The organism is Georgenia yuyongxinii, assembly GCF_006352065.1.
Taxonomy (GTDB): domain Bacteria; phylum Actinomycetota; class Actinomycetes; order Actinomycetales; family Actinomycetaceae; genus Georgenia; species Georgenia yuyongxinii.
On sequence record NZ_CP040915.1, the window covers coordinates 2,911,669 to 3,024,685 of the forward strand.

Genomic DNA, 113,017 nt, shown 5'->3' on the forward strand with positions numbered 1-113,017 from the left:
CGCTGCCCGGCTCGCCGACCCTGTACTACGGCGACGAGATCGGCATGGGCGACAACATCTGGCTGCCCGACCGCGACGCCGTGCGCACCCCCATGCAGTGGACGCCGGACCGCAACGCGGGCTTCTCAACCGCGGACCCGGGCAAGCTGTACCTGCCTGTGGTGCAGTCGTTGGTCAACCACTACGCCGCCATCAACGTCGAGGCCCAGATCGCCCAGCCCACCTCCTTGCTGCACTGGGTGCGCGGCATCCTCGAGGTCCGACGCCAGCACCCAGTCTTCGGGAACGGCTCGTACATCCCGGTCCAGGTGGACAACGAGGCAATTCTCGCCTTCAAGCGCACCAACGCCCAGGAGACCATCCTGTGCGTGTTCAACCTGGCCAACACGGCCCGCTCGACCACCGTGGAGCTGCCGCGCCACGCCGGTGCGTCGGTCACCGATGTGTTCGGCGGTGCCCGGTTCCCCGCCGTGGGCGCCGACGGCACCGTGACCCTCACCCTCGGCTCGCGTGACTTCTTCTGGCTTCTGGTCTCGCGTCCCAGCATCCACGGCGACGAGGCACCCATGACCGGGCTGCCCGCCCACGTGCCACCCGCCGAGGACGCCGACCGCGACGGCGAGGCGGTCAGCCCCTCGCAGCCGCATCGGCCCGAGACCTACGTGGTGCCCTCTGCGCCCCACGCCGGGTCCGCGCCGCGGGTGCCGGAGCTGCCCGGGTTCGAGCCGACGACGGCGCACGGCTTCACGCAGCTGGGCCAGGCCGACCGCGCCGCGGACCGAGCCGTCGCGGGCAGCGGCAGCGGCGCTACCGGCTATGGCGGGGCCTCTGCCGGCCAGGGCGGCGGTCCTGGCCCGGGAGTCGACCGAGACATGGGCGACCACGGCACAGGTGACAGCGGCGCCGGCGCCCTCGGCGCAGGTGCCGGCGGCGCCGTCGCCGTGGCCGGCACCCTCGGCCAGCCACGGTCCTTCACCGGCGGGCAGCCGGCTCCCGTGGCGGGCGCCCTCTCCCCCGGGTCGGCCGGGCCCGCGCTGCGCCGTACCGACCCGAGCGCTGCGACACCCGAGTCATGAGCGCGGCCTCACCGCCCAGCAAGCTGCCGGCGACGCTGTCCACCTGGATGGCGCGGCAGCGGTGGTACACGGGCAAGGGCCGTGAGCCTCGGCTGGAGGTGGTCGGCGCGCTCAGCCTGTCCTCCACCGGCGACGCCCCGGCGTCAACCGGGGACGCCGAGGCGACCTCCTGGCTGCTGCGCGACGTCGGCGGGCCGGCACCCGTGCTCTACCAGGTGCCGCTGACGGTGCGCCCGGCACCCGTGCCCGGCCTCGAGCACGCACTGGTCGGCGGTGCAGGCCCGGTCGTCTACGACGGCTGCCACGACCCGGCCGGAGCCGCGGCGCTGCTGGCCGCCGTCGTCGAGGAGCGGACCCTCGACGGCACCGGCGTGGGGGCCCGCGGGCACCGCACCGGGGCCGCCACCACGGTCACCGGCTCGCGGGTGCTGCGCGGCGAGCAGTCGAACACGTCGATCATCTTCGACGTCGCCGACGGCGCGACCCCCGTGATCCTCAAGGTCTTCCGGGTGGTCCAGGCCGGCCACAACCCCGACGTGGAGGTCCAGGAGGCCCTCGCCGCCGGCGGCAGCACGCGGGTGCCGCGGCCGTTGGGCGATCTGCTCGGCTGGTGGCCCGACGGCGGCGCCCGCGTCGAGGGACACCTTGCCTTCGCCCAGGAGTTCCTGCCGGGCGTCCAGGACGCCTGGCGGGTGGCGCTGCAGGCGCTCGAGCACGGCACTGACTTCGCTGACCGGGCCCGTGCGCTGGGCGAGGCCACCGCGGAGGTCCACGCCGTCCTGGCCCGCACCCTGCCAACCGCCGACGCCGACGCCCACGCCCGGGCGGCCATGCTGACCGGCTGGCGGCGCCGGTACGCCGCGGCCCGCGAGGCCGTGCCGGCGCTGGCCGCGCATGCCGACGCCGTCGAGGCGGTGCTGCGCGCGGGCGCGGCAGCGCCCTGGCCCGCGCTGCAACGCGTGCACGGCGACTACCACCTGGGCCAGGTGCTCGACGTGCCCGGCCGCGGCTGGGTGCTCCTGGACTTCGAGGGCGAGCCGCTGCGGCCGCTCGCCGAACGCACCGCACCAGACCTGCCCCAACGCGACGTCGCCGGCATGCTCCGCTCCTTCGACTACGCCGCGGGCGCCGGCGCGGTCACTGCGGCTGCGGACCCCGCCCGGCAGTCCTGGGCCGGCCGCGCACGTCTGGCGTTCCTCGACGGCTACCGCGCCGGCGGAGGCCGCGACCCCCAGGCCGACGCCGAGCTGCTCCGGGCGCTCGAGCTCGACAAGGCGCTGTACGAGGCGGTCTACGAGGCGCGTAACCGCCCCGACTGGCTGCCGATCCCGCTGGCCGGCGTCACCCGCCTGCTGGGCTGACTCGTCCCGGGACACGCGGGACCGCCTCGACCGGAACACGCGGGGCGACTTCGCGGTATCCGGCCGGAACCCGGCCTGACGCACCGGCGCCGAGCCCGCACCACCTACCCGACCCGCGGTTTTCGAGCCGCACTCACCCTCAGGGGATGGAAGAGTGACCCCCATGGACCGTGACCTCAGCCACGACGTTCCCACCGGAGCCGATCCCACGCCCCCGACCACCGGCGCTAAGCCGAAGCGGGAGCAGGTGCGCACGCCACTGCCGGTGGACCCCGCCGAGCTGCACCGGGTGGCCTACGGCTACTCGCACAACCCGCACTCGGTGCTCGGGGCCCACGTCGGCCCGGGCGGGGTGACGGTGCGCACCGTGCGCCATCTCGCCGACGCCGTCGAGGTGATCACCGCCGTCGGCACCTATCCAGCCACCCACGAGCAGGACGGCCTGTGGGTGGCGCTGCTGCCCGACACGCAGGTGCCCGACTACCGGCTGCGTGTGACGTACGGCGAGCTCAGCAGCGTGGTGGACGACCCCTACCGGTTCCTGCCCACCCTGGGCGAGCTCGACCAGCACCTCATCGCCGAGGGCCGCCACGAAGAGCTGTGGAAGGTGCTCGGCGCGCACCTGCACACCTTCGCCAGCGAGCTCGGCGAGGTCCACGGCGCGAGCTTCGCGGTGTGGGCGCCCAACGCCCGGGCGGTGCGCGTCGTCGGCGACTTCAACGCCTGGGACGGAACGACCACCGCCATGCGCTCCCTCGGCGCATCCGGCATCTGGGAGATCTTCGTGCCCGGCGCCGAGGAGGGCACCCGCTACAAGTACGAGATCCAGTACCAGGACGGGTCCTGGCACCAGAAAGCGGACCCCATGGCCCGGGCCACCGAGGTGCCGCCGGCGACGGCGTCCGTCGTCGAGCGCTCCACCCACACCTGGTCCGACGACGCCTGGCTCGAGCGGCGCTCCCGGGTCAACCCGCACACCGGGCCGATGAGCGTCTACGAGGTCCACCTCGGCTCGTGGCGCCCCGGCCTCGGCTACCGCGCGCTCGCCGAGGAGCTCGTGGCGCACGTGACGAACCTGGGCTTCACCCACGTCGAGCTCCTGCCCGTGGCCGAGCACCCCTTCGGGGGCTCCTGGGGCTACCAGGTCACCTCCTATTACGCGCCGACGTCGCGGTTCGGCTCCCCCGACGACTTCCGCTACCTCGTGGACCGGCTGCACGCCGCCGGCGTCGGCGTCCTCCTGGACTGGGTCCCTGCCCACTTCCCGAAGGACGCCTGGGCGCTGGCGCGGTTCGACGGCACCTCCCTGTACGAGGACCCGGACCCGCTGCGCGGCGAGCACCAGGACTGGGGCACGTACGTCTTCAACTTCGGCCGGCGGGAGGTGCGCAACTTCCTGGTAGCCAACGCGCTGTACTGGCTCCAGGAGTTCCACATCGACGGCCTGCGGGTCGACGCCGTCGCCTCCATGCTCTACCTGGACTACTCCCGCCAGCCCGGCCAGTGGCGGCCCAACGCCCGCGGCGGCCGGGAGAACCTCGAGGCCATCGGGTTCCTGCAGGAGACCACCGCCACGGCGTACCGCAAGGTGCCCGGCATCGTCCTGGTCGCCGAGGAGTCCACCGCGTGGCCCGGCGTGACGGCGCAGACCGCCCACGGCGGCCTCGGCTTCGGGCTGAAGTGGAACATGGGCTGGATGAACGACACCCTGCGCTACGTCGCGGAGGAGCCGATCAACCGCCGCTACCACCACGGTGAGCTGACGTTCTCGCTGGTCTACGCGTTCTCGGAGCAGTTCGTCCTGCCCCTCAGCCACGACGAGGTGGTCCACGGCAAGGGGTCCCTGCTCACCAAGATGCCCGGCGACCGGTGGCAGCAGCTCGCCGGCGTGCGGGCCCTGCTCGCCTACCAGTGGTCGCACCCAGGCAAGCAGCTGCTCTTCATGGGCCAGGAGTTCGCCCAGGAGGCCGAGTGGAGCGAGGGCCGCGGCCTCGACTGGTGGCACATGGACGACCCCGCCCACGCGGGCGTCGCCCGCCTCGTGGGTGACCTCAACGCGCTATACAAGAAGCACCCGGCCCTGTGGGCCGAGGACTTCAGCAGCCGCGGCTTCGAGTGGATCGAGATCGGCGACGGCGACCACAACGTGCTCACCTACCTGCGCCGCACGAAGGACGGCTCGGACCTCATGGTCTGCGTCCTGAACTTCGCCGGCACCCCGCACGAGGGCTACCGGGTGGGGCTGCCCGCGGGCGGCGACTGGCTGGAGGTGCTCAACACCGACGCGCCCGAGTACGGCGGCTCGGGCGTGGGGAACCTGGGTCGCGTCCGCGCAGACGACACCAGCTGGAACGGCCGTCCCGCGTCGGTGTCGCTGCGCGTGCCGCCGCTGGGCGCGGTGTTCCTCGTGCCGGAGACCTCCGCGGCACCCCGAACAGGGGCGGCCGGCACCACCCGCACCACCGGCAGCTAGCTCCGGGGAAAGCCGGGGCGGGGCACGTCCTCGCCTAGGGCTGGTCGATTTGTCAGCCGTGGTGGGACGGTGCAGCGCTGCGCTGGCTCTTCGCAGTCGCTGTGCTGTCCCGCGCCATCGACCGTCAGTACAGCGCGCTTGCCAGCTGACGGCGGGCGGTCTGGACCTCCGGGACCGGGCCGGCGACCTCGAAGAGCTCGACGAGCCGGACCCGCACCTGCTCCCGATCGTCCCCGCGCGTGGCACGCACGACGGCCAGCAGCCGGTCGAACGCCTCAGCGAACCGGCCGGTGGCGGCCTCGACGTCGGCGGCGGCCAGCTGGGCGGCGACGTCGGCCGGGCCGGCGGCGGCCGCGCGGGCCAGCACCTCGTCCGGGTCGTCCTGGGAGATGCGGCGGATGAGCTGCACCTGGAGCAACGCCGCCTTCGCCTCGTCGTCGCGCGGGTTCTCGTTCAGCGCCTGGGTGTAAGCGGCCTCCGCGGCGTCGAGGTCGCCGCGCTCGATGGCGTCCATCGCCTCGGCGTGCAGCGGGGGGACGGGCGGTTCGACCGGCACCTCGGTCTCGGTGTCGTCCTCCCCGGTGTCCTCGAGCACCCCGGCCACGCCGTTCTGCGCGGCGACGCGCAGGACCTCGTCGAGGACCTGCCGCACCTGCGGCTCGGGGTAGGCGCCCTGGAACAGGGGCAGGGGCTGGCCGGCGACCAGCGCGACCACCGTGGGCAGCGCCTGGACCTGCAGGGCGGCGGCGATCTGCGCGTTGGTGTCCGCGTCGACGCGGGCGAGCTGGAAGCGGCCGCCGTACTCGCGCGCCAGGTTCTCCAGGACGTCCTGGATCTGGCCAGAGGCCTCGGACCGGGCACTGCCCAGCACGAGCACCACGGGAACCACGGTGGAGAGCTCGACGGTCTGCCCGAACGTCGCCTCGGTGACGTCTGTGACGAGCGGGCCCGGAACCGGTTGCCCGTCCGCGACGGCCCCGCCGGGCGCTCCCGGCGCGGCCGGCCCGGCGGGCCCGGCGGGCGGGCCGGCGAGCGCGGAGAGGTCGACCGCTCCCTGGAGGTTCACGCGGGGCATGGGCTGGCTCATCGTCGTCCTTCGTCCTTTTCCTTCGTCGTCTCAGGCCGTCGGGCCGTGCGCGCCGGCCCGACGTGCATCATCCCTCAGCCGGCGCCTCGTCGTCGTTGCGGGCCACCTCGACCATCACCGTCTTCGCGCCCAGGGGTCGCACGACCGTGTCCTCCCCGCCCTCCGGCGGCACGTAGAACGCGACGAGCACGTCGGAGGTGCCGGAGACGGTGCCACGCACCTCGGTGTCGTCCCCGAGGAGCGCACCGATCTCACCGCCGATGGTCAACGACGCACCGGGCACGGTCTTGCGGATCGTCTGCACCGAGCGGAGCTCGCCCAGCACGATCGCGCCGCCGTCCGCCGTCGCGAGCGCCAGCAGGCCGTCGTCGCCCACCTCGAAGGCGATCGACGCCTCGCCGGCGGCCTCGATACGGCTGTCCAGGTCGGTGGTCGCCTTCTTCGAGCTCTCCTTGTAGGGGTCCTCGGCGAACTGGTCGGCGAACTCGCTGTCGTCGTTGTTGAGCGTGTCGACGTACCGCTCGACCACCTGGGCGGGGGTGGCCACCAGCCCCTCCGAGTCGGCGCCCAGCTGCGCGGAGCCGGTGTCCGGGTGGATCAGCGGCGGCGTCGTCGACCCGGGGAAGAGCTCCACCCAGCCCCACAGCTTGAACTGCTCGCGCGCCTCGGACTGGGTGAACCCCAGGAGCAGGGGCAGGTTGGCGCCCTCGGGCACCTGCGTGATGACCATGCCGGTGCGCGGGAACTCGTACGTGGCCGCGACGGCCTCCACCTGCGTGGCGGTGGTGACCGGCGACGGCGCCGCGTCGTCGCCCACGGCCTCCGCCAGGCGGTACTCGGCTGCGCGCATGTCCAGCGCCGGGGCGGTCACCCGGGGCCGCAGCGCCTCGGGGTCGCGGGCCTCGTCCGCCGCCGCGAACGCCGCGGCGGTCTCCTCGAGGACCCGGTCGAAGCGGTCGGCGTCCAGGACTGGCGGTGCGGTCTCGGCGGTCGGTTCGGGCTCGGGCTGGGGCAGCTCCGTGCTGCACCCGGCGAGCAGGGCGAGGGCGACGGCGCCGCCCGCGGCGAGCCGGGCGGACCTGCGGGTGCTGCGGCTCATCGCTTCTCCTCCCCCTCGTCGTCCTTGCGTTCCCCGAACCCCCACAGGCTTCGCCAGCTCGGTGGGGCCGACGCCCCGTCCTCGGTCTCGTCCGCGCCGGTGGTCTCGCCGGGGACGGCGGCGGCCCCGCCCGGGACAGCGGCCGCGCCCAGGTCGCCGGTCTCACCGGCGGTCCAGTCCTCCGCCGGCATGTCGGCGGAGGATCGGAGCCCGGCCGCGGCCGGCCCGTGCTCGTCCTCCCCGCGGGCCCGGCGGAACTCGGCGGCACGGTCGGACGCCGGCACGATCCCGGCCCCGCGGGCGACGCCCGCGGCCTCCGGTGTGCCGCCGTCGTTCACCGCCGCCATCGCCACGGTGGCCTCGGTGGCCTCGGTGGCCTCGGGATGCTGCGCGGCCATGGTCTCGGTCCGCTCGGCCGGCGTCTCGCGGCCCCGCCGCAGCTCCTCGGCCCGGGTGGACCCGGGCACGATGCCGGCGCCCCGCGCGGCCCCGGCCGCGGCACGCTCGGGGCTCACCGGCTCCTGGGCGAGGGTGGGGATCTCGCCGGTGGCGGCGCCGCCCCGACGTCGTCCGGAGGCCGTCTCCGCGCGCTGCCGCTCGCGCAGCTCACGCCGGGTCAGCCCCCCGGCCCCGGCGGCCGGCAGCACGGTGGTGGCCGCCCCGCCGTCGTCCCGGTCGGCCGCGCTTTCCTCCCGACGGCGGAGCTCACGTGCGGTGAGCATGTCCAGGACCAGCAGGGCGGCGCCGGCGAGCAGCAGGACGGCGCCCACGATGAGGCCGGGGACCAGCCAGGGGGTGCGGACCTCCACGGGCCAGGTGAGGGAGAGCTGCGGGGCCGGCGCGGTGCCGTCGGTGGCGGCGAGCACGCTCCACCGCCCGTCGCGGTCCGTCCAGCTCATCTCGGCGGTGCCGGTGCCGGTCTGCTCGGCGACCCACAGGTCCGAGCCGGCCGGGTTCGGGACGCCGGCGTCCTCGGCGGGCGCGTCGGTCGCGGTGTCGGTGGGCTCCTCCGTCGCGTCCGTGGGCTCTTCGGACCCGGCCGCCTGCTCGACGTCCTCGACAGCGAGCGCGTCCCAGCTTTCGAGGCCGGTGATCCGGGTGTGTGCGGCCGTGCCCACCCAGGCGACGACGTCCTCGGTGCGCCCGACGGAGAGGGTCACCGGCTGGTCTCCGTCCGCGGTGGCGACGATTGTCACATCCGGGTCGACGGCGTCGAGCACCCCTGCGTCGGAGATGACGACGGGTGTCTCGGGCCGGGCCGGCAGGCTCAGGGTGGCGGTGTCGGTCGGCCGCCACACGGTGGCCGAGGCGATCGCCAGGGCGATGGCGATGACACCGAGCACGATGAGGGCGGTGGCGATGATCCGGCGAGTCACGAGCTGGAGGGTCCTCCCGTTCGGGGATGCCCGAGGGCACCGTCAACTGGCCAGGATACGGCGCAGCTGATTGGCGCGCCTCCCCCGGAGCTGGCGGCACCCCCCGCCAGGTGCCCCGGGGCGGTGCGCCCGCACGCGGCTACTCTGGTCGGCGGAACACTCTTCCGGCCTAGGGGGTCGGTCATCGACAGGAGGACTGAGTGAGCAACGATCGTCCGGTTTTTCCGGTGGTCATGCGCGGCTACGACCGCGCCCAGGTGGACCAGGGTATGGAAGCGCTGACCGAAGCCCTTGCCGAGGCGCGCCGCGAGGTCGAGACGCTCGACGCCCGGGTCATGAAGATCGCCGGCGAGCTCACGGAGGCCCAGCGGCTGCTGCGGGAGAGCGAGCGCCCCACCTATGCCGGGCTCGGCTCGCGGGTGGAGCGCCTTCTGCGCTCCGCGGAGCAGCAGGCGTTCGACGTGGTCAGCCGCGCGAACGAGGACGCCCAGAAGACGATCGAGCACTCGCGGGCCAGCGCGCGGGTGCTCACCCAGCGCGCCGAGCAGGAGGCCGCCGAGCTGCTCGCCCACGCCGGCCGGGAGGCGCAGCTGCTCGCCAGCCACGCGCTGGCCGAGTCCGAGACCACCGTGGTCAATGCCCGGCGGCGGGCCGAGGAGCTCGTCGCGTCCGCCGAGCGGGAGTCCTCCCGGCTGACCAACGCCATCCACGCCGAGATCAGCGAGCGCCGTGCGAGCCTCGAGCGGGAGCTCGGCGTGCTGCGGGCGACGACGGAGAAGGTCACCACCGAGCTGAGGACGCAGGCCCAGCAGGAGGCGGCGGACGTCCGGGCGCGCGCGGAGCAGGAGGCCGCCGACCTCTTCGCCGCCGCCAAGGCGCGCACGGAGGCCATGACCGGAGACGCCGAGGCCCGCGCGGCGGACGCCGAACGGCGCCTCGCCGACGCCCTGGAGCGGTGCGAGCGGCTGCTCGTCGAGACCGACGCCACGGTGCGCGAGCGTGAGGACCGGGCCCACGCCGAGGCGAAGCGGCTCGTCGCAGATGCCCAGAACGAGGCCCGCCGTCTGCGTGTCGACGCCCAGTCTGAGGCCGAGGCCACCGTCGGGACGGCCAAGCGTCAGGTCGACGAGCTGAACAGCCAGCGCGAGGAGGTCGCCGAGTACCTCGAGGAGATGCGGGGTCTGCTCGGCGGGCCGGTCGACGCCGACGCAGCGACCGCTCCTTCGGTGGGGCTCGCCTCGGGCGGGATCGTCGCTGCCGTCGCCGAGGCCGCCCGGGAGCCGGAGGCACCGGTGCAGCCGGCGGAGGCCGTGGAGATCGTCGAGCCGGCCGACACGGCGCCGGCGCCGGCCCCGGCAGCCCCTGCCGATGTGGCGACCCTGGTCACCACGGTCGAGCTGCCGCCGGCGCCCCCGGCCGGCGCGACCGACGTCCCCGCCGAGGGGGCGGACTCGGCGCAGGCCGAGGGCGTCGAGAGCCAGGCCGAGCGCGAGGCGCCGAAGGCTTCGAAGAAGGCTCCCGCCGTCGCGCGTGGCGCTACTGCGTCGAAGCCGCCCGCGACCGCGCTCACCACGGCCGAGGCTGCGCAAGCAGTGGAGGAGGCCACCCCTGAGCACCCGGAGGTGGACGAGACCCAGGTGATGGAGCAGGTCGGCCAGGACGACACCGCCGTCCCCGCGCAGCCGGACGACCGCACGGAGCTGATGGAGGCGGTCGACGACCAGACCCAGGTCTTCGCCAAGGTCGGGGACGCCCGACCCACCGGGACGCCTACCGCCCAGGGGCCCGCCGCGCAGGCGGCACCGGTCCGCCGGGCCGCGAACCAGCGCGGTGGCGGCAAGCCGCGGACGCGCAGCCCTCGTCGCTCCTGACGCTCGCACCCCGCCCTGCCGGCGCCTGCCGGTGACCACGAGCGGCGCCGAGGCTCACCGCCTCGGCGCCGCTCGTCGTCTTGGGGCACTCCCCAAAAGGTGACGTCAGGACCGCAGCGCGGCGCGCACCAGGTCGAGCGCTCGTTTCTGCCCCAGCCCGAGCTCCTTCGCGCGCGCGGCATAGGCGGCCGCCGCCGCCTTGGCCGCGTGCTCGGCGTCGTCGTCAGCCACGAAGGTGCCCGACCGGCCCTTGGTCAGTACCGCCCCCGCCTGCTCCAGCTCGCGATAGACCCGGGCGACCGTGTTGACGGCGAGCCCGAGGTCGCTGGCGAGCTGGCGCACCGTGGGCAGCCGCGTCCCGGCCTTGAGGCGGCCGGCCGTGATCTGCGCCGCGAGCTGTGCGCGCACCTGCTCGTAGGGCGGCACGGGCGAGGTCGAGTCGACGACGATCCCGAGGTCGGTCATCAGCGCACCATCCGGATCTCGGGGATGTCACCCATGCCCGGCTCGGTCTGGCGGGCGCCGTCCGCCACGAAGCCGTGGAGCCGGTAGAACTCTTGCGCCCGGGTGTTCGTCTCGGCGACCCAGAGAAAGCACGGTGCGTCCCCGACGGCGAGCTCCACCAGGTGCGTGCCCGTCCTGCGGCCCTGCTCGGCCGCCAGGACGTAGAGCAGCCTCAGCTGCAGGGGCCGCACCTCCCGCGGGCCGGTGGCCTCCACCGACGCGAAGCCGACCACCTCCTGGTCCCGCACGGCCACCCAGGTCATGGTCGCGCCCGGGTCGGCGAGCACCTGCTCCCACTCCCCTGCCGCGCGGCACTCGCGATCGACGTACACGTCCTCGGGGATGCGGTCGCCGTACGTCTCGCGCCGGGCCTGCCCATGGGCGCGGGCGATCGCGGCGGCGTCGAGCGCCGTCGCCGGCCGGATCCGGGCAGAAGGGACATCGGTCATGGTCGCCAGCCTACGAGCGGGGCCGTGAAGGTCGCACGTGGGCCCTGGTGACCGTGGCTACCCCACCGAACCCTGCGCGCAGCGTTCGTACAGGCCGCGCAGCGCCGCCGCCACGGGCCCCGGCGCCTCCACCGCGCTCATGTGCCCGGCGTGCGGCACGACGACGACCTCCACGTCCGCCAGCGCCGCACTCATGGTGTTCGCCGCGTCCTGCGGGGCGGACGGGTCCTCGGCGCCGCGCAGCACGAGCGCGGGCACACCGAGGTCCTCCAGGGTGAAGAGCCGGTCGGGCCGGGCTGCCATGGCCCGTTGCGCCCAGGCGATCCCCGCCGGCGGGGCGGCGGCCAGCCAGGCACGCATCCGCTCGACCACCTCCGGCCGCTCGGCCTGGGTGGTGGCGCCGAGCACCTGGGTGAGCATCGGTCCCACGGCCTCGGCGCCAACGGACTCCGCGGTCGCCGCCACCGAGAGCCGGTTCGCGCGGGCCGCCTCGTCGTCCGCGGAGGCCTTGGTGTCGAGGAGGCCGACGCCGGCGAGGAGGCCGCGGTGCCGCTCGGCCAGCGCGAGCACGGCATAGCCGCCCATCGACAGGCCCGCCACCACGGCGCGGTCGACGCCCACCTCGTGCAGGGCGGCGGCGACGGCGTCGGCGTAGGTCTCCAGCGCCGGCTCGGCAGACCGGCCGACGGCCCGGGCGACGTCGTCGGGCTGCGGCGAGGCGCCGAAACCCGGGGCGTCGACGGTGATCACCGGCAGGTCCGCCAGCTCCGCGACGACGTCGTCCCACATCGCCGCGTCGAGCGGGAAGCCGTGCAGGAGCACGAGCGGTACGCCGTCAGGTCCGTGCCGGTGCAGGGCGAGGGTCATGGGCCGAGCATGGCACGGCCCATGGGGTCAGTGCCCGCGTCAGCGGGTTGGCCGACGGCGGCCGCGGGCCTGCCAGCACGAGGTGTGCCAGTGCCGCCGGTCCTCGATCCCGGCCTGCGCCCCGAGGAGGTGGTCGTTGCGCCAGGCCACCACGTGCGCCGTCCCGGGCGCGATGAGCTGGTCGCAGCCCGGGCACCGGTAGGACTTGTCCGAGCCGCGCACCTGCCGCACCGAGTACGACCCGCCGTCCGGCCCGCCCTCCGAGCGGGTCATCCCACGCAGGCGGTCAGGGTCCAGCGGCACGTGGCCCGCCGAGTACGGACGACGGCGCGAGCGGCGGGAGGACGGCACCGCCCCATTCTCGCCCACCCGCCGGGTGCGGCGGGCGGGCCGGGTACGGCGGGCGGGCCGGCCCTCGCCTCAGCCCACGGGCTTCTCGGACGCGACCGTCTCCGGGAGCCGGCCGGTGCGCGCGAGCTCGGCGTACCAGCGGGCGGAGTCCTTCGGCGTGCGGCGCAGGGTGTCGTAGTCCACCCGGACCAGGCCGAACCGCTTGGCGTACCCGTAGGCCCACTCGAAGTTGTCCAGGAAGGACCAGGCGAAGTAGCCGCGCACGTCGGCGCCGTCCGCGATCGCCCGCCCGACCTCGGCGATGTGCCGGCGCAGGTAGTCGGTGCGCTCGGTGTCGTGGACCACGCCGTCGGGACCGGGCACGTCCTCGAACGCCGCACCGTTCTCGGTGACCATCAGCGGCAGGCCCTCGTAGGCGTTGTCCAGCGCGGTGAGCAGCTCGTAGAGGCCGGCGGGCTCGATGTTCCAGCCCATCGCCGTCGTCGGCCCGGTGGGCGGGAGGAACTCGACGTCGTCGAGCCCCACCCAGGGGCTGGCCGCGCCGTCGCCGTGCCCGCCGGAGCCGGCGGCGCCGGGGGCGTCCGCGGTGCGGCGCCGCACGTAGCTGGTCGAGTAGAAGTTCACGCCGAGCACGTCGATGCGCTGGCGGATGAGGTGCAGGTCGCCGGGCTGGATGAACGCTGCGTCGGTGAGGTCACGGGTGAGCTCGCGCAGCTCGATCGGGTAGGACCCGTCCAGCAGGGGCCCGAGGAAGACGTGGTTGCCCACCAGGTCCACCTCGTGCGCGGCCGCCAGGTCGGCCAGGTTCTCCGGGTCGGCCGGCCGGGTGACGTGCAGGTTCAGCGCGATGGAGACCTGGGTCTCCTCCCCCAGCTCCTCCCGGATCGCCGCCGTGGCCAGGCCGTGCGCGAGGGTGAGGTGATGGGCCGCGGCCAGCGCCGCGGCAGGGTCGGTGCGGCCCGGGGCGTGGACGCCCGAGGCGTAGCCGAGGAACGCGGTGCACCACGGCTCGTTGAGCGTGGTCCACACCGCCACCCGGTCCCCGAGGGCACGGGCCATCGCGCGGGCGTAGTCGGCGAACGCGTACGCGGTCTCGCGGTTCGCCCACCCGCCGGCGGCCTCCAGCTCGCTGGGCAGGTCCCAGTGGTACAGGGTGACGACGGGCGCGATCCCGGCCGCCCGCAGCTCGTCGAGCAGGTCGGTGTAGAACGTCACCCCCGCGGGGTTGAGCGCGCCGCGGCCACCGGGCTGGACCCGCGGCCAGGAGATGGAGAGCCGGTAGGCGCCCACGCCCAGCTCGCGCAGCAGCGCGACGTCCTCGCGCCAGCGGTGGTAGTGGTCGGTGGCGACGTCGCCGGTGTCCCCGTCGCGGGTACGGCCGGGGGTGTGGGCGAAGTCGTCCCAGATGGACCGCCCGCGCCCGTCCTCGTGGGCCGCGCCCTCGATCTGGTACGCCGCGGTCGCGGCCCCCCAGAGGAAGCCGTCGGGGAACGTCGTGCTCATGCCATCACCTTGCCGAGTCGGAGAACACTGGTCACACGCAGGTCGTCGTCGGTGACGACGACGTCGGCGCGCCGGCCGGCCTCCAGGGCGCCGACGTCGCCGCGGCCGAGGACGGTGGCGGGGGTCGCCGAGGCCATGTGGACGGCGTCGACGAGCGGGACGCCGCCCGCGACGGTGGTGCGCACAACGTCGAGCAGGTGCGCGGTGCCGCCGGCGATGGCGCCGCCGTCGGTCAGGCGGGCGACGCCGTCGGCCACCGTGACGTCCATCGAGCCGAGCCGATAGGTGCCGTCCGGCATGCCGGCGGCGGCCATGGCGTCGGTGACCAGGACGGCGTTGTCGCGGCCGACCAGCTCGTAGACCGACCGCACGACCTGGGGGGCGAGGTGGGTGCCGTCACCGATCAGCTCCACGACGGCGTCCCCGCGGCTGGCGGCGGCGAGGAACTCCGCGATCGGGCCGGGGTCGCGGTGGTGCAGCGGGTGCATGCCGTTGAACAGGTGCGTGACGGTGGGCTTGCCGGAGCGGGTGCCGGGGGCGCGCAGCTGCTCGGCGGACTCGGTGAGCGCGGTGCGGGCCTCGTCGGGGCCGGCGTCGGTGTGTCCCCACGACGGCAGCGCACCGCCGGCGGCGAGGCGCGCCGCCACGCCGTCGGGCCCGGGGTTGCCCGGCTTCTCCGGGGCGAGGGTCATGGTGGCCACGTGCCCGCGGCCGAGCTCGAGGATCTCGGTGGTCAGCGCCGGGTCGGGGTCCTGGATGAGGGTGGGGTCCTGCGCGCCGCAGCGGGTGTGGGAGAGGAACGGGCCCTCGAGGTGGATGGCGTCGACCTCGCCGGCGTCGGCGAGGTCGGCGAGCAGGCCGACAAGGGTGCGCAGGGTGGCCGGGGCGGCGGTGACGAGGGAGGCGACCAGCGTGGTGGTGCCGTGCCGGCGGTGCTCGGCGACGGCGCGCAGCACGTCCTCGGCGCTCGTCGCGTCGGGGAAGGACGCCCCGCCGCCGCCGTGGCAGTGCAGGTCGACCAGGCCGGGGAGCACGTAGCCGGTGTGTTGGGGCGCGGCGTCGACGGCGGGCCCGTGGCCCGCGGCGGCGGCGTCGGCCGCCTCCCCCACCCAGGCGATCGTCGCGCCCGCGACCACGACCGCCCCGTCCTCGATGACCCGCTCGCGTGTGACCACCCGGCCGCGCAGTGCTCGTTCTTCTGCCATGCCCCCAGTCAACACCTGCGGGCGCCGCCGTTCCGAATCGCTCCCTGCGCGGTCGGCTCAGAAGAGCCGGGAGCCTCAGAAGAGCCGGGAGTCGACGTCGTCGAGACCGCGCATGGCGTCGTAGTCCAGGACGAGGCAGCGGATGCCGCGGTCGGTGGCCAGCACGCGCGCCTGCGGCTTGATCTCCTGGGCCGCGAAGACGCCCTGCACGGGGGCGAGCAGCGGGTCCCGGTTGAGCAGCTCGAGGTAACGCGTGAGCTGCTCGACCCCGTCGATGTCGCCGCGCCGCTTGATCTCCACCGCGACCGACGCGCCGCCGGAGTCCTTCGCCATGATGTCCACCGGCCCGATGGCCGTGGGGAACTCGCGGCGCACGAGCTGGTGGCCGGGGCCGAGCAGGTCGATCTGCTCGGCGAGCAGCTTCTGCAGGTGTGCCTCGACGCCGTCCTTGACCAGCCCGGGGTCCACGCCGAGGTCGACGCTGTGGTCGGCGACGACGTCGTGGATGCGCACGACGAGCTTGTCGTCGGACTTGGTGTTCTGGACCGTCCACACCTCGCGGACACCCTGGCCGGCGTCGGCGGCGTCCGGCTCGGCCACCGTGAGCTTGCACGGCGGGCTCATCCAGTTCAGCGGCTTGTAGGAGCCGCCGTCGGAGTGCACCAGCACGGAGCCGTCGGCCTTGACCATGAGCAGCCGGGTGGCCCGGGGCAGGTGGGCGTCCAGGCGCCCGGAGTAGTCGACAGAGCAGCTGGCGATCACGACACGCACGCGAGTTCGACTCCAGGGAGGGGGGCGGACAACGCCCGCAAGCCTAACCCGCCCCTCGGCGCAGCCGAGCCGGCACGACGCCCACCACCGGCGTCGCCGGGCCTTCCCGCGAGCCCCCGCCCGGGTGCAACATCAGACGCACGCGCTACGCAGGGCTTCGGGGCCCGCCGCCGCAGGCCGAGGCGGACTCGACAGGAGCCCGGCGAAGCCGTCGGCGAGACGAGGGGGAGCTGTGACCGACACGGACACGTCAGGCACGGTGGTCGTCGGCGTGGACGGCTCGGGAGGGGACGCCGGCATCGTCGACTGGGCCGCGGACGAGGCCGCCCGCCGACGCGCCCCACTGGTGGTGCTCTACGCCTACGCGTGGGGCGTCCCGCTGCCGATGGCGTTCGCCGCCGGGAAGGAGGTCACCGACCCCGCGGTGGCCCGGGCCCGGGCACGTCACCCCGGCCTTGCCGTGCAGGGGCTGGAGGTCCTCGGGCACGCGGTCACCGCCCTCGCGGATGCGTCGAAGCGGGCGTCGCTCCTCGTGCTCGGTGCCAAGGGAGCGTCGGCCGGCAGGTTCGGCTCCGTCGTCGAGCGGGTCATGGCACACGCGGGCTGTCCCGTCGTGGTGCTGTCCGGGGGGCGCGAACCGCGCCGCGGGCCTGTCGTCGTCTGGGTCGACACCGCCGACGGCGCCCGCCCGGTCCTGGACTTCGCGCTGGCGGTGGCGGGCGGACACGGCGTCCCGGTGCAGGTGGTCCAGGCTCGGCCTGGGGACGGCGCGGGGCTGGCCCGCCTGATGACCGAGTGCGCCGAGGCCTACCCGCAGGTACCCGTCACGCTCGAAGAGGTGAGCGGGACCGTCGCCGCGGCCCTCCTCGACCGGGCCGGGGCGGCCACCCTGGTGGTCGTGGGCACGCCGGCAGGCCACCATCTCGGACGTGTGGCCCGCGAGGTGGTCGACGGCGCCCCGGCCGTTGCCGTCGTGCCGGTGCCGGCCAGCACGCGGTCCTCCACGCGCTGACCGAACCGCGTCGGCAGACGGGCGGACGGGCATGCCGGAACAGGACGCAGGCGCGGCGGACGCGCTGCGTGCACCCCCGCTCGCGGGCTCGGGATCGCCGACCCACGACGTGGTCCTCGTGGACCTCCCGGATGGGCTCGTCCGCCGTCCGGGTGACCTCGTCGCCCTCGGATCAAGCCTGCTCGGGATGGTCGCGGTGCTGGTGCTCACGGCCTACGCCCCCCGCACCACCGAGGCGGTCAGCGGGGACGTCGGGTCCGCGGCGAGCGTGGTGCGCGCCGTCGTCCAGGTGCCGCTGACCGCGCTCGAGGGCGCCCTGATCCTCCTGGTCCCCACTGTGGTCCTGGTCGCAGCGCTGATCCAGCGGGCGGTGCGCACCGCCGCCGGGATGGTGCTCGCCGCGGTCGTCGCGGTCCTGGTGGCGGGGGCGCTGCTGCGGCTGGCCGCTCCGCTGGCCTTCGTCCAGGGTGCACTCGGGACGCCGGCCGCCCCGGGTGCCGAGGACGCCGGGGCGAGCCCCTACGTCGCCGGGCTGACCGCGCTTCTCACAGTCGCCGGCGGCGGCACACGCACCCGCCGCGTGCCGTGGGCGATGCTCTGGGTGGCCACCGGCCTCTCCGTGATCGAGGGCCGGCAGACGCCCGCCGGGGCTGTCGTCATCATCCTGCTGGGCCACGCCGTCGGTCTGCTGGTCCGCTACCTCCTGGGGGCGCGATCCGACCGGGCCGCCGGTGCGGCGTTGGTGCGCGGCGTTATGCGGGCCGGGCTGGTCCCCGTGCGGATCGTGCGGCTGACGACCGGACCCGACCAGGTGCGAGCCGTCGCGTGGCGTGTCCGCACCGACGCCCCGGTCGGGTACGCCGGCCGCAGCCCGCCGTACGCCGGCCCCGGCCGGCCTGGCGACGTCGTCGTCGTGGACCGAGGCGTCGACCCCGTGGCCGCCCAGGCGGCTGCCGGGGTGCTGAGCGACCTGTCCGACCGCGCCCGGCACTACGCCGTGTGGGACGGCGCGGGCAGGCGGTTCGACATGGCCGTCCTCGACGGTGACCGACAGGTCCTGGACTACCTGGGAGGCCTGTGGGACGTGGTACGGGTCCGCGGCCTGCGCCAGAGCCACGGCGCCACCTTGGGCGAGAGGGCCCGGCACGCCGGGCTGATGCGGCTCTGGGCCCGGGTGGCCGGCGTGCGTACCCCGGCGCTGGTGGGCCTGTCCGGGGCGCGTGACTCGGTCATCATGGTGAGCGCGCACGTGCCGGGCCTGCGTCCCGTCTCCGAGGTCGTGGCCCGCCAGAGCGACGACGCGGTGCTGGACGACGTCTGGCGGCAGGTGCTGCGCGCGCACGGCCACGGCCTCAGTCATGGGACCCTCGACCGGGCGTCGGTCCAGGTCGACCGGGACGGCCAGGTCTGGCTCCTGAACTGGGACGACGGTGAGGCGCTCGCGAGCGAGCTCGCCCGGCGCGTGGACCTGGCCCAGATCCTCGTGCTCCTCGCCCTGCACGCCGGTCCCGACCGTGCGCTGCGGTCGGCCGCGCGGGCGCTTCCGCGTGAGGCGCTCGCCGCGCTCACCCCCTTCGTCCAGCCGGCCGTGCTGCCCCCGACCACCAGGCGGGGCTCACGTCGCCTGCTCGACCACCTGCGCCGGCAGCTGGCGGACCTCGTTCCCGCCGCCCCGGCCGTCCCGGCCCGGTTGAGCCGGTTCAGCCTTCGTACGATCCTCCTGGTCGTCGTCGGCGGTGTCGCGGTCTGGCTCCTCATGGGCAGCCTCGGCTCCGACGACCTCGTCGCCACGGTGTCCGGCGCCCGGCCGGGCTGGATGGTGGTGTCCTTCCTGCTCGGGATCGTGACGTACCTCGGCTCCGCCCTGGGGCTCGTCGCCTTCTCGCCCGAACGTCTGGGGTTCTGGCGCACGACGGCGGTCCAGCTCGCCGCCTCGGTCGTTGCCCTGGTGGTCCCGGCCGGCGTGGGCCCGGCTGCCCTCAACCTGCGGTTCCTCCAGCGCCGGCGCGTCCCGTTGCCGGTCGCCGTCGCCACGGTGGGCCTGACCCAGCTCATGCAGTTCCTCACGACGGTCGTGCTCCTGGCCACCGTCGCGCTCGGCACCGGCTCCATCGGCACGCTGCGCACGCCGTCGCCCATCTTCGCCGTCGTCGCGGTGGGGACGGTCGGCGCCGTCGCCGCGGCGCTGGCCGTGCCCCCGGTGCGTCGGTGGGTGGCCCGCAAGGTGGCTCCCACGCTGGCCCAGATCCGGCCGCGGTTGTTGTGGCTCGCGGGTCACCCCGGCCGCATCGGGCTCGGGGCACTCGGTGGGGTTGTCCTCAGCGCCGGGTACATCGCCGCTTTCGGGGCGGCGCTCGCCGCCTTCGGGCACTCACTGCCGCCGGCGACCCTCGCCATCACCTATCTGGGCGCCAGCGCCGCCGGCTCGCTGATCCCCTCCCCCGGCGGGATAGGCCCGGTCGAGCTGGCCCTCACCGGCGGCCTGACCCTCGCCGGGGTCCCCTACGGTGCCGCCCTGTCCACCGCCCTGCTCTTCCGGCTGCTGACCTTCTGGGCCCCCGTGCCGCTCGGGTGGCTGGCGATGCGGCTCCTGGGGCGCCGCGGCGAGATCTGAGGCACGCGGCAGACCTTCAGCACCGTCCAAGGGGGCTCCCAGGCAACGGGGGCACCGTGAGCCCATGGCCGTCGCCGTCTCCACCCGCCGAGCCCGTGCACTGCGCCCGGACGCCGCCCACGTCCCCGTGTGGTGGCGCGACGCCGCAGGCCTGCTGGCCTGGGCCTCGATGCTCGTCGTCGTGGCGCTGTGGGTCCACGGCGGCGGTATCCAGGACCTCACCGCCGGCGTCGCCGGGGCGATGACCACGCTGGGCCGTGTCACGGGGCTGGTGGCGGCGGATCTCATGCTCGTCCAGGTCGTCCTCATGGCGCGCGTGCCGTTCGTCGAACGGTCCTTCGGCCAGGACGAGCTCGCACACCGTCACCGGTTCGTCGGGCTCGTGTCCTTCTGGCTCCTGCTCGGCCACATCGTGCTGATCGTCCTGGGCTACGCGATGGCGGCTCGGTCGGGTGTGCTCGCCACGGCCTGGGGCATGGTGCGCACGTTCCCCGGCATGCTGCTCGCCACGGTCGGCACCGCGCTGCTGATCCTGGTGGTGTCGACGTCGGCACGCGCGGCGCGCCGCCGGCTCCGGTACGAGTCGTGGCACCTGCTGCACCTCTACGGATACGTCGGGGGCCTCCTCGTGGTCCCGCACATGGTGTGGACGGGCGCGGAGTTCACCACGAACGCTCCCGCACGTGCGTACTGGTGGACCGCCTGGGGCGCCGCCGTCGCCGCTGTGCTCGCCTTCCGCCTGGCGCTGCCTGCGTGGCGCTCGCGCCGCCACCGCGTCGTGGTCGACCGCGTCCACCACGAGGCACCCGACGTCGTCTCGGTGCACCTACGGGGCCGCGACCTCGGTCGCCTCCCTGTCCAGGCCGGCAACTTCTTCGTGTGGAGGTTCGCCGGTCCGGGGCGCACCCGCGGCCACCCCCTCTCCCTGTCCGCCCCGCCCACGGCCACGGCCCTGCGGGTGACGGCGAAGGTGACCGGAGACGGCACCGCACGGCTGGCCGGGCTCCGGCCCGGCACCCCCGTCACCTTCGAGGGGCCCTACGGTCGCCTCACCCAGGCCGCCCGCACCCGCCCCGGCGTGGTCCTGCTCGCCTGCGGGATCGGGGTCACCCCGATGCGCGCCCTGCTCGAGGACCTCACCTACCCTTCCGGTGCCGCGACGCTCATCTACCGTGCCCGCTCCGAGGCCGAGCTCGTCCTGCGCGAGGAGCTCCACGAGGTCGCGGCACGGCGCGGGGCACGGGTGATCGAGCTCGTCGGCGCGCGGGTGCCCGACCGGTCCTCCTGGCTGCCCGCGTGGGCGGGCGCATGGGACGACGCCGCCGCGCTGCTCGACATGGTCCCCGACGTGGCTGACCGCGACGTCTACCTCTGCGGGCCCGACGGGTGGATGGATGCCGCGGGGGCCGCCGTCCGCCGCGCCGGAGTACCGCTGCCCCAGACCCACCTCGAGCGATTCACGATGTGACGGAGAACCGATGCGCAAGATCATCCTCGCCGGCGCCACCACCGCGACGGGCCTCGTCCTTCTGATGTCCTACCCGACGTCGACCGGCCGAACGCTCGCACAACCGCCGGCCGACACCGGACCGAGCGCCACGGTCCCCGGTGCCACGGGCACCGGTCCGAGCAGCGACCCCACCCCCGACCAGCAGACGACCGCCCCGAACAGCGCGCCGAGCGGCACCTACACCGGGCCCGCGGTCATGACCACGTGGGGCACGGTGCAGGTGCAGGTCACCGTCACCAACGGCCAGGTCGCCGACGCACACGCGATTCAGGTGCCCGACGGCAACGCCCGCGACGCGCAGATCAACTCCTACGCCGTACCCATCCTCGAGGCCGAGACAGTCAGCGCCAACAACAGCCGCATCGACGCGGTATCCGGAGCCACCGTCACGAGCGAGGGCTACATCGACTCCCTCCAGGCCGCGCTGGACCAGGCGGGCCTGCGATGACCGCCCCCGCCGTCGGCCACCCGGCGCGCCGGGCGTGGCACCACGACGTCATGGGCATGCCGGTGAGCATCCACGTGCTCGGCGGTCCCGACGGCGATACCGAACGCGCCGTCACCGCGGTGTACGAGGAGCTGCGACGCCTGGACCTCCTCCTCAGCACCTACCGCCCCGACTCGGAGGTCTCCCGGCTGGCCGACGGCGCAATCAGCCCGGCCGAGTGCACCCGGGAAGTGCGGGAGGTGATGGACCTGTGCGACCTGGCATCACAGCTCACCCGCGGCGCCTTCGATGCCCGCCGTCCCCTGCCCGGTGGCGGCCACCGTCTCGATCCGACCGGCCTGGCAAAGGGCTGGATGGTCGAGCGCGCCGCGGAGCCCCTACGGGCCCTGCCCGGCGCCGACTGGTACGTCAACGCCGGCGGCGACCTCCTGGCGGCCGCCGCTCCGGGAAACCCGCCGGTGCGGATCGGGATCGAGGACCCGCTCGACCGCGCAAGGCTGGTCACCGTCGTGGAGATCCGCGACGGCGGTGTGGCAACCTCCGGGACGGCCGCCCGCGGACCGCACATCTGGGATCCGCACACCGGTGCACCTGCGAGAGCGCTCGCCTCGGTCACGGTCGCGGGACCGACGCTCACCTTCGCCGACGCCCTCGCCACCGCGGTGTTCGTCGAGGGCGCCGAGGCAGCAGCGTGGGCGGCGGAGCTGGGGTACGAGGTCGTCGTCGTCCACCGGGACGGCCGGGCAGAGCGGACCCTCCCGGCCGCCGTGGAGGGGGAGTCGACGACGCCCCGGGGGAAGCGGACATCTCAACGAGGAGAAAGAGGTGATGACGTCTCGCGGCGGAGATGACATCTCACCGAGACGATGTTCTCGCGGAGGAGATGACATCTCACCGACACGATGTTCTCGCGGAGGAGATGACATCTCACGCCTCATGCTTGTGGGCGGCTAGAGGCGTGGCTCGCCTCGGGGCGGCGCCGCCTCCAGCCAGCTCACCAGGCCCGCGAACGCCTCACGCACCATGGCGATCTCGAGTACCTCGCCGCGGTGCGACACGCGCGCCTCGATCACGTGCCCGGCGCCCGGCCGCCGCTCACGGGCGAGCACCACGAGCTCGTCCCGGGCCAACGTCCGGGACGGCGTCAGCCGCACCGACACCAGCCGGTACCAGTACACACGTCCCGCCCCGTAGCAGGCGATGCCGCTGGTCCAGTCCTTCGCGCCGGTCCGGCGCAGCGCGCACTCGAAAGAGCCGACCCGGTTGGCGATGCGCCGCACGCGCACGGCGTAGAGGGCGATCGCCACCACGACGAGGACGAGGGCGAGGACGGCCAGAGTTCCCCAGCCGGCACCCGCCCCCGTCAACGCGGCCCTACTTCTCGTCGCGGCCCAGCGCCGCCGGCTCGTTCCCGCTCTCCAGCACCACCGTGACCACGTCCTGGTCCACCGACACGAAGCCGTCGACGACGTCGATCGTCACCGGGGCCCCGGACGTGGGCGTGATCCGCACGGTGCCCGGGCGCAGCACGGCCAGGACCGGCTCACGCCCGGTGAGGATGCCGAGGTCGCCGCCCGCGGCGGGGACCACCACGCTGGACGCCTCGCCGTTCCACAGGGCGCGCTCGGTGGACACCACGTCAACCTTCATGGTCATCGTTCAGACCTCCTTGGCTCGCGCGAGCCGCTCAGCGCAGCTCGGACTGGATCTTGTGCCAGTTGCGCTCGAGGTCCTCGATGCCACCGATGTTGAAGAACGCCTGCTCGGGCACGTGGTCGTACTCGCCGTTCGCGATGCGATTGAACGCCTCGACGGTCTCGGCCACGGGCACCGTGGAGCCCTCGACGCCGGTGAACTTCACCGCGGTGTAGGTGTTCTGCGAGAGGAACTGCTCGATCCGGCGCGCACGCGCGACGGTGATCTTGTCCTCCTCGCCGAGCTCGTCGACACCGAGGATGGCGATGATGTCCTGCAGCTCCTTGTTCTTCTGCAGGATCGTCTTCACCCGGGTCGCGACGTCGTAGTGCTCCTGGCCCACGTACTGCGGGTCGAGGATGCGCGACGTCGAGGCCAGCGGGTCAACGGCCGGGTACAGACCGCGGGAGGCAATGTCACGGGAGAGCTCCGTGGTGGCGTCCAGGTGGGCGAACGTCGTCGCCGGGGCCGGGTCCGTGTAGTCGTCGGCGGGCACGTAGATGGCCTGCAGCGACGTGATGGAGTGGCCGCGCGTGGAGGTGATCCGCTCCTGCAGCTGGCCCATCTCGTCGGCCAGGTTGGGCTGGTAGCCCACCGCGGACGGCATGCGGCCCAGCAGCGTGGAGACCTCGGAGCCGGCCTGGGTGAAGCGGAAGATGTTGTCGATGAAGAGCAGCACCTCCTGCTTCATGACGTCGCGGAAGTACTCCGCCATCGTCAGGGCGGAGAGGGCCACGCGCAGACGCACGCCCGGCGGCTCGTCCATCTGGCCGAAGACCAGGGCCGTCTTGTCGAAGACGCCCGCGTCCTCCATCTCGGCGATGAGGTCGTTGCCCTCACGGGTGCGCTCACCGACGCCGGCGAAGACGGACACGCCACCGTGGTCCTGCGCCACGCGCTGGATCATCTCCTGGATCAGCACGGTCTTGCCCACGCCGGCGCCGCCGAACAGGCCGATCTTGCCGCCCTGGACGTACGGGGTCAGCAGGTCGATGACCTTGATGCCGGTCTCGAACATGGTGGTGCGGGACTCGAGCTGGTCGAAGCGCGGGGGCTCGCGGTGGATGGGCCAGCGCTCGGTGATCTCCAGCTGCTCGCCCTCCTTGAGGTTGAGCACCTCGCCGGTCACGTTGAACACGTGGCCCTTGGTGACGTCACCGACCGGCACCGAGATCGGGGCCCCGGTGTCCGCCACCCGCGCGCCGCGGACCAGGCCGTCGGTCGGCTTCAGGGCGATGGCACGCACGAGGTTGTCCCCGAGGTGCTGCGCGACCTCGAGCGTCATCGTCTGCTTGCCCTGCCCGACGAGCTCGACCTCGGTGGTGAGGGCGTTGTACATCTCCGGGATCGCGTCCGGCGGGAACTCGATGTCGACGACGGGCCCGGTGACGCGGGAGATCCGGCCCACGCCGGGTCCGCCGGTCTTCGGCGTTTCGGTGGCTGTGGCAGTCATGTGTCCTTGTTCCTTCACTTGTCCCGGGCGAGAGGCTGGTTGGTCATCGGCTGGACGACAACGCGTCGGCACCGGAGACGATCTCGGTGATCTCCGAGGTGATGTCCGCCTGGCGGGCGGTGTTCGCCAGCCGTGTGTAGTCGCGGATCAGGTCCTCGGCGTTGTCGGTGGCGGTGTGCATCGCCCGCTGGCGGGAGGCGAGCTCGGAGGCCGCGGCCATGAGCAGCTCGCCGTAGATGCGGCGCCGGACGTACATCGGCAGCAGGGCGTCCAGCACCTCGTCGGCCGAGGGCTCGAACTCGTACAGCGGCAGCGGCTCGCCGCCGGCGGGTGCGACGCCCTCGACGATCTCCAGCGGCAGCATCCGCCGGACCTGCGGCACCTGGGTCACCATGGACTCGAACCGGGTGAACACCACGTGCAGCTCGGCCACGCCACCGGCGTCGGCCGGGGCGAGGAACGCCTCGAGGAGCGCGTCGCCGATCTCCCGGGCCGTCTCCGGCCGCGGGCTGTCGGACCCGCCGGTCCACGACCGGACGACCTCGCGGCCCCTGAAGCGGAAGTAGCCCTCGCCGCGCCGTCCGGAGACGTACAGCACGGGCTCCTTGCCCTCCTCCTCGAGCCGCTCGATCAGCCGCTCGGTCTCGCGCAGGACGGTCGCGGAGTAGGCGCCCGCCATGCCACGGTCGGAGGTCACCGCGAGCACCGCCACCCGCTTGGTGTCGGTGCGCCCGGTGATCATCGGGTGGTCCAGGTTGGCGTGCGCCGAGACCGCCGAGACGGCCCGGATCAGCGCCTGGGTGTAGGCGTCCTGGCCCAGCGCGGCGTCACGCGCCTTGCCGATCCGCGACGCCGCGATGAGCTCCATGGCCCGGAAGACCTTCTTCAGCGTCTGGGTCGCCCGGATCTTCTGCTTGTAGACGCGCTGTGATCCCGCCATGCTCAGCCCCGCTTCGCAGCGACGATCTGCTCCTGCGCGTGCTCGGCCTCGACCTCGTCATCGCCCAGCGACGGCTCCGCCGTCAGCGGGTTGCCCGAGGCGTCCAGGAAGCCGCGACGGAACCCCTCGACGCCCGCACGCAGCGACTCCTCGGTGGCGTCCTCGAGCTTGCCGCTCTCGCGGATCGTGCCGAGCACGTCGGAGTTGCGGCGCAGGTGGTCGAGCAGCTCGCGCTCGAACCGGGAGACGTCCGCGACGTCGACGTCGTCGAGGTAGCCGTTCGTGCCCGTCCACACGGCCGCGACCTGGTCCTCCACCGCGTACGGGGAGTACTGGGGCTGCTTGAGCAGCTCCATGAGGCGCTCGCCGCGGGTGAGCTGCTGGCGCGTCGTCGGGTCGAGGTCGGAGGCGAACATCGCGAAGGCCGCCATCGAGCGGTACTGCGCGAGCGTGATCTTCAGCGTGCCGGCGACCTTCTTCATCGCCTTGATCTGGGCGTCACCACCCACACGTGACACGGAGATGCCGACGTCGACGGCGGGACGCTGGTTGGCGTTGAACAGGTCCGACTGGAGGAAGATCTGACCGTCCGTGATGGAGATGACGTTCGTCGGGATGTACGCCGAGACGTCGTTCGCCTTCGTCTCGATGATCGGCAGGCCGGTCATCGAGCCCGCGCCCAGCTCGTCGGAGAGCTTCGCGCAACGCTCGAGCAGACGGGAGTGCAGGTAGAAGACGTCGCCGGGGTAGGCCTCACGGCCCGGCGGGCGGCGCAGCAGCAGCGAGACCGCACGGTAGGCCTCGGCCTGCTTGGACAGGTCGTCGAAGACGATGAGGACGTGCTTGCCCTGGTACATCCAGTGCTGGCCGATGGCGGAGCCGGTGTAGGGCGCCAGGTACTTGAAGCCGGCGGGGTCCGAGGCGGGGGCGGCGACGATGGTGGTGTACTCCAGTGCGCCGGCCTCCTCCAGGGCGCCGCGCACGGCGGCGATGGTGGAACCCTTCTGCCCGACGGCGACGTAGATGCAGCGCACCTGCTTGCTGGGGTCGCCGGACTCCCAGTTGGCCTTCTGGTTCAGGATCGTGTCGACGGCGATCGCGGTCTTGCCTGTCTGGCGGTCACCGATGATCAGCTGGCGCTGGCCGCGGCCGATCGGGATCATCGAGTCGATCGCCTTGAGGCCGGTCTGCAGCGGCTCGTGGACGCTCTTGCGCATCATGACGCCGGGGGCCTGGAGCTCCAGGGCGCGGCGGCCCTCGATGCCGGTGATCTCGCCGAGGCCGTCGATCGGCTGGCCCAGCGGGTCGACGACGCGGCCGAGGTAGCCCTCGCCGACGGGGACGGAAAGGACCTCGCCGGTGCGGCGCACCTCCTGGCCCTCCTCGATCCCGGTGAAGTTACCGAGGACGACGACGCCGATCTCGCGCACGTCGAGGTTCATCGCCAGGCCGAGGGTGCCGTCCTCGAAGCGCAGCAGCTCGTTCGCCATCGCGCCGGGCAGGCCTTCGACCTGCGCGATGCCGTCGGCGGTCAGAGTGACGTGACCGACCTCTTCGCTCGCTGCCTGGGTGGGTTCGTAGGAACTCACGAAGCTGTCCAGCGCAGCCCGGATCTCCTCGGGCCTGATCGTCAGCTCAGCCATCTGCTCTTCCTTCGCTGTGATGACCGCTGTCGCGGTCGGTCCTTCATGTCGGTCAGGGGGTGCCGGGTCAGCCGGCGAGCCGGCGCCGGGCGTCCGCCAGGCGGGTGGCCAGAGTGCCGTCGATGACGTCGTCGCCGACCTGCACGCGTATGCCGCCGACCAGCTCGGGGTCGACACCGACGTGCACCTGCACGTCACGGCCGTAGGAGCGTCGCAGGATGCCGCCGAGGCGATCGATCTGCTCGCGGGTCAGCGGGGCGGCGGAGGAGACGGAGGCCACCAGGTGCGCCCGCCGTTCCGCGGCGAGCTCGGTGACGACGCGCAGCGCCGACGTGACCGACCGGTGGCGCAGCGTCCGCGCCGCCTGCATGGCGAGCACCAGCATCTCGGGCGCGACCTTGCCGGAGAGCACGCTCTCCATCAGGCCCGCCCGGCGTGCCGGGCTGAGGTTGCGGTCCTCGACCGCTCCGCGCAGCTCCCGCTCGTCTGCGAACATCCGCACCAGGCGGAAGGACTCGTCCTCGACGTCGGCCAGCCGGCCGGCCTGCTCGGCCGAGGCGAGCACGGACGTCACTGCGAGGGAATCCACCGCGTCGGCGAGGTCGCCGTCGTGGGACCAGCGCTCACGCACCAGGCCGGAGACGAGATCGACGACCTCGGCGTCCACCTTGCCCTGGAGCACGGTGGCCGCGAGGCGGGCCTTGTCGCCGCCGTCGCGTGAGGGCTCGGTGAGCGCCCGCCGCAGGGCGGCGGAGGAGTCCAGCGTGTCGACGAGCGCGAACAGCTGCTCGCCCAGGGCAAGCGCGCGCTCGCCCGACTCGCGCAGGACCGGCTCCCACCGTTCCTGCGCCAGCTGGAGCGCCGCCTGGCTGCTCGCCCGCATCACGCCTCCCGCGTGGTCGCCGCAGCGCCCTGCTCTGCCTCGGCCGCCTCGAGCTGGTCGAGGAAACGGTCGATGACACGGGACTGCAACGCCTGCTCGGTGACGGACTCACCCACGATGCGCGAGGCCAGCTCGGTCGCGAGCATGCCGACGTCGGTGCGCAGCGAGATCTGGGCGGCCTGGCGGTCGGCCTCGATCTGGCGCTGGGCGGCCTCGGTGACGCGGTCGGCCTCGGTCTGCGCCTTGCCGCGCGCCTCGGCGACGATCCGCTTGCCCTCTTCCTGAGCCTGCTCGCGCACCCCGGCGGCCTCGCGGCGCGCGTCGGCGAGCTCGCTCGCGATGCGCTCCTCGGCGTCCGCGGCGGCCCGCTGGGCCTTCTCGGCCTGGGCCAGGCCGGCCTCGATCTTCGCGGCGCGCTCGTCGAGCATGGCGGTCAGCCGCGGGACCGCGTACTTCACGAGGAAGAACGCGATGATCGCGATGCACACCGCCGACCAGAGGATGTCGTAGCCGGCCGGCAGGAGGGGGTTCTGGGTGGTCACCTCCTGCGCCACCACAGGGGCGTTGGCGTTCATCAGAAGACGAAGCCGGCGGCCAGGCCGATCAGAGCCAGGGCCTCGACCAGGGCCATACCGATGAACATGTTGATACGGAGCGGGCCGGCCAGCTCGGGCTGACGGGCGACCGCCTCCTGGGTCTTGCCGACCAGGATGCCCATACCGATACCGGGGCCGATGGTGGCCAGGCCGTAGCCGATGGTCGCGATGTCTCCGGTGATCTCCATGTGGAGGTCTTCCTTCCTTTGTGCGGACCGGGTGTCGTTTTCCCGGTTCGGGGGTTCTCGCGCCGGACCGCGGGGCCCGCCGGAGGCGTCGTGCCTAGTGCGACTCGACGGACAGCTGGATGTACACCGTGGTGAGCACGGTGAAGACGTAGGCCTGCAGGACGGCGACGAAGATCTCGAACAGCGTGAAGGCGAACCCGGCCGCGAGCGTGAGTGCGCCGAGCGGCGCCATCGCGCCGGAGGCCTCGGTGAAGAGGAAGTTCGTCGCCGCGAAGCACAGTACGAGCAACAGGTGCCCGGCGAGCATGTTTGCCACGAGACGGACGGTGAGCGTGGCCGGGCGGATGATGAAGGTCGAGAGGAACTCGATCGGCGTGAGGATGATGTAGATCGGCCACGGCACGCCGGGCGGGAAGAGCTGGCTCTTGAGGAACTGACTCCCGCCCTGGGCCTTGACGCCGGCGACGATGAACGCGACGTAGGAGATCAGCGCGAACACCAGCGGCACCCCCACCACGGAGCTGCCCGCGATGTTGAGGAACGGGACGATGCCCGTGATGTTCATGGCGAGCACGCCGAAGAAGATCACCACGAGGAGCGGTGTGTACCTGCGGCCCAGCTCCTTACCGAGGGACTCCTCGGCGACGCCAGTGCGCACGAAGTCTACGGCGAGCTCACCGAGGGACTGGCCGCGGCTGGGCACCAGCTTGGGGTTGCGGGCGGCGAGCCAGAACAGCAGCACGAGCACCGCGGTGGAGATCAGCCGCACGAGCGTGATGCGGTTGAACTCGAAGATCGTGCCCTCGAAGAGCAGCGCCGGCGGGAAGAAGTCGGCCAGGGTGGGTCCGTGGAAGCCGCTTCCCTCCTGGGCGACGATCTGCGCCTGGGAGGTGAGCGTCAGCAGTGATTCGGCAGACAGGACGTCCCCCTGGTGGTTCTTAAGCCGGGCAGGTTGATGGGCTCCGTGGGCACACCCGACGATGGGCGTGTGCCTGGAACGTGGAGAGCCTAACCCATGAACGAACATGCGCCGGACCACGTCTCGGGCCCGGGGCCGCGCCGTTCCGGTCTTCGGACGGGTTTGCTCCGGTTACCGCCGGGCGACGGCGGAGCGGGCGTGCTGCCGTGCGCGGCAGTCGGCCGGGCCGTGAGCTCCCATAAGCCCTGAAGCCCGCCGGCCTGCGTCCCTGGTCGCCCGAGCCGGCCTCGCCGGCCGCCCACTGTCGGTCTCTCGTCGTCCGATGCGGGCATCGCCGCCGGCTGCTCGTTGAGCAGCGTCAGTCCAGGTCACCGGGCTGCTCGGCGTCGCCGGCGGGCTCGACGTTCGGCACGCGAGCCTTGAGCACCGCCGTCGCCTCGATCGCGAAGGAGCCGATCAGGGCCAGGACGAGCACTACGAAGAACGTGCCCGGCGAGTAGAAGTCGCGCCCGCGCACGAGCACCAGTACCCCGAACATGATGACCATCTTCACCAGCCACCCGCCGACACCGGCGGCGGAGGCGATCTGGATCGGCTTGTCCGCCGTGACGAGCATGGCGATGACCGTGCCGATCATGAACAGCGCGGCGATGCCCGCTGCCATGAGCGCCCCCCACACGCCCGGCATGCCGGCGACGAGGTAGCCGACGCCGGAGCCGACGATGGCGAGCCCGAGGACCAGCACGGTGAGGTTACGGAGGATGACCTCGTACATGTTGCGGACGGCGCGGTTGGTCTCGTTCATCGGCTCGGTTCCTCGTGCGGGGTGGTGGGACGGGACGTGCGGGGCGGTGACGGGGTGGCGGCGACGCCGTCGGGCGCTGCGTCCGCCGGAGCGAAGGCGACGCCGTCGGGCGCTGCGTCCGCCGTCTCCTCGCCGCGGTGACGCAGACCCGGCAGCTGGTTGTAGGTGATGACCGCAGCCACCACGATGGCGACGGCGGCGCCGACGGCCACCTGCGCGGGCGAGAACACGGCGAGGGCGACGGCACTGAAGGCGAACACCGTGGTCCACAGGTACATGATCAGCACCGCGCGGCGGTGGCTGTGCCCGAGGCCCAGCAGCCGGTGGTGCAGGTGCATGCGGTCCGGCTTGAACGGCGACTGCCCGGCCCGCACGCGGCGTAGCACTGCCAAGGTCATGTCGAGCAGTGGCATGAGCAGGACGGCGACCGGCAGCAGGATGGGCACGTAGGCGGGCAGCACCTGACCGGTGGACACCGTGGCCGGGTCGATCTGCCCGGTGACCACGATCGCGGCGGCGGCGACAACCAGGCCGAGGAGCATCGACCCGGAGTCACCCATGAAGATCTTTGCCGGGTTGAAGTTGTGCGGGAGGAAGCCCAGGCACACCCCCACCAGCGCCGCGATGACGGCCGTGGCCACGTTCGCGTAGTTGCCCGGCTGCGCCTCGCGCGTGAGCAGGTAGGTGTAGACGAAGAACGCGCCGCCGCCGATGGCGATCATCCCTGCCGCGAGGCCGTCGAGCCCGTCGACGAAGTTGACCGCGTTGATGGCCACCACCACCACGAGGATCGTGGCGAACAGCGAGAGCCGGCTCGAGCCGATGGTCAGCCCGAAGACCGGGAACGTGATGAGCTGGACGCCCTGCCACGCCATGAGGCCTGCCGCGAGGACCTGCCCGACAAGCTTGGTCATCCAGTCCAGGTCCCAGATGTCGTCGGCCACGCCGAGGAGGCAGACCATCGTGGCTCCGCCGAGGATCGCCCAGGCGGTGGAGGTGTCGTAGAAGACGGAGCCGAGGAACGGCACCCGGGAGGCCACGAGCATCGCGACGGCAAGCCCGGCCAGCATCGCCACGCCGCCCAGGCGTGGGATGGGCACGGTGTGCACGTCGCGGGCGCGGACGGGCGTGAGCGCGCGGGTGACCTGGGCGAGGCGCCGCACCACGGGCGTCATCAGGAACGTCACCGCGGCCGCGGTGAGCATGACGAGCAGGTAGACCCTCACCTCGCCCGGTCACCCTCCCCGGCCGCGGCGGTCCCGCCGTCGGGGGTGACGCCGTCGGAGGTGGCGCCGTCGGGCGTGGTGGCGTTGGGCGAGGTGTCGTCGGACGAGGTGTAACCGTCGGCCGCTGCGTCGCCGTCGGGAGTGGGCTCCGCCTCCTCGGCGAGCTCCGGCGCGACCGCGGCCAGCTCGGCGCGGGTGAGCGCACCCTCGCGCAGGATGGTCAGTCGCTCCCCCGTCGCGTCCACGATGGTCGAGGCGGTGCCGCCCCCAGCCCGGCCGGCGTCGAGGTAGACGGCGACCTTGTCGCCGAAGTACGCCACCGCCTGGGCCGCGGTGTGCGGGGACGGCTGCCCCGAGAGGTTGGCGCTGGAGACGGCCAGCGGTCCGGTGCGGCGCAGCAGCGCGATGGCCGTCTCGTCCGCGGGCATGCGCAGCGCGACGGTGCCGTCGGTGTCGCCGAGGTCCCAGGCGAGGGACGGCTGGGCAAGGCAGACGATGGTGAGCGGGCCGGGCCAGAACGTCTTGACGAGGTCGCGCACGACGGCAGGCACCTCCGTGGCGAGACCGTCGAGGGTCTCCACCGTGCCGACCAGCACTGGCGGGGGCATCTGGCGGCCGCGGCCCTTCGCGGCGAGCAGGCCGGCGACGGCGCGGCCGTCGAAGGCGTCGGCGGCGATACCGTACACGGTGTCGGTGGGCAGCACCACGAGGGCCCCGCGTCCCAGGGCGTTCACGGCCTCGTCGAGGCCGGTCGTGCGCTCGGCGGGATCCTGGCAGTCGTACACGTTCACGCGGGTGAGTCTTTCACGCGCCCCGGACGGTCGTGACATCCTGCCCGGCATGCCCGCCGCTCCCCCGGTGCCCCCGCGGCACCCCCGCCGCGGCCATGCTCGGACGGCGGCGCTGCTGGTCGCGCTGGCGGTCCAGGCGCTCGTGCTGTACCTGCCCGTGGTGCCCGACGCGCCCGGAACTGGGGTGCCGGGCGCGGACAAGATCACGCACGCCGCCGTCTTCGCGCTCGTCACGATGGCGGGCCTTGGGGCCGGGCTGCCTCCCGCCATCGTCGTCGGCTTCGGGGTGGTTCACGCCGCGGCGAGCGAGCTGGTGCAGCACACCATGCTCCCGGGCCGCTCGGGCGACGTGCTCGACGTCGTCGCTGACCTGGCGGGCGTGACGCTGGGGGTCGTCGTGGCGCGTTGGTTGGCCAGGCGTCGCTCATGATCGGAGCGCTTCTCGAACGAGCGCCAAACGAAATGGCCAGATTGGTCACCCACACGACCATTCCGACCATCTTGTTACGCCACCACGCCGACGATGACCACTCCGTCGAAATGGATGAAACGTGACACGTGACGCGTGATGCGTGACGGGTGACGCGTGGCGCATCAGCCGCGGACGAACGCTACCGACGGGCGACGACGTAGCGGTCGCGGCCGGTCAGGTCCCGGCCGGTGCGCACCTCGCGCAGGCCGGCCGTCGCCGCGATCTGGCGGACCGTCGCGGCCTGCACCTCGGCGTGCTCCATGACGAACACCCCGCCGTCGGCGAGCAGCCGCGCGGCAGTCCGGACGACCGCGCGCGGGACGTCGAGCCCGTCGATGCCGCCGCCGTACAGCGCAAGGTCCGGGTCATGCTCGCGGACCTCGGTCTCCCGCGGCACTGCGTCCGGCGGGATGTAGGGCGGGTTGGAGACGACCACGTCCACCGTGCCGTCCAGCTCACGCAGCGCCGTCGCGGCGTCCCCGGCGACCAGGTGCACCGCCGGGGCGAGCGCGTCGACGTTGCGCCGGGCCACCCGCAGGGCCGCCGGCGAGAGCTCGACGGCGTGCACGACGGCGCCAGGCACCTCGGTGGCCACCGCCAGGGCGATCGCGCCGGACCCGCTGCAGAGGTCGACCACCACGGGAGCGCGCCCCTTGGACGCGACCGCGGCTGCGGCCTCGACCGCCTCACCGGCGACGACCTCGGTCTCGGGCCGGACCACGAACGCGCCGGGTGCGGCGGAGAGGGTGAGGTGCCGGAAGGCCATGAGCCCGGTGATGTGCTGGAGGGGCTCGCGGCGGCGGCGCCGCTCGACGAGCTCGGCGAAGAGCGTCTGCGCGCGGTCGCCGGACGCCTCGGCGAACGTGGCGGCGGAGGGCACCAGGTAGAGCGAGCGGCCGAGCACGTGCTCGGCGAGCAGGCGGGCGTCGACGTCCGGAGTGGGCACACCTGCCTCGGCGAGGACCAGAGCAGCGCCGGCGACCGCCTGGCGCACCGTCACCGGCCCGCGCGAGTCGGTCGCACCGCGGGCGCTGCCCCCGGCGCGCGACGGCGTGTCAGCCATGCTGCGCGGCGGCAGCGAGGCGCTCGGCCTCGTCCATCTCGATCGCCGAGGTGATGACGGGCCCGAGGTCGCCGTCGAGCACGTGGTCGAGGTTGTAGGCCTTGTACCCGGTGCGGTGGTCGGCGATGCGGTTCTCGGGGAAGTTGTAGGTGCGGATGCGCTCGGACCGGTCGACGGTGCGCACCTGCGAACGGCGCTGCTCGGACGCCGCGGCCGCGGCCTCCTCCTGCCGGGCGGCGAGCAGGCGCGCCCGCAGCACGCGCATGGCCTGCTCGCGGTTCTGCAGCTGCGACTTCTCGTTCTGCATCGACACGACGATGCCGGTGGGCACGTGGGTGATGCGCACGGCCGAGTCGGTGGTGTTGACGGACTGGCCGCCGGGGCCCGAGGAGCGGTAGACGTCGATGCGCAGGTCGTTGGCGTCGATCTCGACCTCGCCGGGGTCGTCGACCTCGGGCAGGACGAGGACGCCGGCCGCGGAGGTGTGGATGCGGCCCTGGGACTCGGTGACGGGCACCCGCTGCACGCGGTGGACGCCGCCCTCGTACTTCAGGTGGGCCCACACGCCGTCGGCCGGGTCCTGCGGCACGCCCTTGGTCTTGATCGCGACGGAGACGTCCTTGTACCCGCCGAGGTCGGACTCGGTGGCGGTGATGAGCTGGGTGGTCCACCCCTGCCGCTCGGCGTAGCGCAGGTACATGCGCACCAGGTCGCCGGCGAACAGCGCGGACTCCTCCCCGCCCTCCCCCGCCTTGACCTCGAGGATGACGTCGCGGGCGTCGTCGGGGTCGGTGGGCACGAGGACGCGATGCAGATGGTCCGCGGCCTGCGCGACAGCTGCCTCGAGAGCCGGGAGCTCCTCGGCGAAGGCGGCGTCACCCTCGGCGAGCTCACGACCCGCGGCGAGGTCGCCGTCGGCCTCCTGCCAGGCCCGGTAGGCCGAGACGACCCGGCCGAGCTCGGCGTAGCGCCGGCCGAGGGTGCGGGCGCGGCCCTGATCGGCGTGGACGGCGGGGTCCGCCATCGCGCGCTCGATCTCGGCGTGCTCGGCCAGCAGCGGCTCGATGCGCAGGTCCTCGCTCAACGCTCCCTCTCCTTCTGGCCGGTGCGGATACGACAGCGCCGGCGGGAGCCGCGGACCGGGAGGTCCTTGCGGCTACCGCCGGCGCTGGGAAGCAGCTACTTCTTCTTGCCGTAGCGAGCCTCGAAGCGGGCGACGCGGCCACCGGTGTCGAGGATCTTCTGCTTGCCCGTGTAGAACGGGTGGCAGGCACTGCACACGTCGGCGTGGATCTCGCCGGACGTGGAGGTGCTGTGGGTGCTGAAGGTGTTGCCGCACGTGCACGTCACCATGGTGGTGACGTACTCGGGGTGGATGCCCTGCTTCATGACTCTCCTAGGTTCGTGGATGCCCCGGGTCGCACGCGAGGCCGCGCACGTGAACCGGAAGCCGACGAGACATTGTGCCAGACGGCGCCGCACCCGGTCACACCGAGCAGCGGCGCTGTGAGCGACGTCATGCCGCCCGCCCAATTCCCCCTGAGATGTCGTCTTCTGGGCGACATGTCATGACATCTCGCCGACGAGATGACATCTCACGGGGGTGGCGGCCGTGTCAGTGGATCGCGAGCTCCGGCTCGGCGCCCGCGGGGGTCGGGGTGGTCTTCTGCACCCTCATGAGGAACTCGGCGTTCGAGCCCGTCTCGCGCAGCTTGCCGAGCAGGAGGTCGAGCGCCTGCTGCTGGTCGAGAGCACCCATGACACGGCGCAGCTTCCAGACGATCTTGAGCTCCTCGGCGGCCATGAGCAGCTCCTCACGGCGAGTGCCGGAGGCGTTGATGTCTACGGCCGGGAAGATCCGCTTGTCGGCCAGCTGGCGCGACAGACGCAGCTCCATGTTCCCGGTGCCCTTGAACTCCTCGAAGATGACCTCGTCCATCTTCGACCCGGTCTCCACCAGCGCGGAGGCCAGGATCGTCAGCGAACCGCCGTGCTCGATGTTGCGGGCGGCGCCGAAGAACTTCTTGGGCGGGTAGAGCGCCGAGGCGTCCACACCACCGGAGAGGATGCGCCCGGAGGCCGGGGCCGCCAAGTTGTACGCCCGCGAGAGGCGAGTCAGGGAGTCGAGCAGCACGACGACGTCCTGACCCAGCTCGACCAGGCGCTTGGCGCGCTCGATCGCGAGCTCGGCGACGATCGTGTGGTCGGTGGCCGGCCGGTCGAAGGTGGAGGCGATGACCTCACCCTTGACCATGCGCTCCATGTCCGTGACCTCCTCGGGGCGCTCGTCGACGAGCACCACCATGAGGTGAACGTGCGGGTTGTTGATGGAGATCGCGTTGGCGATCTGCTGCATGATGATCGTCTTGCCAGCCTTGGGCGGGGAGACGATCAGGCCACGCTGGCCCTTGCCGATCGGGGCGACGAGGTCGATGACTCGCGGCGTGATCGCCTTGGGAGTGGTCTCCAGACGCAGCTGCTCCTGCGGGTACAGCGGGGTGAGCTTGCTGAACTCCGGACGCTGACGCGCGTTCTCCACGCTCATGCCGTTGACGCTGTCGAGGCGCACGAGGGCGTTGAACTTCTGCCGCTTGTTCTCGGCCTCGCCCTCGTGGGGCTGACGGACGGCGCCGGTGATGGCATCACCGCGGCGCAGGCCGTTCTTCTTGACCTGGCCGAGGGTGACATAGACGTCGTTGGGGCCGGGCAGGTATCCGGAGGTCCGCACGAACGCGTAGTTCTCGAGGATGTCGAGAATGCCGGCGACGGGCAGCAGGACGTCGTCCTCGCTGACCTCCGGCGTCATCTCCTCGTACGGGGCGTAGTCCGTGCGGCCGCCGGTGCGGCGCTTGTTGCGGTCGCGGCCGCGGTCGCGGTTGCGGCGCCGGTTGCGTCCGCCGTGCTCGTCGTCGGCGTCGTCCTGATGGGTGCGCTGCTGCTGACCCTGCGGACCACCGTGCTGGTTCTGCGTCCGCTGGCCGTCCTGGTCACCACCACGACGGCGCGCGGCTGCCGCGTCGCCGAGGGCGTCGAGGGCCCGGCGCGCACGCTCCTCGTCGGTCTCGACGTTCACGCCGTTGCGGGCGGCGTGAACGGCGAGCTCACGCTTGAGCGCCTCCTTGGCGTCGTCGTGCGCCTCGGGCGCATCCTGCGTGTCCTGCGTCTCGGGGTTCGCGACGGGCGCGGTCGCTCGGCGTGATCCGCGGCGGCGCGGCGCGTCCGTCCGCTCGGCGGCGGCCGGCTGCTGATCGGCGGCGGCCGGCTGCAAATCGGCGGCGGTCGGCTGCTGCGTGGGCGCCGACTGCTCGGCGGTCACCGGCTGGGTTGGCTCGGTGGCACGCGGTGCGGCGGCCTCCGGCTCGGTCCGCTCGGAGCGCTCGGTGGCACGCGGCGCGGCAGCGCGGCTGCGCGTGCGGGGTGCCCGCTCGGTGGGCTGGGTGCCCTCGGCGGGCAGGGAGTCGACGGACCGGGCACCTTCGACAGGTGCGGAGTCGACGGACCGGGCACCCTCGGCTGGCGCGGTCCGGGCTGCCTGCTGGCCCGACGCGGGAGCGGAGCCGCCGTTGCGACCTTCACGGATGGCCGTGATCAGGTCGCTCTTCCGCATCTTGGTGGTGCCCTTCAGGCCCATCTCGCTGGCCAGCGCCTGCAGCTCGGGCAGGCGCATGGTGCTCAGCGAGCCCCCACGGGCGGCGCGGCCTTCGCTCTGGGGGGCTTCGACGGTCTCGGTCACGAGGTTCCTTCCCTCGGTGGATGTCCGCGCGCGGGTGCGGGGACGTCATGTGGGTCCAGCCAGGTGGCTGGAAGGTTGTTGGGGGCCGGCTCGTGCGCATCGTGCACTGACTCAGTGCACAAAGGCTGTGGCGGGCATGCTCCGTCTGTACGAAGACGTGGTAGACGCACCCAGGTGCGCGGAAGACGTCCGCAGGGAGTCGGTGCGCTTTGATCTTAACAGCCACAACGCCACGGTTGTTCCATTTGTGGCGGCACGTCGACGGCGGCGGTATTGGCATTTCCGCGGCGGTGGTCGGCGGCGATCGTGGTCTGCCCCTCGAGGGCGGAATGGTCACGATCTGCCGGCCACGCCAACAACCGACGGCGCGGAAGCCCTCAGCGCCGACGGCGCGGAAGCCCTCAGTACAGGTGCGCACCCGACCGTGGCACGCCGGGGCGGACCACCCGCCAGCCGTGCCCGGTGAGCGCGGCGGTGGTCGGTGCGTCGAGGTCATCGAGGACGAGCACGCTGGGACCGGCGCCGGAGATGACAGCCGGCCAGCCGGCCTCGCGCAGCGCCCGCACCACCTCGGCGGTCTCCCGCATGGCGTCCGCGCGGTAGTGCTGGTGCAGCTGGTCCTCCGTGGCGGCCATGAGGAGGTCGGTCTGCCCCCCTAGAGCCAGGATGAGCAGCGCGGTCCGGGCGACGTTGAACGCCGCATCGCTGTGCGGCACCTCGCGCGGCAGCACCGCGCGCGCGGTGTGGGTGAGCAGCTGGTGCTCCGGGACGAGCACGGTGGGCGCGAAGCCGTCGTGCAGCGGGACGGCCGCGGCGTGCGGGCCGAGCGCGTCCACCCACGCAGCGGTCGCTCCACCGAGCAGCGCGGGTGCGGCGTTGTCGGGGTGCCCCTCGAGCTGGGTGGCCAGGGTGAGGACGGCGTCGTCGTCGAGCGCCTCCGGCTCCGAGACGAGACCACGGGCGGCGATGAGCCCCGCGACCACCGCGGCCGCCGACGACCCCATGCCCCGGCCGTGCGGGATGACGTTGTGGCAGATCAGGTCCAGGCCCGCCTGCGGGGCCCCCGCGTGCTCGAGCCCGGCCCGCACGGCCCGCACCACCAGGTGCCCCTCGCCGTCGGGCAGCTCACCGGCGCCCTCACCGGTCACCGTCACGGTCGTCTCCCCGGCGACGGCTCGCACGGAGATCTCGTCCCACACACCGAGCGCGAGACCGAGCGTGTCAAAGCCCGGGCCGAGGTTCGCCGAGGTGGCCGGCACCCGCACCCGGACCTGGTCGCGCACGAGCCGCATCGCGCCGCCCCGCGCCGTTACAGACCCAGGGCCGCGACGGCGGCCTCGAGCGTGGGCGCGATGACCTGCGGCTCGACGCGCGTCTCCCCCAGCGCGGTCGCCGTGTCCTTCAGGCCGTTGCCGGTCACGGTGCACACGATGCGCGCCCCGGCCGGGACCTTGCCCAGCTCGGCGGCCTGCAGCAGCCCGGCGACGGACGCCGCGGACGCCGGCTCGACGAATACGCCCACCTCGGCGGCGAGCAGGCGCTGCGCGTCGAGGATCTGCGCGTCGGTGACGGCGTCGATCCACCCGCCGGAGTCGTCGCGCGCGGCCTCGGCGTACGCCCAGGAGGCGGGGTTGCCGATGCGGATGGCGGTGGCGATGGTCTCGGGGTGCTCCACGGGGGCGCCCTTGACGAACGGGGCCGCACCCTCGGCCTGCACGCCCCACATCTGCGGGACCTTGGTGGCCACCGGCGCCAGCCGCGTGGCGGCGTCGTCGATCGAGGCCGCGGTGGTGCGCCCGGCGTACTCGTTGTAGCCCATCCAGTACGCGGAGATGTTGCCGGCGTTGCCGACCGGCAGCACGTGGATGTCCGGGGCGTCACCGAGAGCGTCGACGATCTCGAACGCCGCGGACTTCTGCCCCTGCAGGCGGTAGGGGTTGACCGAGTTGACCAGCGCGACGGGGTACTTCTCGGCCAGGTCGCGCACGATGGTGAGGCAGTCGTCGAAGTTGCCGTCGACCGCCACCAGGGTGGCGCCGTGGACGATCGCCTGCGCGAGCTTCCCGGCCGCGATCTTCCCGGCGGGCAGGACGACGGCGCAGCCCAGGCCAGCGGCGACGGCGTACGCCGCGGCGGAGGCGGAGGTGTTACCGGTCGAGGCGCACACCACCATCTGTGTGTCGGTGGCCGCGACCTTGGACATCGCCATGGTCATGCCACGGTCCTTGAAGGAGCCGGTGGGGTTGGCGCCCTCGACCTTGACGTGGACCTCGGCGCCGGTGCGCGCGTTGAGCGCCGGGGCGGGCACCAGTGGGGTGCCGCCCTCCCCGAGCGTGATGACCGGGTCGCCGTCGCCGATCGGCAGCCGCGCCCGGTACTCCTCGATCACGCCGCGCCACAGGTGGGCCATCAGTTCCCCTCGACTCTCATCACGGAGACGACCTCGTGCACGCGCGGGTCGTCGGACAGCTTCGCCACGGTCTGCGCCAGCGCCGCCTCGGTGGCGAGGTGGCTGACGATGGTGATCCGGGCGTCGCCGTCGCCGGCGCCGGTCTGCCGGACGCTCTCGATGGACACGCCGTGCTCGCCGTACACCCCCGCGACGGCGGCGAGAGTGCCGGGCTCGTCGGCCAGGCGCAGCTGCACCTGGGTGCGGGCCGGGGTCTGCTCGTCGGTGACCAGCGGCAGCTCGGCGTAGGTGGACTCACGCGGGGCGTTGCCGCCGTGGACCTTGTGGCTGGCGGCGGCCACCAGGTCGCCCAGGACGGCGGAGGCCGTGGGGGCCCCGCCGGCGCCCTGACCGTAGAACATCAGCCGGCCGGCGGCCTCGGCCTCGACCACGACGGCGTTGAACGCCCCGCGGACGGCTGCGAGCGGGTGGGTGGCGGGCAGCAGCGCCGGGTGGACCCGCACGCTGATGCCGCGGGTGTCGTTGTCCGTGATGCGGCGTGCGACCGCGAGCAGCTTGATGACGTATCCCGCCTCGCGCGCCTCCGCCATGTCCGCGGCGGTGACCTGGCGGATGCCGGTGACCGGCACGTCGTCGATGCTCACCCGGGTGTGGAAGGCGAGAGAGGCGAGGATCGCGGCCTTGGCGGCGGCGTCGTGCCCGTCGACGTCGGCGGTGGGGTCGGCCTCGGCGTAGCCGAGCTCCTGGGCCAGCGCGAGGGCGTCGTCGAAGCTCAGGCCACGCGTGGCCATCTCGTCGAGGATGAAGTTCGTGGTGCCGTTGACGATGCCCAGGACGGCGTCGACGTTGTCCCCCGCGAGGGACTCACGCAGGCCGTAGACGACCGGGACCGCGCCGGCCACCGCGGCCTCGTAGTACAGGTCGGCGCCGGACCGCTCGGCCGCACCGTGGAGCTCGGGGCCGTGCGCGGCGAGCAGCGCCTTGTTGCCGGTGACGACGGTGGCGCCGGACTCCAGCGCGGCGAGGACCAGCGGGCGCACCGGGTCGATGCCGCCGATGAGCTCGACGACGATGTCCGCCTGCGCCACCAGGGCTGCGGCGTCGTCGGTGAGGAGCTCGCGGGGCACCCACGGGTCACGCTCGGCGTCGGTGTCGCGCACCGCGATACCGACGAGCTCGAGCCGGGCACCCGCACGCGCCGCGAGGTCGTCGGCGTGCTCCCGCAGCAGGCGGACCACCTGGGAGCCGACCGTGCCGCAGCCCAGCAGGGCGATGCGCACGGCGTCGGGGTGCTGGGCGGTGGAACTGCTCACCGGGGCGTCCTCTCCTTCTCCGCGGGGCGCCCGCCGCCGGGTCGGCGCGGGACCCGGCGCGGGGTCGTGGCCCAGGATAGGGGCGCGCGCCGACATGCCCGGCCGGTGTCCAGCCGCTGGCGTGAAGCCGGGCTCCCTCGGCCGGGCGGCGAGACGCCGTCAGCTCTGGGGCGACGGCGGACGCGGCCGGTCGAGCCGGTCTGCGTGAGCGGCGCGAACCGGTTCGGCACTCTCCTGTGCTCGACGATCCTGCCGTCGACCACGCGGACGACGGCGAGGACCGTGATGTCGACCGGACGTCCGGAGGGCGGCCCCATGAACGGACCCGTGTTCGTGCCCTGCGCGCGCAGGCGGACCCGCAGGGTGTCGTCGCGCTCGGCCCGGCCCGCGACCGTGTAGCGGATGCCCGGGGTGGCGCGGCGGACCTGCCGCATCGCCGTTCTCAGGGTCTCGAGCCCTCTCGATGCCGAGCTGGTGCTCGACGAAGTCCGGGGACACACCTCCTCGACGACATCGGTACTCTCGCGGCGAACCCCTCGTCCAGCTGCCGGGGGAAGAGATCGAGCCCGGGTGGCGGCGGCGCCCTTCCCGTGCATGACGGTGTCCTCCCGCGCGATCGACGCCGCACGGCAGCCCGTATGCGGCGGAGAGACCGGGGAGCGAGGCGGTGACGTGTCGCCCATCTGATGACTCGCGGAAGCATGACTCGCGGAAGAATGACAACGCCCGGAGCGAAAGACTCGCGGAAGAGATGACATCTCGCGGAGAAGATGACATCTCGCGGGATGGGGTGGTGCCGTCAGCCCTCGTCGAGCGCGAGCAGGTCCTCGACCGTCTCCCGGCGCACCAGCACCCGCGCCTGGCCGTCCCGCACTGCCAGGACCGGCGGGCGCGGCACCATGTTGTAGTTGCTGGCCATCGACCGGCCGTACGCGCCGGTCGCGGGCACCGCGAGCAGGTCCCCGGCCCGGACGTCGGCGGGCAGCGCGACGCCGTGGACCACGATGTCCCCGCTCTCGCAGTGCTTGCCCACCACCCGCGCGGTGACGGCCTCGGCGTCGGACGCGCGCGAGGCCAGCGCCGCGGTGTACTCGGCCTGGTACAGCGCCGGGCGGATGTTGTCGCTCATCCCCCCGTCGACGCTGACGTAGGTGCGCCGGCCGCCGTCGTCGAGGGCGACGACCTTGACGGTGCCCACCGTGTACAGCGTGAGCGCGGACGGGCCAACGATCGACCGGCCGGGTTCGACCGAGATGCGGGGGACGTCGGTGCCCAGGTCCGTGCAGGCCCGCCGGACGGCGTCCGCGAGGGTCGTGGCGATCTGCTCGGGCGTGGGGGGCACGCCGTCGTGCCCGGTGTAGCTGATGCCGTAGCCGCCGCCGAGGTCCACCTCGGGCATGAGGTGACCGCTGCGGGCGGCGACGTCGGCGCGCAGGCCCAGGACGGCGCGGGCGGCCACCTCGAACCCGGCCAGGTCCAGGATCTGGGAGCCGATGTGCGAGTGCAGGCCGATGAGGTCGAGCTCGGGGCGGGCGAGGATGGTCTCGACGGCCTTGGCGGCGGCGCCCGAGGTGAGGGAGAGGCCGAACTTCTGGTCCTCGTGGGCGGTGGCGATGAACTCGTGCCCCCCGGCGTGGACGCCGGTGGTGACCCGCACCATCACCGGGGCGACCACGCCGAGGCGGGCGGCGACGGCGGCGACCTGGTCGATCTCGGGCAGCGAGTCGACCACGATCCGGCCCACCCCGTGCTCCAGGGCTGCGGTGATCTCGGCGTCGGACTTGTTGTTGCCGTGCAGGCCGATGGCCTCCCCCGGCACCTCGGCGCGGATGGCCACGGCGAGCTCCCCGCCGGTGGCGGTGTCCACCCGCAGGCCTTCCTCGTGCACCCAGCGGGCCACGGCGACGGACAGGAACGCCTTGCCGGCGTAGTACACGTCTGCCCCGGCCATCCCGGCCTCGGGGGCGAAGGCGGCGGCGAACGCCTCGGCGAACCGGCGGGCCCGGCCGCGCAGGTCCGCCTCGTCCACGACGTAGGCGGGGGTCCCGTGCTGGCGGGCGATGTCGCGCACATCCAGGCCGGCGACGGCCAGCGCACCGTCGGGCCCGCGGCGGATGGTCGTCGACCACGGCTCGCCGCCCGGCTCGGGGGCGGGCAGCGGCGGCGCGTCCACGGCGGGGGCCTGCGCCGGGTGGGCCTGGTGCGGCGCCTCGGCCCGGTGCCGGTTCACATCCGCTCCGGGGCGCTGACACCCAGCAGGCCGAGCCCGTTGGCGATGACCTGCGTGACGGCGTCGTTCAGCACGAGGCGGGCGTGGTGCGAGGGCTCCACGGGGTCCTCCCCGCGCGGGGTGACCCGGCACTGCCCGTACCAGGTGTGGTAGCTGGCGGCGAGCTCCTCGAGGTAGCGGGCCACGCGGTGCGGCTCACGCAGCCGGGCGGCGCGGGCGACCACCTCCGGGAAGCTGCCCAGCACACCCAGGAGGGCGGCGTCGGCGGGGTGGTCCAGGGCCGTGGGGTCGAACCCGTCGCGGGAGACGCCGTGCGTCTCGGCGTTGCGGGCCACCTGCCGGGTGCGGGCGTGGGCGTACTGGACGTAGTAGACGGGGTTGTCCAGGTTCTGCTCGCGCAGCTTCTCCCCGTCCAGGGTGAGCGGGGAGTCGGCGGGGAACCGGGCCAGGGTGTAGCGCACCGGGTCGGTGCCGATCCACTCGATGAGGTCGCGCAGCTCGATGATGTTGCCGGCGCGCTTGCTCATCCGGGCCCCGGCCACCGAGACCAGCTGGCCGATGAGGATCTCGATGTTGCGCTCGGGGTCGTCACCGGCGCAGGAGGCGATGGCCTTGAGCCGGTTGACGTACCCGTGGTGGTCGGCGCCGAGGAGGTAGATCTTCTCCGGGAAGCCGCGGTCCTTCTTGGACAGGTAGTAGGCGGCGTCGGCGGCGAAGTAGGTGGGGGCGCCGTCGGCGCGGACCATCACCCGGTCCTTGTCGTCGCCGAAGTCGGTGGTCCGCAGCCACACCGCGCCGCCGTCGTCGAAGACGTGGCCCTGCTCGCGCAGGCGGTCGACGGCGGAGCGCACCGCACCGCCGTCGTGCAGCTCGCGCTCGGAGAAGTAGACGTCGAAGTGGACGTTGAACGCGGCGAGGGTCTCCTCGATCTCCGCCATCTGCAGCCGGTAGCCGGCCTCGCGGGCGACGGCGACGGCCTCCTCGACCGGCAGGTCCGGCAGCTCGGGGTGCACGGCGAGCACCCGGGCCGCCAGGTCGTTCACGTACCCGCCGATGTACCCGCCCTCGGGCACCTCGCCGCCGGTGGCCCGGGCCAGGATGGAGGCGCCGAACTTGTCCATCTGGGCGCCGGCGTCGTTGATGTAGTACTCCGGTGTGACGTCGGCCCCGGAGGCGCGCAGCAGGCGCACGAGTGCGTCACCGAGCGCGGCCCAGCGGGTGTGGCCGATGTGCAGCGGGCCGGTGGGGTTGGCGGAGACGTACTCCATGTTGATGACGTGCCCGGTCAGGGCGTCGTTGCGGCCGAACTCGGGGCCGGTCTCGACGATCGTGCGGGCCAGCTCCCCGGCCGCGCCTGCCTCGAGGCGGATGTTGAGGAAGCCGGGCCCGGCGACCTCGGCGGCGGCGATGCCGTCGGCCTGCGCGAGCCTGCCGGCGAGCAGCTCGGCGAGGGCGCGCGGGTTGGTGCCCACCTTCTTGGCCAGCTGCATCGCGACGTTGGTGGCCCAGTCGCCGTGCTCACGCTGACGGGGGCGCTCGACCTTGGGCTCGGGGACGTCCTCGGCGGCGAGGGCGACGTCACCGGCGGCGACGGCGTCGAGCAGGACGGCGCGGATGAGGGCGGCAAGCTCAGCTGGGGTCACCTGGCACAGGTTAGTCGCAGGCCATGACGCTGCTGGGCCCGCGTCCGACCGCCGGGTGCGGTCCGCGTCACAGCGGCCGCGCCTCCCCACCCGCGACGGCGCCTCCCCCGCCCCGACATGTCATGACCTCGGCCGCTCCCCCGCCCCCGACATGTCAAGTCCTCCGCGAGATGTCATGACATGTCGCGGAGGACTTGACATGTCACCGCGCGGGGGGCGCCGCGACCTGAGGGCCGGGTGGGCGGGTGGGTGCGCGCTCCGTCAGATCAGCATGTTGCGGTAGATCGTCTGGACGGCGTCCGCCGGCCCGGTCAGGGTCAGGACGACGCCGTCGTCGGTGCGCCACACCAACGCGGTGGTCGCCCCGTCCTCGAGGACGTAGTACCAGTAGTGGCCGGTGTCGTCGACGTAGACCGAGCCCTCGCCCTGGGAGGTGGCGCCGCCGGCCTCCAGATCGGCGGCCAGCTGCTCGCTGTACGCGTCCTGCGCCTCGATGGACTCGAAAGCGGCCGCAGTGACCGGCACGTCGGTGCTGCCGTCGGAGTAGGTGCCGGACAGTGCCTCGCGGGCGCCTGCGGCAATCGCCTCCTCGTCGGAGGTCCAGCCGGCGTCCGTCAGGGCGAAGGTGGTGTTGACCACCGTGGTGTCGAGCCGCGGCTCGAGGGGGTCGGCGCTCAGCGAGCGGGATTCGCTGGCGGCGGTGGTCTCCTCGGTGGCGGACGTGGCCGCGGCCGAGGTGGTCTCCTGGACCGCGGGAGTGTCGTCGCCCCGGCCGAAGAAGAGGTAGGCGGCGACGCCGGCGAGCACCAGCACCACCACGGTGAGGATGACGGGGACCACCCAGCCACGGCGCTTCTCGGGCCCGCCAGGGCCGGCCGGCCCGCCCGGGCCGGATGCGCCGTCGTCGAACGCGGAGCCCGGGTAGGGCGCGCCCGGCGCTGAGCCCTGCGGCGTCTCTCCACCGGCGCCCGGGGACCTGCCGTACTGGTCGCCCGTCATCCACGGCGGCGTGGCCTCCGGGCCCGGGTACCCCGACGGGGACGCCGGGAAGGCCTGGGTGGTGTCGCCCCGGACTGGGCCGAGCGGCTGGGTGGCGTCCGGACCGAGCGGCTGGGTGGCGTCCGGACCGAGCGGCTGGGTGGCGTCCGGGCCGAGCGGCTGGGTGGCGTCCGGCGGAAGCGGCTGCTCGTCGGGCACGCCGCCCGGCTCGGACCGCGGCGGGCCGTTCGGCTCCGGCGGTTTCTGGCTCATCGCATCCTCCTCCTCGCGCGGGCGCCCGGGGACCTGCCCGCGGGGCTCGCGTGCCTGGTGGCCAGGCTAGGGCGGCCGGGCGGCCCTGTCGCGCGCTTCCGCCACCGCGCGAGGGCGATGTGAACGTGGCGCCTCACGGCTGATAACATCGCAGGGCGTCGCGCACGCAGCGCCCCTTTAGCTCAGTGGATAGAGCGTCTGCCTCCGGAGCAGAAGGTCGCTGGTTCGAATCCAGTAGGGGGCACAAGCAGAGCCCTCGTCCCGATCGGGACGAGGGCTCTTGTCATGCCAGCCGGCTCATGGCCGGCCGGCTTCCGCCGGCGGCGCTCAGACCGTTGACGGCTCAGGCACCAGCCGATCGGCCACGTCCGCCGGTATCCCGGCGAGAAACTCCTCGATCATGCCCTCGACGTCGACCGGCCCCTCGGTCTCCATGATCCGTTCGACCAGCGCGTACGACCCGTAACCCAGCACCCGGGACATGAGCGGCAGGCTGGCGGCCGGGACGGCGTCGGCGTCGCGGAGGAAGCGCTCGGTGCGCCGGGCCACCTGCCAGGTGACCGCCCGTACCAGCGCCGGGTCCCCGCCTTCGACGCTGAGCAGCCGGTGGTACAGCGCGCGCCGCTCCGCGACGTGCATCAGCACCGCCGTCAACCACGTGCGGTAGGTGAGCTCGGCCGCGCCGCGCACGGGCGCGACGATCCGCCGCCCGAGGTCCTCGACGACCGACGTGGCGAGCTCGCCGACGCTGTCGAAGTGCTTGTAGAAGGTGGTGCGGTGGATGCCTGCCGTCCGGCAGAGCTCCGAGACGCTGACCTGGTTCAGCGGGGTGGTCTCGAGAAGGACCCCCAGCGCCTGTCTCAACGCGACCAGGGTTCTGCGCGTGCGGGGGTCCACGCGCCCTTGATCTGATGTCATAGCACCATCATGCCCCCAGTCGTAGGGGGTTGGGGTCAATGCCACGCGCCACGCTCCGTAAGTACGTCGCGCAGGACGCGCGGTCTGTCCGAAATGATCCCGTCCACCCCGAGATCCAGCAGACGGCGCATCTCCCCGGGGTCGTCGATCGTCCACACGTGCACCGCCAGCCCGTGGCGGTGCGCCGCCGCGAGGAACCGCGAAGTCACGATCTGCAGGCCGCGGACGCGCGTGGGCACCTGCACGCACACGGCGCCGCCGCCCGGGCCCGGGACGCGAGGGCGGCGGCCCAGCCGCGCGGCCGCCACCAGCCGGGCGACGTCGCCGCGCCCCAGGCTCGTGGCCACCCCGGGCAGCCGGACGCGCAGCCGGGCCAGGCGCGCGTCGGAGAACGACGCCAGCCCCACCCGGTCCTGGGCGCCGGTCCGCTCGATCGCACGCACGAGCGGCTCGAGCCCGTGGTCGTCCTTGGCATCGATGTTCACGCGCAGCGCCGGGTAGTCACCGAGCAGCTCCTCCAGCCGCACCGGGCGCGCGCCCGAGGCGTCGCGCAGGGCGGCCACCTGGTCCCAGGTCAGCTGGTCGACCCGTCCCGTGCCGTCGGTGGTGCGGTCCACCGTGGCGTCGTGGTTGAGCACGGCGACGCCGTCGGACGTCGCACGCACGTCCGTCTCGAGGTACCCCAGCCCCAGCGCCACGGTGTGCTCGACGGCGGCCCGTGAGTTCTCGGGCACCTCCCGACCACCGCCGCGGTGGGCGAACGCGATCGGTCCGGGCCCCTCCAGATACGTGCTACTCACGGTCTCATCATCCCCCATGGCCGACCTGGGCGACTTCCCGGCGATTGACGTCGGCGCCCCGTTCCCGGCGATCGGCGTCCGGCACGGTCGGGCGGCCACACCCCGGAGGGCGCAACTATGTGGGTGCGCACCATCGAGCAACGCCCGGCCGTTACATAAGTTGCTCGCCATGATCAGGGACAACGGCGTCGATCTGACGGGCCGCCGGGCGGTCGTCACGGGTGCGGCGAGCGGCATCGGTGCCGCCGTGGCGAGGCGGCTCGCGGCCGCGGGTGCGCGGGTGGTGGTCTGCGACCGCGACGAGGACGGCGCCCGCTCGCTCGCCGCGGAGCTCGCCGGTGAGGCATGGGTGGTGGACCTGTCCGACACCGGGAGCCTCGCTGACCTGGTCCTGGAGGCAGACATCCTCGTCAACAACGCCGGCATCCAGCACGTCGCCCCCGTGCAGGACTTCCCGCCCGATCGCTTCTCCTTCATCCTGCGCCTCATGCTCGAGGCCCCGTTCCTGCTCGCCCGCGCCACCCTGCCGCACATGTACGCCCGGGGATGGGGCCGCCTGATCCACATCTCCAGCGCGCACGGCCTGCGGGCGAGCGCGTTCAAGTCCGCCTACGTCTCGGCCAAGCACGGGCTCGAGGGGCTGTCGAAGGTGCTCTCCCTCGAAGGTGCACCGCACGGGGTCACGAGCAACTGCGTCAACCCCGGCTACGTGCGCACCCCGCTCGTGGAGCGCCAGATCAGCGACCAGGCCCGGGCGCACGGACTCTCCGAGGACGAGGTGATCAGCTCAGTGATGCTCCAGAACTCCGCGATCAAGCGGCTGCTCGAGCCACCCGAGGTGGCCACCGCCGTCGCCTACCTGTGCTCGGAGGACGCCGGGTTCGTCACGGGCAGCAACATCGTCCTCGACGGCGGCTGGTCGGCCCGCTGAGCCCCATGGCGGACCCGACCAGGCCCGCGCCGCCCGCCACCGGGCGGGTCCGTGACGCGCCGCTCCCCCCGACGCGGCCCCGGATACGGTCCGCCTCGGTCACAATGTGGCCCGTGGCCACACTGGAGTACCTCGAGCTGTTGGCGCGCGACGCCGCCCCCGTGGAGTTCGAGGGCCCGGTCCTGGCGGCCCGCGCGGCCGGCGCGGACGCGGACACCCTGGCCGAGATCGAGCGTGCGAAGGCCCTCGCGCTGCAGGTGCGTGGCGTCCTGGAGAACCGGCGCCGCCGCGAGACCGAGCTCGCGGCGCTGTTCGAGACGGCCGGCGACCTCGCGGCCCTGACCGACGTCGACGCGGTCCTGGAGGCGATCGTGCACCGCTCGCGCCAGCTGCTCCACAGCGACGTCGCCTACCTCTCCCTCAACGACGAGCAGGCCGGCGACACGTACATGCGGGTGACCGACGGCGCCACGTCGGCGCTGTTCCGGGCGGTCCGCCTGCCGCTGGGGGCGGGCCTGGGCGGGCTCGTGGCCCAGACGGCCACCCCGTACGCGACGGCGGACTACTTCGCCGACGCCCGCTTCGAGCACACCTTCGGCATCGACGACGCCGTCGGCGACGAGGGCCTGACCTCGATCGTGGGCGTGCCGCTGCTCCTGGGCCGGCGGGTGATCGGGGTGCTCTACGCCGCCAACCGCACCGTGCGGCCCTTCGGCCGCGACGCCATCGCCCTGCTGGTCTCCTTCGCCGCGCACGCCGCCATCGCCATCGACAACGCCCGGCTGCTCACCGAGACCCAGCACGCCCTGCACGACCTGCGCGTGGCCGGCGAGCTGCTCCAGGCCCGCACCACGAGCGTAGAGCGAGCGGCCGACGCCCACGACCGGCTCGCGGACCTGGTGCTGCGCGGCGGCGACGTGGACGACGTCGCGCACCAGATCCGCGCGGTCCTCGGTGGCGAGGTGCTCATCGTGGACCCGGACGGGCGGGTGCTCGCCTCCACCGCCGGGGACTCCCCGGCGCCCGAGCAGGAGCCGGCCCTCCTTGAGCGGGTGCGGGCCACCAGCCGGACCGGCGCCGCCCCGGGGCTGTGCGCGGCGCCGGTGGTGGCCGGCGCCGACTCCCTCGGCGTGCTCGTGCTGCGCCGGGCTGAGCCCCTGGACCAGGCGGACCGGCGCATCCTCGAACGCGGCGCGCTGGTCACCGCGCTCCTGCTGCTGTTCCGCCGCAACGTCGCCGAGACGGAGGGGCGGCTGCGCGGGGAACTGCTCGCGGACGTCCTGGCCGACGCCGAGCGCGATCCCGACCTCCTGCGCGAGCGCGCCCGCCTGGTGGGGGCCGACCTGGACGCGGCCCACGCCGTCGTCGTCGCCGAGGTCGTGGGTGACCGCACCCGCGCCGCTCAGGCGGCCACCTTCCTCGCCTCCCGGCACCGCGGGCTCTCCGCCGTCCACCGCGGCCGGCTCGTGCTGGTGCTGCCCGGGCTCGCGCCGCGGGAGGCCGCCACGCTGGTGGCCGAGGAGGTCTCTCGCGCGGTGGGCCACCGGCTGACGGCCGGCGCGGCCGGGTCTGACCCGGGCACCACGGCCATCGCCGACGCCCACGCCGAGGCGACCCGCTGCCTGGACACCCTGCTCGCGCTGGGCCGGGCCGGTGAGGTGGCCGAGGCCGCGGACCTGGGCTTCGTGGGCCTGCTCCTGGGCGAGCGGCGCGACGTCGGCGCGTACGTGCGTACCGTGCTCGGGCCCGTCCTCGACTACGACGCCGAGCGGGGCACGGCCCTGGTACGGACCCTGCAGACGTACTACGCCCAGGGGGCGAACCTCTCGCGGACCGGGGCGGCGCTGCACGTGCACACCAACACCGTCACCCAGCGCCTCGAGCGGGTCACCCAGCTGCTCGGCGAGGGCTGGAACGCGCCGGAGCGCCAGCTCGAGGTGCAGCTGGCGCTCCGGCTCGCGGACCTGCTCCGGCCCTGACGGCGGCCCGGCCCGGCATCATTCGCGGCGGCGGGCCAGGAGGTGGAGCACCGAACCCCACACGCCGCGCCGGAAGAGCAGCACCACCACGACGAAGACGGTGCCGGTGATGATGCCGATGCCCTCGAACCCGGAGGAGGCCATCTGGTCCTCGAGGACGATGATGATCGCCGCGCCGACGATCCCGCCCCACAGCGTGCCGATCCCACCCAGGACGGTGATGAGCACGACCTTCCCCGAGGTGGTCCAGTTGACCTCCTGCAGGGAGACGAAACCGTGGCTGATCGCGAACAGCCCGCCCGCCAGGCCCGCCAGCCCGGCCGAGAGGACGAACGCGGCGACCTTGTACTTCTCCACGTCGTAGCCCAGCGCACGGGCGCGGGGGGCGTTGTCCCGGATCGAGACCAGCACCCGGCCGAAGGGTGAGTGGACGATGCGCCAGGCGAACCACACACCCGCCACGATGATCGGCAGGGCGGCGTAGTAGAAGAAGAACGAGTCGGTCTCGACCGCCTCGATGCCGAAGAAGCTGGTGGGCACCGACTGCAGGCCGTTCTCCCCGCCGGTCACCTCGTCCCACTGGTTGGCGAGGAAGAAGATCATCTGCGCGAACGCCAGGGTGACCATGGCGAAGTAGATGCCCGACCGTCGCACGGACAGGTACCCGACCGGCAGCGCCAGCAGCATGGCGGCGAGCGCCCCGGCCAGCACGGCCAGCGGGAACGGCACCCCGACATTGAGGGCGACCAGGCCCGTCACGTACGCCGAACCGCCCCAGTAGGCCGCGTGGCCGAAGGAGAGCAGGCCCGTGTAGCCGAGCAGGATGTCCAGGGCGACGGCGAACAGCGCCCAGCAGGCGATGTCCATCGCCACCGGCGGGTAGATCACCCACGGCAGGGTCAGCGCGGCGAGGAGCCCGACGGCGAGCAGCGCCCACCGCTGCCAGGACCGGCGAGCGGGCCGGGGCGGCGTCTCGACGGACACCTCCGGAAGCACGGCGGACTGGGTCATGCCATCTCCTCCCGTCCGAACAGACCGGCCGGGCGCACCAGCACCACGACCGCCATGAGCACGAAGATCACGATCTGCGCGTAGGCCTCGGCGTAGGCCTGCCCGAAGGTCTCCACCAGCCCCACGAGGAACCCGGCGACGACGGCGCCCACGATCGAGCCGAGCCCGCCGATCACCACCACGGCGAAGAGGATGATGATGAAGTTCGAGCCCATGTCCGCGGTGATCGCCCGGAACGGGGCGGCCAGCACCCCGGCGAGGCCCGCCAGCGCGATGCCGAAGCCGAACACGGGGGTCACCCAGCGGCTGACGTTCACGCCGAGGGCCCGGGCCAGGTCGGGCCGCTCCGTGGCGGCGCGGACGACCATGCCGAGCCGGCTCCGGGTCATCACCTGCCACACGACCACGCACACGAGCACCGAGAAGAGGAAGACGAAGACCTGGTAGGTGGGCAGCCGTAGGCCGCCGAGCACCAGCTGGCCGGTGAGGAGGTCGGGCCGGGTGTAGGGCAGACCGGACACGCCGTACTGGCGCTTGACCAGGTCCACCAGCACCAGGGACAGCCCGAAGGTGAGCAGGAAGTTGTAGAGCGGGTCGAGCTGGAGGAGCCAGCGCACCAGGAGTCGCTCCATGAGGACGCCGAACGCGAAGAGCACCAGCGGCACCACGAGCAGCGCCCACCAGAAGCTCAGGCCCATGAGGTCCTGGAGCACGGCCGCGGTGATCGCACCGAGCATGTAGCAGGCGCCGTGGGCGAAGTTGACCACGCCCAGCACGCCGAAGATGACGGCCAGGCCGAGCGCGGCCAGGGCGTAGAAGCTGCCCGCCGCGAGGCCCTGGACCGTGTACTGCAGGATCTCGTTCATCGTCCCCTTACCTCTCCCGGTGGCGCGCCAGGTACCTGGGCACCCGGCGCGCCGATGGCCGTGGTCAGCCCAGGTCGCAGCCGGCCGCGGCGGACTCCTCCACCGGCCGGAAGGCCTTCTCGGCGGGGATGGTGTTGAGGATGGTCTGGTAGTCCCAGTCCTCGGTGACCTCGCTGGGGGACTTGACCTCGGCGAGGTAGACGTCGTGGATCACGCGGTGGTCCTCGGCGCGGATCTTGCCGTTGCGCAGGAAGACGTCCTCGACCTCCTTGCCGTCGAGGTCCTCGGTGACGGCGTCGGCGTCGTCGGTGCCGACCGCCTGGACCGCCTCGAGGTACTGCAGGGCTGCGGAGTAGTTCCCGGCGTGCGCGAAGGAGGGCCGTGAGCCGGTCTCCTCGAGGAAGCGGTCCGCCCAGGCGCGGGACTCGTCGTCCATGTTCCAGTACCAGGCGTCGGTGAAGGTGGTGCCCTCGAACTGGTCGACGCCCAGGGAGTGGATGTCGGTGATGAACATGAGCCCGACGGCAAGGTTGATGCCCTGGTCCCGCAGGCCCGCCTCGTTGTACTGCTTGACGAGGTTGATCAGGTCGCCGCCGGCCTGCATCGTGCCGATGACGTCCGGCTGGGAGGAGGCGGCTCGGGTGAGGAACGTGGAGAAGTTGTCGTTGGGGAACGGGGTGGCGATCTTGCCGCTGACCGTTCCGCCGGCGCCCTCGACCGCGGCGGTGAAGGACTTCTCCATGTCCTGGCCGAACGCGTAGTCGGGGTAGATGATCTGCCAGTCCTTGCCGCCGTTCTCGGTCACGGTGGTGCCGGTGCCGTTGGCGAGCTGGTAGGTGTCGTAGGCCCAGTGGTAGACGTACGGGCTGCACTGCGCGCCGGTGAGCTCGGTGGTGGCCGCGCCGATGTTGAAATGCAGCTTCTTGGCGGCGGTGGCCTGGCTGGCGACGGCGAGGGCGGCGGAGTAGGCGGGGACGTCGAGGATGATGTCGGCCCCCTTACGCTCGTACATCTCCTGCGCCTTGGTGTTGGCGACGTCGGGCTCGTTCTGGTGGTCTGCGGTGATCACCTCGATCTCATCGACGACGGCGTCCTCGCCGTGCTTCTCCTTGAAGTCCGCGATGGCCATCTCCACGGCCTTGACGCTGTTGGGCCCGGAGAGGTCTTTGTAGACGCCGGACTGGTCGTTGAGCACACCGATGACGATCTTGTCGTCGGTGAACTCGCCGCCCGCCGCGGCGGGTCCGCCCTGAGAGCAGGCGGCGAGGAGCAGTGCTCCGGACATCAGGGTGGCGGCGCCACCCGCAAGCTTCTTGCTCATGCGTCCTTCTCTCGTATGACGGTGGTCTTTGCCGGGGTCCCGGCAGGTCAGACGCCCAGGTGCTCGAGGAGCTCGTCCTGGCGCTCGGTGAACTCGTCGTTGCCCAGGTGGGTCACGACCCGGCCCTGCGCGAGCAGGTAGTGGCTGTCGGCGACGGTGGCGGCGAACTTCACGTTCTGCTCGATGAGCAGCACCGTCACGCCGTGCGCCTTGACCTCGCGGATGATGTCCCCGATGCGCTGGACGATGACGGGGGCCAGGCCCTCGGTCGGCTCGTCCAGCAGCAGCAGGCGGGCGCCGGTGCGCAGCACCCGGGCGATGGCGAGCATCTGCTGCTCGCCGCCGGAGAGCGTGGTTCCGGCGGCCTTGCGGCGTTCGGCCAGCACCGGGAAGGCCTCGTAGACCTTCTCCAGCGGCCACGCGAGGTCGGAGACGATCGGGGGCAGGAGCAGGTTCTCCTCGACGTTCAGGCTCGCGTAGACGCCGCGGTCGTCCTGCACCCAGCCCAGGCCGAGCCGGGCACGGCGGTGCGCGGGCATGCCGAGCAGCTCCGTGCCGTCGAGGCGGACGGAGCCCTGGACCTGGCGGTGCAGGCCGATGAGGCTGCGCAGCAGGGTGGTCTTTCCTGCCCCGTTGCGCCCGACGAGCGTGACCACCTGGCCCTGGCCGACGTCGATGTCGACGTCGTCGAGCGCCTGTGCCTCGCCGTACCAGGCCTTCAGGCCGCGGACCTCAAGCATTGCTCGCCTCCCCCAGGTAGGCCGTGATCACCCGGGGGTCGCTGCGGACCTCCTGGTAGGTGCCCTCGGCCAGGATCCGGCCCTGCTGCAGCACGGTGACGCGGTCGGCGAGGCTGCCTACGACGTGCATGTTGTGGTCGACGAACACCACGGTGCGGCCGACGGCGATCTTCTTGACGAGCTCGATGGTGCGGTGGACGTCCTCGATGCCCATGCCGGCCGTCGGCTCGTCCAGCAGCATGATCTTGGGGTCCAGGGCCATGACCAGCGCCATCTCCAGGGCGCGCTTCTGGCCGTAGGCCAGGAGGCCCGCGGGCTTCTCCGCCAGCTCGGCGAGCCCGACGAGGTCGAGCAGCTCGCCGGCGCGGTCCGTGAAGCGGCCGAGCAGCTTCTCCGAGCGCCAGAACTTCCGGCCCTGGGTGGTGCGGCTCTGCAGGGCGAGCTCCACGTGCTCGCGAGGGTTGAGGTTCTCGAACAGGCTGGTGATCTGGAAGGACCTCGCGACACCCTTGTGCGCGATCTGCTCCGGCTGCAGGCCGGTCACGTCCTCGCCGAAGACGGTGATCGTCCCCGTGCTGGGCTGGAGGAAGCCGCTGAGCAGGTTGAACAAAGTGGTCTTGCCGGCGCCGTTGGGCCCGACGAGGGCGTGGACACCGCCTGCGGCGACCTCCAGATCGACGGCGTTGACCGCCAGGAAGCCATGGAAGTTCTTGGACAGGCCGGTCGCCCGGAGGGCCACGTTCGTGCTGGACGTCATGCGGTTCCCTCCCTGGCTCCGTTGCCCGCCCCGGTCAGGGCGCGGTGAGGCATGCGCTGAACATTAGGAATGCCTCAAGTCGCAAACCATGTGGACAAAAGCCACAAAGCACACGGTTGGCATGGGCGCCGCCACCACTGCGCCGCGCGGGCACGCCGAAAGTGCGGCACGTCAGGTGGGCGTGGGCCTTGGGAAGGCACATCGACGACGGCGCGGGCCGGCAGCGCGGTCCGGCGGCGGGGTCCGGCGGCACGCGCCAGCACCGCGGGCCGCGGCACCGGCGAGCTCGCAGCCCACCAGCGCGGCCCACCAGCGCGGCCCACCAGCGCGGGCGGCGCACTCCCAGACCTGCCGGTTGCGCCGAGACCTGCCTGTGGAACGACAGGTGTCGGTCGGAAAGTGCAGGTCTCGCCGCATTTGGACGCTGACGAGATCGTGGTCCCGCGCCGGAGCGCTCGGGAGCAGCACGTGGACGCCACCCTCGGAGCAGTCGCGCCATCTCTGCCTCGCTCGCCACAGTGGGCGGGTCAACGAGAGCGCGCGCGCGTACATCGCCTCGGCCACAGGCTTGAAACGAAATGGCGAAAATGGTTGAAAAAACGACCACCTCGGCCATTTCGTTGGTGGACGCTGGGCCCACCGAGGCGGATCTGTCCGGTGGGGCTGCTCTGTCCGGTGGCGCTGTGGGCAAGTTGGGGCGAGGTCGCCCCACGCCCCTGGCCTACTACCTCTGTCCGCTTGCGCTGAGCGGTCGCCGGCCCCCGGGTTGTTCGAGCCGTCGCGTTCGGCCTCAGCAGCGGGCGGAGACGTCCACCGCGCCGTGCTCCTCGAGCCAGGTCAGCGGGTCGATCGTCGTGCCCTCGGTGTCGGTGTGGACCTCGAAGTGCAGGTGCGGCCCGGTGGAGTTGCCGTTGCTGCCGACCTCGGCGATCACGTCGCCCCCGCGGACCGTCTGGCCCTCGGTCACACGGATGCCGTCCGGATACATGTGGACGTGCCAGGTGTAGAAGGTTTCGCCGTCGATCTCGTGCTTGAGGATCACGAGCATGCTCGACCGGCCGTCCTTGCCCACGCCGACGTACTCCACGGTGCCGTCCGCGACCGCGTAGATGGGCGTGCCCTTGGGAGCGGCGAAGTCCTCCCCCAGGTGCTTGCTGTAGCCGGTGAAGGGACTGTTGCGGAAGCCGTACGAGGAGGAGAGCCGGTACGCCCCCGCTGCGACCGGCATGATCACCGCGGACTCACGGTCTGTCACCGCGGCACGCACGCCGTTGGCGCCGTCGAGAGGCGCACAGGTGAGGGTGTGACGCTCGTTCGCGCGGGAGGTCTGCATCAGCGCGGCTCGGCTGGCCGCCGTCCGGTCGGCGAGGAGGCCGTCGGGGGCGACCAGAGCGGCGGCAGCGGCGGCAGCGTCGAGATGCTCGAGCAGGCTCGCCTGGGTGGCGACGGTCTGGCTGGCCGAGGCCACCTCGTCGGCACCCGCGAGGCCGGTGAGCGGGCCGACGATGGTCAGCGCGCCGAGCGTGCCGAGCACGGCGGCGCGAGGAGCCCAGCCACGGCTGCGGCGCTGCGGGGCGGCCGGCCGGGTCGACTGCTCGCGCAAGGCGCGGCGACTGGCCGGCGGACCACTCGGTGCACGGCGAACGAGCACTTCGGTAGGTGTCTGATCGGCGGCCGTCGGGATGTCTGCGGGGGTCTCGGCAGTCGGTGCCGTGTCCGGGGCGGTGGCAAGAGCTCCGGCGGTCACGTCGGCGACCTTCGCCGCCCGTGCCCGACGAGTCTGCGGGGCAGCCGCACGTTCGGCGACGGCTCGCTCGGCGGCGGCGCGCTCGGCAGCGGCGCGCTCGGCAGCAACCTGCTCCGCAGCAGCGCGCTCGGCAGCGGCGCGCTCGGCAGCAACCTGCTCCGCAGCAGCGCGCTCGGCAGCGGCGCGCTCGGCAGCCGCCTTCTCCGCAGCAGCGCGCTCGGCAGCCGCCTTCTCCGCGGCGGCCCGCTCGGCAGCAACCTTCTCGGCAGCCACCTTCTCCGCAGCAGCCTGTTCGGCAGCAGCACGCTCAGCAGCAGCCTTCTCGGCCGCCCGACGCCGGGTCTTCCGCTCCTGGACCGCCTGCTCCTGAGCCGCACGCTCCGCCGCAGCCTGGGCGGCGGCACGCTCGGCGGCCGCACGCGTCTGAGCCGCAGACTCCTCCGCCGCACGCAGCCGGGCAGCCTCCTCGGCGGCACGCAGCCGCGCGCGGGAGTGGGCGACAGCTTCCTCGGCGGCACGCATCCTGGCGGCCTCGTCGGCGCGCTGCACCTCGAGGGCGGTGTGCAGCCGGGCGGCCTCGGCCGCGCGTTCTGCCTCACGGAGCTGGCGTCGGGTCAGCGGCGGTGCCGGGGTACCGGGCACGGCGCTTCCTGACATTGGGAACTACCTCCGGAGGGGGAACAAGGCCGAGCGAGTCCACCGGTCCGGGCCGTCCCGGGCGGGTGGGATATCACGAGACAGTAACGGACGCCATCAGAGGGCGTCCAATATCGGTTCAGCCCCTGAACCGTTGCACCGCATCCGGCGATCCGCGCAATTCTGCGGCAGACGTCGATAACCGACGGGTGTCCCTCCCTTTTGTGACTCACATCACTTTCGGACGACAGGCGTGTCGTCCGTGCGCCCGCGAAGGGACATGCCCCGCTGTCAGCGGCGGCTCTGCTCCCGCTGCATGGAGTCGCGCACCTCGCCCACCAGCTCCTCGAGGATGTCCTCGAGGAAGACGATGCCGGCCACCTCCTTCGTGCCCGGCCGCACGACCCGGGCGAGGTGGGCACCCGAGCGCTGCATGGCGGCCAGCGCGTCCTCCACCTCGTCCTCGGGCGCCACCGAAGCCAGCGCGCGCACCCGCCAGCCGGGCACGGGCCGCCGTCGTGCCTCGCCGTCGGCGTAGAGCACGTCCTTGACGTGGAGGTACCCCGCCAGGTCACCGTCGTCGTCCACCAGCGGGAACCGTGAGTATCCGGTCCGGGCGACCTCGTGCTCGACGTCCTCCGGGGAGCAGTCCAGCGGCAGGGTCACGAGCGACGCGGGCGGCACCATGACACGGGCGGCGGTCTCCTGGGAGAACTCCAGGGCGCCGGTGAGCAGCCCGAGGTCGTCCTGAAGGACCCCCTCGGCCCGCGAGCGCTCCACGATCGCGCCCACCTCCTCCGCGGTGAACGCCGACGCGACCTCGTCCTTGGGCTCGACCCCCACCAGGCGCAGGATGCCGTTGGCCACCCAGTTCAGCCCGGCCACGATCGGGTGGAGCACCTTCGACAGCAGCACCAGCGGCGGGGCGAGCAGCAGCGCCGCCCGCTCCGGCGAGGTGACCGCGAGGTTCTTGGGCACCATCTCCCCCACCACCACGTGGAGGTAGACGACCAGGACGAGCGCGAGGGTGAAGCCCACCACGTGCGAGGCGCCGACCGGCAGGCCCACGGCGACCAGCGGCCCCTCCACCAGCTTGGCGAGGGCCGGCTCGGCGACCACACCCAGCCCGGTGGAGCACAGCGTCACGCCGAGCTGTGCGCACGCCAGCATCAGCGTGACGTTCTCCATGGCGCCCAGGACCGTCCGGGCGGCGCGGGAACCCTGCTCCGCCAGCGGCTCGACGCGGCTCCGCCGGGCGGACATGATCGCGAACTCGGCGCCCACGAAGAAGGCGTTGCCCACGAGGAGGAGGACGGCGATGAGGAGCGCGGTGCCGGTGCTCACGACGCGCCCTCCTCGGCCCACACCCGCAGCCGGTCGACGCGGCGGCCGTCCATCTGCTCCACGTGCAGGACCACGCCCCCGACGGCGATCCGGTCGCCGGTCTGCGGGACGCGGCCCAGCCGGTCCATGACCAGGCCACCGAGGGTCTCGTACGGGCCGTCGTCGGGCACGTACAGCCCGGCCTTGCGGGCCAGCTCGTCCGGGCGCAGGACGCCGGGCACCACCCAGGTGCCGCCCGGGCCGGCGTGGGCCCCGGAACGACGGCGGTCGTGCTCGTCCGCGACGTCCCCGACGATCTCCTCGACCACGTCCTCGAGGGTGACGACGCCGGAGGTGCCGCCGTACTCGTCGACCACCACCGCCATCTGCAGGCCCTCGTCGCGCAGCTGGACCAGCAGCGGTGCCAGCGCCAGCGTCTCGGGCACGCGCGGCGCGTCGGACATGAGGGAGGAGGAGGCGACCGGCACGTCGCCGCGCCGCTCGTAGGGCACCGCGATGGCGCGACGCAAATGCACCAGCCCGACCACGTCGTCGTTGTCGTCGCCGATGACCGGGAAGCGCGAGTGCCCGGTCGCCCGGGCGAGCGCGACCACGTCCGCCGCGGTCTGCTCACGGGTCAGGGTGTGCAGGCGCCCCCGGTCGGTCATGACGTCGACGGCGGTCAGCGCGCCGAGCCCGATCGAACGGGTCAGCAGCGTGGCGGTGGAGACGTCGAGGGTGCCCTGCTCGGCGGACCGGCGCACGAGGGCGGCGAGCTCGGAGGCCGACCGGCCCCCGGAGAGCTCCTCGGCCGCCTCGACGCCGAACAGCCGCAGGATCGCGTTGGCGGAGTTGTTCAAGGCCACGATGACCGGGCGCAGCGCCGCCGTGAACACACCCTGCACGGGAGCGACCAGTCCCGCGGTGGCCAGCGGGTCGGCCAGCGCCAGGTTCTTCGGGACCAGCTCCCCGAGCACCATCGAGAAGGTGTTGACCAGCACGAGCGAGATCACGACGGCGGTGGCCGTGGCGGCGGCCTCGGCCAGCCCGGCGTTGCCGAGCGGCCCGGTCAGCAACGTGGCCAGCGCGGACTGGGCCGTGTAGCCCAGCAGGATCGTGGTCAGGGTGATGCCCACCTGGGCGCTGGACAGCTCCAGGGAGAGGCGCTTGAGCGCCTGCGCGACGCGGGCCGCGCGCCGGTCACCGGCGGCGGCGCGCCCTTCCACGGTGCCCGGGTCGAGCGCCACCAGGGAGAACTCCGCCGCGACGAAGATCGCTGTGCCCGCCGTGAGGACCACGCCGAGCAGGACGAGCAGCCACTCCGTCAGCACCGCGCACCGCCTCTCGGGAGCGGTGCGAGGGCACCGCCCGGGCGTTTTCGGGGCCGGGCAGGGTCGGGGTCGCGATGTCGACCGCGGCGTGAGCGTCGCATGGTGGAGCGATTGTACGAACGCCGCCGCCGCCGTCGCCCGATATGCCCAGCCGTCGGCGGACCTGCCGCAGTCGGGCGCCTGGCACACGAGCCCCGGACCAACGTCCTAGGTGGCCGTGACGCCATCTTGACCCCGACTTTGTACCACCCCCCGGCACGCGTCCCGGGGACTCAGATCGTGGGACGGGAGGGGGCTTCGATGCGGGCCGCGAGCGGCCGATCACCTAGGGTTGTAGGGATCTTCGTCACACCCCCTGGAAGGGGCGATCTCCGAGTGTCCACGCAGGAACACGACCCAATGGCTGCTTTCGGTGCCAACGAATGGCTCATCGAGGAGCTCTACGAGAAGTACCGGAAGGACAAGAAGTCCGTCGATCCCGCTTGGTGGGACTTCTTCGAGGACTACGACGGCGGCGCGGGCGCGAACGGCAACGGCGCAGCCCTGCCCGCGGCCGAGTCGGCCAAGCACGCAGCGAAGGCGCCGACGGCGCCCCCTCCGCCGGCAGCCACGCGCCCCGCGGACGGCGGGCGCCCGGGCAGCCGGCCGAGCGCGTCGGTGACCCGTGAGGCGGCCTTGCACATCGACTCCCGGGCCGAGCAGCCGGCCACCGAGCAGATTCGCTCGGACCTGCCGCCGGCCCCGCCCGTGGCCGCCCAGCCGCCCACGTCGTCCTACGTCGCCAACCTCGGCGCCGCCCGGGAGGAGGCCGAGCCCGCCCAGGCCCAGGACGAGACGGTCAAGCTGCGCGGCGTCGCCGCGCGCACCGTGAAGAACATGGAGACCAGCCTCGAGCTGCCGGTCGCCACCTCGGTGCGCGCCGTGCCGGCCAAGGTCATGGTCGACAACCGCATCGTCGTCAACAACCACCTGTCGCGCTCGCGCGGCGGGAAGATCTCCTTCACGCACCTCATCGGCTACGCCATGGTCGAGGCGCTGGCCGAGATGCCGGACATGAACTACTCCTACGCCGAGACCGAGGACGGCAAGCCCGCCGTGTTCCAGCCGGCGCACGTGAACTTCGGCCTCGCCATCGACCTGCCCAAGCCGGACGGCACCCGCACCCTCGTCGTGCCGTCGGTGAAGGCGGCCGACGAGATGGACTTCGCCCAGTTCTGGGCGGGCTACGAGGACCTCGTCCGCAAGGCCCGTAACAACAAGCTCACCGTCGAGGACTACGCCGGGACCACGATCTCGCTGACCAACCCCGGCGGCATCGGCACCGTGCACTCCATCCCCCGCCTGATGAAGGGGCAGGGCACGATCGTCGGCGTCGGCGCGATGGACTACCCCGCCGAGTTCGCCGGCTCCTCCTCCGCCACGCTGGCCCGGCTCGGGGTGTCCAAGGTCCTGACGCTGACCTCGACCTACGACCACCGGATCATCCAGGGCGCCGCCTCCGGCGAGTTCCTCAAGATCATCGAGAAGAAGCTGCTCGGCACCGACGGCTTCTACGACCGCGTCTACACGTCTCTTCGGGTTCCCTACGAGCCCGTGCGCTGGATGCGCGACGTTGAGTACAGCCCGGAGAGCGAGCTGGGCAAGCCGGCCCGCATCGCCGAGCTCATCCACGCCTACCGCTCGCGCGGCCACCTCATCGCGGACACCGACCCGCTGGCCTACCGGCAGCGGCGCCACCCCGACCTCGACATCGCGAACTACGGCCTGACCCTGTGGGACCTGGAGCGTCAGTTCCCCACGGGCGGGTTCGGCGCCAGCACCCGGGCGCCGCTGCGCGACATCCTCGGCCAGCTGCGTGACGCGTACTGCCGCACGATCGGCATCGAGTACATGCACATCTCCGAGCGGGCCCAGCGCAGCTGGTTCCAGGAGAAGCTCGAGGCGCCCTACGCCAAGCCGTCGAGCGAGCAGCAGCTGCGGATCCTCAAGAAGCTCGGTGCGGCCGAGGCGTTCGAGACGTTCTTGCAGACCAAGTACGTGGGCCAGAAGCGCTTCTCCCTCGAGGGCGGGGAGTCCCTCATCCCGCTGCTCGACGTCATGCTCACCGGTGCGGCTCAGGAGGGCATGGACGAGGTCGGCATCGCCATGGCCCACCGCGGCCGCCTCAACGTGCTGGCGAACATCGCGGGGAAGTCCTACCGGCAGATCTTCTCTGAGTTCGAGGGCAACCAGGACCCGCGCACCGTCCAGGGCTCCGGGGACGTGAAGTACCACCTGGGCACCGTGGGCACCTTCACCGCCCCCGACGGCGAGGAGACGAAGGTCTACCTGGCCGCCAACCCCTCCCACCTCGAGGCCGCCGACGGCGTGCTCGAGGGGGTCGTGCGCGCCAAGCAGGACCGGATCGACCTGGGCGAGCAGGGCTTCTCCGTGCTGCCCGTGCTCATCCACGGCGATGCCGCGTTCGCGGGGCAGGGCGTGGTCACCGAGACCCTGCAGCTGTCGCAGCTGCGCGGGTACCGCACCGGCGGCACGATCCACATCATCGTGAACAACCAGATCGGGTTCACGACCGGGCCGTCGAGCTCACGCTCGTCCTACTACCCCACGGACATCGTCAAGGGACTGCAGATCCCCGTGCTCCACGTCAACGGGGACGACCCCGAGGCCGTGGCGCGGGTGGCCGAGCTCGCCTTCGAGTTCCGCCAGAAGTTCCACAAGGACATCGTCATCGACCTGGTGTGCTACCGCCGTCGTGGTCACAACGAGGGTGACGACCCCTCGATGACCCAGCCGGTGATGTACGCCCTCATCGAGAACAAGCGCTCGTCGCGCAAGCTGTACACCGAGGCGCTGATCGGGCGCGGGGACCTCACCGAGGAGCAGGCCGAGGAGGCGCTGAAGGACTACCAGCGCGAGCTGGAGCGGGCCTTCACCGAGACCCGCGAGAGCGGCTGGACGCCGCCGGAGTCCGCCGACCAGGTGGCGGGGCTGGAGCGGCCGGAGTCCCAGCGCGAGGACGCCGGCACGATGGTGGGTTGGCAGACCGCCGTGCCCACCGAGGTGCTCGAGCGGGTCGGGCAGGCGCACGTGCGCCCGCCGGAGGGCTTCACCGTCCACCCCAAGCTGCTCAAGCTGCTCCAGCGGCGCGAGCAGATGACCCGCGAGGGCGGGATCGACTGGGGCTTCGGCGAGATCCTCTCCTTCGGGTCGCTGCTCATGGAGGGCACGCCGGTGCGTCTGGCCGGCCAGGACTCCCGGCGAGGCACGTTCACCCAGCGTCACGCGGTGCTGCACGACTACCACACCGGCGCCGAGTGGACGCCGCTGGTGTACCTCACACCGGACCAGGCGAAGTTCTGGATCTACGACTCCTCGCTGAGCGAGTACGCGGCCCTGGCCTTCGAGTACGGCTACTCGGTGGAGCGCCCGGACGCCCTGGTGCTGTGGGAGGCGCAGTTCGGCGACTTCGTCAACGGCGCGCAGACCGTCATCGACGAGTTCATCTCCTCCTCCGAGCAGAAGTGGGGCCAGAACTCCTCCCTCGTGCTGCTGCTGCCGCACGGCTACGAGGGTCAGGGCCCGGACCACTCCTCGGCGCGCATCGAGCGGTTCCTCCAGATGTGCGCGGAGCAGAACATGGTGGTGGCGCAGCCGTCCACGCCGGCGAACCACTTCCACCTGCTGCGCCGGCAGGCCTACGCCCGCCCGCGGAAGCCGCTCGTGCTGTTCTCCCCCAAGCAGCTGCTGCGCCTGAAGGCGGCGGCGTCCTCGGTGGAGGACTTCACCACGGGCACCTTCCGCCCGGTCGTGGGCGAGGTGGAGTCGCGCGTGCGGGACGCGGCCGACAAGGTCCAGCGGGTCCTGCTGTGCTCGGGCAGGGTCTACTACGACCTCGCCGCGCACCGCCTGAAGACCGAGGACCCGACGACAGCGATCGTCCGGCTCGAGCAGCTCTACCCGCTCGAGCTCGACCAGATCGCCGCCGAGCTGGCCGCGTTCCCGAACGCCGAGGTCGTGTGGGTGCAGGACGAGCCGGAGAACCAGGGCCCCTGGACCTTCGTGTCCGACCACCTGGGTGAGGCCCTCGGGGGCCGCTCGCTTCGTGTGGTGTCCCGGCCCGCCGCGGCATCGCCGTCGACCGGCTCGCACAAGCGGCACGTGGAGGAGAACGCCGACCTGATGACGCGGGCGTTCGCCCGCTGACCCCTTCAGTGGAGTGGTGAGATGTCATCTCCTCCGTGAGATGTCATCTTCTCCGTGAGATGTCATCTCCTCCGTGAGATGTCATCACGAGGGCCGGACCCGGACCATCCCGGGGCCGGCCCTCGGCCGTTGCACGCCACCGACGCCGCCCCTCTCGGCCAAGCACCCGCCCTTCCGCGACACCGCCCCCGGCACGGACGCAGCGTCAGACTTCCCGCGCGGCGCCCCGGCGACGGCCGGTCGAGCGGGCAGGATGGGAACCACACCACCATGAAGGAGGACGTGTGGGCGACTCCCCGCTGCGGATCTGCGTGATCGGTGACGAGCTCACCGCCGGCATGGGGGACGCCCGCGGCCTGGGCTGGGTCGGCCGCGTCATCGCCCGCACCCCGACGGAGGAGCCCGCCTTCGTCGCGCAGCTCGCCGTGCCGCACGAGAACACCACCGAGCTGTCCGCCCGCTGGGAGACCGAGACCCAGCGCCGGTTCACCCCGATGGCCGACAACCGGCTCGTGCTGGGGCTCGGCGCGACCGACCTCGAGGAGGGGCTCTCGCTCGCCCGCTCACGCCTGAACCTGGCGAACATCCTCGACGGCGCCTCCTCCAACCGCATCGCCTGCTTCGTGGTGGGACCGCCCCCGCGCACCGACCTCGACGCCGACACCCTCGCGGCCCTGTCCGACGCGTTCGCCGACGTGTGCCACCGCCGCCACATCCCCTACGTCGAGACGTTCGCGCCGCTGCGTGCCCACGAGCAGTGGCACGCGGACGTCGCCGCGTCCGACGGCGTGCACCCCGGCCAGGCCGGCTACGGGCTGCTCGCGTGGCTCGTGCTGCACAACGGGTGGCACTCCTGGCTGGGCCTTCCCGAGGCCGGGTGACCCTGCGGGGGCACTCGCACCCCAACCGCACGATGCGCCCACGTCGCACCGCACACCCGCGAACCGGCGGCCAGGCGGAAGGTCCTAGACGCCCTTGGCTACAGTGGCAGGGTGCCCGTCGATCTCGGACTCCCCCTCCCGCGCGCCGCGACCGCTGCGCCGCCGGCGCCCGTCGTGGGCGCCGAGACGCGGCCGGCGGTGAGCACCGCCGCCCGCCCGGACACCTCCGCGCTCGTGGACCGGTTCGGCCGCGTCGCCCACGACCTCCGCGTCTCCCTCACCGATCGCTGCAACCTGCGCTGCGAGTACTGCATGCCGCCGGAGGGCTTCGACTGGATGCCAACGGCGCAGGTGCTCGCCGACGACGAGGTCATCCGCCTCATCACCATCGCCGTCGAGCACCTCGGCGTCCGCGAGGTGCGTTTCACGGGCGGGGAGCCGTTGCTCCGCAAGGGCCTCGAGCGGATCGTCGCCGCCACGTCAGCGCTGCGCACCGCCGACGGTGAGGTGCCGGAGTCGTCGCTCACCACCAACGGCCTGGGCCTGGCGCACCGCGCCGGCGCCCTGGCCGAGGCCGGCCTGGCGCGGGTGAACATCTCCCTCGACAGCCTCGACCGGGAGACCTACGCCACCCTCGCCCGCCGCGACCGCCTTCCCGACGTGCTCGCCGGTATCAACGCGGCCGACGCCGCCGGGCTCAAACCTGTGAAGATCAACTCCGTGCTCATGCGTGGGCTCAACGAGGCGCACGCGCCGGACCTGCTCGCCTTCGCGCTCCGGCGCGGCTTCGAGCTGCGGTTCATCGAGCAGATGCCACTCGGCCCGCCGGAGATGTGGAAGCGCGGGGACATGCTCACCGCCGAGGAGATCCTGCAGATTCTCGGCACCCGCTTCGACCTCACTCCCCAGGACCCCGCCGAGCGCGGCGCCGCACCGGCGGAGCTGTTCACCGTCGCCCCCACCGACGACGTCCCCGGCGGCACCGTGGGCGTCATCGCGTCGGTCACCCAGCCGTTCTGCGGTGCCTGCGACCGCACACGGCTGACGGCGGACGGCCAGGTCCGCACCTGTCTCTTCTCCCGGACCGAGACGGACCTGCGTGCGATGCTGCGCGGCGACGCCGACGACCAGTCGATCGCCGAGGTGTGGCGCATCGCCATGTGGGGCAAGCTCGCCGGCCACGGCATCGACGATCCCGGATTCCTGCAGCCCCAACGCCCCATGAGTGCCATCGGAGGATGACATGAGCCTGACCACCCACGACGCGACGGCGACCATGACCGTCCAGCTGCGCTACTTCGCCGCCGCCGCCGAAGCCGCCGGCGCCCCCTCGGAAGAGGTGACGCTGCCCGTTGGCGCTACCGCGAAGGACCTCCTCCAGGCGATCGGCGCCGAGCGCCCGGAGCTGCGCCGGGTGCTCGACATCTCGAGTCTGCTGGTCGACGGCGTCGTCCGCGAGGACCGCTCGCTCCCCCTTCAGACCGCCGGGACGCCGACCGCCCTTCGCGTAGACGTGCTTCCGCCCTTCGCGGGCGGCTGAGCCGACAAAGCAAACCAACCGAACGTAGGGCCCGCCGTTTCGACGGCGGGCCCTACGTCCTTTTTCGGACATGTCGGCGCAATTGACAGGCATTTGATTCGGGCTGTTCCAAGAGAAACAATTCCACAAGACTACGTGTTCTAAATACCCGGGACCAATCTCCCAGCAATTCGACCGATATCACGGGACAAGATGTCACAAGTCCGCCGCTGCGGTGCATTGTCGAGTCGAACCCCGAGAGGCCCCACCCCATGTCCCAGACCGTCCAAGAGACAACCAGCGCGGTGCCACGCCGCAGGTTCCTGAAGTGGTCCGCCGCCGCCGGCGGCACGACCGCCCTGGTCGGGGCGGGAGCCTACTTCGGCGTACTGCCCGGCATCGGCGCTGCAAACGCGGCGACGGCAACCTCCGGCCTGGACGTCGACAAGACCGTGTGGTCCTCCTGCAACGTCAACTGCGGGTCCCGCTGCCCGCTGCGCATGCAGGTCAAGGACGGCCAGATCGTCCGAGTGCTACCGGACAACACCGGCGACGATGAGATCGGCACCCAGCAGATCCGGGCCTGTGTGCGCGGTCGGTCGGTCCGGCACCGGATCTACAACCCGGACCGCCTCAAGACGCCGATGCGCCGCAAGCCGGGCACCAAGCGCGGCGGCGGCGAGTGGGAGGAGATCACCTGGGAGGAAGCGTTCGACACGGTGGCCGGGGAGCTCAAGCGCATCCTCGACGAGTACGGGAACGAGGCCGTCTACATCAATTACGGCACGGGCACCCTCGGGGGCACCATCGCCTGCAGCTGGCCGCCGAACCAGAGCCCGGTCGCCCGCCTGATGAACTGCCTCGGCGGTTACCTGAACCACTACAACACTTACTCCTCCGCTCAGATCACCTCGGCAACCCCCTACACCTACGGCACTAACGCCTCGACGAACAGCAATGACGACTGGGCTAACGCCCGCCTCGTCGTGATGTTCGGGTACAACCCGCTCGAGGTCCGGATGTCCGGTGGTGGTGAGACCTTCGTCGCTCAGAAGGTCAAGAAGGACTCCAACGTCCGCATGATCGTCATCGATCCCCGTTACACCGACACGGCACTGGACCTCGCCGATGAGTGGATCCCGATCCGCCCCGGTACGGACGCTGCACTGGTGGCTGGCATCGCGCACGTGATGATCAGCGAGGGCCTGCAGGACCAGGCTTTCCTCGACTCCTACTGCGTCGGCTTCGACGACGAGCATCTGCCCGAGGGCATCCCGGCGGGCAGCTCGTACAAGTCCTACATCATGGGCGCCGGCCCCGATGGCGTCGAGAAGACCCCCGAATGGGCAGCCACAATCACAGGGATCCCCGCCCAGACGATCGTTCGGCTCGCCCGCGAGATCGGCGCCGGTCCGGTCGCGATCAACCAGGGCCTCGGTCCGCAACGCCACGCGAGTGGCGAGAACACAGTGCGCGCTGCACATGTCCTGGCCTGCATGACGGGTTCGGTGGGGATCTCCGGCGGCGGCACGGGCGGCCATTCCGGCAGCTACTCCCTGCCGATGGCCAACCCCTGGGTCAAGCAGAACCCGGTCGAGACCGCGATCTCCGTCTTTATGTGGACGGACGCCATCGATCACGGTCCCGACATGACGGCGACGAAGGACGGCATCCGGGGCAAGGACAAGCTCGACGTCCCACTGAAGTTCATGTGGAACTACGGCGGCAACGCCCTGATCAACCAGCACTCCGACCACAACCGGACGGCTGCTCTCCTCCAGGATGAGTCGAAATGCGAACTCATCGTCGTCATCGACAACGTCATGACCTCATCGGCGCGGTTCGCCGACATCCTCCTGCCGGACGTCACCTCGGCGGAGCAGCTTGACATCATCAAGCAGGGTCAGTCAGGGACGCTCGGCTACACCATCGTCGCCGACCAGGTCATCGACCCTCTCTACGACTGCAAGACCACCTTCGAGATGATGTCCGAGATCGCAGAGCGACTCGGCGTCCTCGACGCCTTCACGGAGGGGCGGACGCAGGAGGGATGGGTCCGCCACGTCGTGGACGAGTCCCGGAAGGAAATTCCGGAGCTCCCGTCGTTCGACGAGCTGCGCGAGTCGGGAATCTGGAAGACCACGGGTACCACCAAGATCGCTCTGAAGGACTTCCGGGAGGACCCGGAGACGAACCCCCTCGAGACGCCGTCGGGAAAGATCGAGATCTTCTCCGAGAAATTGTGGGACCTGGCCAACGAGTGGGAGCTCACCGACGGCGACAAGATCACCGCCGTGCCGGAGTACGTGCCCACGTGGGAGGGCGCCGAGGAGGCGAAGACCAACCGCAAGTACCCCCTGCAGATGATCGGTCACCACTACAAGCAGCGCACCCACTCCTCCTACGGGAACGTCGACTGGATGCTCGAGGCACACCCGCAGGTGGTGTGGGTCAACCCGATCGACGCAGGAGACCGTGGCATCGGCAATGACGATCTCGTCGAGGTCTTCAACGACCGTGGTCGCGTCCGGATCCCCGCGCGGGTGACCCCGCGCATTGCCCCTGGCGTCATCTCGATCCCGCAGGGCTCGTGGTACACGCCGGACAAGGACGGGGTCGACACCGGCGGGTCGGTCAACACGCTGACCACCTGGCGCCCCTCCGCACTGGCGAAGGGCAACCCGCAGCACACGAACCTCGTCAACGTCGAGAAGGCCTGAGGGTAGGAGAACACGATCATGGCTCAACAACTTGGATTCTCCTTCGACCAGACCCTGTGCAACGGCTGCAAGGCCTGCTCGGTCGCGTGCAAGGACAAGCACGACCTACCCGTGGGGGTGACCTGGCGCCGCGTCGCGGAGTACTCCGGCGGCACCTGGCAACAAGACGGCGACACCTTCGTCCCCAACGTCTTCGCCTACTACACCTCCATCGCCTGCAACCACTGCGAGAACCCCGTCTGCGTGCAGGTCTGTCCCACCACCGCGATGACCCAGGGCGAAGACGGCATCGTCACCGTCGACCAGGACAAGTGCGTCGGCTGCCGCTACTGCGAGTGGGCCTGCCCCTACTCCGCCCCCCAGTTCAACCCCGACACCGGACACATGACCAAGTGCGACATGTGCGCCGACTACCGCGCCGAGGGCGAAGACCCCGCCTGCGTCGCCGCCTGCCCCTCCCGCGCCCTGGGCTGGGGACCCATCGACGACCTGCGCGCCGAACACGGCACCCTCGCCGGCGTCGAACCCCTGCCCGACCCCACGATCACCCGGCCCCGCCTGGTCATCACCCCCCACCGCGACGCCCAACCCACCGGCACCGGCACCGGCGCCCTGGCCAACCCCGAGGAGCTCTAAGCCGTGAACACCCACGAGCTACCGATGATGATCTTCACCATCGCCGCCCAGATGTGCGTCGGCGCCTTCGTCGTCCTCGGCGTCATCCAGGTCGTCGCCGCCCGCCGCTACGGCAAGGACGCCATCGACAAGATCACCGACCCCACCCTCTACGCCATCGGCCCCGTCATGGTCCTCGGGCTCATCGCCTCGATGTTCCACATGAACGACGTGACCAACACCCTCAACGTCATCCGCCACGTCGACTCCTCCTGGCTGAGTCGCGAGATCGTCTTCGGCACCGGCTTCGCCGCCCTCGGCTTCGCCTTCGCCGCCGCCCAGTGGTTCAAGTGGGGCACCACCCGCCTACGCCAGGCCCTGGCCCTGGTCACCGCCGCCGTCGGCCTGGGCCTGGTCTGGTCCATGTCGATGATCTACTACACCCTCACCACCGTCCCGGCCTGGAACACCTGGGCCACCCCCGCCCAGTTCTTCACCACCACCTTCCTCCTCGGCGCCCTCGCCGTCGGCACCGCCTTGATGAGCACGCTCATGTGGCGCCGCCGCCAGGCCGCCAAGACCGGCACCGAATACACCACCGACGAACACGCCCGCACCATGCTCGCCACCACCCTGCGCAGCCTTGGCATCACCGCCATCGCCCTCCTCGGCGTCGAGTTCCTCATCGTGCCTCTCCACATCGCCAACCTCTCCGCGACCGGCGGCGCCGCCGCCCAGTCCGCCACGGTCTTCACCGGCGCCTGGTTCATCGCCCGCCTCGTCCTGGTCTTCGCCGGCGCCGGCCTGCTCACCGTCTTCCTCATCCGCTACGCCACCACCCGCGCCAACCCCCGCACCCTCGCCATCCTCACCACCACCGCGTTCGTCCTCGTCCTCGCCGGCGAATTCATCGCCCGCTCCCAGTTCTACGAATCCATGACCCGCATCGGCATGTAGAACCGAGTACGCCGTCCAGACCGGCGAACGACGGCGGCCCCGGCAGGATCACCTGCCGGGGCCGCCGTCGTGCGATTGCTGTGGGTGCTGTGCGGGCAACGCCGTTCGAAAGGCCTTCGCACTCTGAGGCTCAGGCGCTGCCGGTCCACTCGTGCGAGCCGTCGGGGAACACCTGACGCTTCCACACGGGCAGGCGGCGCTTGATCTCCTCGACCAGCTCCGCCGTCGCGGCGAACGCCTCGGCCCGGTGCGCGCCGGAGACGGCGGCCGCCAGCGCGACGTCTCCCACCCGCAGGATGCCCACCCGGTGCACGACGGCGACCGCGTCGATCGGGAACCGTGCGGCGACGTCGGCGGCCACCTCGGCCACCAGCTCGCCGGCGGAGGGGTGGCCGACGTACTCGATCTCGGTGACGGCGCGGCCGCCGTCGTGGTTGCGCACCACCCCGCCGAAGGTGACGACGGCGCCCGCGGCGGCGTCGGCCACGGCGGCGGCGCACTCGGCGACGTCGACGACGCCGTCCCGCACCTCGGCGAGCACCACCTTGCGGGCGGGCGGAGCCAGGCGGGAGGTGTCAGGGGTCGCGGGCACGGCGGGCTCGCTCATGCGTCGGCCGTGGCGTCGGTCCGGCCCGCGGCGGTCGCCGGGGCCGCGACGGACGCCCCGGCGGTCGCCGGGGCCGCGGGCTGCCAGGCGGCGACGAGGCGCTCGACCTCGGCGATCCGCTCCCCCACCGCCACGGCCTGCGCGGCGCTGTCGCCACCGGCACGTGCGCCGGCCAAACCGACCAGGAACGCGGTCAGGGGCGCACCGGGCCGGGTGGGGCCGTGCGCGACGTCGCTGATGAGCCGGAGCAGCGGCGTGGAGTTGGCGTCCATGACGGCCCGGTCCACCCCGAGCTCGGCGCACACGCCGTCGAGCCAGCGGTTCATCGTGGCCATCTTCTCGGTCTCGTCGCCCCTCATGCCTGCTCCACCACGACCTCGTTCATCCACTTCCACGCGGCGACCGTCGCCGGGAACCCCCGGGTGGTCAGGCCGAACAGGATCACCTGCTCGATCTCGGCCTCGCTCGCCCCCGCAGCCAGCGCCTTGCGCACGTTGGAGCGCACCGCGCCGTCGGCCTGCGAGCCGATGGCGATGCCCAGCTTCACCAACCGGGTGGTCTTCTCGTCCAGCGGGCCGGCCGCATCGACCGCCCGGGCCAGGGCGTCCTGCTGGTCGGCGATGTCGGCGAACCGCTCGCGGAAGCTGACGTACACATCGGGCAGGTGCTCGGGCATGGGTGCTCCTTCACAGAACGGATCTGGCCTGTTGCCGGGCGGGCCCCATGGTCCCACAGGGCGCCCCTCCCATTCTGGCCCCCTCACGGCCGCAGGGGCTGGGGCCAACGACCCGGGACACCGGGCGCCGGGCCCGGACGCGACCGAAGGACGCTCCCCCCGGTGCGACGTCCGTCACCGGCGGTGGGGCGGCTCGTGGGGCGAAGGGCCCACGACCGGCGGTGATCGGCAGCGGAAGATAGGTGGATCAAAGACCCCGACCAGCATGAAGGAGGAACGCCATGTCGGCCACGACGACGCCACCTCAGACCACGGCCACCCCGTCAGCCGCAGACCGTGCCTCCGCCGTGCTGACGGACCGCCAGGCGCTGCCCGCACACCTGGACGCGTTCGCCGGGGCGTTCACCGCCCTGGCCCAGCTGCTCCGGTCCGCTCCGGACGAGCAGGTGCTGGCCGGGCTGCGCGACCCCCAGCTGCTGGCCGAATGGCCCATCGAGGACGTCGACTGCCAGCGCGGGACGGCACTCCTGGCCGAGTCAGTGGGGGCGCGCGAGGACGTCGGGCGGATCCGTCGTGACTACAACCGGCTGTTCTTCGGCCCCGAGAAGATGAAGGCCCCGCCCTACGAGTCGGTGCACCGTTCGGACGAGCACCTGCTCTTCGAGCGCGAGACCATGCAGGTCCGTGCGGCCTACGCCACGTTCGGCCTGGCCGCGCCGCGGCTGAACCGCGAGCCCGACGACCACATCGCGCTCGAGCTGGAGTTCGTCGGCACCCTGTGCGTGCGCGGCCTGGACGCCCTCGAGACCGGGGACGAGGCCGAGCTCGCCCTCGTGGTCCGCGGCATCTGCGCGTTCCTGGACGAGCACCTCCTCGCCTGGGCGCCCCGCTGCCTGACCCAGGCCGCCAACGCCTCGACCACGTTCTTCTACCAGGGCGTCGCGGCGCTCGGGCTCGGAACGCTCACCCGCGCCCGGGCCGTCTTCCTGCCATGAGCCCCGCCGCGGGCCTGCGTGGCGTCCAGGGCTGGCTGCGCCACCTCGACGACGTCGACCTCGAGCTGGCGTGCACCGAGCATCCGGCGCCCGAGGCCGGGCCCGCGGGCCGCTCGGTGGTGCGCCTGACCACGTGCGCCGCCGCGGTGCCCGTGCACGAGCTCGTCGAGCTGCTGCTCCTGGGCGCGGACCGCGTGCGGGTGCGGCTGGACGGCTGCGGCGACGCCGACGGCGCCCGGGCCCACCTGGCGCCCGTGCTCGGCGTGCTGGCCGCGGCCGGCGTGGACCGGCTGTCGGTGAGCGAAGCCGCCGCGGCAGAGCCGGCGACCGGCAGCCCCGGACTCCGTCGCCTGCGGCACCCGCGCGGGCTCCGCCGGCGTCCAGTCCTGGACGCCGGCCACATGCCTCTGCCGCGCCGGCAGGTGCTGGGCCTGCCCGGGCGGCCCGGCCGCGACCTGCCCGGCGAGCACCTCGATCCTCAGGAGCGCCTGGTGGCGGCGGTACGGGCCCTCGTGCCCGACGGCGCCGCCGGGCTCGACACCCTCGCCTCCCCCGCGCCGCGGCTCGCGGCCCAGGGCTGCACCGCGTGCGGCGTGTGCGTGCAGGCGTGCCCCGCTGACGTTCTGCGGCTGCGGCACGCCGGCGGCGTGACCACGCTGCTGCACGAGCCCGCCGGGTGCGACGGCTGCGGGGACTGCGTGGCGATGTGCCCGCAGGACGTGCTCACCCAGGTCGGGACCTGGCCCTGGGCGGACGTCCTGGCCGGGCCCACCGCGGCCGTGACCACCCTCATGACGGCGCGGTGCGAGCGGTGCCGCACCCGGTTCCCCACCACGAGCGGGGACCGGCTGTGCCCGGTGTGCCGGTACCGGCGGGCGAACCCGTTCGGGTCCTCCATGCCGCCGGGGGTGCTCGCAGGCGCGGGCCGGTAGGACGGATCCGCGGCCGGCCGCTCGGACGCCCGCGCCCGCCGCTACCGGCCGTTGTCCCCCAGCCACTACCGGCCGTTGTCCCCCAGCACGGCGCGCTGGTAGTCCTTGCCGCTCTCCACGGACAACCATGCCAGCACGAGCCGGCCGAGGGTCTGCCACACCTTGACCTGGGCCTCCCGCGCGAGCCGGGACCCAAGCTCGGGCAGCACCGGCACGAGCTCGGCGTCGATGACCTCGCGCTCACGGACCCGCAGCGCCTTGCCCTTGGCCATGTCCCCCGCGCCCCAGGCCGCCGCCTCCTGCCGGCACAGGTCGGCCACCTCACGCACGTAAGCGACGACGTCGAGCGCGGGCGCCACGATGGCCGCGTGGTCGCGGCCCAGGGACGCGGCGTCGGCGGCGGGCTGCCGGCGCCCGGCCCCGCGGGCGAAGGCGTCCAGGGTGATCAGGTCGGCCCAGAACATGCCCGCGTCGTCACCGAGCCAGCGGGCGCCGGCCCGCCAGGCCGCGGAGGGGCCGCCGTCGCGCAGGGCGGTGATCGCCGCCTCGTCCATCGTGAGCACCTGGCCGACGGCGGCCCACGCCTCGGCGCGGTCACCGGCGGCCTGCGCGACCTGCCGGGCGAAGGCGCCGACGGTCTCGTCGGCCGGGGCCGGGGCGGGCTCCCAGTCACCGAGCCGGCCGGTCACGGGCGGTCCTCCCCGGCCGTGGGGGCACCCGGGGCGAGGACGGACGTGCGGGCGACCGAGAGGGCGCCGGAGACGGACTTGGCGGTGAGGAAGCAGACGTCCTGGCCGCGCCGGTCCTCGAAAGTGGCGGCGGCCAGGCCGGACGCGCGCCGGTCGACGCCGTCGACCGTGACCGCGCCGGAGACGGTGCGCGCGGTCATCGACAGCCCGCTGCCGGTGGGCAGGTCCACGCGCATGGCCCCGGAGACGGTGGCGAGATCGACCATCGAGGTCGCCGCGGAGGTGGCCACCGCGACGGCGCCGGTGACCGTGGAGACCTCCACCCGCGCCAGCAGGCCGGAGAGCGTGGTGCGCCCTGCGGCGGTGCTGACCCGGACGGGGCCGTCGTGCTCGAGCACCTCGACGGTCCCGGACGCGGACCGCACGGCCACGGCCCCACGGCACCCGGTGGCCCGGAGCAGCGCGGAGGCGGTGGCGAGGGTGACGTCCTCGGTGACGCCCTGGACGACGGCGTCCGCGGTCGCCGTCGCGACCGTCACCACGGTGGCGGCCGGGACGAGCACGCGCAGGCGGGCGGTGTCGCCGGAGCGGAACGAGCGCAGCCGCTTGACCCAGCCGTCCCAGCCGAGGAACGGGTAGCCGATGGTGAGCCGCCCGTCCTCGACCTCGAGCTCGAGCGGGTTGCCGGTCACCTTCTCCACGACGACGTGCACGTGCGGGGCGTCGTGGCGCTCGACGCTGACCCGGCCGGCGACGAGCTGCACCCGCAGCGCGCTGACCTGCTCGACGTCGTGGGCGGAGGGTCCGGGGACGATCCAGGAACGGGTAGCCATGGGCCCGACCCTACGCGCCGGGCTGGACCACGAGCTTGCCGAACATGTCTCCGGCGGCGAGCCTGGCCAGCGCGTCACCGACCGCGTCCAGGGGCACGACGTCGTCGACGACGGGCCGCGCGCCGGTGGCCAGGAGCATGCCCTGCAGGTCCTCGAGCTGGGCGCGGGTGCCCATGGTGGTGCCGATCACCCGCAGGGACCGGAAGAAGATTCGGTTCAGCTCCGCCGGGGGCATGGCGCCCGACGTGGCACCGGCCAGCGCGACCGTGCCGCCCGGTCGCAGGGCCTTGAGCGAGTGCGACCAGGTGGCCGCGCCGACCGTCTCGATGACGGCGTCGACCTGCTCAGGCAGCCGCGCGCCGGTCTCGAAGGCGTCGTGGGCGCCGATGTCGGCGGCGAGGGCGCGGCGGGCCGCGCTGCGGGAGGTCACCCACACCCGCAGCCCCGCGGCCCGGCCGAGCACGATCGCGGCCGTGGCCACGCCCCCGCCGGCGCCCTGCACGAGCACGGTGTGCCCCGGCCGCAGAGCGGCCGCGTCGAAAAGCATCCGGTAGGCGGTCAGGTAGGCCGTGGGCAGGGACGCCGCCTCGGTCCAGCTCAGGGCGGGGTCCTTGGGCACCACGTTGCGGGCGGGGACCCAGACGTGCTCGGCGAGGGTGCCCGGGTGCAGCTCGGACAGCAGGGTCCGGCGGGGGTCGAGGGTCTCCTCGCCCTGCCAGGCGGGGCTGGGCACCACGGAGTGCACGATGACCTCGGTGCCGTCGTCGAGAACACCGGCGGCGTCGGTGCCCAGGATCATGGGTAGCCGGTCCGCCGGCAGGCCGACCCCGCGCAGGGAGAACAGGTCGTGCTGGTTCAGGGCCGCGGCCCGCACGGTCACCCGCACCCAGCCCGGCAGCGGTGGGCCGGCGTCCGGCAGATCTCCCACGCGCAGGCCGCGCAGCGGCTCCTCGGGATCCTGGCTCTCGACGTAGGCGCACCTCATGGGGGTCACCCTAGGCGGCCCTCCGGAGGCCCCGTGGGGTGATGGTCCCGCACCATGGGCCTCGGCCTGTGGGCAGCCCGCCTGGGCGCCGGGCATGCGAAAGGGCCGGCCAGATGGCCGGCCCTCTTGCGGCGCGGAACCGTTTCCGCGCCTCGCTCAGGCGTTGGGACGCTTGCCGTGGTTGGCGGCGCTGCCCTTGCGGGAACGACGCTTGCGACCGCGCTTGCTCATGACGATTCTCCTGGGTTCGATGACACGTCCGCCGTCCGGCGGGTGAATTCTCGCCGTCCATGGTCCCACACTCGTGGGCCGGGCTCCTACCGCGAGGCTGTTGGCAGCGGGCGCCGGTCGAGCACGCGGCGTCAGTCGACGGCGCGGACACCGGTGACGCGCAGGACCGCCAGCTGGGACTCGACCCGCAGCCGCAGGGAGGACGGCGCCTTCTCCGCACAGGAGCGGCGCACCATCTCGCGGATGTGCTCCTCGGCGTCGGTCGCCTGGTGGCAGGTGGGGCACTCGGCGGCGTGCTGCCGGAACCGGGTGCACGTGTCCTCGTCGAGCTCGGAGTCGAGGAACTCCATGAGGTTCTCCAGGAGCTCCTCGCACGAACAGGCGCGGGTGCGGCCACCTGTGAGGGCCAGCAGTGCGCGTTCTGCCCGGTCGACGAGGTCGGGGGTCTCCTCGCTCATGCTTTCGCCTCCGTCCGGATCCCCATGGCACGCGCGTGGTCGACGAGCAGCTCGCGGAGCTGCCGCCGTCCGCGGTGCAGACGGGACATCACGGTCCCGATCGGTGTGCCCATGATCTCGGCGATCTCCTTGTACGCGAAGCCCTCGACGTCGGCGAGGTACACCGCGAGCCGGAAATCCTCCTGAAGCTGGTTCAGCGCGTCCTTGATCTCGCTGTCCGGCAGCCGGTCCAGCGCCTCGGTCTCGGCCGAGCGCAGCCCGGTCGAGGTGTGCGAGGCGGCCCGGTGGATCTGCCAGTCCTCCACCTGCTCCGCGTCGGACTGCAGCGGCTGGCGCTGCTTCTTGCGGTAGGTGTTGATGAAGGTGTTGGTCAGGATCCGGTAGAGCCAGGCCTTGAGGTTGGTGCCCGGGCGGTACTGGTGGAACGCGGCAAACGCCTTGGCGAAGGTCTCCTGCACCAGGTCCTCGGCGTCGGTCGGGTTGCGCGTCATGCGCATCGCCGCCCCGTAGAGCTGGTCGAGGAAAGGCATGGCGTCGCGTTCGAAGCGGGCCGACCGCTCGGCGTCGGACTCACCGTCGGGGGCGCGATCGAGGTCGGCTTTGTGGCTCTCGGTCATCACCCACGAGCGTATCCCGCGCTCGGAGAAGCCGACCCCCGGTGAGCCCCACGCGGGGCTGGCCTGGGGAAGGCCGACGGCGGCGCGCGGCACCTCGAGGACAAGACTGTTCATGCCCGATACAACTGGCATCGGTCCGGCTTCATTCCATCCCTCGGACGCACACTCGCATGCTCTTCGGCCGTGCCGCGACGGATCGACGACTGGGTCGAGGCAAAACGTCACAGCCTTTCCACGCCCAACCGGGTCGCCTCACCGGGCCGGTTGCGGTAGCAATGTGACATGACTCTCGTGAGCCCCCTCGCCCGTCCTCTGCTCGCCGCCACGTTCGTCGCCGACGGGGTCGACGCGGTGCTCCACCCGGACGCCCACACCGAGAAGTTCCATCGCATCAAGCCCGCGCTGGACAAGGCCGGAGTACCGGCCGCCCTGACCGCCGACCCCCGGATGCTGGCCCGCGTCTCCGGCGCGGTGAGCGCCGTCTGCGGCCTGATGCTGGCCACCGGACGCAAGCCCCGGACGGCCGCGATGACGTTGGCGGTGCTCAACATCCCGGTGACGGTGCTGAACAACCCCGTGTGGGACGCCCCCGACGCCCGGCAGCGCAAGCACTACGTCGCCGGGCTGCTGCGCGGGCTGAGCATCGGTGGCGGGCTGCTCTACGCGGCCGCCTACCGCGGCGGCAAGCCCTCGTGGAGCTGGCGGATGGAGAACGCGCGTGAGCACCGCGCCCAGGTGCGTGCGGCGACCGAGGCCGTGAAGGAGCGGTACAAGGCCTGACGTGCTGGGCGCTGCCGGCACCGCGTCACCGGGGGCCACTAACCTCGCAAGCATGAGCCTGCTTGAAGACCCGTGGCCCGCACCCACCGCCGACGGCCCGCTGGACGTGACCGTGGACGTGCCGGGATCGAAATCGCTGACCAACCGGTACCTGCTGCTCGCCGCCCTCGCCCAGGCGCCCACCGAGCTGGTCCGGCCGTTGCACTCGCGTGACTCGGCGCTGATGGTCGCGGCGCTGGAGGCACTCGGTGTGCGGGTCACGCCGTCCGGCGCCGACGGCGCGGACCTGACCATCGAGCCGGGCCAACTGCACGGGCCCGCCACGGTGGACTGCGGCCTGGCCGGCACGGTCATGCGGTTCGTGCCGGCGCTGGCGGTGCTGGCCGACGGCGAGGTCCGGCTCGACGGCGACGAGCGCGCCCGCGAGCGCCCCATGGCGCCCGTGGTCCAGGGCCTGCGCGACCTGGGGGCCCGTATCGACGCCGCCGAGGACGCCGCCGGGCGGGCGGTGCTGCCGCTGACCGTCCACGGCACCGGTGCGCTGGCCGGCGGGGAGGTCGAGGTGGACGCCTCGGGCTCGAGCCAGTTCGTCTCCGCGTTGCTGCTCGCCGCTCCCGCCTACGGCGCGGGCGTGGATCTGCGGCACACCGGCACCACCCTGCCCTCCGTGCCCCACATCGACATGACGGTGGCCGTGCTCCGCGAGCGCGGGGTCACCGTCGAGGAGCTCACCGCCGACGGCGCCCCGGCCGGCGGCACCACCGGGGTGTCCCCCACCCGGTGGCGCGTGCATCCGGGGCCGGTGGCGGGCGGGCGCATCGTCGTCGAGCCGGACCTGTCCAACGCGGGCCCGTTCCTGGCCGCGGCGGTGGCGGCGGGCGGCACGGTGCGGGTGCCCCGGTGGCCGGCGGTCACCACCCAGGGCGGGGACGAGCTGCGCGACCTGCTCGCCCGCATGGGTGCCGCCGTCGTGCTCGACGGCGGCACCCTGCACGTGACGGGCCCGGCGGACGGGCGCATCCTCGGCCTGGACGCGGACCTGCACGACGTCGGCGAGCTCGCCCCGACGGTCGCGGCGCTGTGCGCGCTGGCGGAGACGCCGTCACGGCTGCGGGGCATCGCCCACCTGCGCGGGCACGAGACCGACCGGCTGGCGGCGATCGTCGCGGAGATCACCCGGCTGGGCGGTCGCGCCCGCGAGACCGCGGACGGGGTCGAGATCGAGCCGGCGCCGCTGCACGGCGCCGTGGTGGAGAGCTACCACGACCACCGCATGGCCACGTTCGGCGCGATCATCGGGCTGCGGGTGCCCGGAGTACGGGTGGTGGACGTGGCCACCACCGCCAAGACCGTGCCGGACTTCCCGGGCATGTGGCAGACGATGCTGGCCGGGCGATGACCCCACCCACCAACCCCGCCGAGATGTCATCTGCTCCGCGACATATCATGACATCTCGCGGAGCAGATGACCTCTCGCGCGCACGAGGATGGGCCCGCTGATGGCCCGGGACACCGGCACCGACGACGACCGGGTGCGCGTGCGGCCCAACCCCCGCGGCACCCGCCCCCGGACGAAGAATCGCCCCGACCACGCCGACGCCGTCAGCGCGCTCGTGCTGGCCGTGGACCGCGGCCGCTACCAGCTGCTCACCGACGACGGCACCAAGGTGGTGGGCATGAAGGCCCGCGAGCTGGGCCGCGGAGCGCGTACCGCCGTCGTGGTCGGGGACCGGGTGGGCGTGGTCGGCGACGTCTCGGGCCGCAAGGACAGCCTCGCCCGGATCGTGCGCGTGGAGGAGCGCACCGCCGTGCTGCGCCGCTCCGCCGAGGACGGCGACGCGCCGGGCGTCGAGCGCGTCATCGTCGCCAACGCCGACCAGCTGCTCATCGTCACCGCGCTGGCCGACCCCGAGCCCCGGCCCCGGATGGTCGACCGGTGCCTGGTCGCCGCCTACGACGCCGGCATGGAGCCGGTCCTGTGCCTGACCAAGGCCGACCTGGCAGACCCGGCCGAGTTTCTCGCCCAGTACGCGGCGCTCAAGGTCCCGGCGCTGGTCACCTCCATCGCGGGCGACGAGATCCACGGCCTCGACGCCGTCCGGGAGCGGCTCGCGGGCCGGGTCTCGGTGCTCATCGGGCACTCCGGAGTGGGCAAGTCCACCCTCGTCAACGCCCTGATACCCGACGCCGCGCGGGCCACCGGGGTCGTCAACGTGGTCACCGGCCGCGGCCGGCACACCTCCTCCTCCGCGGTGGCGCTGGAGCTGCCCGGCGGCGGCTGGGCCATCGACACCCCCGGGGTGCGTTCCTTCGGCCTCAGCCACGTCGACGCGGACGGCCTGCTCCGGGCGTTCGCTGACCTGTCAGCCGTGGCCGCCGACTGCCCGCGCGGCTGCACGCACGCGGCCGAGGCCCCCGACTGCGCCCTGGACGAGTGGGTGACCTCCGGTGCGGCGGGCCCGGCCGGCGAGGCGCGGCTGGCCTCCTACCGCCGGCTGCTCGCCGCGAAGACCGAGGCCGCGGACGCCTGAGGTGCGCGCGCTCGTCACGTTCGCCGGTGGCACGGGCCACTACGGCCCGCTTGCGCCCATCGCCCGGGCCCTGTCCGACGCCGGGCACGAGGTGCGCGTGGCGTGTCAGGCGTCGGCCGCACCCGTGGTCGCCGCCGACGGGTTCGACGTCGTCGCCACGAGCGCCGAGACCGCCCGGCCGGTGCGGCTGACCGAGCTGTTGCCGCTGGACCCGGACCGGGAGGACCGCGCCCTGCGGGAGGCCTACGCCGGCAGCGTCGCCCGATCACGGGCCCGCGAGCTGCTCGCCCTGGGCCAGACCTGGCGACCGGACGTGGTGGTGTGCGACGAGGTCGACTTCGGCGCCATGGTGGCCGCGGAGCGGCTGGGCGTCCCGCACGCCACCGTGCTCGTGATGGCCGCCGGCTCATTCGTTCGTGAGGAGGTGATCGGTGAGCCGCTGCGCCGGCTGCGCGCCGAGCACGGCCTGCGCGACGAGCCGGGTCTCGCGATGCCCGCCCGGCACCTCGTGCTGTGCCCGTTCCCGCCGTCCTTCCGTGACCCCGCGTTCCCGCTGCCGGCGACGGCGCGGCTGCTGCGGCCGGCGGGTGTGGGGGTCGGTGGGCACGGCGTGGCCGACGGCGTACCCTCCTCCACCGGCGACGCGGCGCACCCGCTCGTCTACTTCTCCCTCGGCACCGTCTTCAACCTCGAGTCCGGTGACCTGTTCGCCCGGGTCGTCACCGGACTGCGTGACCTGCCGGCCGACGTGCTCGTGAGCCTGGGCGCGGACCTGGAAGCCGCCGTCGTCGGTCCGCAGCCGGACCACGTGCGGGTCGAGACGTACGTCGACCAGGCCGCGGTGGTTGCCCGGGCCGCCGTCGTGGTCACCCACGGCGGTTCGGGGACCGTGTCCGCGGCACTGGCGGCCGGGGTCCCGCTGGTGGTGCTGCCCATGGGCGCCGACCAGCCGCACAACGCTGCCCGGTGCACCGACCTGGGCGTCGGGCTGGTGCTCGACCCGGTGACGGTCCCCCCGGCCCAGGTGCGTGACGCCGTCGGGGCCATGCTGACGGATCCCGGGTACCGCCGTCGGGCACAGGGGGTCGCGGCGGAGGCGGCCACCCTCCCCGCCCCGGCCGTCGCCGTTGGTTGGCTGGAGGACCTCGCCATCCGGTGACGGTGAGCCGCTCGCGGCCCCGCCCACCTGGGGCGATACGGTGCGCTCCATGAGCATGCCCGGCGCGAGCCGCTTCACCGACGACCTGCGCCTGGCGCACGTCATCGCCGACCAGGTCGACGGTCAGACCATGGCCCGCTTCGGCGCCCTGGACCTTCGGGTGGAGACCAAGCCCGATCTGACGCCCGTCTCCGACGCCGACCGCAGCGCCGAGGAGATCGTGCGTGCCCAGCTCGCGCGCACCCGGCCGCGGGACTCCGTGCTCGGCGAGGAGTTCGGCGTCACCGGCCACTCCCCCCGCCAGTGGGTGATCGACCCCATCGACGGCACCAAGAACTTCGTGCGCGGCGTGCCCGTGTGGGCCACGCTCATCGGGCTGGTCGAGGACGGCGAGGTGGTCGTGGGCATCGTCTCCGCGCCGGCGCTGAACCGCCGGTGGTGGGCCGCCCGCGACTCCGGCGCGTGGACGGGACGGTCCCTGTCCTCCGCGCGGCAGCTCCACGTGTCCAAGGTTGCCGAGCTCACCGACGCCTCCCTGAGCTACTCCAGCCTGGACGGCTGGGCGGACCGCGGGAGCCTGCGCGCCTTCCTCGGCCTGGCCCAGCAGGTGTGGCGCACCCGCGCGTACGGGGACTTCTGGTCCTACATGCTGGCCGCCGAGGGCGCCGTGGACATCGCGTGCGAGCCGGACCTCGAGCTGTACGACATGGCCGCGCTGGTGCCCATCGTCACCGAGGCCGGCGGGCGGTTCACCAGCCTCGACGGCGCCGACGGGCCCTGGGGCGGCAACGCCGTCGTCACCAACGGGCTGCTGCACGACGCCGTGCTGGCGCAGCTGGCGTCGCAGGAGGACTGAACGCCCCGGACGATGGGGCACGTAGCACCGGTACGCCTGCTCGATGACGCTGTGGGAGACGGCACCGCACAGCCCACCGTGTCCCTCCCGGGCGATGTCAGTGCCCGGGGCTAGCGTCGCGGCCATGAGGATCCTGCACACCTCCGACTGGCACCTGGGCCGCACCCTGCACGGGGTGGACCTGCACGGTGCCCACGAGGTGTTCCTCGACCACCTGGTCGAGCTGGTCCGCGCCGAGGCGGTCGACGCCGTCGTCGTGGCCGGGGACGTCTACGACCGGGCGGTCCCCCCGGTGGCCTCCGTCGAGCTCCTCTCCGACGCGCTCGCCCGGCTCAGCGAGCTCACTCGGGTGGTGGTCACCCCCGGCAACCACGACTCCGCCACGAGGCTCGGGTTCGGTGCCGGCCTGTTCCGGGACCGTCTCCTGGTGCGCGCGCGGGTGGCGGACGTCGGCACGCCGGTTCTGCTGCCCGACGCCGACGGCGGCCCCGGGGCGCTCGTGTACGCCCTGCCCTACCTGGACCCGGACATGGTCCGCGACACCCTCACCGGCCCGGAGACCGGCGACGACGGCGCCCCGCTGCGCCCGGCCCGCTCGCACGAGGCGGTCACCGCCGCGGCGCTGCGGCGGGTGCAGGCAGACCTGGCCGGCCGCCGCGCCGCAGAAGGCCCACGGGTGCCCGCCGTCCTGGCCGCCCACGCCTTCGTCACCGGCGGCGCCGCGAGCGAGTCCGAGCGGGACATCCGGGTGGGCGGGGTCGACTCCGTCCCGTCCGGGGTGTTCGGCCCCGCCGCGGCGCTGGACTACGTCGCGCTGGGCCATCTGCACGGGCCCCAGCGGGTGGGACGCGAGGGCGTGGACCCGGTCATCCGCTATGCCGGCTCCCCGCTCGCCTTCTCCTTCTCCGAGGCGTACCACCACAAGTCCACCGCGCTGATCGACCTGGGTGCCGACGGCGTGCGCGACGTCGAGCTCGTGCCCACGCCGGTGCCGCGCCCGCTGGGCGACGTCGACGGCACACTCGCGGAGCTGCTCGGCCGCGGCTTCGACGACCGCGCCGGAAACTGGCTGCGGGTCACGGTGACCGACGATGTACGCCCGGCGCAGCTGTGGGAGCAGGTGGCTCGCCGGTTCCCGCACGCGCTGGTGGTCCAGCACATCCCCGCGCGGGTGCGCGAGCGTGCCGCCGCGTCGGCCGTGACCGCGGCCCAGGACCCGTTGGAGGTGGCGGCGCAGTTCCTGGAGGCCGCCGGCGGGCGGCCGGCCGACGCCGCCGAGCTCGCCGTGCTGCGCGAGGCCTACGAGTCCGTCCTCTCCGAGGCAAGGAGCGCCTGATGCGGGTCCACCGGCTCACCCTGCAGGCCATCGGCCCCTTCCCCGACGAGCACACCATCGACTTCGACACCCTCGCCGCCGGCGGGCTGTTCCTGCTCGAGGGCCCGACGGGGTCGGGCAAGTCCACGATCATCGACGCCGTCGTCTTCGCCCTCTACGGCACGGTCGCCGGCGCCGAGTCCTCCGAGGACCGCCTGCACTCGGACCACGCGGACCGGGAGGTCGAGCCGTTCGTCGAGCTGACGTTCTCCACCGCGGCGGGCATCTACAAGGTGCGCCGCACGCCGAAGTACCTGCGCCCGAAGAAGCGCGGTGACGGCTTCACCCGGCAGAACCCGACCGCGACGCTCTGGCGCCTGGCGACGGTCGACGACGAGCACGGCGAGCCGGTGTCGGCCCACGTGCAGGAGGCGTCCACCGAGGTGCGCCGGATCGTGGTCCTGGACCGCGCACAGTTCACCCAGACCGTCGTGCTGCCGCAGGGCCAGTTCGCCTCGTTCCTGCGTGCCCGGCCCGAGGACCGCCGCCAGGTCCTCCAGGACGTCTTCGGCACCGAGATCTACCAGCAGGTCCAGGACCGACTGGCGGCCATGGCACGGGAGGCACGCCGGGACGTCGACCAGCTCGCCACCCTCGTCGGCGGCCAGGCGGAGGCCTTCATCACCGCCGCGGGACTACCGGAGGACGACGACGCCGCGGCCCGCTCGGGCGACGACGCGGTCACCGACGCCGCCCCACAGGTCCGTCAGGATGCCGGCGCACGGCCGGAGGTCACCGCGCAGGAGATCCGCGACGCCGCCGCCGCGCTCGACGAGGCGGCCCTGGGCGATCGCACCGACGCCGTCTGCGTCGCCCTCGGCACTCTCGCGGCCGCGGCCGACGACGCCGAGAAGGGCGCATCGGCGATCGAGCGCGTCGCACGCGGTCACCTCGAGACCCAGGAGGCGTTGGACCGGCACCTCGCTCGACGGGCCGTGCTTCTCAGCCGGCAAGCCTCCCTGGCCGCGGAGGAAGCACAGGTGGCCATTGATGCGGAGCGCCTCGGCCAGGCCCGCCGCGCCGCCGTCGCCCTGCCCAGCCTCCGTGCCCGCGAGGAAGCCGCACAAGCAGCCGGACGCACGACCGCCAGGTGGCAGCAGCTGGTGGCGGAGGCGAAATCCGGGCCCCACGCAGACTTGCTTGCCCTCAGCTCGTCTGGCACCGACGTCGACGCCCTCGACGCCGCGGTCGACGCGGCGTCCGCCGAGCAGGGCTCGCTCACCGACCTGGTCGCTCTCGAGGCCGCCCTGGACCGCCGTGGCGAGGCCTTGGCAGCCACCGAGCGCAGCATCTCCACCGACCGTGAAGGCCTCGAGGAGCTCGACGAGCTCCTCGCCGTCCGGCCTGCCGCCCGGACGTCGCTCGCGGGCCGCCTCGAGACGGCCCGCACCGCGGCGGCCCCGCTGGCGGACGCGCGCACCCGCGCCCATCTCGCCGCCACCGCGGCCGAGGCTGCCGCCGCCGCCGCGGCACTCGAGAGCGAGGTACAGACCGCCCGCGGCGTTGTTGGAGCGGCAGGCTCCCGCGCCAGCGAGGCGCTCGACGCTGAGCACGCGGTGCGCCGCCGTTGGGTCGACGGGATGGCGGGGACCCTGGCGGCCGGCCTCGTCGGCGGGCAGCCGTGCACCGTGTGCGGGTCGACTGCGCACCCGGCGCCGGCCGCTCCCGCCCCGGACGGCGCCTCGGCGGACGACGTCGAGGCCGCGCGCCAGGCGCGCGAACAGGCGGACAAGGACCTGGTCGCGGCCGTCACCGTCCACACCCGGCTCACCGAGCAGCTGCAAGCCCGCCGCGACGCGGCCGGTGGCCTGGACGTCCAGCAAGCCACCGTGCAGAAGGGCCAGGCGGACCAGGCCGTCGCCGAGGCCGCCGCGGGCGCGGAGCTCGCGAGCAGTCTCGAGGAGGCGCTGGGCCGCTTCGATGCCGAGACCGCCGCACTGACGGCGGAGGTCAACGAGACGCGTGGCAGCCTCGCCCAGCGCCAGACGCTGGCCACGGGCGTACGGGCCCGGCTCGAGGAGGACACCCGCCGGTGCACCCAGGCGCGTGGCACCGAGGGGTCCGTGGCCGCCCGAGCCGCGGTCCTGACGGCCCGGGCCGCCTGCGGGCACGCGCTGCGGGCGGCACGCCAGCAGGTCCTGACGGCGGAGCGGGCCCTCACCGAGGCCGCCGGCCGGGTCGCGGACGCACTTGCCGAAGCCGGTTTCGCCGACGAGGCCGCAGCGGTGGCCGCGGCGCTGCCTCCGGCGGAGATCACCCGCCTCGAGACGGTGGTGCTCGAGCACCGCACGGCGCTGGCGCAGGTGGCGGAGGGACTGGCCGAAGCCGAGATCGCCGCGCTCACCGGCACCGAGGTCGCGGACGTGGCCGGCGCGCACGCGGTGTTCGCCGCGGCCCACGCGGCCTGCACGCAGGCCACCCGGCACGCGGAACGGGCCCGCGCGCACGCCGACCACGCCTACCGCGGTCGGGAGCGGCTGCTCACGGCGATGGCCGGGCACGCCGCCCGGGCCCGGGCGGTCGGTCCCCTCCTGCGGACCGCGAACCTGGCCAACGCCCAGGACGGCACGGAGACCGCCACCACGCTGGCGACCTACGTGCTGCTGCGCCGCTTCGAGGACGTCGTCGCCGCCGCGAACGACCGCCTCACCACCATGTCCGACGGGCGTTACAGCCTGGAGCGGATCGACGAGCGCGAGGGTGGCCAGCGCTCCCGCAAGGCCGGCCTGGGTCTGCAGGTCCGCGACCATCTCACCGAGGCCCCGCGTGACCCCCACACTCTCTCCGGCGGGGAGACCTTCTATGTCTCCCTGTGCCTCGCGCTGGGGCTGGCGGACGTCGTGCGTGCGGAGGCGGGCGGCGTCGAGCTCGGCACGTTGTTCGTCGACGAGGGGTTCGGCTCCCTGGACCCGGGCACGCTCGACGCGGTCATGACCGAGCTGGGCCGGCTCCGCGAGGGCGGCCGGGCGGTCGGCATCGTCTCCCACGTCGCCGAGCTGAAGGACCGCATCGCCGAGCGGATCGAGGTGCGCCGGCTGCCCTCTGGGGCCTCGACGCTCACGGTGCGAGCCTGACTTCACCCCGACCTGCGCGACCTGGCACACCGGCTCGACCGGCCCGCTCGCCCTGGCTCGCCGCGTGTCCAGGGCCCACGGGTCCTACTGCGCCGCGCCGCCCAGCTCGCGACGCAGCTCGGCCAGCTCGACCGCGTCGAACCAGAGCAGGTCCCGGTCGGCGGCACGGTCGAGTGCGGCGTCCTCGCCGGCGGCGGCCGCGGCGACGTCAGCGGTGGCGTCGGCCTCATCGACCAGGATCGCCACGACGGCCGACCACGGCACCGGCGCGACCACCTCGACGGCAGTCTCCAGCTGGTCCTCGCCCAGCACCTCGGGTGGGGCCACGGACGCGTCCGGTACGTCGGCAGCCACGACCACCCGCCGCGGCACCGACCCGTCGGCGGCGAGCCGGGCGACGGACTCGTCGGCCGCCGCGAGGGTGGCGGACATCTCCAGCCCCTCCTCGTCCTCCTCGGGCAGGGCGCCACGCAGGGCGGGGGTGACGGCGTGCGCCCAGCGCGGGGCGAGCCCCGTCTCCTCGCGCAGGTCGGCGGCGGTCGCAGGCAGGTAGACGCGCATGGACGTAGTCTCCCCCGTCGTTCAGCGTCGGCGCGCCAGGCCCAGCCGGGCGCGCCGCCGACCCGCCGTCGGCTCCCCGACCAGCCGCGCCGCAAGGGCCTGGAGTGCGTGCCGCGCGGGTGATCCCGGTGCGGCCGCGGTGAGGGTGCTGCCGAGCAGCACCGCCTTGTCGAGGGAGGGCCGGTCGTCCGGGACCAGCACCGCGTCCGTCACCCCGGCGAACCTGGTCAGCGCCTCGAGGATGGACCGCGTCGGGTGCGGTCCGGCGGCGGAAGGCCGCACCCGGTTGACGACGACCACTCGCTCGACGTCCGGGCGCAGCACCGCGCGATCGGCCAGGTCGCTGAGCGCCATCACCAGCCGGCGCATGCCCACCGGCTCCCCGGCCCCGACGACCACGACGACGTCGGCCGCCGCCAGTGCGGAGGTGGCCGCCTGGTGCCGCTGCGGACCGTACACCGGGTCGAACCCCGCGTCATCGCCCAGACCCGCGCCGACGTCGACCACGCTCCACGGGCTCACCCGCCGCGCCGTCTCCCACACCACCTCCAGCGCGGCACCGGGCAGCTCACGCCACCGGTCGGCGCGGGTCAGCCCGGTGAGCACCCGCAGGTCGTCGTCGACGATCGGGCACAGGCGCCCGAGCGTCGCGGGGTCGAGACGGCCGTGGCTGGCGTGGCGCGCGGCGACGGCGATGGCCGAGGAGTCGTCGAGCAGGCCGAGGACCTGGGTGACCGACGGAGCCTCGGTGTCCGCGTCGACGAGGAGCGCGCCGGGGCGTAGCCGGGCCATCTCGGCGGCGAGCGTCACCGCCACGGTGGTCCGGCCCGGTGCACCGGGCGGACCCCAGACGACGACGAGGCGGCCCGCGGCGTCGTCGGGCTTGCGGGCGTAGTCGGGCTTGCGGGCGTCGCCGGGTTTGCGGGCGTCGTCGGGCTGGGGGGCATCGTCCGTCGCGGGCGTGGCGTGCATCGCTGCGGCGTCCGTCGCGCCGGCGGTCCTGTCGCCACGTCGCGCACCCGTGGGTTCGCCCACTGCGCCGCGGCCGCGGTCCGACCTGAACTCCACACGAGCGGCACCGCCCGCGACCTGCGGGTCCCCGGCGCCGTCACCGGCGCCGGGTCCGCCGCCGTCACCGCCGCCGGAGCTCGTACCGGAGTGGTGGGGCTCGGGGTACGACAGGTCGGCGGGCGGGAGCGCGGTAGGCGCACTGCCGACGTCGGTGGGTGCGGCGTCGGTGCCTGGCGCCGCCCGGGCCAACGCGATCACCTGCGCCGCCAGGAACCCGGGGTCGGCGCCGGCGCTGCCCACGGCGTCCGCGCCCAGCGCGGCGCACCGCTCCCGGTCCTGGTCCCGGGCGACGAGCAACGTACGCACCCCCGTGGCGCGCAGGCGGGCGGTGACGGTGCGGTCCACGCCAGGCAGGTCCGCGGCGAGCACGGCCACGGCACCGAGCCCGGCCGAGGCGGCGGCGAGCACTTCCGGGACGTCGGCGCAGCGGCGCACCACCCGCATCCCGGTGCCCGGTGCGTCGAGCGCTCGGACGACGGCGCCCTCCTCCGCCCCGGTGAGTGCCAGCAGTACGCCGGTGGTCACTGCTCCTCCGCGGCGGCAGGTCCGCCGTCGTCCGGGGTGCCGGCCGGCGGCCTGCCGCCGAAGGTGGGCACCGCGACCAGCTGCCCGTCGCTGGAGAGCGCACCGAGCACGTCCGGCAGGTCCAGCCGGGGAACGAGCAGCTCCACCGACACACCGGTCCCGCCGGAGAACATCGAGTCGTCCTCGAGCACCTCGGCGACGACCAGGTCGGCGGCCAGCAGCTCCGGCTTGGCGGGCTCCTCGGCGGCGAGCCCGCCGGTGACCGGCGCTGGCGTCAGCCAGAGGTCGACCACGGCGCCCGGTCCGAGGCCGGCCGGCACCGACAGGCCCAGCGGCACCACGACCGGGCGCAGGTCGACTGCGTCGGAGGCGCCGACGGCACTGACCGGCACGAGCTCGCCGGCAGCCACGGTCCGGATCGTGACGGCGCCGTCGGGCAGCCCGTCGGCGACGCGCAGGTAGTGCTCGCCCGGCGCCCCGAGCCGGACCTCGGTGACGACCACGGCATCGGCGTCGAGCGCGTCACCCGGGGTCAGGTCCTGCCGTGCGGCGTAGACCGCGGTGGTGGCGGCCGCGTCCTGGACCGCCCACGTCCCGAGGGCCACCGAGCCCGCGACCAGCAGCACACCAACCCCCAGGCGGGGGTCGCGCCAGGTGGGCCGGCGCAGACGCCGGGCCTGCGGGGCGTCGTCGAGGCTCATCGTGTGCTCCCTGTGGATGGGCGTCCCATGGTGCCGGTCGGTGCCGCTGCGTGCGGTCCGTTGTGCACAGGCGCCGGTCGGTGCCCGAGAGTGCACGCCGATGATGGAAGGATGGGCGCATGGCGCGCTTTCTCACCCTCGCGGACGTCGCCGAGGAGCTCGCGGTCTCGGTCGCCCAGGTGCGTGTCCTCGTGCGCACGGGCGAGCTGCCCGCCATCCAGGTGGGTGGACGGAACCAGTGGCGGGTGGAGACCACCTCGCTCGAGGACTACATCCAGCGCCAGTACGCCCGCAACCGCGCCCGCATCGAGGCCGAGCACGGATCCTGACCTCATGCCGTGCTCACCGTCTCGAGCGCCGAAAGGGCGATGGTGACGACGTCGCCGGGCCCGCCGCCGGCGGCACGGGCGTCGGTGCGCAGGTCCACGTGGTCGGCGCCGACGCGGGTGAGCCAGCCGGTGTAGGCGTGCACGCCACAGGTCAGCCGGACCGGCGCACCCTGTCGTGCCAGCGCCCGCAGCGCATGGGTGATGCGCAGGCGCTGCTCCACGTGCCCCTCCCGGGGCGCTGCCGGGCCGAGCGGCCGGGCGAGCACCACGGCGTCGGCGGGCACCAGCGTGCGCCGCTCGTCGGCGGCGAGCAGGAGCCACTGCGGTGCCGCGTCGAGCAGCCGGCCGTGGACGTCGGCACCCGAGCGCAGCCGGAGGGTGACCTGCTCGCCGAGCCGGGCCAGGAGCCGGTCCGCGAGGCGCACGCTGCCGATCTCGGCCTCGGCCAGCTCGGCCGCGGCATCGTCGTCGGCCGACCGCACGGCGGCGTCGTACTGGCTCTCGAGGTCGGCGATGAGGGCTTCCCAGCGCATCTTCGCACCGTAGGGCACCTCCACCATGGCGGACGTGGTTTTCCCCGATTCGTGTGGGCAAAGCAGTCGACGCCCTGTGGATCGTCGATGTCGAGGGCCAGCGCATCACCGTCGACCTGTCCTTCCCGCCGGGCACGCCCACGGAACAAGTGGATGAGCTCACGGTGATCGTCACCACCGCGACGTTTATCCGTCGGGAAGGCCGCTGAGAACCGCGATGCCGCGCGCAGGCGGGCCCCGCTACACGCGCGGTGGCCGGGTCCCCTCCGCGCACGGTGGCCGGGCCCCGCGTCGGTCGCGCCGTCCACATGCCTGCCGCAGGCCTTTACAGAACCACCCCGCACCGCGTACATCTATGTACACGTACACGTATCAAACTGCATCCTCGTGCAACATCGTTGAGGGTTGGGGGCAGCATGGGCCGTTCGCGAGACGCATCCCGGGCGGCCGCGGGCCTGGCAGTGACGGCGACAGCCGGGCTGCTGGGCGTCGCTCTTTCGCGGCAGGCCTGGTCGGCGACCACGTCCCTGATCGCGGTCCACCGCTCCCCCGCAGGACTGACGGCAACGGACCTGGCAGACGTGGTGCTGCTCGCCGTCGTCGCCGTCGGCGCGTGCGTCGCTGCCTGGTTCGCCCTGACGGCCGCGGGCGCCGTCGTGGTCGCGCTTTTGCCACGCACCGGGTCGGTCCTCGATCTGGCGCTGCGCCGGTACGGCGCACCCGTCCTGCGACGGGTGCTGCTGACCACCGCGGTCACGGGTCTCGGCGTCGCGTCCTCGTTCGGGCCGGCGCTCGCCACGACGGCCGATCAGGCCACCGTCCCGGCAGATCTGGGGTGGGGCGCACCGCTCACCCCGGTGATGGACGGCGTCCCGCCCGCACCGTCCACCCCGGAGCCCGCCCCGCCCTCTACGGCTCCGGCGCCCGTCGCACCCCCAGCCGCGGCGCGCGACGCTCACGTGGTGAGGGCCGGCGACAGCCTGTGGTCGATCACCGCCTCCCACCTCCCGGACGGCGCCACCGCCGCGGAGATCGCCGTGGCGTGGCCACGGTGGTACGAGGCAAACCGAGAGGTCGTCGGCTCCGACCCCGATCTCATCCGCCCGGGTCAGCAGCTGCGCGCGCCCATCGAGGAGACATCATGAGCACGACGACGCTCGTCCGGCCGGCCCCCGTCGGCCGGCACCTGGCGACCCCCATCGCGGTCCCCCACGCGACGGCGCCGGCTCCGCCGCAGACCGTCACGACGACCACGCCGGGCACGGACACCACCTGCCTGCACCCGGCGCCGCCGCCCGCGGTCCGCACCACCGTTCCGTGGCTCCCCACCCGCTGGGACCCCGTCCGCTTCACCGGCCCCGCCGCCCCGCCCCCGCCGGTCCCCAAGGGCTCACCGTTCGTCGCCGCCAGTGCCCTCGTAGCCGCCGCACGCAGCACCCCGCCGGAGCTGCCACCGGCCGGTCCGTGGGCTGCCGCGCTGGCCCGTTGCGCCGTCGAGGTGCTGGTGGGTCTGCGCCCCGCCACCCAGCTCGCGCGGTACCTCACCACCGAGCTGTACGAGTCGCTGGCACGTCGCGCCGACCTCGCGGGGCGGATCCTCGCCCGGCCGGCGCGCAGCCGGCACACCGCTGTCCGGCGCGTGCATCTGTGCCAGGTAGGCCCGCGCACGGTGGAGGCGTCCGTCGTCGTGCACGACGGCGTCCGGGTCCGGGCCGCCGCGGTACGCCTCGAGGCCCACCAGGGCAGGTGGCGCGCCACGGCGCTGGAGATCGGGTGACCTTCGCAGCACGGGAGGCGCGGCCCCGACGTGCCGCTCCCCACGACGCGCACCACCATGGCTGTCATGTCACCGACGAGGGCTGCCGTGTCACCGACGAAGGCCGCCATGTCAGCGACGATGCTGGCCGCGTACGTCCCGGTGCCGGGGCCGGTGGAGACCATCCGCGTGGGCGAGCTGCCGGTGCCACCGCTCGGCGCGGACGAGGTGCTGGTCACCGTGGAGACGGTGGCGGCCGACCCGGTCGACACGCTCGTACGCTCCGGGGCCTACCCCACCCGGGTCCCGCGGCCGCTGGTCCTCGGCCGTGACCTCGTCGGGACGGTCCTGGAAGCGGGCAGCGCGGTCACCGACTTCAAGCCCGGGGACCGCGTGTGGTCCAACAGCATGGGGCACGACGGCCGGCAGGGGTCCTTCGCCCAGTACGCGAGCGTGCCGGCCCCGCGGCTGTACCACCTGCCCGCGCACGTCGACCCGCGGGTGGCGGTCGCCATCGCACACCCCGCCGCGACGGCGTACCTGGCTTGGTTCGTCCGCGCCCGTCTGCGGCCGGGCGAGACCGTCCTGGTGGGCGGCGGCGTCGGCAACGTCGGCACCGCGGCGACCCAGCTCGCCGTCCGCGCCGGCGTCCGGGTGCTGGCCACCGCCCGCCCCGAGGACCACGACCGGTGCCGGGCCGCCGGCGCCGACGTGGTGCTCGACTACCGCGACCCGTGCCTGGCAACGGCGGTCCTCGATCATGCCCCGGACGGCGTCGACGTCGTCTGGGACACCTCGGGCCGGCAGGACATCGAGGTCTCCGCCACCGTGGTCGCCGACGGCGGACGCATCGTGGTGACGGCCGCGCCGGAGCGGGCCACGGTGCCGCTGCGCCGGCTCTACACCCGAGACGTCGCCGTGCTGGGCATGGTGATCAGCCGCGCCCGCAGCCGCGACCTCGCGGCGGCCGCGGCCGTGATCAACCAGATGCTCACCGAGAACCGGCTGACCGCTCGCATCGTCGCGGAACTGCCGCTGGAGGCCGCCGCGTACGCGCACCGCCTGCTGGAGTCGGGCGACGTCGCAGGCAGGCAGCTGCTGCACCCCTGGAACCGCGAGGGCGAGGCGGTGTGGACCGGTCAGGCGTCGTGATCACGGGGCCTGAGGCCCAGGATGCGGGCCGAAGGTCTCGGTCGGGACGGTCCGGCACCCCCTAGCGCCGGAGGCGACGGCACAGTCGCCGTCACCCGAGCGCGTGAGGTTCTTCGTGAACATTCGCCTACGAACGTCGGACGAGGTGCCGGTGCATCGTGCGACCGGCGGGGCGACCTGCCTGGGCACGACGCTCTCGCCACCAAGCCGGCCGGGCCCACGGCGCCGTGGATCTGGTGCTCGCACTCTCCGAGGCGTTCCTCGCGGACGGCGTTCTTCGTCCTGCGGTCCTTCTACGGCATGCGCATCGGCAGCGGGGTCGCGGCGACCGGAGAGGGCGTCCCGGCGAATCTCGTCGGACCGCCCGATCTGGTCGACGGCCCCGCGGCAGCACCGGTCGCGGCTGAAGCCCTCGAGCCGGCCAACTCCGGAGCGGGTGAGCGGCGATGAGCATCGCAGTACGGCTGGGGCAGGTCCGGATCACCCCTGAGGGTCGGGTGGGCGGGCATGACGCCGGCGCGACCCTGGTGCGCCGGCTCCTGCGCGTATTCCCCGGCGCCCAGGTGGTCGGCCCGCCCGCCCGGCGCAGCGAGGGAGTCGACGTCGTCCCCCTCACCGAGCTCGACGGCGCGCGCACCTGGTCGTCAACATGGACGTCCTCGACTCGGTCGCCGTCTGGCAGACCGTCGGGGCTCGGTGCCCAAACCCTGCGGTGATGAACTTCGTGTGGTGGCCGCCATCGCGGTACACCCGCACGGCCGACGTCGCCGCGCTGGCCCTGTCCTGCGCGCTCTTTCCCACGTTCTGCAACTCTGAGCGCACGGCCAGGGAGTTCCACGAGATCGTCGCGGCATGGACGGTGCCCCGGTTGGCCGAGCGGGCGCGGATCGCCTGGGTCAATCTCGGGGTGCGGCTCAAACACGCCCGGCCGCGGCAGGAGCCGGACGTCCCGGTGATCCTATATCCGGCGATCTCCCTGTCCGACCGCAAGCGCCCCGACCTGTTCCTCCACGTGGTCGAGCGGGTCGCGGCCCGCACCCCCGTCCTCGTCGAGGCACGCCTGGGCGAGGAGCACCTGGTCTCCGAACGAGCCATGACCCTCTCCCGCAGAGAGTGGGCATGGGTCGGGCCGCTCACCGCGAGCCGGCAGACCTACTGGGAGCGGCTCGGGCGGACGACGGCGTTCCTCGCCACCGCGGACGAGGAGTCCTACGGCCTGGAGTACGTCGAGGCGCTCCTGGCGGGCGTCGTGGGCGTGTTCCCGGACCGCCCGTGGGTGCACGCCATCGTGCGCGCGGCCCACCCCTTCGTCTACCGCGACGCCGCTGAGGCCGAGGCGATGCTGCACCGGGCGGTGACGGCGACGGCTGCGTGCCGACGGGAGGCCGACCGGTCCGTGGGCGGGGACCTCGGGGCGTGACTGCGCGCCCGGCACGACGACGACGCGTTCGACCGGGCGGTGAGCGCCCGGCCCCGCGAGTGGTTCGGGGCACGGGTCGATGCGCTGCCCGCAGTGCCGGCTACCGCGACCACCTGACCCGGGCACGCCACGACGAGGCCCGAAGGCCGGCAGACCAAACCGGACATGCCGGAACACCGACAGCCGCGCCCATTGTGGGCGCGGCCGCCGGTGCGGACCTGAGGTAGCGAGCCGCTCACGCGGCCCGCTACCCGCGGTCAGACGTTGCCGAGCATCTGGTCGAAGGAGGGGACGCCGTCGTACAGGTCAGCCGGTCCGGCGTTCTCCCGGGCGGCGACCATCTCGGCGAGCTCGCGGCCGGCGCGGCGGATGCGGCCCGGCAGCGGGTTGACCTGGTCACCCTCGCCCGCCCAGTCGTCGGTCGCCGCGAAGACCGAGGTGGTCGCGACGTCGGCGCGCAGGTAGGTCAGCAGCGGGCGCATCGAGTACTCCAGCGCCAACGAGTGGCGGGGGGTGCCACCGGTGGCGCCGAGCAGGACGGGCATGTCCGTCAAGGCGTCCTTGTCGATGATGTCGATGAAGGACTTGAACAGGCCCGAGTAGGTGGTGGTGAACAGCGGCGTGACGAGGATGAGCCCGTCCGCGGCGGTCAGCTTCTCCAGCACCCCGCTCAGCTCGCCGGTCGCGAACCCGGTGAGCATGGTGTTGACGATCTCGTGGGCGACGTCACGCAGCTCCACGGCCTCCACCGTGGCGTTCACGCCACGTGCCTCGAGCTCGGTGACGGTGGCCTCGGAGAGCCGGTCCGCCAGCAGGCGGGTGGACGACGGCTGGCCGAGGCCGGCCGAGACCGTGACGATAGTGCGCTCGCTCATGCGTTCTCCTTGAAGAGTGTTCGGGGGAAGGTCACAGCCCGAAGGCTGCGCCCTTCTTGGTGGCGGCGTCGGCCGCGGTGGCGTCGTCCTCGGCGGTCTTGCCCGTCCAGCGGTCCTCGCCGGCGACGTGCTCGCCGGTGACCTTGCCCGCGGCCCGGGCGGCGGCGACGCGCTCGACGTGGCTGGGCGGGTCGGACGGCACGTGGGCGGGGCGCTTGGCCTCATTCTCCTTGCGCAGCGCGGGCACGATCTCCTCGGCGAGGATGTCGATCTGCTCGAGGACGGTCTTCAGCGGCAGACCGGCGTGGTCGATGAGGAACAGCTGACGCTGGTAGTCCCCGACCTCCTCGCGCATCTTCGCGTAGCGGTCGATGATCTCCTGCGGCGAGCCCACGGTCAGCGGGGTCTCGGTCGTGAACTCCTCCATCGACGGGCCGTGCCCGTAGACCGGCGCGTTGTCGAAGTAGGGGCGGAACTCCCGCTTGGCGTCCTGGGAGTTCTTCCGGACGAAGAACTGCCCGCCGAGGCCGACGATGGCCTGGTCGGCCTGGCCGTGGCCGTAGTGCTCGAAGCGCTGGCGGTAGTACTGGACCATCCGCTTGGTGTGGCTCATCGGCCAGAAGATGTTGTTGTGGAAGAAGCCGTCGCCGTAGTACGCGGCCTGCTCGGCGATCTCGGGGCTGCGGATGGAGCCGTGCCACACGAACGGTGCCACGCCGTCGAGCGGGCGGGGCGTGGCGGTGAAGCCCTGCAGCGGCGTGCGGAACTTGCCCTGCCAGTCCACCACGTCCTCCTCCCACAGCCGACGCAGGAGGGCGTAGTTCTCGATGGCCAGGTTGATGCCCTGGCGGATGTCCTTGCCGAACCAGGGGTAGACCGGGCCGGTGTTGCCGCGGCCCATCATCAGGTCCATCCGCCCGTCGGAGATGACCTGGAGCATCGCGTAGTCCTCGGCGATCTTCACCGGGTCGTTGGTGGTGATCAACGTGGTGGCCGTCGACAGGGTGATGTTCTTCGTCGTGCCGGCGAGGTAGCCCAGCATCGTCGTCGGCGAGGACGCCACGAACGGCGGGTTGTGGTGCTCACCGGTGGCGAAGACGTCCAGCCCCGCCTGGTCGGCGTGCTGGGCGATCTTCAGGATGGCGCGCACGCGCTCGGTGTCGTCCGGGGTGTGCCCGGTGGTCGGGTCGGTCGTGACGTCACTGACCGTGAAGATTCCGAACTGCATGGTGGCCCTCGCTAGATCGATGCGTTTGCATGTACATCCGCTCCAACGGTGGGACCTTGGTCTGTATTCCGCCTTCAGCACCCCAGCACGTGAGCATGGTCACGCCACGGGCGGGCGGGCGCCTCCGGCACTGGTGAGGCCCCGAAGGCGCACGCTGGCGACGCTGCGTGTCTCGCCGGTGCTGCTGTCTCGAGGTGCAAGGAGGGGAGCCGACGGCGCGAGCGTCACACTCGGGCGGTCCGACGGAGCGCGTGCCTCGAGTGCCTCGACGAGGCGCGCCGAGGCCACAACGCGGCCCGGCCCCCACCAAGGTTGGTGGGGGCCGGACCATGTCGTGCGGGAGCGCGCGGGGTCAGCCGCGCTTCTTGGCGGCCTTGGCGGCGGCGCGGCGCTGCTCGCGGTTGCCGTCCGCCGCGGCCGGTTCGCCGTCGGCGCCGGTGGTCTGGGCGGCAGGCTCGCCGTCCGCCGACACACCGGTGGGCACCGTGCCGTCGAGTGCGGAGGCGGAGTAGGACAGCTTGGTCGGCCGCTCCGGCTCCTCGAGCCCGAGCAGGTCCGGCGCCGCAGCGGGAGCGGCAGTCGCGGCCGCCGCCGCCGCAGGAGGGCTCGCCGGGGCCGATGGTGCCGCGCCAGGCGCCGCTGCCGCCGTCGTCTGGGGCCGCGCCGCGGCAGGCGCATTGGCCGCCGTCGCCGCCGCGGACGTCACCGAGATCTGCGGCCCGGTGGCCTCGACCGGTGCCTCCTGGCGCTTGATCTCCAGGTTGAACAGGTACCGGACCGACTCCTCCTTGATGGCCTCGTTCATGGCCTGGAAGAGCTGGTAGCCCTCGTTGCGGTACTCGACCAGCGGGTCACGCTGGGCCATGGCGCGCAGGCCGATGCCCTCCTTGAGGTAGTCCATCTCGTAGAGGTGCTCGCGCCACTTGCGGTCGAGCACGGAGAGCACCACCCGCCGCTCGAGCTGGCGCATGACCTCCGCGCCGAGCTCCTCCTCGCGGGCGGCGTAGGCGAGGTGGATGTCGGAGGTCAGCTCCTCGACGAGCATCTCGGAGGTGACGCGGGTGGCGTTGCCGGCCTCCTCGACGACGTCCTCGGGGGTGATCGTCACCGGGTAGGTGGTCTTCATCTCCGTCCACAGCGCCTCGAGGTCCCAGTTCTCCGGGGTGGGCTCGACGGTGTACTCGGCGACGAGGCCGGTGACGACGTCGTCGAGGAACGTCTGGATCTGCTGCTCGAGGTCCTCGCCCTCGAGCACGCGCAGCCGCTCCTCGTAGACCACCTCACGCTGGCGGGACAGGACGTCGTCGTACTTGAGGACGTTCTTGCGGATCTCGAAGTTACGGGCCTCGATCTGGGCCTGGGCGCTGGCGATGCCGCGGGAGACGAACTTGTGCTCGAGCGGCATGTCGTCGGGGAAGGACGCGCTGTCCATGACCCGCATGGCCAGGCCCGAGTTGAACAGGCGCATGAGGTCGTCCTCGAGGGACAGGTAGAACCGGGACTCCCCCGGGTCGCCCTGACGGCCCGACCGGCCGCGCAGCTGGTTGTCGATGCGGCGGGACTCGTGCCGCTCGGTGCCGAGCACGTACAGCCCGCCCAGCGCCACGACCTCGTCGTGCTCGGCGGCGACCGCGGCCTTGGCGGCGTCGAGCGCGGCGGGCCAGGCGGCCTCGTACTCCTCCGGCGTCTCGGTGGGGTCCAGCCCCTTCTGCTTCAGGGCGGCGACGGCGATGAACTCGGCGTTGCCACCGAGCATGATGTCGGTACCGCGGCCGGCCATGTTGGTGGCCACGGTCACGGCGCCCTTGCGGCCGGCCATGGCGACGACGGCGGCCTCGCGCTCGTGCTGCTTGGCGTTGAGCACCTCGTGGCGGATGCCCTTCTTCTTGAGCATCGCCGAGATCGTCTCGGACTTCTCCACGCTGGTGGTACCGACCAGGACGGGCTGGCCCCGGCCGTGCCGCTCGGCGATGTCGTCGACGATCGCGGTGTACTTCTGCTGCACGCCCTTGTAGATGAGGTCCGACTGGTCCTCGCGCTGCATCGGCTTGTTCGTGGGGATGGGCACCACGCCGATCTTGTACGTGCTGGAGAACTCGGCCGCCTCGGTCTCGGCGGTGCCGGTCATGCCCGAGAGCTTGGCGTACTGGCGGAAGTAGTTCTGCAGGGTGATCGTGGCGAGGGTCTGGTTCTCGGCCTTGATGTCCACGCCCTCCTTGGCCTCGATCGCCTGGTGCATGCCCTCGTTGTAGCGGCGCCCGGCCAGCACACGGCCGGTGTGCTCGTCGACGATGAGGACCTCGCCGCTCTTGACGATGTAGTCCTTGTCCTTCTTGAACAGCTCCTTGGCCTTGATGGCGTTGTTGAGGAAGCCGATCAGCGGGGTGTTCAGGGACTCGTAGAGGTTCTCGATGCCGAGGTAGTCCTCGACCTTCTCGATGCCGGGCTCCAGCACGCCCACGTTGCGCTTCTTCTCGTCGACCTCGTAGTCGGCGTCGCGCTCCAGGCGGGTGGTCAGCCGCGCGAACTCGGCGTACCACTTGTTGACGTCGCCGGTGGCGGGGCCGGAGATGATCAGCGGGGTGCGGGCCTCGTCGATGAGGATCGAGTCGACCTCGTCGACGATGGCGAAGTTGTGCCCGCGCTGCACCAGCTCGCTGAGCGACCAGGCCATGTTGTCGCGCAGGTAGTCGAAGCCGAACTCGTTGTTCGTGCCGTAGGTGATGTCGGCGGCGTACTGCTCGCGGCGCTGCTCGGGGTTCTGACCGGACAGGATGGTGCCGGTGCTCATGCCGAGGAAGCGGTGCACGCGGCCCATGAGCTCGCTCTGGTAGCCGGCGAGGTAGTCGTTGACGGTGACGACGTGCACGCCCTTGCCGGTCAGCGCGTTGAGGTAGCTGGGCAGGGTGGCGACGAGGGTCTTGCCCTCACCGGTCTTCATCTCGGCGATGTTGCCCAGGTGCAGCGCGGCGCCGCCCATGATCTGCACGCGGTAGTGGCGCTGGCCGAGGGTGCGGGTGGCGGCCTCGCGCACGTTCGCGAACGCCTCGGGGAGCAGGTCGTCCAGGCTCTCGCCGTCGGCGTGCCGCTGCTTGAACTTGTCTGTCTCCTCGCGCAGCTCGGCGTCGGACATGGACGAGAACTCGGCCTCGAGCGCGTCAACCTGGTCCGCCATCGCGGTGAGCCGCTTGAGGACGCGGCCCTCGCCGGCTCGCAGGATTCTGTCGAGGATCTTGGGCACGCGCCGGCTCCTGGTCTGTCGTCTCCGCCAGGACTTCTCCCCCGGCGCGGTGGCCCGGCCGGGCACACCCGTCCCCATGGTAGGCGCAGCGGCGCACCGCCCGCGCCCATGGTTCGCCGACGGCGAGCAGGTGGGCGCGAGGAGTGCGTCACTCGTGCCCGACGGCGGAGCTCACCTCAGGGTGAGCGCAGCGGTCAGGTCATCCGGCAAGTCCCCGCCGGCGTCGTCGTCCACCACCATCTCTCCCAGCCCGAGCCAGCGGGCCATCTCGGCCAGCTCGGCGGCGAGCCCGGTCGCCACCTCGCCCCTTCCCGGCCACGTCCCCGCACCGGTCCGCACGAGGCCGGGCACGCCGTCGGGCTCCTCGCTGTGCACGGCCCGCACGCGGAGCAGCCCGGCCTGCCGGTCGGCCTTGACGTCGACCCGGGCCACCAGGTGCTCGCCGAGCAGGAACGGCAGCGGGTAGTAGCCGTGGGTGCGCTGCGCGGCGGGGGTGTAGATCCCGATCCGGTAGTGCATGCCCCACAGGGCCTGCAGCCGCCGTCGTTCGAAGACCAGCGGGTCGAAGGGTGCGAGGAGCGCGCGGGCCGGAACCCGCCTGGGCAGGCGAGCGTCGGCGGCGAGGTAGGCGTCCTTCCAGCCCCGCACGTGCACCGGTTCGAGGGTGCCGTCCTCGACCAGGTCGGCGACGGCGGCGGCCGTCGTGGCGGTGGGCAGCCGGAAGTAGTCGGCGAGGCAGCGGAGGGTGGCGACGCCGTGGGCGCGGGCGCTGATGGTGACCAGCTGGCGCACGGCCTCGTCAGGGTCGGGCACCGGCGTCGCGAGCACCGCGGGCGGCAGCACCCGGGCGGTGAGGTCGTAGGCGCGCTCGAACTGCGGGGTGCGGCCGGCGGCGGCGATCTCGCCGATGTTGAAGAGGTGCTCGAGGGCGTGCTTGGCCGGTGTCCAGTTCCAGCCCCAGTGCTCCTTCTCGCCGCGGGCGTGGCCCAGCGCCGCATGGACCTCGGTGGCGGTGACCGGACCGGACGAGGCGACGAACTCCCGCACCGCCTCGAGGACAACGGGGGTGTGGTCGCGCTCGCGGCCCCAATGGTCACGCTGGCGGTAGCCCTCCATCCGCCAGCGCAACAGCTGGAAGGTGGCCGGCGGGATGTAGGACGCCTCGTGCGCCCAGAACTCCACCAGGCGGCGCGGGGAGCGGCCGCTCGCCCGGTCCACCAGGGCCGGGTCGTACGGACCCAGCCGCGAGAACAGCGGCAGCAGGTGCGCGCGGGCGACGACATTCACCGAGTCGATCTGGAGCAGGGCGATGCGGTCGACCACCCGCTGCAGGTGCGAGATCGTGACGGGGCCGGCGGGCCGCGGCCGGTCCAGGCCCTGCGCGGCGACGGCGATGCGGCGGGCCTGACCGGGCGTGAGGGTGCGCGGGGCCCTCCTGGCGCGGGGCACCCGCCGCAGCGGGGTGGTGACGCTCATCTGCCCATCGTGCCCGAGCCTCACCGTCGTCCGTCACCTCGATGGTCCGGCGACCCGTCACCTCGATGGGTCCGGCGACCCGGCACGGCACGCCCGTCGCCCTCCGGTCGTACCTTCGCGGCTATCGATCTACGCTGACCGCAAACCGACACCCGTTGACGACTCTACGACGAGGCGGTGGTGGTGACGATGACGACGTTGTCACGCAGGGACTTTCTCGCGCTCAGCGCGGTGACCGGGGCAGGAGCCCTGCTCGCCGCGTGCGGCAGCTCGGTCCCGCTGGCGGCTACCGGGCCGCCTGTCGAGGGCGACTACGACGGGCCCCCCGTCACGCTGGAGTACTGGAACGGGTTCACCGGCGGCGACGGACCGGCGATGCGTCAGCTCGTGACGGACTTCAACAACAGCCAGGACCGCATCACCGTCCGGATGAACGTGGTCCAGTGGGCGCAGTACTACCAGCGGGTGGTCGCGGCGGTGCACGCCGGTCAGGGCCCGGACGTGGGGGCCATGCACGTGGAGCAGCTGGCCACGCAGGCGGTCCGGCGGTCCATCACCCCGATCGACGAGGTCATCACCGAGCTCGGGCTCTCCGCGGAGGAGTACCCCGCGGACGTGTGGGAGGCCGGCGTCTACGACGGCAAGCGCTACGGCATCCCGCTGGACGTGCACTCCCTCGGCTCCTACGCCAACACGGCACTGCTGAAGCAGGCCGGGCTGTCCGGGGAACCGGGCGCCGGCGCCGACCTGGAGAGAGCGCTGACCACGCTGGTCGGTGCCGGCGTCGAGACGCCCTTCTGGATGCCGAACCGGTGGCCGGCGCACCTGATCTTCCTGTCGCTGCTGTGGCAGTTCGGCGGCGAGCCCTACGCCGAGGACGGCTCGGCGGCCACGTTCGACAGCGACGCCGGCGTGCAGGCCCTGACCTGGATGCGCAGCCAGATCGACAACAAGTTCAGCCCGCCGAACGTGGCCCAGGACTCCCAGTACACCGCATTCAAGAACGGTGAGGGCGCCTTCACCTGGGACGGCATATGGCAGATCAACGACCTCGGCTCCACCGCCCCGGATCTGGCCTGGTCGCTAGCACCGGTGCCAACGATCGGCACCGAGCCTGCCGTCTGGGCCAACTCCCACCAGCTCGTCATGTTCCGCAGCAGGCAGCCCGACGACGACCGGTTGGTGGCCTCGAAGACATTCATCCGCTTCCTCATCGAGAACTCCGCGAGCTGGGCGGCCGCCGGCATGATCCCCGCCCGCTCCCAGGCCCGGGAGAGCAAGGACTTTCTTGCCAGCCCGCAGGCCGCCGTCGCCGAGGCCATCCCGAGCATGCGGTTCCTGCCGCCCATCCCGGCGCTCGGCGAGGTCCAGGCCCAGACGCTGGAGACCGCCGTCTCCAACGCCATCCTCGGCGTCAACGAGCCGCAGGCCGCCCTCGCCGCCGCCGCGGAGCAGGCCAGTGCACTCATGCAAGGAAACCTGCGCAAGTTCGCGAGGGGGGAAGCACTATGAGCGAGGCAGTTCTGCGCACCGCGGCGACGAGCAACGCCGTCGACCGCGCCGACCTTCAGGCTCGACCACGCACGGCCACCGGCGCGAAGGACAACCGCGACGGCTGGATCTTCATGGCGCCCTATCTGGTGCTGTTCACCGCCTTCGTCATCGTCCCCACGGTGCTCGGCATCTGGATCAGCCTGCACGAGTACGACTACACCCTCCCGGAGAAGCCGTGGGTGGGGCTGGACAACTACGTCGGGCTGCTGGGCGGCGACTCCCCGTTCTACGCCCCGTTCTGGCAGGGCATCCGCGCCACCGCGATCTTCACCGCGGGCGCCGTACCGTTGCTGCTGGTGCTGCCGCTCCTGGTGGCGCTCGCAATGAACCTGAAGTTCAAGGGCCGCAACTTTTTCCGGGCCATGTATTTCGCACCGTTCGTCCTCGGCGTGGCCGTGGTGGCCGTGCTCTGGCGGTACCTGCTCGACACGAACATCGGCCTGGTCAACCACTACCTCGGCGTGATCGGGCTCTCCGAGAGCGTCCCGTGGCTGACCCAGCTGCCCTGGGCGTGGATCTCCCTCATCGGCGTGACGGTCTGGTGGACGCTCGGGTTCAACACGGTGATCTACCTCGCCGCCCTGCAGGACATCTCGCCGGAGCTCTACGAGGCCGCGAAGATGGACGGCGCCAACGCCTGGCAGCGGTTCTGGAGCATCACGCTCCCGGGGCTTCGGCCCGTGCTGCTGTTCGTCACCAGCGTCACGATCATCGCCTCGGTGAACATGTTCGGGCAGTCCTACCTCATGACAATCGGCGGTCCTGGCCAGGAGACCCGCACTGCCATCTACCAGATCGCCGAGACCGGGCTGACGAGCTTCAACTCCGGCGTCGCCTCAGCGATGTCGATGATCTTCACCGTCTTCCTGGCGATCGTGAGCATCGCGGTCTTCTTCCTCTTCCGTGAGCGTGACCCGAAGGGAGGTGGGCGCTGATGAGCACGGCGACCGCACCGCGTACCTCGCAGGCGTCCGCACCCGAGCCCACCAGTCGGCGGCGGCGCGGCGGCGGGCGCAGGGGGCTGCTCTACGCCCTCCTGGTGATCCTCACGCTGATCTTCGTCTCCCCGCTGCTCTACATGTTGTCGACGTCCTTCAAGACGACGGCGGACGCCGCGGCACCGAACCCGCAGTGGATCCCGCAGGAGCCCACGCTGCAGGCGTACGACTCCATTCTCACCACCAGCGGGACACCGGTCGTGCGCTGGCTGATCAACAGCCTCCTCGCCGCGTCCTTCCAGACCCTCCTGATCCTGATCACCGCCTCCATGGCCGCCTACGCCCTCGCGCGCATCGACTTCCGCGGCAAGAAGATCGTGTTCGGCGTCATCATCGGCACCCTGTTCGTGCCGCCCGTGATCCTGCTCATCCCCAACTACCTCGTGGTGGGCCGGCTGGGCTGGCTGGACACCTTGCTCGCCGTCATCCTCCCCGGCGCGGCGGGGGCCTTCGGGGTCTTCTTCCTGCGTCAGTTCTTCCTCAGCCTGCCCATCGAGCTGGAGGAGGCCGCCCGGATCGACGGCGCCACGCGGTGGCGCACGTTCCGCCAGATCATCCTGCCGCTGTCACGGCCGGCGCTGGTGACCCTGGCGCTGCTGTCGTTCCTGACGAACTGGAACGACTTCCTGTGGCCGGTGTACGTGCTGTTCTCCCCGGAGAACCAGACGCTGCCCGCGGGGCTGTCCACCCTCCAGAACGCCAACGCCGTGCGCTACGACCTCCTCATGGCGGGCGCCGTCATCGCGAGCGTCCCCGTCCTCGCGATGTACTTCTTCGCCCAGCGCTACATCGTGGAGGGCGTGGGGCGGGCAGGCCTGAAGGGATGACCGCGGCTACCTACACCAACCCGGTCTTCGGCGGCTACTTCGCCGACCCCTTCGTCCTGGCGGCGCAGGGCCGCTACTACGCGTTCGGCACCGGCGCGGGCACCACGGCGCAGTCGCTGCTGGGGCTGGTGTCCGACGACCTGGTGGCGTGGACGGACCTCGGCACCGTGCTCACGCCCGGCGACCTCGACGGCGCCACCCACCTGTGGGCCCCGGAGGTCGCGCGCGTGGGCGAGGAGTACGTCATGTACTACTCGGCCGGCGTGGGCGACAAGGCCCACCGCCTCCGCGTCGCCACGGCCGCGCATCCGGGGGGTCCCTACCGGGACCTCGGCGTGAACCTGGCACCGCAGGAGCCGTTCGCGATCGACCCGCACCCGTTCCAGGACCCCGACGGCTCCTGGTACCTGTACTACGCGGTCGACCGGCTGAAGTCGGACCGGGTGGGCACGGCGGTGGTGGTGGACCGGCTGGTCGCGCCCGACCGGCTCGCCGGGGATCCTCAGCCGGTGATCGTGCCGTCGGCGGACTGGCAGCTCTTTCTGGCGGGCCGCGCCATGTACGACGCGGTGTACGACTGGCACACCTGCGAGGGCCCGTTCGTGTTGTACCGCCAGGGCCGGTACTGGTGCCTGTACTCGGGCGGCAACTGGCAGCAGCCCTCCTACGGCGTCTCGGTCGCCTCCGCGTCGCACCCGCTGGGCCCCTGGGCGGAGGCGCCGTCCGAGGGGCCGCTGGTGGTGCGCACCAGGCCGGGCGTGGTGCACGGGCCGGGCCACGCCAGCGTGGTCACCGATGACGTCGGCACGGACTGGCTCGTCTATCACGCCTGGGACCCGGCGGGCACCGCGAGACGGATGTGCCTGGACCGGCTGGAGTGGACGGATCGGGGACCCGTCTGCGGGGGGCCGACGACGGACCCGCAGCCCGCCCCGACGGTCCGGTCCGCACGGTGACTATTCGACCGCCGGGCGCTGACTTCTCGGCCGCCCGCGCTCCGGTTCGGGGGCAATCGCCGTCACCGCGCCGCGACGACGTCGCCCGTGAGGTCGGGCAACCGGGCCACGAGCGCGAGCGCGTCGACGGGGGCACGGACCTTGACGTCGTTGTCGAAGTAGACGTAGACGTCCCGCCCCGCCCCGTGCCAGGCACGGATCTTCTCGGCCCACACGTCCAGGGAGGCGGCGGTGTACCCGCTGACGTAGAGCTCCTTGTCCCCGTGCAGCCGCACGTAGACGTAGTCGGCGGTGACGTCCTCGAGCAGCGGCCACCGGCCGGCGGTGTCCGCCACCACGGTGGCGATACCGTGCTCGCGCAGCACGGTCGCGAACGCCGGGTCGCGGAAGGTGGCGTGGCGCACCTCCATCGCGTGGCGCAGCGGCCGGTCGACGGCGGTGGTGACGACGGCGTTCTCCTCCCGCACGCGATTGTCGTGCCGGGCGGCGAGCTCGGCCGCGGCCGCGGTGGTGCGCGGGAGCCGGGTGAGGAAGGCGTCGAGCCGCGCGGCGTCGAACGGCAGCTGGGGCGGCAGCTGCCAGAGGATCGGTCCGAGCTTGTCCTCCAGGGTCAGGAGGCCGGAGGCGAAGAAGTTCGCGAGCGGGGCGTCGACGTCGACGAGCTTCTTCATGTGAGTGATGAAGCGCCCACCCTTGACGGCGAACACGAAGCCCGGCGGGGTCTGGTCGTACCAGGCGCGGAAGCTCGCGGGCCGCTGCAGGGAGTAGAAGGAGCCGTTGATCTCCACCGTGGCGAGGTGGGAGGCGACGTAGGCCAGCTCGCGGCGCTGCGGCAGCCCGCGCGGGTAGAACATCCCGCGCCACGGGGCATAGCGCCAGCCGGAGATGCCGACTCGTACAACCATGGCGACGACTGTAGGCAGCCCGCGCGCGTGCGGCACGGTGAGCGGACGCAGCGAGGCCCGCCGTCGGTGGTCGACGGCGGGCCCCGGGTGCGGGTCGGTCAGCGGGCGGCGCCGGCTTCGGCCAGGCGCGCGCTGGTCACGTGGTTGGTGGACTCAGCCTGCCCGGCGACAACGGTGTTGAGGCGGATCACGCCATAGGTCCAGCCGTGGCGGTGGTATACCACGCAGGGTTGACCGGTCTCGTCGTCGATGAAGAGGTAGAACGGGTGCCCGACGAGCTCCATCTCGTACAGGGCCTGGTCTACCGTCATGGGGGTCGCCTCGTGCAGCTTCTGGCGCACGATCACCGGGGAGTCACCGAGCTGGGCCTCGACGCTCTGGCCCAGCTCGGTCGGCGGAACGGGGCGCTCGGGTGCCTCGTCGGGGGCCTGCTCGGGGACGGCCACGAGTGCCTCGGCCGGTGCGGGTGGGGAGTAGCGGTGGTGGTCCTTGCGCCGGTCTCGTGAGCGGCGCAGCCGTTCCAGCAGCTTTCCTGCTGCCACGTCAAGGGCTCCGTAACGGTCGGAGGCCTTCGCTTCTGCTCGGATCACCGGCCCCTTGTCACGCACGGTGATCTCGATCCGTTCCGCCTGGTCGGCCTGTCGCGGGTTCTTCTCGTGCGTGAGCTCGACCTCGACCCGCTGAGCACGTGGGGCTAGCTGCTCAATCTTGGCCAGCTTCTCCTGCACGTGCGTCCGAAAGCGGTCGGCGATCTCGGTGTTGCGACCCTTGACGACGATCTCCATGGTGACCTCCAGCGGTCCTTAGGATGTGGGGGCTCTGCGGCCCCGGACTGATGCGAGCTCGCCGGCTTCAGAGGCGAGCGTTGGGGTGGGGACCACCTCCCTCGGGAACTCGTCCGCTTCCGGTGGGCACGGTGATCGCGCCTCTGCGACGGGTGGGACGGTGCTCCATGCACCAACGCTAGTCGCTCTGCGAACCAGGTTCATCTCCTTGGTCCCATCTGCGCGTTTACCGGCGGCCTTAGGATGGGAGACGGTGCCGGTTTCGCTCGGTGCGGGCGCCCTTCTACGGGAGCGTCGGCCCGGGCCCGTAGCCCTTCATGACAGCGTTCGGCCGGGCAGGTTCGCCACGTGACTTCGCCACGTGACCCGGCGCGGGCGTCGAAGCGAGGACGAGGGCCGCAGCCACGAGACCTCCGGCCTCCTCGATCGCGCCGCGGGAGGCGGCGAGCGTGGCCCCGGTGGTCAGCACGTCGTCCACCAGCACGACCACGGCGCCCTCTAGCGCCGTCAGGCACGCGATGTTCCCGGCGCGGTTGGCGGCGCGTCCCCGCGCGCCGAGTCCGGCCTGGTGGGCGCCGCCGCGTCGACGACGTAGTGCGTCGACCACGACCACCCGGCCCACCGGTGGCCTCTCTTCCTCACGGAACCCCGTGGCCAGGCCGTGCCCGACGGCGTCGGCGAGCGCGGCGACCACCAGGCGGCGCATGAGCCGCCGGCGCCACCCCGACGGGGCGGGGACGACGAGCACGTCGGGCGCGCGGATCTGCGGGGTGGACGGTGCCGCCGCGTCCGTCGTGCCGAAGGCGTCCTCCGTCGTGCCGAAGGCGTCCTTCGTGGTCGCCGCGTCCGCCGTGCCGAACACGTCGGCCGTGCCGAACGCGTGGGCGAGCGCCGCGCGCAGCTGCGGGTCGCCCGCCCAGGTCCTGGCCGCTGCGGCAGCGCCGGCAAGCACCGCCGGGGCGATGTCCTCGCGGCGGTGGTTCTTCCACGCCAGGACGATCGACCGCAGGGCGCCGCGGTACGGACCGAGCGACCAGGTGGGCAGCGGACGTCCGGACCAGTCCCCCGCCAGCATCGGCGCGTCATGCTCGCATCGCGCGGGCGGTGCGCCGAGCAGCGCCCGGCAGGCGGGGCACAGCGCGACGTCCCACCGGCCGCACCCGGCGCACGCCACCGGCACCACGAGCCCGGCGGCCTCCGTCAGCGCCGCCACGGCCCCGGCCCGTACGTCCATGCCCGCAGCGTGGCAGGTGGTGAATGCGCTGCGGGACGCCGGTGCCCGAGGCTGTGGGAATCCGGTCGCGAGCGGCGATCGGTTCGACAACTTCCCGAGAAGCCGCGCCATGACATCTGGCGGAGAAGATGACATCTGGCGGAGAAGATGACATCTCGCGGGCAGGGGTGGGGGCGGGCGGTGAGGGGGCTCTACCCGGGCAGCGCGGGGTCGAACACGTCGTCGTGGACGGCTCGCCAGGCGGCGCCGGTGCGCTCGTACAGCCGCCCGTCGCCCGTGCCGAGCAGGATCGACCGTTCCCCGCGCCCGGCAGCGATGGACACCGCCCCCTCGACCACCGGCAGCCGGGACGTGGGCCCGCCAAGCGGGAGCAGGTGCACCGTGGGCTCGGAGTCACCGCCGGAGTCGCCCAGCACGGCGACGGTGTTCTCGTCGACCCACGCCAGGTCGGCCGCGGCCGTGACGCGGTCACCGATCCGGACGGGCTCGGCGAGCGCGCGGGGCGTGCCGTCGACGTCGCGCACGACGGCGGCGGCGTCGATCACGGTCGACCCGGCGGCCTGCCAGACGACCACGGCGCGGGCCCCCTCGCGCGAGATCCGCAGCGAGACAACCGTGCCGCCGTCGAGCCAGGGGGCGGCGACGCCCACGCGGGTGCGGTCCGGCCGGACGGCCACGAGCGTGCCGTCGTTGGCGGCCGGGGTGGTCCAGACCCAACCGCGCAGGTCCACCGACGGGGGGACCAGCCCGGCGCCGGTTACCAGCTCGACCGGCGCGTCGGCCCCGGCGGCCGCCATGAGCCGGTCGGCGCCGTCGAGGAAGACGGTGGTGGGGTTCTGCTGCTCGTACCCCACGGCGGGGTGGCGGGGGTCTAGCCCAGCGAGCTGGTCGGCACCCGGGCGCGGGACGACCTCGCCGCCGTCGACCTCGGCGAGGGCGCCGTCGGCGACCACCACCGGGTTGCGCGAGGAGTATGGGTAGGCGGGCAGCTCGGGGACGTCGTCGGTGATCTCGTAGGGCGCACCGGCGGCGGTCAGCTGCACCTCCTGGACGCCCGGCACCTCGCGCAGCGTGCGGGTGAGCTGAGCGGCGAACAGCGCCCGTTCCTCGGACTCGGCGGCCAGGGACTCGGCGGAGAGGTTCACCTGCGCGATGCCGTCGGTCACCGCGACGGACTCGACGGTCATCCGGGTGCCGGTGGGCGCCACGTTCACCACGCCGGGCGAGAGCCACGGGGAGGGACCCTGCAGCAGGCCCCGCACGAGCGCCGTCGCGAGGTTCTCCCGCGGGAACCAGCGCACCTCGGGCACGAACGCCTGCCGGTCAGGGGTGACGAAGTACAGGGCGCTCTGGACGTACACCGAGGAGAAGATCGCGAACGGGACCAGCACGCCGTCGTCGAGCTCGATGATGCGCCACTCCCCGTCGGCGTCGCGGACGAGGGTGAACTCGGTCTCGATGGCGGCCTGCGGCCCGGACTCGGTGAAACGCCCGTCGGAGTCCACCGTGGCCTGCGAGGCCACGGACAGGCGGACAGCACCGTCGGGCGTGCGGGTGTACTGCGGTTGGGCGTCGGCGAAGATCCGCACCTGGGCGAGCGGCTGCCAGGTCTGCTCGGCGGTGCCGGCGAGGAACTGCCGGGCGACGAGGAAGTCGTCGGAGTAGCCGGCGGCGGACGCCGCCAGGAAGCCGTCGACGATCTCCTGCGGGCTGGCGCCGACCTCGGGGCCCCGGGCGAACAGGCCGATGCCCTGCGCGGCGGGCAGGTCGGGGTCTGAGGCGGTGACCGGTCCGGAGCGGGGCAGGCTCGCGCACCCGGCGAGCACCACGAGGGCGGCGACGACGACGGCGAGCACGGCTGCCGGGCGACGGCGCGGGTCCGGGCGACGGCGCGGGTCCGGGCGACGGCGCGGGCTGGGGCGGCCGGCGAGGCGCAAGCGCGGGCCTGGGAGGGCGGCGTGGTGGGAGTCCGCGGCGGCGGTCACGGCGCCTCCTCCACGAGG

General features: G+C 73.0%; 104 protein-coding genes and 1 tRNA gene (2 of these 105 running past the window's edge). 40 read left to right on the top strand and 65 right to left on the bottom strand.

Features of this window, described 5'->3' with window-relative positions:
* From treS to glgB, 3 genes are all read left to right on the top strand, one after another.
* Positions 1-1,076, top strand: the 3' portion of a protein-coding gene (gene treS / locus FE374_RS13275) for a maltose alpha-D-glucosyltransferase (RefSeq protein ID WP_388044309.1). Its footprint begins 1,198 nt before the window's first position; the window shows 1,076 of its 2,274 coding nt (coding positions 1,199-2,274); the start codon falls outside the window, past its left edge; its stop codon occupies positions 1,074-1,076.
* On the top strand, positions 1,073-2,437 hold the full coding sequence (locus FE374_RS13280) for a maltokinase N-terminal cap-like domain-containing protein (protein WP_139929665.1): 1,365 nt from the start codon (positions 1,073-1,075) through the stop codon (positions 2,435-2,437). The genes treS and FE374_RS13280 overlap by 4 nt, the downstream gene beginning before the upstream one ends.
* A gap of 163 nt (positions 2,438-2,600) precedes the next feature.
* The gene (gene glgB, locus FE374_RS13285) at positions 2,601-4,910 is read left to right on the top strand and encodes a 1,4-alpha-glucan branching protein GlgB (RefSeq protein ID WP_139929666.1); all 2,310 of its coding nucleotides are present in this window, start codon (positions 2,601-2,603) and stop codon (positions 4,908-4,910) included.
* Positions 4,911-5,034: 124 nt separating this feature from the next.
* On the opposite strand, the gene FE374_RS13290 is transcribed toward glgB, so the two are convergent.
* From FE374_RS13290 to FE374_RS13300, 3 genes are all read right to left on the bottom strand, one after another.
* Positions 5,035-5,997, bottom strand: a complete 963-nt coding sequence (locus FE374_RS13290; RefSeq protein WP_139929667.1) for a tetratricopeptide repeat protein — start codon at positions 5,995-5,997, stop codon at positions 5,035-5,037.
* A 67-nt stretch (positions 5,998-6,064) separates the two neighbouring features.
* Positions 6,065-7,096 carry a hypothetical protein gene (locus tag FE374_RS13295; protein ID WP_139929668.1) on the bottom strand — a complete coding sequence of 344 codons (1,032 nt, stop codon included), beginning with the start codon at positions 7,094-7,096 and terminating at the stop codon, positions 6,065-6,067.
* On the bottom strand, positions 7,093-8,472 hold the full coding sequence (locus FE374_RS13300; RefSeq protein ID WP_168205688.1) for a serine/threonine-protein kinase: 1,380 nt from the start codon (positions 8,470-8,472) through the stop codon (positions 7,093-7,095). The genes FE374_RS13295 and FE374_RS13300 overlap by 4 nt, the downstream gene beginning before the upstream one ends.
* A gap of 200 nt (positions 8,473-8,672) precedes the next feature.
* Between FE374_RS13300 and FE374_RS13305 the strand changes: the two genes are divergently transcribed.
* Complete coding sequence (locus tag FE374_RS13305; RefSeq protein WP_139929670.1) at positions 8,673-10,343, top strand: coiled-coil domain-containing protein; 1,671 nt, start codon at positions 8,673-8,675, stop codon at positions 10,341-10,343.
* A gap of 105 nt (positions 10,344-10,448) precedes the next feature.
* Here the strand turns inward: FE374_RS13305 and FE374_RS13310 are convergent, their stop codons facing one another.
* From FE374_RS13310 to nucS, 7 genes are all read right to left on the bottom strand, one after another.
* Positions 10,449-10,808 carry a GntR family transcriptional regulator gene (locus FE374_RS13310; protein WP_139929671.1) on the bottom strand — a complete coding sequence of 120 codons (360 nt, stop codon included), beginning with the start codon at positions 10,806-10,808 and terminating at the stop codon, positions 10,449-10,451.
* The gene (locus FE374_RS13315; protein ID WP_139929672.1) at positions 10,808-11,296 is read right to left on the bottom strand and encodes a GNAT family N-acetyltransferase; all 489 of its coding nucleotides are present in this window, start codon (positions 11,294-11,296) and stop codon (positions 10,808-10,810) included. The genes FE374_RS13310 and FE374_RS13315 overlap by 1 nt, the downstream gene beginning before the upstream one ends.
* A gap of 57 nt (positions 11,297-11,353) precedes the next feature.
* The gene (locus FE374_RS13320) at positions 11,354-12,163 is read right to left on the bottom strand and encodes an alpha/beta fold hydrolase (protein ID WP_139929673.1); all 810 of its coding nucleotides are present in this window, start codon (positions 12,161-12,163) and stop codon (positions 11,354-11,356) included.
* Between the two features lie 39 nt (positions 12,164-12,202).
* The gene (locus tag FE374_RS13325) at positions 12,203-12,514 is read right to left on the bottom strand and encodes a hypothetical protein (protein ID WP_139929674.1); all 312 of its coding nucleotides are present in this window, start codon (positions 12,512-12,514) and stop codon (positions 12,203-12,205) included.
* Positions 12,515-12,583: 69 nt separating this feature from the next.
* Complete coding sequence (locus FE374_RS13330) at positions 12,584-14,017, bottom strand: GH1 family beta-glucosidase (RefSeq protein ID WP_139929675.1); 1,434 nt, start codon at positions 14,015-14,017, stop codon at positions 12,584-12,586.
* Positions 14,014-15,222 (bottom strand): N-acetylglucosamine-6-phosphate deacetylase, encoded by a 1,209-nt coding sequence (locus FE374_RS13335; RefSeq protein WP_139929676.1) that lies wholly within the window; start codon positions 15,220-15,222, stop codon positions 14,014-14,016. Before FE374_RS13335 ends, FE374_RS13330 begins: the two co-directional genes overlap by 4 nt.
* Positions 15,223-15,297: 75 nt before the next feature.
* The gene (gene nucS, locus FE374_RS13340) at positions 15,298-15,993 is read right to left on the bottom strand and encodes an endonuclease NucS (RefSeq protein ID WP_139929677.1); all 696 of its coding nucleotides are present in this window, start codon (positions 15,991-15,993) and stop codon (positions 15,298-15,300) included.
* 232 nt (positions 15,994-16,225) lie between these two features.
* Here nucS and FE374_RS13345 point away from each other — a divergent pair, with 232 nt between their 5' ends.
* From FE374_RS13345 to FE374_RS13365, 5 genes are all read left to right on the top strand, one after another.
* Positions 16,226-17,005 carry a universal stress protein gene (locus FE374_RS13345; RefSeq protein WP_139929678.1) on the top strand — a complete coding sequence of 260 codons (780 nt, stop codon included), beginning with the start codon at positions 16,226-16,228 and terminating at the stop codon, positions 17,003-17,005.
* A gap of 31 nt (positions 17,006-17,036) precedes the next feature.
* Complete coding sequence (locus FE374_RS13350; protein WP_139929679.1) at positions 17,037-19,619, top strand: lysylphosphatidylglycerol synthase transmembrane domain-containing protein; 2,583 nt, start codon at positions 17,037-17,039, stop codon at positions 19,617-19,619.
* Between the two features lie 64 nt (positions 19,620-19,683).
* Positions 19,684-21,087 (top strand): ferredoxin reductase family protein, encoded by a 1,404-nt coding sequence (locus FE374_RS13355; RefSeq protein ID WP_139929680.1) that lies wholly within the window; start codon positions 19,684-19,686, stop codon positions 21,085-21,087.
* Positions 21,088-21,097: 10 nt separating this feature from the next.
* Positions 21,098-21,577, top strand: coding sequence for an FMN-binding protein (locus FE374_RS13360; protein WP_139929681.1), 480 nt, complete (start codon positions 21,098-21,100; stop codon positions 21,575-21,577).
* Entirely contained in the window at positions 21,574-22,428 is an 855-nt protein-coding gene (locus tag FE374_RS13365; RefSeq protein ID WP_139929682.1) for an FAD:protein FMN transferase, read from the top strand. Before FE374_RS13360 ends, FE374_RS13365 begins: the two co-directional genes overlap by 4 nt.
* A 99-nt stretch (positions 22,429-22,527) precedes the next feature.
* Here FE374_RS13365 and FE374_RS13370 read toward each other — a convergent pair whose 3' ends face one another.
* From FE374_RS13370 to FE374_RS13425, 12 genes are all read right to left on the bottom strand, one after another.
* Positions 22,528-22,944 (bottom strand): DUF2550 family protein, encoded by a 417-nt coding sequence (locus tag FE374_RS13370; RefSeq protein ID WP_139929683.1) that lies wholly within the window; start codon positions 22,942-22,944, stop codon positions 22,528-22,530.
* Between the two features lie 7 nt (positions 22,945-22,951).
* Entirely contained in the window at positions 22,952-23,233 is a 282-nt protein-coding gene (locus FE374_RS13375) for a F0F1 ATP synthase subunit epsilon (RefSeq protein ID WP_139929684.1), read from the bottom strand.
* A 31-nt stretch (positions 23,234-23,264) separates the two neighbouring features.
* Positions 23,265-24,725 (bottom strand): F0F1 ATP synthase subunit beta, encoded by a 1,461-nt coding sequence (atpD, locus tag FE374_RS13380; protein ID WP_139929685.1) that lies wholly within the window; start codon positions 24,723-24,725, stop codon positions 23,265-23,267.
* Between the two features lie 43 nt (positions 24,726-24,768).
* A complete protein-coding gene (locus FE374_RS13385) occupies positions 24,769-25,665 on the bottom strand; it encodes a F0F1 ATP synthase subunit gamma (RefSeq protein WP_139929686.1) in 897 nt (298 codons plus the stop codon).
* Between the two features lie 2 nt (positions 25,666-25,667).
* A complete protein-coding gene (atpA, locus tag FE374_RS13390; RefSeq protein WP_139929687.1) occupies positions 25,668-27,308 on the bottom strand; it encodes a F0F1 ATP synthase subunit alpha in 1,641 nt (546 codons plus the stop codon).
* Positions 27,309-27,375: 67 nt separating this feature from the next.
* Positions 27,376-28,191, bottom strand: a complete 816-nt coding sequence (locus FE374_RS13395) for a F0F1 ATP synthase subunit delta (RefSeq protein ID WP_139929688.1) — start codon at positions 28,189-28,191, stop codon at positions 27,376-27,378.
* Positions 28,191-28,766, bottom strand: a complete 576-nt coding sequence (locus FE374_RS13400; RefSeq protein WP_139929689.1) for a F0F1 ATP synthase subunit B — start codon at positions 28,764-28,766, stop codon at positions 28,191-28,193. Before FE374_RS13400 ends, FE374_RS13395 begins: the two co-directional genes overlap by 1 nt.
* Positions 28,766-28,975, bottom strand: a complete 210-nt coding sequence (atpE, locus tag FE374_RS13405; RefSeq protein WP_168205689.1) for an ATP synthase F0 subunit C — start codon at positions 28,973-28,975, stop codon at positions 28,766-28,768. Before atpE ends, FE374_RS13400 begins: the two co-directional genes overlap by 1 nt.
* Positions 28,976-29,069: 94 nt before the next feature.
* Positions 29,070-30,002 carry a F0F1 ATP synthase subunit A gene (gene atpB / locus FE374_RS13410; RefSeq protein ID WP_139929690.1) on the bottom strand — a complete coding sequence of 311 codons (933 nt, stop codon included), beginning with the start codon at positions 30,000-30,002 and terminating at the stop codon, positions 29,070-29,072.
* Positions 30,003-30,252: 250 nt separating this feature from the next.
* Complete coding sequence (locus FE374_RS13415) at positions 30,253-30,699, bottom strand: hypothetical protein (protein ID WP_139929691.1); 447 nt, start codon at positions 30,697-30,699, stop codon at positions 30,253-30,255.
* Positions 30,696-31,925 (bottom strand): MraY family glycosyltransferase, encoded by a 1,230-nt coding sequence (locus FE374_RS13420; protein ID WP_139929692.1) that lies wholly within the window; start codon positions 31,923-31,925, stop codon positions 30,696-30,698. The genes FE374_RS13415 and FE374_RS13420 overlap by 4 nt, the downstream gene beginning before the upstream one ends.
* Positions 31,922-32,716 carry an L-threonylcarbamoyladenylate synthase gene (locus FE374_RS13425; RefSeq protein ID WP_230978307.1) on the bottom strand — a complete coding sequence of 265 codons (795 nt, stop codon included), beginning with the start codon at positions 32,714-32,716 and terminating at the stop codon, positions 31,922-31,924. Before FE374_RS13425 ends, FE374_RS13420 begins: the two co-directional genes overlap by 4 nt.
* Positions 32,717-32,720: 4 nt before the next feature.
* Here FE374_RS13425 and FE374_RS13430 point away from each other — a divergent pair, with 4 nt between their 5' ends.
* Complete coding sequence (locus tag FE374_RS13430; RefSeq protein ID WP_230978308.1) at positions 32,721-33,146, top strand: VanZ family protein; 426 nt, start codon at positions 32,721-32,723, stop codon at positions 33,144-33,146.
* A gap of 181 nt (positions 33,147-33,327) precedes the next feature.
* Here FE374_RS13430 and prmC read toward each other — a convergent pair whose 3' ends face one another.
* From prmC to FE374_RS13485, 11 genes are all read right to left on the bottom strand, one after another.
* Positions 33,328-34,251 carry a peptide chain release factor N(5)-glutamine methyltransferase gene (gene prmC, locus FE374_RS13435; protein WP_139929695.1) on the bottom strand — a complete coding sequence of 308 codons (924 nt, stop codon included), beginning with the start codon at positions 34,249-34,251 and terminating at the stop codon, positions 33,328-33,330.
* On the bottom strand, positions 34,244-35,335 hold the full coding sequence (gene prfA, locus FE374_RS13440; RefSeq protein ID WP_139929696.1) for a peptide chain release factor 1: 1,092 nt from the start codon (positions 35,333-35,335) through the stop codon (positions 34,244-34,246). The genes prmC and prfA overlap by 8 nt, the downstream gene beginning before the upstream one ends.
* A gap of 95 nt (positions 35,336-35,430) precedes the next feature.
* Positions 35,431-35,640, bottom strand: coding sequence for a 50S ribosomal protein L31 (gene rpmE / locus FE374_RS13445; RefSeq protein ID WP_139929697.1), 210 nt, complete (start codon positions 35,638-35,640; stop codon positions 35,431-35,433).
* 226 nt (positions 35,641-35,866) lie between these two features.
* Complete coding sequence (rho, locus tag FE374_RS13450; RefSeq protein WP_223173742.1) at positions 35,867-37,918, bottom strand: transcription termination factor Rho; 2,052 nt, start codon at positions 37,916-37,918, stop codon at positions 35,867-35,869.
* A 467-nt stretch (positions 37,919-38,385) separates the two neighbouring features.
* On the bottom strand, positions 38,386-39,276 hold the full coding sequence (thrB, locus tag FE374_RS13455) for a homoserine kinase (protein ID WP_139929699.1): 891 nt from the start codon (positions 39,274-39,276) through the stop codon (positions 38,386-38,388).
* A gap of 17 nt (positions 39,277-39,293) precedes the next feature.
* Positions 39,294-40,394, bottom strand: coding sequence for a threonine synthase (gene thrC, locus FE374_RS13460; protein ID WP_139929700.1), 1,101 nt, complete (start codon positions 40,392-40,394; stop codon positions 39,294-39,296).
* Positions 40,394-41,707, bottom strand: coding sequence for a homoserine dehydrogenase (locus tag FE374_RS13465; RefSeq protein ID WP_230978309.1), 1,314 nt, complete (start codon positions 41,705-41,707; stop codon positions 40,394-40,396). The genes thrC and FE374_RS13465 overlap by 1 nt, the downstream gene beginning before the upstream one ends.
* Entirely contained in the window at positions 41,704-42,465 is a 762-nt protein-coding gene (locus FE374_RS20230) for an ester cyclase (RefSeq protein WP_330998417.1), read from the bottom strand. The genes FE374_RS13465 and FE374_RS20230 overlap by 4 nt, the downstream gene beginning before the upstream one ends.
* Before the next feature lie 41 nt (positions 42,466-42,506).
* Positions 42,507-43,937 (bottom strand): diaminopimelate decarboxylase, encoded by a 1,431-nt coding sequence (lysA, locus tag FE374_RS13475; protein ID WP_139929702.1) that lies wholly within the window; start codon positions 43,935-43,937, stop codon positions 42,507-42,509.
* Positions 43,934-45,580 carry an arginine--tRNA ligase gene (gene argS / locus FE374_RS13480; protein WP_139929703.1) on the bottom strand — a complete coding sequence of 549 codons (1,647 nt, stop codon included), beginning with the start codon at positions 45,578-45,580 and terminating at the stop codon, positions 43,934-43,936. Before argS ends, lysA begins: the two co-directional genes overlap by 4 nt.
* 261 nt (positions 45,581-45,841) lie before the next feature.
* Positions 45,842-46,831 carry a hypothetical protein gene (locus FE374_RS13485; protein WP_139929704.1) on the bottom strand — a complete coding sequence of 330 codons (990 nt, stop codon included), beginning with the start codon at positions 46,829-46,831 and terminating at the stop codon, positions 45,842-45,844.
* Between the two features lie 171 nt (positions 46,832-47,002).
* Between FE374_RS13485 and FE374_RS13490 the strand changes: the two genes are divergently transcribed.
* Positions 47,003-47,075: transfer RNA gene (locus FE374_RS13490), tRNA-Arg, on the top strand.
* Between the two features lie 83 nt (positions 47,076-47,158).
* On the opposite strand, the gene FE374_RS13495 is transcribed toward FE374_RS13490, so the two are convergent.
* Complete coding sequence (locus tag FE374_RS13495) at positions 47,159-47,749, bottom strand: TetR/AcrR family transcriptional regulator (protein WP_139929705.1); 591 nt, start codon at positions 47,747-47,749, stop codon at positions 47,159-47,161.
* Positions 47,750-47,784: 35 nt separating this feature from the next.
* On the bottom strand, positions 47,785-48,549 hold the full coding sequence (locus tag FE374_RS13500) for a glycerophosphodiester phosphodiesterase (protein ID WP_223173536.1): 765 nt from the start codon (positions 48,547-48,549) through the stop codon (positions 47,785-47,787).
* A 169-nt stretch (positions 48,550-48,718) separates the two neighbouring features.
* Here FE374_RS13500 and FE374_RS13505 point away from each other — a divergent pair, with 169 nt between their 5' ends.
* The gene (locus FE374_RS13505) at positions 48,719-49,480 is read left to right on the top strand and encodes a 3-hydroxybutyrate dehydrogenase (protein ID WP_139929707.1); all 762 of its coding nucleotides are present in this window, start codon (positions 48,719-48,721) and stop codon (positions 49,478-49,480) included.
* Positions 49,481-49,584: 104 nt separating this feature from the next.
* Entirely contained in the window at positions 49,585-51,459 is a 1,875-nt protein-coding gene (locus FE374_RS13510; protein WP_456319080.1) for a GAF domain-containing protein, read from the top strand.
* Positions 51,460-51,477: 18 nt separating this feature from the next.
* On the opposite strand, the gene FE374_RS13515 is transcribed toward FE374_RS13510, so the two are convergent.
* The 8 genes from FE374_RS13515 to FE374_RS13550 all read right to left on the bottom strand — a co-directional run bounded on the left by FE374_RS13515 (position 51,478) and on the right by FE374_RS13550 (position 61,188).
* On the bottom strand, positions 51,478-52,470 hold the full coding sequence (locus FE374_RS13515; RefSeq protein ID WP_139929709.1) for a branched-chain amino acid ABC transporter permease: 993 nt from the start codon (positions 52,468-52,470) through the stop codon (positions 51,478-51,480).
* A complete protein-coding gene (locus tag FE374_RS13520; protein ID WP_139929710.1) occupies positions 52,467-53,336 on the bottom strand; it encodes a branched-chain amino acid ABC transporter permease in 870 nt (289 codons plus the stop codon). The genes FE374_RS13515 and FE374_RS13520 overlap by 4 nt, the downstream gene beginning before the upstream one ends.
* A gap of 64 nt (positions 53,337-53,400) precedes the next feature.
* Complete coding sequence (locus FE374_RS13525; RefSeq protein WP_139929711.1) at positions 53,401-54,657, bottom strand: ABC transporter substrate-binding protein; 1,257 nt, start codon at positions 54,655-54,657, stop codon at positions 53,401-53,403.
* Positions 54,658-54,704: 47 nt separating this feature from the next.
* Complete coding sequence (locus FE374_RS13530; RefSeq protein ID WP_139929712.1) at positions 54,705-55,397, bottom strand: ABC transporter ATP-binding protein; 693 nt, start codon at positions 55,395-55,397, stop codon at positions 54,705-54,707.
* Positions 55,390-56,154 (bottom strand): ABC transporter ATP-binding protein, encoded by a 765-nt coding sequence (locus FE374_RS13535; protein ID WP_139929713.1) that lies wholly within the window; start codon positions 56,152-56,154, stop codon positions 55,390-55,392. Before FE374_RS13535 ends, FE374_RS13530 begins: the two co-directional genes overlap by 8 nt.
* 790 nt (positions 56,155-56,944) lie before the next feature.
* Positions 56,945-58,558: a M23 family metallopeptidase gene (locus FE374_RS13540; protein ID WP_139929714.1), complete on the bottom strand. Its 1,614-nt coding sequence runs from the start codon at positions 58,556-58,558 to the stop codon at positions 56,945-56,947.
* Between the two features lie 270 nt (positions 58,559-58,828).
* Positions 58,829-59,881, bottom strand: coding sequence for a hemolysin family protein (locus FE374_RS13545; protein WP_139929715.1), 1,053 nt, complete (start codon positions 59,879-59,881; stop codon positions 58,829-58,831).
* Complete coding sequence (locus FE374_RS13550; protein WP_139931593.1) at positions 59,878-61,188, bottom strand: hemolysin family protein; 1,311 nt, start codon at positions 61,186-61,188, stop codon at positions 59,878-59,880. Before FE374_RS13550 ends, FE374_RS13545 begins: the two co-directional genes overlap by 4 nt.
* Before the next feature lie 402 nt (positions 61,189-61,590).
* Between FE374_RS13550 and FE374_RS13555 the strand changes: the two genes are divergently transcribed.
* From FE374_RS13555 to FE374_RS13585, 7 genes are all read left to right on the top strand, one after another.
* Positions 61,591-65,397 carry a multifunctional oxoglutarate decarboxylase/oxoglutarate dehydrogenase thiamine pyrophosphate-binding subunit/dihydrolipoyllysine-residue succinyltransferase subunit gene (locus FE374_RS13555; RefSeq protein WP_230978311.1) on the top strand — a complete coding sequence of 1,269 codons (3,807 nt, stop codon included), beginning with the start codon at positions 61,591-61,593 and terminating at the stop codon, positions 65,395-65,397.
* Between the two features lie 284 nt (positions 65,398-65,681).
* Complete coding sequence (locus FE374_RS13560) at positions 65,682-66,278, top strand: GDSL-type esterase/lipase family protein (protein WP_223173539.1); 597 nt, start codon at positions 65,682-65,684, stop codon at positions 66,276-66,278.
* A gap of 111 nt (positions 66,279-66,389) precedes the next feature.
* Positions 66,390-67,520: a GTP 3',8-cyclase MoaA gene (moaA, locus tag FE374_RS13565; protein WP_139929717.1), complete on the top strand. Its 1,131-nt coding sequence runs from the start codon at positions 66,390-66,392 to the stop codon at positions 67,518-67,520.
* Between the two features lies 1 nt (position 67,521).
* On the top strand, positions 67,522-67,818 hold the full coding sequence (locus tag FE374_RS13570; RefSeq protein WP_230978312.1) for a MoaD/ThiS family protein: 297 nt from the start codon (positions 67,522-67,524) through the stop codon (positions 67,816-67,818).
* A 251-nt stretch (positions 67,819-68,069) separates the two neighbouring features.
* Entirely contained in the window at positions 68,070-70,517 is a 2,448-nt protein-coding gene (locus tag FE374_RS13575; RefSeq protein WP_139929718.1) for a DMSO/selenate family reductase complex A subunit, read from the top strand.
* A gap of 18 nt (positions 70,518-70,535) precedes the next feature.
* Positions 70,536-71,153: a DMSO/selenate family reductase complex B subunit gene (locus FE374_RS13580; protein WP_139929719.1), complete on the top strand. Its 618-nt coding sequence runs from the start codon at positions 70,536-70,538 to the stop codon at positions 71,151-71,153.
* Between the two features lie 3 nt (positions 71,154-71,156).
* Positions 71,157-72,089 (top strand): dimethyl sulfoxide reductase anchor subunit family protein, encoded by a 933-nt coding sequence (locus FE374_RS13585; protein ID WP_139929720.1) that lies wholly within the window; start codon positions 71,157-71,159, stop codon positions 72,087-72,089.
* Positions 72,090-72,219: 130 nt separating this feature from the next.
* Here the strand turns inward: FE374_RS13585 and FE374_RS13590 are convergent, their stop codons facing one another.
* The 3 genes from FE374_RS13590 to FE374_RS13600 are packed head-to-tail and all read right to left on the bottom strand — an operon-like array spanning position 72,220 to position 73,372.
* Positions 72,220-72,696: a molybdenum cofactor biosynthesis protein MoaE gene (locus FE374_RS13590; protein ID WP_179957316.1), complete on the bottom strand. Its 477-nt coding sequence runs from the start codon at positions 72,694-72,696 to the stop codon at positions 72,220-72,222.
* Positions 72,693-73,055 carry a DUF6457 domain-containing protein gene (locus tag FE374_RS19390; protein WP_179957317.1) on the bottom strand — a complete coding sequence of 121 codons (363 nt, stop codon included), beginning with the start codon at positions 73,053-73,055 and terminating at the stop codon, positions 72,693-72,695. Before FE374_RS19390 ends, FE374_RS13590 begins: the two co-directional genes overlap by 4 nt.
* Positions 73,052-73,372 (bottom strand): carboxymuconolactone decarboxylase family protein, encoded by a 321-nt coding sequence (locus tag FE374_RS13600; RefSeq protein ID WP_139929721.1) that lies wholly within the window; start codon positions 73,370-73,372, stop codon positions 73,052-73,054. Before FE374_RS13600 ends, FE374_RS19390 begins: the two co-directional genes overlap by 4 nt.
* Before the next feature lie 281 nt (positions 73,373-73,653).
* Between FE374_RS13600 and FE374_RS13605 the strand changes: the two genes are divergently transcribed.
* Entirely contained in the window at positions 73,654-74,367 is a 714-nt protein-coding gene (locus FE374_RS13605) for a TorD/DmsD family molecular chaperone (RefSeq protein ID WP_139929722.1), read from the top strand.
* Positions 74,364-75,299 carry an NADH-quinone oxidoreductase subunit I gene (locus FE374_RS13610; RefSeq protein WP_139929723.1) on the top strand — a complete coding sequence of 312 codons (936 nt, stop codon included), beginning with the start codon at positions 74,364-74,366 and terminating at the stop codon, positions 75,297-75,299. Before FE374_RS13605 ends, FE374_RS13610 begins: the two co-directional genes overlap by 4 nt.
* 65 nt (positions 75,300-75,364) lie before the next feature.
* Here FE374_RS13610 and FE374_RS13615 read toward each other — a convergent pair whose 3' ends face one another.
* From FE374_RS13615 to FE374_RS13635, 6 genes are all read right to left on the bottom strand, one after another.
* Positions 75,365-75,988: a hypothetical protein gene (locus tag FE374_RS13615; protein WP_139929724.1), complete on the bottom strand. Its 624-nt coding sequence runs from the start codon at positions 75,986-75,988 to the stop codon at positions 75,365-75,367.
* Entirely contained in the window at positions 75,985-76,821 is an 837-nt protein-coding gene (locus FE374_RS13620; RefSeq protein ID WP_139929725.1) for a DUF4097 family beta strand repeat-containing protein, read from the bottom strand. Before FE374_RS13620 ends, FE374_RS13615 begins: the two co-directional genes overlap by 4 nt.
* 10 nt (positions 76,822-76,831) lie before the next feature.
* Positions 76,832-77,806 carry a zinc-binding dehydrogenase gene (locus tag FE374_RS13625; RefSeq protein ID WP_139929726.1) on the bottom strand — a complete coding sequence of 325 codons (975 nt, stop codon included), beginning with the start codon at positions 77,804-77,806 and terminating at the stop codon, positions 76,832-76,834.
* Positions 77,807-77,962: 156 nt separating this feature from the next.
* Positions 77,963-78,037 (bottom strand): 50S ribosomal protein bL37, encoded by a 75-nt coding sequence (locus FE374_RS20330; protein WP_156968370.1) that lies wholly within the window; start codon positions 78,035-78,037, stop codon positions 77,963-77,965.
* Positions 78,038-78,168: 131 nt separating this feature from the next.
* Positions 78,169-78,495, bottom strand: coding sequence for a mycothiol system anti-sigma-R factor (rsrA, locus tag FE374_RS13630; RefSeq protein ID WP_139929727.1), 327 nt, complete (start codon positions 78,493-78,495; stop codon positions 78,169-78,171).
* On the bottom strand, positions 78,492-79,112 hold the full coding sequence (locus FE374_RS13635) for a sigma-70 family RNA polymerase sigma factor (protein ID WP_168205791.1): 621 nt from the start codon (positions 79,110-79,112) through the stop codon (positions 78,492-78,494). The genes rsrA and FE374_RS13635 overlap by 4 nt, the downstream gene beginning before the upstream one ends.
* Before the next feature lie 282 nt (positions 79,113-79,394).
* Here FE374_RS13635 and FE374_RS13640 point away from each other — a divergent pair, with 282 nt between their 5' ends.
* The 7 genes from FE374_RS13640 to FE374_RS13670 all read left to right on the top strand — a co-directional run bounded on the left by FE374_RS13640 (position 79,395) and on the right by FE374_RS13670 (position 88,887).
* Complete coding sequence (locus FE374_RS13640; RefSeq protein WP_139929729.1) at positions 79,395-79,892, top strand: DoxX family protein; 498 nt, start codon at positions 79,395-79,397, stop codon at positions 79,890-79,892.
* Between the two features lie 52 nt (positions 79,893-79,944).
* Complete coding sequence (gene aroA, locus FE374_RS13645) at positions 79,945-81,291, top strand: 3-phosphoshikimate 1-carboxyvinyltransferase (protein WP_139929730.1); 1,347 nt, start codon at positions 79,945-79,947, stop codon at positions 81,289-81,291.
* 100 nt (positions 81,292-81,391) lie between these two features.
* Positions 81,392-82,423, top strand: a complete 1,032-nt coding sequence (gene rsgA, locus FE374_RS13650) for a ribosome small subunit-dependent GTPase A (RefSeq protein ID WP_223173540.1) — start codon at positions 81,392-81,394, stop codon at positions 82,421-82,423.
* 1 nt (position 82,424) lies between these two features.
* Positions 82,425-83,582 (top strand): glycosyltransferase, encoded by a 1,158-nt coding sequence (locus FE374_RS13655; RefSeq protein ID WP_139929731.1) that lies wholly within the window; start codon positions 82,425-82,427, stop codon positions 83,580-83,582.
* 49 nt (positions 83,583-83,631) lie between these two features.
* Positions 83,632-84,438 carry a histidinol-phosphatase gene (gene hisN / locus FE374_RS13660; protein WP_139929732.1) on the top strand — a complete coding sequence of 269 codons (807 nt, stop codon included), beginning with the start codon at positions 83,632-83,634 and terminating at the stop codon, positions 84,436-84,438.
* Positions 84,439-84,562: 124 nt separating this feature from the next.
* Positions 84,563-85,774 carry an exonuclease SbcCD subunit D gene (locus FE374_RS13665; protein WP_139929733.1) on the top strand — a complete coding sequence of 404 codons (1,212 nt, stop codon included), beginning with the start codon at positions 84,563-84,565 and terminating at the stop codon, positions 85,772-85,774.
* Entirely contained in the window at positions 85,774-88,887 is a 3,114-nt protein-coding gene (locus FE374_RS13670; RefSeq protein ID WP_139929734.1) for an AAA family ATPase, read from the top strand. Before FE374_RS13665 ends, FE374_RS13670 begins: the two co-directional genes overlap by 1 nt.
* 84 nt (positions 88,888-88,971) lie before the next feature.
* On the opposite strand, the gene FE374_RS13675 is transcribed toward FE374_RS13670, so the two are convergent.
* The 3 genes from FE374_RS13675 to FE374_RS13685 are packed head-to-tail and all read right to left on the bottom strand — an operon-like array spanning position 88,972 to position 91,745.
* Positions 88,972-89,448: a DUF6912 family protein gene (locus FE374_RS13675; protein ID WP_139929735.1), complete on the bottom strand. Its 477-nt coding sequence runs from the start codon at positions 89,446-89,448 to the stop codon at positions 88,972-88,974.
* A 21-nt stretch (positions 89,449-89,469) separates the two neighbouring features.
* A complete protein-coding gene (locus FE374_RS13680; RefSeq protein WP_139929736.1) occupies positions 89,470-91,044 on the bottom strand; it encodes a hypothetical protein in 1,575 nt (524 codons plus the stop codon).
* Complete coding sequence (locus FE374_RS13685; RefSeq protein WP_139929737.1) at positions 91,041-91,745, bottom strand: SAF domain-containing protein; 705 nt, start codon at positions 91,743-91,745, stop codon at positions 91,041-91,043. The genes FE374_RS13680 and FE374_RS13685 overlap by 4 nt, the downstream gene beginning before the upstream one ends.
* A gap of 119 nt (positions 91,746-91,864) precedes the next feature.
* Between FE374_RS13685 and FE374_RS13690 the strand changes: the two genes are divergently transcribed.
* Positions 91,865-92,074 carry a helix-turn-helix domain-containing protein gene (locus tag FE374_RS13690; protein ID WP_139929738.1) on the top strand — a complete coding sequence of 70 codons (210 nt, stop codon included), beginning with the start codon at positions 91,865-91,867 and terminating at the stop codon, positions 92,072-92,074.
* A 2-nt stretch (positions 92,075-92,076) separates the two neighbouring features.
* Here the strand turns inward: FE374_RS13690 and FE374_RS13695 are convergent, their stop codons facing one another.
* Positions 92,077-92,607 (bottom strand): hypothetical protein, encoded by a 531-nt coding sequence (locus tag FE374_RS13695; RefSeq protein ID WP_179957319.1) that lies wholly within the window; start codon positions 92,605-92,607, stop codon positions 92,077-92,079.
* Positions 92,608-92,660: 53 nt separating this feature from the next.
* Here FE374_RS13695 and FE374_RS19240 point away from each other — a divergent pair, with 53 nt between their 5' ends.
* The 6 genes from FE374_RS19240 to FE374_RS19915 all read left to right on the top strand — a co-directional run bounded on the left by FE374_RS19240 (position 92,661) and on the right by FE374_RS19915 (position 96,935).
* Positions 92,661-92,816 carry a hypothetical protein gene (locus tag FE374_RS19240; protein ID WP_168205690.1) on the top strand — a complete coding sequence of 52 codons (156 nt, stop codon included), beginning with the start codon at positions 92,661-92,663 and terminating at the stop codon, positions 92,814-92,816.
* Between the two features lie 207 nt (positions 92,817-93,023).
* Positions 93,024-93,752: a LysM peptidoglycan-binding domain-containing protein gene (locus FE374_RS13700; protein ID WP_139929739.1), complete on the top strand. Its 729-nt coding sequence runs from the start codon at positions 93,024-93,026 to the stop codon at positions 93,750-93,752.
* The gene (locus FE374_RS13705; protein ID WP_139929740.1) at positions 93,749-94,384 is read left to right on the top strand and encodes an Rv3235 family protein; all 636 of its coding nucleotides are present in this window, start codon (positions 93,749-93,751) and stop codon (positions 94,382-94,384) included. Before FE374_RS13700 ends, FE374_RS13705 begins: the two co-directional genes overlap by 4 nt.
* A gap of 120 nt (positions 94,385-94,504) precedes the next feature.
* Positions 94,505-95,515, top strand: a complete 1,011-nt coding sequence (locus FE374_RS13710) for an NADPH:quinone reductase (RefSeq protein WP_139931598.1) — start codon at positions 94,505-94,507, stop codon at positions 95,513-95,515.
* A 446-nt stretch (positions 95,516-95,961) separates the two neighbouring features.
* Positions 95,962-96,231 carry a hypothetical protein gene (locus tag FE374_RS19910; RefSeq protein ID WP_230978313.1) on the top strand — a complete coding sequence of 90 codons (270 nt, stop codon included), beginning with the start codon at positions 95,962-95,964 and terminating at the stop codon, positions 96,229-96,231.
* On the top strand, positions 96,231-96,935 hold the full coding sequence (locus FE374_RS19915; protein ID WP_230978314.1) for a hypothetical protein: 705 nt from the start codon (positions 96,231-96,233) through the stop codon (positions 96,933-96,935). Before FE374_RS19910 ends, FE374_RS19915 begins: the two co-directional genes overlap by 1 nt.
* A gap of 257 nt (positions 96,936-97,192) precedes the next feature.
* Here the strand turns inward: FE374_RS19915 and FE374_RS13720 are convergent, their stop codons facing one another.
* From FE374_RS13720 to FE374_RS13735, 4 genes are all read right to left on the bottom strand, one after another.
* Entirely contained in the window at positions 97,193-97,810 is a 618-nt protein-coding gene (locus FE374_RS13720) for an FMN reductase (RefSeq protein WP_139929741.1), read from the bottom strand.
* Between the two features lie 31 nt (positions 97,811-97,841).
* On the bottom strand, positions 97,842-99,038 hold the full coding sequence (locus FE374_RS13725) for an LLM class flavin-dependent oxidoreductase (protein ID WP_139929742.1): 1,197 nt from the start codon (positions 99,036-99,038) through the stop codon (positions 97,842-97,844).
* A gap of 352 nt (positions 99,039-99,390) precedes the next feature.
* The gene (secA, locus tag FE374_RS13730; protein WP_139929743.1) at positions 99,391-102,279 is read right to left on the bottom strand and encodes a preprotein translocase subunit SecA; all 2,889 of its coding nucleotides are present in this window, start codon (positions 102,277-102,279) and stop codon (positions 99,391-99,393) included.
* 171 nt (positions 102,280-102,450) lie between these two features.
* A complete protein-coding gene (locus FE374_RS13735) occupies positions 102,451-103,755 on the bottom strand; it encodes a winged helix-turn-helix domain-containing protein (RefSeq protein WP_139929744.1) in 1,305 nt (434 codons plus the stop codon).
* A gap of 189 nt (positions 103,756-103,944) precedes the next feature.
* On the opposite strand from FE374_RS13735, the gene FE374_RS13740 reads away from it, so the two are divergent.
* Genes FE374_RS13740 through FE374_RS13755 form a run of 4 tightly spaced genes read left to right on the top strand, consistent with a single transcriptional unit; the run spans position 103,945 to position 108,090 of the window.
* Positions 103,945-105,267 carry an ABC transporter substrate-binding protein gene (locus FE374_RS13740; protein ID WP_139931599.1) on the top strand — a complete coding sequence of 441 codons (1,323 nt, stop codon included), beginning with the start codon at positions 103,945-103,947 and terminating at the stop codon, positions 105,265-105,267.
* A complete protein-coding gene (locus FE374_RS13745) occupies positions 105,264-106,244 on the top strand; it encodes a carbohydrate ABC transporter permease (RefSeq protein WP_139929745.1) in 981 nt (326 codons plus the stop codon). Before FE374_RS13740 ends, FE374_RS13745 begins: the two co-directional genes overlap by 4 nt.
* Complete coding sequence (locus FE374_RS13750) at positions 106,244-107,134, top strand: carbohydrate ABC transporter permease (RefSeq protein WP_139929746.1); 891 nt, start codon at positions 106,244-106,246, stop codon at positions 107,132-107,134. The genes FE374_RS13745 and FE374_RS13750 overlap by 1 nt, the downstream gene beginning before the upstream one ends.
* Complete coding sequence (locus FE374_RS13755; protein ID WP_139929747.1) at positions 107,131-108,090, top strand: glycoside hydrolase family 43 protein; 960 nt, start codon at positions 107,131-107,133, stop codon at positions 108,088-108,090. Before FE374_RS13750 ends, FE374_RS13755 begins: the two co-directional genes overlap by 4 nt.
* A gap of 62 nt (positions 108,091-108,152) precedes the next feature.
* Here the strand turns inward: FE374_RS13755 and FE374_RS13760 are convergent, their stop codons facing one another.
* The 5 genes from FE374_RS13760 to mtrB form a co-directional block, all read right to left on the bottom strand.
* Positions 108,153-108,995, bottom strand: a complete 843-nt coding sequence (locus FE374_RS13760; protein WP_223173542.1) for a DUF72 domain-containing protein — start codon at positions 108,993-108,995, stop codon at positions 108,153-108,155.
* A gap of 98 nt (positions 108,996-109,093) precedes the next feature.
* On the bottom strand, positions 109,094-109,780 hold the full coding sequence (gene hpf / locus FE374_RS13765) for a ribosome hibernation-promoting factor, HPF/YfiA family (RefSeq protein WP_139929748.1): 687 nt from the start codon (positions 109,778-109,780) through the stop codon (positions 109,094-109,096).
* A gap of 283 nt (positions 109,781-110,063) precedes the next feature.
* On the bottom strand, positions 110,064-111,014 hold the full coding sequence (locus FE374_RS13770; protein ID WP_179957320.1) for a ComF family protein: 951 nt from the start codon (positions 111,012-111,014) through the stop codon (positions 110,064-110,066).
* A gap of 191 nt (positions 111,015-111,205) precedes the next feature.
* Positions 111,206-112,999, bottom strand: coding sequence for an LpqB family beta-propeller domain-containing protein (locus tag FE374_RS13775; protein WP_139929749.1), 1,794 nt, complete (start codon positions 112,997-112,999; stop codon positions 111,206-111,208).
* A protein-coding gene (mtrB, locus tag FE374_RS13780; protein WP_269142038.1) for an MtrAB system histidine kinase MtrB crosses the window boundary here: on the bottom strand, positions 112,996-113,017 show its 3' end. The gene runs 1,880 nt beyond the window's last position; only the last 22 of its 1,902 coding nucleotides appear in the window; the start codon falls outside the window, past its right edge; the stop codon is at positions 112,996-112,998. Before mtrB ends, FE374_RS13775 begins: the two co-directional genes overlap by 4 nt.

What these genes read in the sequence shown, in the direction of transcription:
- thrC (WP_139929700.1), bottom strand. Translation starts at nt 40,394, where the DNA reads ATGGCCCACCTGTGGCGCGGCGTGATCGAGGAGTACCGGGCGCGGCTG.
- FE374_RS13710 (WP_139931598.1), top strand. Translation starts at nt 94,505, where the DNA reads ATGCTGGCCGCGTACGTCCCGGTGCCGGGGCCGGTGGAGACCATCCGC.
- FE374_RS13575 (WP_139929718.1), top strand. Translation starts at nt 68,070, where the DNA reads ATGTCCCAGACCGTCCAAGAGACAACCAGCGCGGTGCCACGCCGCAGG.
- FE374_RS13385 (WP_139929686.1), bottom strand. Translation starts at nt 25,665, where the DNA reads ATGGCGGGATCACAGCGCGTCTACAAGCAGAAGATCCGGGCGACCCAG.
- FE374_RS13755 (WP_139929747.1), top strand. Translation starts at nt 107,131, where the DNA reads ATGACCGCGGCTACCTACACCAACCCGGTCTTCGGCGGCTACTTCGCC.
- atpA (WP_139929687.1), bottom strand. Translation starts at nt 27,308, where the DNA reads ATGGCTGAGCTGACGATCAGGCCCGAGGAGATCCGGGCTGCGCTGGAC.
- FE374_RS13625 (WP_139929726.1), bottom strand. Translation starts at nt 77,806, where the DNA reads ATGAGGTGCGCCTACGTCGAGAGCCAGGATCCCGAGGAGCCGCTGCGC.
- rho (WP_223173742.1), bottom strand. Translation starts at nt 37,918, where the DNA reads ATGCGCCTGCCCGAGCTGCAGGCGCTGGCCAGCGAGATGGGCCTGAAG.
- FE374_RS20230 (WP_330998417.1), bottom strand. Translation starts at nt 42,465, where the DNA reads ATGTCATCTCTTCCGCGAGTCTTTCGCTCCGGGCGTTGTCATTCTTCC.
- FE374_RS13770 (WP_179957320.1), bottom strand. Translation starts at nt 111,014, where the DNA reads ATGGACGTACGGGCCGGGGCCGTGGCGGCGCTGACGGAGGCCGCCGGG.
- hisN (WP_139929732.1), top strand. Translation starts at nt 83,632, where the DNA reads ATGAGCATGCCCGGCGCGAGCCGCTTCACCGACGACCTGCGCCTGGCG.
- FE374_RS13400 (WP_139929689.1), bottom strand. Translation starts at nt 28,766, where the DNA reads ATGAACGCCAACGCCCCTGTGGTGGCGCAGGAGGTGACCACCCAGAAC.
- FE374_RS13510 (WP_456319080.1), top strand. Translation starts at nt 49,585, where the DNA reads ATGTGGCCCGTGGCCACACTGGAGTACCTCGAGCTGTTGGCGCGCGAC.
- glgB (WP_139929666.1), top strand. Translation starts at nt 2,601, where the DNA reads ATGGACCGTGACCTCAGCCACGACGTTCCCACCGGAGCCGATCCCACG.
- FE374_RS13485 (WP_139929704.1), bottom strand. Translation starts at nt 46,831, where the DNA reads ATGAGCCAGAAACCGCCGGAGCCGAACGGCCCGCCGCGGTCCGAGCCG.
- FE374_RS13700 (WP_139929739.1), top strand. Translation starts at nt 93,024, where the DNA reads ATGGGCCGTTCGCGAGACGCATCCCGGGCGGCCGCGGGCCTGGCAGTG.
- FE374_RS13695 (WP_179957319.1), bottom strand. Translation starts at nt 92,607, where the DNA reads ATGCGCTGGGAAGCCCTCATCGCCGACCTCGAGAGCCAGTACGACGCC.
- rsgA (WP_223173540.1), top strand. Translation starts at nt 81,392, where the DNA reads ATGGCCCGGGACACCGGCACCGACGACGACCGGGTGCGCGTGCGGCCC.
- FE374_RS13580 (WP_139929719.1), top strand. Translation starts at nt 70,536, where the DNA reads ATGGCTCAACAACTTGGATTCTCCTTCGACCAGACCCTGTGCAACGGC.
- FE374_RS13290 (WP_139929667.1), bottom strand. Translation starts at nt 5,997, where the DNA reads ATGAGCCAGCCCATGCCCCGCGTGAACCTCCAGGGAGCGGTCGACCTC.
- FE374_RS13310 (WP_139929671.1), bottom strand. Translation starts at nt 10,808, where the DNA reads ATGACCGACCTCGGGATCGTCGTCGACTCGACCTCGCCCGTGCCGCCC.
- FE374_RS13525 (WP_139929711.1), bottom strand. Translation starts at nt 54,657, where the DNA reads ATGAGCAAGAAGCTTGCGGGTGGCGCCGCCACCCTGATGTCCGGAGCA.
- FE374_RS13375 (WP_139929684.1), bottom strand. Translation starts at nt 23,233, where the DNA reads ATGACCATGAAGGTTGACGTGGTGTCCACCGAGCGCGCCCTGTGGAAC.
- FE374_RS13365 (WP_139929682.1), top strand. Translation starts at nt 21,574, where the DNA reads ATGACCGCCCCCGCCGTCGGCCACCCGGCGCGCCGGGCGTGGCACCAC.
- FE374_RS13640 (WP_139929729.1), top strand. Translation starts at nt 79,395, where the DNA reads ATGACTCTCGTGAGCCCCCTCGCCCGTCCTCTGCTCGCCGCCACGTTC.
- FE374_RS13740 (WP_139931599.1), top strand. Translation starts at nt 103,945, where the DNA reads ATGACGACGTTGTCACGCAGGGACTTTCTCGCGCTCAGCGCGGTGACC.
- FE374_RS13355 (WP_139929680.1), top strand. Translation starts at nt 19,684, where the DNA reads ATGGCCGTCGCCGTCTCCACCCGCCGAGCCCGTGCACTGCGCCCGGAC.
- FE374_RS19390 (WP_179957317.1), bottom strand. Translation starts at nt 73,055, where the DNA reads ATGAGGGGCGACGAGACCGAGAAGATGGCCACGATGAACCGCTGGCTC.
- rsrA (WP_139929727.1), bottom strand. Translation starts at nt 78,495, where the DNA reads ATGAGCGAGGAGACCCCCGACCTCGTCGACCGGGCAGAACGCGCACTG.
- FE374_RS13735 (WP_139929744.1), bottom strand. Translation starts at nt 103,755, where the DNA reads ATGAGCGTCACCACCCCGCTGCGGCGGGTGCCCCGCGCCAGGAGGGCC.
- FE374_RS13530 (WP_139929712.1), bottom strand. Translation starts at nt 55,397, where the DNA reads ATGCTTGAGGTCCGCGGCCTGAAGGCCTGGTACGGCGAGGCACAGGCG.
- FE374_RS13670 (WP_139929734.1), top strand. Translation starts at nt 85,774, where the DNA reads ATGCGGGTCCACCGGCTCACCCTGCAGGCCATCGGCCCCTTCCCCGAC.
- prmC (WP_139929695.1), bottom strand. Translation starts at nt 34,251, where the DNA reads ATGGCTGACACGCCGTCGCGCGCCGGGGGCAGCGCCCGCGGTGCGACC.
- FE374_RS13535 (WP_139929713.1), bottom strand. Translation starts at nt 56,154, where the DNA reads ATGACGTCCAGCACGAACGTGGCCCTCCGGGCGACCGGCCTGTCCAAG.
- FE374_RS19910 (WP_230978313.1), top strand. Translation starts at nt 95,962, where the DNA reads ATGAGCATCGCAGTACGGCTGGGGCAGGTCCGGATCACCCCTGAGGGT.
- FE374_RS13665 (WP_139929733.1), top strand. Translation starts at nt 84,563, where the DNA reads ATGAGGATCCTGCACACCTCCGACTGGCACCTGGGCCGCACCCTGCAC.
- FE374_RS13555 (WP_230978311.1), top strand. Translation starts at nt 61,591, where the DNA reads ATGGCTGCTTTCGGTGCCAACGAATGGCTCATCGAGGAGCTCTACGAG.
- FE374_RS13605 (WP_139929722.1), top strand. Translation starts at nt 73,654, where the DNA reads ATGTCGGCCACGACGACGCCACCTCAGACCACGGCCACCCCGTCAGCC.
- FE374_RS13750 (WP_139929746.1), top strand. Translation starts at nt 106,244, where the DNA reads ATGAGCACGGCGACCGCACCGCGTACCTCGCAGGCGTCCGCACCCGAG.
- FE374_RS13505 (WP_139929707.1), top strand. Translation starts at nt 48,719, where the DNA reads ATGATCAGGGACAACGGCGTCGATCTGACGGGCCGCCGGGCGGTCGTC.
- FE374_RS13690 (WP_139929738.1), top strand. Translation starts at nt 91,865, where the DNA reads ATGGCGCGCTTTCTCACCCTCGCGGACGTCGCCGAGGAGCTCGCGGTC.
- FE374_RS13350 (WP_139929679.1), top strand. Translation starts at nt 17,037, where the DNA reads ATGCCGGAACAGGACGCAGGCGCGGCGGACGCGCTGCGTGCACCCCCG.
- FE374_RS13280 (WP_139929665.1), top strand. Translation starts at nt 1,073, where the DNA reads ATGAGCGCGGCCTCACCGCCCAGCAAGCTGCCGGCGACGCTGTCCACC.
- FE374_RS13335 (WP_139929676.1), bottom strand. Translation starts at nt 15,222, where the DNA reads ATGGCAGAAGAACGAGCACTGCGCGGCCGGGTGGTCACACGCGAGCGG.
- FE374_RS13320 (WP_139929673.1), bottom strand. Translation starts at nt 12,163, where the DNA reads ATGACCCTCGCCCTGCACCGGCACGGACCTGACGGCGTACCGCTCGTG.
- FE374_RS13745 (WP_139929745.1), top strand. Translation starts at nt 105,264, where the DNA reads ATGAGCGAGGCAGTTCTGCGCACCGCGGCGACGAGCAACGCCGTCGAC.
- FE374_RS13330 (WP_139929675.1), bottom strand. Translation starts at nt 14,017, where the DNA reads ATGAGCACGACGTTCCCCGACGGCTTCCTCTGGGGGGCCGCGACCGCG.
- FE374_RS13540 (WP_139929714.1), bottom strand. Translation starts at nt 58,558, where the DNA reads ATGTCAGGAAGCGCCGTGCCCGGTACCCCGGCACCGCCGCTGACCCGA.
- rpmE (WP_139929697.1), bottom strand. Translation starts at nt 35,640, where the DNA reads ATGAAGCAGGGCATCCACCCCGAGTACGTCACCACCATGGTGACGTGC.
- atpB (WP_139929690.1), bottom strand. Translation starts at nt 30,002, where the DNA reads ATGTTCGTTCATGGGTTAGGCTCTCCACGTTCCAGGCACACGCCCATC.
- FE374_RS13705 (WP_139929740.1), top strand. Translation starts at nt 93,749, where the DNA reads ATGAGCACGACGACGCTCGTCCGGCCGGCCCCCGTCGGCCGGCACCTG.
- FE374_RS13495 (WP_139929705.1), bottom strand. Translation starts at nt 47,749, where the DNA reads ATGACATCAGATCAAGGGCGCGTGGACCCCCGCACGCGCAGAACCCTG.
- FE374_RS19915 (WP_230978314.1), top strand. Translation starts at nt 96,231, where the DNA reads ATGAACTTCGTGTGGTGGCCGCCATCGCGGTACACCCGCACGGCCGAC.
- aroA (WP_139929730.1), top strand. Translation starts at nt 79,945, where the DNA reads ATGAGCCTGCTTGAAGACCCGTGGCCCGCACCCACCGCCGACGGCCCG.
- FE374_RS13600 (WP_139929721.1), bottom strand. Translation starts at nt 73,372, where the DNA reads ATGCCCGAGCACCTGCCCGATGTGTACGTCAGCTTCCGCGAGCGGTTC.
- atpD (WP_139929685.1), bottom strand. Translation starts at nt 24,725, where the DNA reads ATGACTGCCACAGCCACCGAAACGCCGAAGACCGGCGGACCCGGCGTG.
- FE374_RS13635 (WP_168205791.1), bottom strand. Translation starts at nt 79,112, where the DNA reads ATGACCGAGAGCCACAAAGCCGACCTCGATCGCGCCCCCGACGGTGAG.
- FE374_RS13295 (WP_139929668.1), bottom strand. Translation starts at nt 7,096, where the DNA reads ATGAGCCGCAGCACCCGCAGGTCCGCCCGGCTCGCCGCGGGCGGCGCC.
- FE374_RS13725 (WP_139929742.1), bottom strand. Translation starts at nt 99,038, where the DNA reads ATGCAGTTCGGAATCTTCACGGTCAGTGACGTCACGACCGACCCGACC.
- FE374_RS13315 (WP_139929672.1), bottom strand. Translation starts at nt 11,296, where the DNA reads ATGACCGATGTCCCTTCTGCCCGGATCCGGCCGGCGACGGCGCTCGAC.
- thrB (WP_139929699.1), bottom strand. Translation starts at nt 39,276, where the DNA reads ATGCGGCTCGTGCGCGACCAGGTCCGGGTGCGGGTGCCGGCCACCTCG.
- FE374_RS13720 (WP_139929741.1), bottom strand. Translation starts at nt 97,810, where the DNA reads ATGAGCGAGCGCACTATCGTCACGGTCTCGGCCGGCCTCGGCCAGCCG.
- FE374_RS13520 (WP_139929710.1), bottom strand. Translation starts at nt 53,336, where the DNA reads ATGAACGAGATCCTGCAGTACACGGTCCAGGGCCTCGCGGCGGGCAGC.
- FE374_RS13360 (WP_139929681.1), top strand. Translation starts at nt 21,098, where the DNA reads ATGCGCAAGATCATCCTCGCCGGCGCCACCACCGCGACGGGCCTCGTC.
- atpE (WP_168205689.1), bottom strand. Translation starts at nt 28,975, where the DNA reads ATGGAGATCACCGGAGACATCGCGACCATCGGCTACGGCCTGGCCACC.
- FE374_RS13620 (WP_139929725.1), bottom strand. Translation starts at nt 76,821, where the DNA reads ATGGCTACCCGTTCCTGGATCGTCCCCGGACCCTCCGCCCACGACGTC.
- FE374_RS13570 (WP_230978312.1), top strand. Translation starts at nt 67,522, where the DNA reads ATGAGCCTGACCACCCACGACGCGACGGCGACCATGACCGTCCAGCTG.
- FE374_RS13760 (WP_223173542.1), bottom strand. Translation starts at nt 108,995, where the DNA reads ATGGTTGTACGAGTCGGCATCTCCGGCTGGCGCTATGCCCCGTGGCGC.
- FE374_RS13590 (WP_179957316.1), bottom strand. Translation starts at nt 72,696, where the DNA reads ATGAGCGAGCCCGCCGTGCCCGCGACCCCTGACACCTCCCGCCTGGCT.
- FE374_RS13675 (WP_139929735.1), bottom strand. Translation starts at nt 89,448, where the DNA reads ATGCGCGTCTACCTGCCTGCGACCGCCGCCGACCTGCGCGAGGAGACG.
- FE374_RS13395 (WP_139929688.1), bottom strand. Translation starts at nt 28,191, where the DNA reads ATGCGGGCGAGCAGCCAGGCGGCGCTCCAGCTGGCGCAGGAACGGTGG.
- FE374_RS13610 (WP_139929723.1), top strand. Translation starts at nt 74,364, where the DNA reads ATGAGCCCCGCCGCGGGCCTGCGTGGCGTCCAGGGCTGGCTGCGCCAC.
- FE374_RS13515 (WP_139929709.1), bottom strand. Translation starts at nt 52,470, where the DNA reads ATGACCCAGTCCGCCGTGCTTCCGGAGGTGTCCGTCGAGACGCCGCCC.
- hpf (WP_139929748.1), bottom strand. Translation starts at nt 109,780, where the DNA reads ATGGAGATCGTCGTCAAGGGTCGCAACACCGAGATCGCCGACCGCTTT.
- FE374_RS13415 (WP_139929691.1), bottom strand. Translation starts at nt 30,699, where the DNA reads ATGAACGAGACCAACCGCGCCGTCCGCAACATGTACGAGGTCATCCTC.
- FE374_RS13685 (WP_139929737.1), bottom strand. Translation starts at nt 91,745, where the DNA reads ATGAGCCTCGACGACGCCCCGCAGGCCCGGCGTCTGCGCCGGCCCACC.